The 91,400-nt window shown below is 39.6% G+C and carries 67 protein-coding genes, 1 tRNA gene and 1 pseudogene (1 of these 69 only partly in view); 32 read left to right on the top strand and 37 right to left on the bottom strand.

Translation table 11 applies throughout. The annotated features are described in order from the left end of the window. Positions 1-786: GTPase - sulfate adenylate transferase subunit 1 (locus FXV91_RS12295; protein WP_229390891.1), on the bottom strand; the 786-nt coding region annotated here is incomplete at its 3' end. Positions 787-1,316: 530 nt separating this feature from the next. Here FXV91_RS12295 and FXV91_RS12290 point away from each other — a divergent pair. Next, positions 1,317-1,625 (top strand): heterodisulfide reductase-related iron-sulfur binding cluster, encoded by a 309-nt coding sequence (locus tag FXV91_RS12290; protein WP_229390890.1) that lies wholly within the window; start codon positions 1,317-1,319, stop codon positions 1,623-1,625. 101 nt (positions 1,626-1,726) lie between these two features. Here FXV91_RS12290 and FXV91_RS12285 read toward each other — a convergent pair whose 3' ends face one another. After that, a complete protein-coding gene (locus FXV91_RS12285) occupies positions 1,727-2,137 on the bottom strand; it encodes a pyridoxamine 5'-phosphate oxidase family protein (protein ID WP_229390889.1) in 411 nt (136 codons plus the stop codon). Between the two features lie 464 nt (positions 2,138-2,601). On the opposite strand from FXV91_RS12285, the gene FXV91_RS12280 reads away from it, so the two are divergent. Further along, positions 2,602-3,111 carry a GNAT family N-acetyltransferase gene (locus tag FXV91_RS12280; protein WP_229390888.1) on the top strand — a complete coding sequence of 170 codons (510 nt, stop codon included), beginning with the start codon at positions 2,602-2,604 and terminating at the stop codon, positions 3,109-3,111. 115 nt (positions 3,112-3,226) lie between these two features. On the opposite strand, the gene FXV91_RS12275 is transcribed toward FXV91_RS12280, so the two are convergent. From FXV91_RS12275 to FXV91_RS12265, 3 genes are all read right to left on the bottom strand, one after another. Next, entirely contained in the window at positions 3,227-3,646 is a 420-nt protein-coding gene (locus FXV91_RS12275) for a pyridoxamine 5'-phosphate oxidase family protein (RefSeq protein WP_229390887.1), read from the bottom strand. A gap of 519 nt (positions 3,647-4,165) precedes the next feature. Next, positions 4,166-4,399: a DUF2795 domain-containing protein gene (locus FXV91_RS12270; protein ID WP_229390886.1), complete on the bottom strand. Its 234-nt coding sequence runs from the start codon at positions 4,397-4,399 to the stop codon at positions 4,166-4,168. 651 nt (positions 4,400-5,050) lie between these two features. After that, positions 5,051-6,322 (bottom strand): hypothetical protein, encoded by a 1,272-nt coding sequence (locus FXV91_RS12265; protein ID WP_229390885.1) that lies wholly within the window; start codon positions 6,320-6,322, stop codon positions 5,051-5,053. 1,662 nt (positions 6,323-7,984) lie between these two features. Here FXV91_RS12265 and FXV91_RS12260 point away from each other — a divergent pair. The 7 genes from FXV91_RS12260 (at position 7,985) to FXV91_RS12230 (ending at position 18,496) form a co-directional block, all read left to right on the top strand. Further along, positions 7,985-9,838, top strand: coding sequence for a SpvB/TcaC N-terminal domain-containing protein (locus FXV91_RS12260; protein ID WP_229390884.1), 1,854 nt, complete (start codon positions 7,985-7,987; stop codon positions 9,836-9,838). A 5-nt stretch (positions 9,839-9,843) separates the two neighbouring features. Further along, positions 9,844-14,631 carry a DUF2341 domain-containing protein gene (locus tag FXV91_RS12255; RefSeq protein ID WP_229390883.1) on the top strand — a complete coding sequence of 1,596 codons (4,788 nt, stop codon included), beginning with the start codon at positions 9,844-9,846 and terminating at the stop codon, positions 14,629-14,631. Continuing rightward, a complete protein-coding gene (locus tag FXV91_RS12250; RefSeq protein WP_229390882.1) occupies positions 14,628-15,017 on the top strand; it encodes a hypothetical protein in 390 nt (129 codons plus the stop codon). Before FXV91_RS12255 ends, FXV91_RS12250 begins: the two co-directional genes overlap by 4 nt. A 453-nt stretch (positions 15,018-15,470) precedes the next feature. Next, positions 15,471-15,989, top strand: coding sequence for an RHS repeat-associated core domain-containing protein (locus FXV91_RS12245; RefSeq protein ID WP_229390881.1), 519 nt, complete (start codon positions 15,471-15,473; stop codon positions 15,987-15,989). A 194-nt stretch (positions 15,990-16,183) separates the two neighbouring features. Beyond that, the gene (locus FXV91_RS12240; protein ID WP_229390880.1) at positions 16,184-16,351 is read left to right on the top strand and encodes a hypothetical protein; all 168 of its coding nucleotides are present in this window, start codon (positions 16,184-16,186) and stop codon (positions 16,349-16,351) included. Between the two features lie 452 nt (positions 16,352-16,803). Beyond that, positions 16,804-18,036 carry a homoaconitase large subunit gene (gene hacA / locus FXV91_RS12235; protein ID WP_345945512.1) on the top strand — a complete coding sequence of 411 codons (1,233 nt, stop codon included), beginning with the start codon at positions 16,804-16,806 and terminating at the stop codon, positions 18,034-18,036. Between the two features lie 202 nt (positions 18,037-18,238). Continuing rightward, complete coding sequence (locus tag FXV91_RS12230) at positions 18,239-18,496, top strand: hypothetical protein (protein ID WP_229390878.1); 258 nt, start codon at positions 18,239-18,241, stop codon at positions 18,494-18,496. Between the two features lie 227 nt (positions 18,497-18,723). Here the strand turns inward: FXV91_RS12230 and FXV91_RS12225 are convergent, their stop codons facing one another. The 10 genes from FXV91_RS12225 to FXV91_RS12180 all read right to left on the bottom strand — a co-directional run bounded on the left by FXV91_RS12225 (position 18,724) and on the right by FXV91_RS12180 (position 30,003). Beyond that, positions 18,724-19,638: a hypothetical protein gene (locus FXV91_RS12225; protein WP_229390877.1), complete on the bottom strand. Its 915-nt coding sequence runs from the start codon at positions 19,636-19,638 to the stop codon at positions 18,724-18,726. Positions 19,639-19,722: 84 nt separating this feature from the next. Beyond that, the gene (gene flaJ / locus FXV91_RS12220; protein ID WP_229390876.1) at positions 19,723-21,285 is read right to left on the bottom strand and encodes an archaellar assembly protein FlaJ; all 1,563 of its coding nucleotides are present in this window, start codon (positions 21,283-21,285) and stop codon (positions 19,723-19,725) included. Beyond that, positions 21,282-23,141 (bottom strand): type II/IV secretion system ATPase subunit, encoded by a 1,860-nt coding sequence (locus tag FXV91_RS12215; RefSeq protein ID WP_229390875.1) that lies wholly within the window; start codon positions 23,139-23,141, stop codon positions 21,282-21,284. Before FXV91_RS12215 ends, flaJ begins: the two co-directional genes overlap by 4 nt. A gap of 61 nt (positions 23,142-23,202) precedes the next feature. After that, positions 23,203-23,991, bottom strand: a complete 789-nt coding sequence (locus tag FXV91_RS12210; protein ID WP_229390874.1) for an ATPase domain-containing protein — start codon at positions 23,989-23,991, stop codon at positions 23,203-23,205. 68 nt (positions 23,992-24,059) lie between these two features. Beyond that, on the bottom strand, positions 24,060-24,602 hold the full coding sequence (locus FXV91_RS12205) for a flagellin (RefSeq protein WP_229390873.1): 543 nt from the start codon (positions 24,600-24,602) through the stop codon (positions 24,060-24,062). Beyond that, a complete protein-coding gene (locus FXV91_RS12200; RefSeq protein ID WP_229390872.1) occupies positions 24,602-25,096 on the bottom strand; it encodes a flagellin in 495 nt (164 codons plus the stop codon). The genes FXV91_RS12205 and FXV91_RS12200 overlap by 1 nt, the downstream gene beginning before the upstream one ends. Positions 25,097-25,556: 460 nt before the next feature. Continuing rightward, entirely contained in the window at positions 25,557-26,264 is a 708-nt protein-coding gene (locus FXV91_RS12195) for a hypothetical protein (protein ID WP_229390871.1), read from the bottom strand. An 83-nt stretch (positions 26,265-26,347) separates the two neighbouring features. Next, positions 26,348-26,938 carry an archaellin/type IV pilin N-terminal domain-containing protein gene (locus tag FXV91_RS12190; RefSeq protein WP_229390870.1) on the bottom strand — a complete coding sequence of 197 codons (591 nt, stop codon included), beginning with the start codon at positions 26,936-26,938 and terminating at the stop codon, positions 26,348-26,350. Positions 26,939-27,440: 502 nt separating this feature from the next. After that, the gene (locus FXV91_RS12185) at positions 27,441-28,292 is read right to left on the bottom strand and encodes a 2-oxoacid:ferredoxin oxidoreductase subunit beta (protein ID WP_229390869.1); all 852 of its coding nucleotides are present in this window, start codon (positions 28,290-28,292) and stop codon (positions 27,441-27,443) included. Further along, the gene (locus tag FXV91_RS12180; RefSeq protein WP_255680420.1) at positions 28,279-30,003 is read right to left on the bottom strand and encodes a 2-oxoacid:acceptor oxidoreductase subunit alpha; all 1,725 of its coding nucleotides are present in this window, start codon (positions 30,001-30,003) and stop codon (positions 28,279-28,281) included. Before FXV91_RS12180 ends, FXV91_RS12185 begins: the two co-directional genes overlap by 14 nt. 582 nt (positions 30,004-30,585) lie before the next feature. Between FXV91_RS12180 and FXV91_RS12175 the strand changes: the two genes are divergently transcribed. After that, on the top strand, positions 30,586-30,876 hold the full coding sequence (locus FXV91_RS12175; RefSeq protein ID WP_229390868.1) for a hypothetical protein: 291 nt from the start codon (positions 30,586-30,588) through the stop codon (positions 30,874-30,876). A gap of 784 nt (positions 30,877-31,660) precedes the next feature. Here FXV91_RS12175 and hmgA read toward each other — a convergent pair. Together hmgA and FXV91_RS12165 are read right to left on the bottom strand one after the other, a co-directional pair. Continuing rightward, positions 31,661-32,917: a hydroxymethylglutaryl-CoA reductase (NADPH) gene (gene hmgA, locus FXV91_RS12170; RefSeq protein WP_229390867.1), complete on the bottom strand. Its 1,257-nt coding sequence runs from the start codon at positions 32,915-32,917 to the stop codon at positions 31,661-31,663. Between the two features lie 642 nt (positions 32,918-33,559). After that, complete coding sequence (locus tag FXV91_RS12165) at positions 33,560-33,928, bottom strand: DsrE family protein (RefSeq protein ID WP_048065599.1); 369 nt, start codon at positions 33,926-33,928, stop codon at positions 33,560-33,562. Positions 33,929-34,744: 816 nt separating this feature from the next. Here FXV91_RS12165 and FXV91_RS12160 point away from each other — a divergent pair. The 4 genes from FXV91_RS12160 (at position 34,745) to FXV91_RS12150 (ending at position 40,909) form a co-directional block, all read left to right on the top strand. Further along, the gene (locus FXV91_RS12160; RefSeq protein WP_229390866.1) at positions 34,745-36,772 is read left to right on the top strand and encodes a methyl-accepting chemotaxis protein; all 2,028 of its coding nucleotides are present in this window, start codon (positions 34,745-34,747) and stop codon (positions 36,770-36,772) included. A 335-nt stretch (positions 36,773-37,107) separates the two neighbouring features. Further along, positions 37,108-39,861 (top strand): DEAD/DEAH box helicase family protein, encoded by a 2,754-nt coding sequence (locus FXV91_RS12155; protein ID WP_229390865.1) that lies wholly within the window; start codon positions 37,108-37,110, stop codon positions 39,859-39,861. A 677-nt stretch (positions 39,862-40,538) separates the two neighbouring features. After that, positions 40,539-40,664 carry a hypothetical protein gene (locus FXV91_RS19800; protein WP_255680358.1) on the top strand — a complete coding sequence of 42 codons (126 nt, stop codon included), beginning with the start codon at positions 40,539-40,541 and terminating at the stop codon, positions 40,662-40,664. 71 nt (positions 40,665-40,735) lie between these two features. Next, positions 40,736-40,909: a hypothetical protein gene (locus FXV91_RS12150; protein WP_229390864.1), complete on the top strand. Its 174-nt coding sequence runs from the start codon at positions 40,736-40,738 to the stop codon at positions 40,907-40,909. Between the two features lie 216 nt (positions 40,910-41,125). Here FXV91_RS12150 and FXV91_RS12145 read toward each other — a convergent pair whose 3' ends face one another. After that, complete coding sequence (locus FXV91_RS12145; protein ID WP_229390863.1) at positions 41,126-41,536, bottom strand: ester cyclase; 411 nt, start codon at positions 41,534-41,536, stop codon at positions 41,126-41,128. A 468-nt stretch (positions 41,537-42,004) separates the two neighbouring features. On the opposite strand from FXV91_RS12145, the gene FXV91_RS12140 reads away from it, so the two are divergent. The 4 genes from FXV91_RS12140 to FXV91_RS12130 are packed head-to-tail and all read left to right on the top strand — an operon-like array spanning position 42,005 to position 46,390. Further along, entirely contained in the window at positions 42,005-43,450 is a 1,446-nt protein-coding gene (locus FXV91_RS12140; RefSeq protein WP_229390862.1) for a restriction endonuclease subunit S, read from the top strand. 6 nt (positions 43,451-43,456) lie between these two features. Then, on the top strand, positions 43,457-44,521 hold the full coding sequence (locus FXV91_RS12135) for an RNA-binding domain-containing protein (protein ID WP_229390861.1): 1,065 nt from the start codon (positions 43,457-43,459) through the stop codon (positions 44,519-44,521). A gap of 35 nt (positions 44,522-44,556) precedes the next feature. Further along, entirely contained in the window at positions 44,557-44,901 is a 345-nt protein-coding gene (locus FXV91_RS20250; protein WP_345945511.1) for a Fic family protein, read from the top strand. Beyond that, positions 44,894-46,390, top strand: a complete 1,497-nt coding sequence (locus tag FXV91_RS12130; protein ID WP_229390860.1) for a class I SAM-dependent DNA methyltransferase — start codon at positions 44,894-44,896, stop codon at positions 46,388-46,390. Before FXV91_RS20250 ends, FXV91_RS12130 begins: the two co-directional genes overlap by 8 nt. A gap of 150 nt (positions 46,391-46,540) precedes the next feature. On the opposite strand, the gene FXV91_RS12125 is transcribed toward FXV91_RS12130, so the two are convergent. Beyond that, on the bottom strand, positions 46,541-47,554 hold the full coding sequence (locus tag FXV91_RS12125; protein ID WP_229390859.1) for a hypothetical protein: 1,014 nt from the start codon (positions 47,552-47,554) through the stop codon (positions 46,541-46,543). Between the two features lie 259 nt (positions 47,555-47,813). Here FXV91_RS12125 and FXV91_RS20245 point away from each other — a divergent pair. Together FXV91_RS20245 and FXV91_RS12115 are read left to right on the top strand one after the other, a co-directional pair. Next, positions 47,814-48,243: pseudogene (locus tag FXV91_RS20245) on the top strand (SAM-dependent DNA methyltransferase); the annotation flags it as partial. Between the two features lie 370 nt (positions 48,244-48,613). Further along, positions 48,614-49,840, top strand: coding sequence for a hypothetical protein (locus FXV91_RS12115; RefSeq protein ID WP_229390857.1), 1,227 nt, complete (start codon positions 48,614-48,616; stop codon positions 49,838-49,840). Positions 49,841-50,177: 337 nt separating this feature from the next. On the opposite strand, the gene FXV91_RS12110 is transcribed toward FXV91_RS12115, so the two are convergent. Further along, positions 50,178-50,546: an SDR family NAD(P)-dependent oxidoreductase gene (locus FXV91_RS12110; protein WP_255680351.1), complete on the bottom strand. Its 369-nt coding sequence runs from the start codon at positions 50,544-50,546 to the stop codon at positions 50,178-50,180. Positions 50,547-50,569: 23 nt separating this feature from the next. Here FXV91_RS12110 and FXV91_RS12105 point away from each other — a divergent pair, with 23 nt between their 5' ends. Continuing rightward, a complete protein-coding gene (locus tag FXV91_RS12105) occupies positions 50,570-50,788 on the top strand; it encodes a hypothetical protein (RefSeq protein WP_229390855.1) in 219 nt (72 codons plus the stop codon). 481 nt (positions 50,789-51,269) lie between these two features. Next, on the top strand, positions 51,270-53,825 hold the full coding sequence (locus tag FXV91_RS12100) for a PocR ligand-binding domain-containing protein (protein ID WP_229390854.1): 2,556 nt from the start codon (positions 51,270-51,272) through the stop codon (positions 53,823-53,825). A 1,303-nt stretch (positions 53,826-55,128) separates the two neighbouring features. Here FXV91_RS12100 and FXV91_RS12095 read toward each other — a convergent pair. From FXV91_RS12095 to FXV91_RS12060, 8 genes are all read right to left on the bottom strand, one after another. Then, entirely contained in the window at positions 55,129-58,719 is a 3,591-nt protein-coding gene (locus tag FXV91_RS12095) for a PAS domain S-box protein (RefSeq protein WP_229390853.1), read from the bottom strand. A 1,248-nt stretch (positions 58,720-59,967) separates the two neighbouring features. Next, positions 59,968-60,372: a hypothetical protein gene (locus FXV91_RS12090; protein WP_229390852.1), complete on the bottom strand. Its 405-nt coding sequence runs from the start codon at positions 60,370-60,372 to the stop codon at positions 59,968-59,970. Between the two features lie 396 nt (positions 60,373-60,768). Further along, positions 60,769-60,945: a hypothetical protein gene (locus tag FXV91_RS12085; protein WP_229390851.1), complete on the bottom strand. Its 177-nt coding sequence runs from the start codon at positions 60,943-60,945 to the stop codon at positions 60,769-60,771. 1,164 nt (positions 60,946-62,109) lie between these two features. Then, the gene (locus FXV91_RS12080) at positions 62,110-62,217 is read right to left on the bottom strand and encodes a DUF1328 family protein (protein ID WP_229390955.1); all 108 of its coding nucleotides are present in this window, start codon (positions 62,215-62,217) and stop codon (positions 62,110-62,112) included. 398 nt (positions 62,218-62,615) lie between these two features. Continuing rightward, a complete protein-coding gene (locus FXV91_RS12075) occupies positions 62,616-63,017 on the bottom strand; it encodes a PRC-barrel domain-containing protein (RefSeq protein ID WP_229390850.1) in 402 nt (133 codons plus the stop codon). 319 nt (positions 63,018-63,336) lie between these two features. Then, positions 63,337-63,534 carry a hypothetical protein gene (locus FXV91_RS12070; RefSeq protein ID WP_229390849.1) on the bottom strand — a complete coding sequence of 66 codons (198 nt, stop codon included), beginning with the start codon at positions 63,532-63,534 and terminating at the stop codon, positions 63,337-63,339. Between the two features lie 644 nt (positions 63,535-64,178). Beyond that, positions 64,179-64,337, bottom strand: coding sequence for a hypothetical protein (locus FXV91_RS12065; RefSeq protein ID WP_229390848.1), 159 nt, complete (start codon positions 64,335-64,337; stop codon positions 64,179-64,181). A gap of 921 nt (positions 64,338-65,258) precedes the next feature. Continuing rightward, positions 65,259-65,465, bottom strand: coding sequence for a hypothetical protein (locus tag FXV91_RS12060; RefSeq protein ID WP_229390847.1), 207 nt, complete (start codon positions 65,463-65,465; stop codon positions 65,259-65,261). Positions 65,466-65,806: 341 nt separating this feature from the next. Here FXV91_RS12060 and FXV91_RS12055 point away from each other — a divergent pair, with 341 nt between their 5' ends. From FXV91_RS12055 to FXV91_RS12045, 3 genes are all read left to right on the top strand, one after another. Then, the gene (locus FXV91_RS12055; protein ID WP_229390846.1) at positions 65,807-66,016 is read left to right on the top strand and encodes a hypothetical protein; all 210 of its coding nucleotides are present in this window, start codon (positions 65,807-65,809) and stop codon (positions 66,014-66,016) included. 228 nt (positions 66,017-66,244) lie between these two features. After that, positions 66,245-67,492, top strand: a complete 1,248-nt coding sequence (locus FXV91_RS12050) for a YncE family protein (RefSeq protein ID WP_229390845.1) — start codon at positions 66,245-66,247, stop codon at positions 67,490-67,492. A 554-nt stretch (positions 67,493-68,046) separates the two neighbouring features. Further along, on the top strand, positions 68,047-68,697 hold the full coding sequence (locus tag FXV91_RS12045) for a YggS family pyridoxal phosphate-dependent enzyme (protein ID WP_229390844.1): 651 nt from the start codon (positions 68,047-68,049) through the stop codon (positions 68,695-68,697). A gap of 239 nt (positions 68,698-68,936) precedes the next feature. Here the strand turns inward: FXV91_RS12045 and FXV91_RS12040 are convergent, their stop codons facing one another. Continuing rightward, complete coding sequence (locus tag FXV91_RS12040; RefSeq protein WP_229390843.1) at positions 68,937-71,216, bottom strand: carboxypeptidase-like regulatory domain-containing protein; 2,280 nt, start codon at positions 71,214-71,216, stop codon at positions 68,937-68,939. A gap of 286 nt (positions 71,217-71,502) precedes the next feature. On the opposite strand from FXV91_RS12040, the gene FXV91_RS12035 reads away from it, so the two are divergent. Next, on the top strand, positions 71,503-71,781 hold the full coding sequence (locus FXV91_RS12035) for a hypothetical protein (protein WP_229390842.1): 279 nt from the start codon (positions 71,503-71,505) through the stop codon (positions 71,779-71,781). Continuing rightward, positions 71,778-72,128 carry a hypothetical protein gene (locus FXV91_RS12030; protein WP_229390841.1) on the top strand — a complete coding sequence of 117 codons (351 nt, stop codon included), beginning with the start codon at positions 71,778-71,780 and terminating at the stop codon, positions 72,126-72,128. The genes FXV91_RS12035 and FXV91_RS12030 overlap by 4 nt, the downstream gene beginning before the upstream one ends. A gap of 239 nt (positions 72,129-72,367) precedes the next feature. On the opposite strand, the gene FXV91_RS12025 is transcribed toward FXV91_RS12030, so the two are convergent. Continuing rightward, positions 72,368-72,952, bottom strand: coding sequence for a sugar O-acetyltransferase (locus tag FXV91_RS12025; protein WP_229390840.1), 585 nt, complete (start codon positions 72,950-72,952; stop codon positions 72,368-72,370). 506 nt (positions 72,953-73,458) lie between these two features. On the opposite strand from FXV91_RS12025, the gene FXV91_RS12020 reads away from it, so the two are divergent. After that, a complete protein-coding gene (locus FXV91_RS12020) occupies positions 73,459-74,619 on the top strand; it encodes a YncE family protein (protein ID WP_229390839.1) in 1,161 nt (386 codons plus the stop codon). A 168-nt stretch (positions 74,620-74,787) separates the two neighbouring features. On the opposite strand, the gene FXV91_RS12015 is transcribed toward FXV91_RS12020, so the two are convergent. After that, a tRNA-Val gene (locus FXV91_RS12015) sits at positions 74,788-74,861 on the bottom strand. A gap of 317 nt (positions 74,862-75,178) precedes the next feature. Between FXV91_RS12015 and FXV91_RS12010 the strand changes: the two genes are divergently transcribed. Next, positions 75,179-75,943, top strand: coding sequence for an A24 family peptidase C-terminal domain-containing protein (locus FXV91_RS12010; protein ID WP_229390838.1), 765 nt, complete (start codon positions 75,179-75,181; stop codon positions 75,941-75,943). Positions 75,944-76,042: 99 nt separating this feature from the next. On the opposite strand, the gene FXV91_RS12005 is transcribed toward FXV91_RS12010, so the two are convergent. The 4 genes from FXV91_RS12005 to mutS all read right to left on the bottom strand — a co-directional run bounded on the left by FXV91_RS12005 (position 76,043) and on the right by mutS (position 83,677). Next, positions 76,043-76,630 (bottom strand): cobalt-precorrin-7 (C(5))-methyltransferase, encoded by a 588-nt coding sequence (locus FXV91_RS12005; RefSeq protein WP_229390837.1) that lies wholly within the window; start codon positions 76,628-76,630, stop codon positions 76,043-76,045. A 141-nt stretch (positions 76,631-76,771) separates the two neighbouring features. Further along, a complete protein-coding gene (locus FXV91_RS12000) occupies positions 76,772-77,791 on the bottom strand; it encodes a cobalt-precorrin-5B (C(1))-methyltransferase (protein ID WP_229390836.1) in 1,020 nt (339 codons plus the stop codon). Between the two features lie 825 nt (positions 77,792-78,616). After that, a complete protein-coding gene (gene mutL, locus FXV91_RS11995) occupies positions 78,617-80,893 on the bottom strand; it encodes a DNA mismatch repair endonuclease MutL (protein ID WP_229390835.1) in 2,277 nt (758 codons plus the stop codon). Positions 80,894-80,974: 81 nt separating this feature from the next. Continuing rightward, positions 80,975-83,677, bottom strand: coding sequence for a DNA mismatch repair protein MutS (gene mutS / locus FXV91_RS11990; RefSeq protein WP_229390834.1), 2,703 nt, complete (start codon positions 83,675-83,677; stop codon positions 80,975-80,977). A gap of 797 nt (positions 83,678-84,474) precedes the next feature. On the opposite strand from mutS, the gene FXV91_RS11985 reads away from it, so the two are divergent. Then, on the top strand, positions 84,475-85,677 hold the full coding sequence (locus FXV91_RS11985) for a hypothetical protein (protein WP_229390833.1): 1,203 nt from the start codon (positions 84,475-84,477) through the stop codon (positions 85,675-85,677). Next, positions 85,677-86,744 (top strand): phosphoribosyltransferase, encoded by a 1,068-nt coding sequence (locus tag FXV91_RS11980; RefSeq protein ID WP_229390832.1) that lies wholly within the window; start codon positions 85,677-85,679, stop codon positions 86,742-86,744. Before FXV91_RS11985 ends, FXV91_RS11980 begins: the two co-directional genes overlap by 1 nt. A gap of 308 nt (positions 86,745-87,052) precedes the next feature. On the opposite strand, the gene FXV91_RS11975 is transcribed toward FXV91_RS11980, so the two are convergent. Further along, on the bottom strand, positions 87,053-87,598 hold the full coding sequence (locus FXV91_RS11975; protein WP_229390831.1) for a hypothetical protein: 546 nt from the start codon (positions 87,596-87,598) through the stop codon (positions 87,053-87,055). Positions 87,599-89,028: 1,430 nt separating this feature from the next. Further along, the gene (locus FXV91_RS11970) at positions 89,029-90,183 is read right to left on the bottom strand and encodes an acyltransferase family protein (protein ID WP_229390830.1); all 1,155 of its coding nucleotides are present in this window, start codon (positions 90,181-90,183) and stop codon (positions 89,029-89,031) included. 544 nt (positions 90,184-90,727) lie between these two features. On the opposite strand from FXV91_RS11970, the gene FXV91_RS11965 reads away from it, so the two are divergent. Next, positions 90,728-91,400, top strand: partial view of an MASE3 domain-containing protein gene (locus FXV91_RS11965; RefSeq protein WP_229390829.1) — the 5' end (the start) only. It continues 1,382 nt past the right edge of the window; the window shows 673 of its 2,055 coding nt (coding positions 1-673); its start codon is at positions 90,728-90,730; its stop codon lies off the right edge, out of view.

Genomic DNA, 91,400 nt, shown 5'->3' with positions numbered 1-91,400 from the left:
GAGATCTACTTCAACATCGGTTCTCGATTTTGTTATATCGGCACTGAGTTTTTTAATATTTTCTTCAGTGACTGCCGCATTAATACTAACTCCCTTAGTAGCTGCTGCTTGTTCTATAGATTTAACAAGTTCATCACTTTTTTGCCAGTGTTTTATATTATTTTCTATCCCATTCTTTAATCTCTGCTCATATATTGACCATATTCCAGGTTCGGTTTCAGTTGCAGGTTTATCTGGTACCACATCAAGGGTATAAGCATCCACAAATATCCGATGTTCATCTCCTGTAATTTTGTCCTTTACAATAGTCATTGCTCCTACGAGAGGATAATCGTATACAACCATCTGGGTTGATTTGATTTTTCCATCTGGGTATTCATTTTTGGCGATTTCTATTGATTTATTCATAACTGTAGTGGCATCAAAAGGCTTTGGCTCAAATAAAACAAGTTGGACTGTTTGCCCAAGCCTTTTATCTGCAGCAATGTCGATTATACCTATCAGGGTTTTATTTTTTAATACAGAAAATTGATAATACAACTTTTGACCAGTTGGATCGTAGAGCTCCAGTGGTTTGGAATCAATAGATGCTCCTGTCCAGTTTTCAAATCCTGATGTGTTAGTTGCTATAAAACTTATCATGTGTGCATTAGCATGTTTAAAAGCTTCATCAGCAGTTACAGAATAATCTTTTTCTTCCTGTGCACTTACTGCCGGTATTAACACCATACCAACCAGCAGTGTTGCTAAAACAAGTATACTTACTCCAATTTTATTATGGTTCATACTTTAATCTCCTGTGTATCTTATACCCAGGAGGCAGAATCAGGCAAGCTAAGCCTTAAATACAGACACAGCTAACATAACTCATGCCTTCAAGGCGTGTTTTGTGGAGTTCGGGCGGTACCTGGAAAGCACTTCTGAACTCCATAAATCCCTCTTATCTAACTCCTTATAAGTTTTCTGTGTAAATTCTCAAACAATTCGATTTTCGAACTGATTTTGAGTCTGTAATAGTCTGTAATAATTCCTTGACCTTTGATAGTTTGATGATTTGGCCAGAAATTATATATATAAACATATTGCCTCACAATATATTCAAAAACTTATATATAAACGCCTAGAGCAAAATTTATACTCACATATCGTGATATTTATAAAACCTCGCCGTTTTATTGCAAAAAATCATTGTTTGTATCCAATACGGGCATGTGGGGCATGTGAATAGTCTAATTTTTGACAAGTCTCTCCATAAATTAAATCCTCTCTTTTTAGACAAATTCTGACAAAATACCGCCCGTAACCTTGCCTGCGGAATGGGCTTTTCCCAGCTCCACCTTAACAAAAACACCTCTCTCCAGGTAACCAAAACCAAACTTGACAGCCTTCAGAGAGCCGGAGTGGAGTTAATGATCCATATGTGCCCGAACTGCCATATCCAGTACGACCGCTACCAGCCTGTAATTGAAAAAGAGTATGGGGTAGAGTATGACATGGTGCACATGAATATTGCCCAGTTAGTAGCTCTTTCAATGGGAGCAGACCCCTACAAAGTTTGCGGTTTCCAGACTCACTCCGTGCCTCTGGAAGGTTTTCTTGAAAAGGCCGGCATAATAAAATCCTGATTAATCCCCATTCTAAAATTTAAGCCGGTTATTTTTTTTCTTTTGATCTTTTTATTCCGATTTTTTAATCTTTTATTTTGATTCACATCACTTCTGAAAACTCAGATCGATTTCTCCCAGCCCTGTCCCATATCAACGAGAGGCCTCAGCTCAATAATCTCAAAGGTAACCGTTGCATTCATCATCTGCGCAAAATCCTCTCCGGCCATTTTTGTGATCTGGCTTTTAATCGTATCAAGCATTTCCCCGGAAGTTGCAGATTCCTTCATCTTCATATAAACCCTGATCCCTTTCCATTCCGGATCTGGTTCCATTATCAGGTATATCGCGTAAGGGTTTTCCTGAAGGTTTGCAAACGTGCGGTTCTTCCCTGTTGCAACTACGACTGTTTTTTCATCGATCATATTGGGTGAGCCGAAAATAGCTGAATCTACCTTTCCATCTTTACTCGCTGTGCTGAGAATCCCAATTCTCGGTTGCTTGTTAAAGTAGTCCATCAGTTTTGACGTCATATCTAAACCTCTTCTAATAGCCTGTTTTAGCGCTCTTTCCTTTAAGAGTTGAGTTTGCGAAGCTGCTTGGTCACAAAATACTGTCATGAAAAGAACTATAATTAATCTTCAGGCTGCAATAATAATCGTCTTAAGTATGCTTAAAACTTTTTACTCTGATAATCTGTATACTCGAGAGACCTTCGAGACTCTATGGATGAAAATATGTCCAAAATCCATGAAGAATAAGCTAAAGGTATTCAATCGAAACAAATTTACATATATGGAAGAAAAGAATATATTTCTTTTATGTTTATCGTGGTTTCAGTTGTTAAAAGCAAATGTTACAGGAGTAAGAATGAAAGGTATTGAATACAAAACGAGTCTTTTCGGGCAAAAAGTAGCTTGCAGGTTTCTCAGCGTACCATTCTCAAGTCTATACTCTATTGAAATCTGCACTAACTTGTTAACTTTTGAAGTTAGGAATGAGAGATATGGCAGAACAGGTAGATATTTTTCGGGCCAGCCTTGAAGATGCGATTGAAATCTTAGCTCTCCAGAAACTGGCATACCAGAGTGAAGCTCAGATCTATGATGACTGGTCCATCCTCCCTCTGCTTCAAACTGTCGAAGAGATCAGAGATGAGTTCAGTACCAGTGTGTTCCTCAAAGCCGTTAGCGAGCACTCGATTATAGGATCTTTACGATCTCACATAATAGAAAATACTTGTCATATAGGCAGGCTGATTGTACATCCTAAATGGCAGAATCTGGGGATAGGCACTCGTTTGATGACAGAGGTTGAACTCATGTATCGGGATGTAGCTCGATTTGAACTTTTCACCGGATCGAATAGCATCAGAAATCTTCACCTCTATCATAAACTGGGGTATCAGGAGTTCCGGCGGGAGCCGCTGGGCAGCAAAGTTGAACTTGTATATTTGGAAAAGATAGTGATTGGAAAAAAGAAAAATATCGGATATAAAAATTCTTGATTTTTAACAGCCACTACAACCGGAGCGGTGGCGCGATACCCGCTACTTGCAGCCGGGCGCGTCACCACAACTTTGATTTTGATTTGTTATTTTTATCTCTATAACTTCCGAAAATTCAGATCGATTTCTCCCAGCCCTGTCCCATATCAACAAGAGGCCTCAGCTCAATAATCTCGAAAGTGACAGTTGCATATATCATCTTTCCCGCTTCCTCGCCAGCTATTTTTGAGATCTGGCTTTTAATCATATCAAGCATCTCGCCGGAAGTTGCAGATTCCTTCATTTTCAGATAAACCCTGATCCCTTTCCAGCTCATAATATCTGTTCCTGGCTCCATTATCAGGAACATCGCATAAGGGTTCTCCTGGATATTTGAAAAAGTACGGTTGTTACCCGTTGCTATTACAACGGTCTTTTCATCGGTCATCTGAGGTGAACCGTAAACAGCCGAATCTACCTTTCCGTCTTTACTCGATGTGCTGAGAACCCCAATTCTCGGTTGCTTGTTAAAGTAGTCCATCAATTTTGACGTCATATTAAATCCCCTGTCACAAACTTATTTTCTCGCTCTTCCCCTGATAAATTGAATGAGCAGGCCGCTTGATCCGAAAATACTGCCCGGAAAAGAGCTTTATTACATCTGCAAGCTGCGATAAATATGAGTCGTGGGTATTTTTAAAACTTCGCTTGATGGGTGAGAAGTGTTTTTCGCTTTCACTCCATTTGGAATCCTGGTGGCAAATGACTGGGCAAGAAATCTTTAACTTAATGATCCACAGTAGCGGCTTGTTATGTCTAAGGCTTTAAAAACTTAAAGCCGAGGTTCCGGTAAAGGAGGAAAGGAAGAAAAGGAGGTAGTGGTTGGGAAAAGAGAAGAGAAGAGACGAAAAGGGATAAATTGGACAAAGAGCGGAAGGTTTTCGAGCTTCTTCTTGACCGGCTCGGAATGAAAAGAATCCGTTTCCAGCTTCCACAGGGTAAGTTTAAAAAAGAAATAGAAAAGGATTGAATTGATCATCGATTACTAAAAAATGAAAAAAGTAAGTTACGCTTTTTAGGCGGGGATCCCCATGTAAATTATATGAAGTTCCTCGGCGACATTCTCAACACTATTGTATTGCCTGTCCGGAAGCATGCCAAGTTCCCGCAGTATGTCCGGGATTGCTCCACTCTTTCTTGCTTGCCCAATAATGTCGTTCCTTTTTACAGGATAAGCTATATTTTTTAATATCTCCTGAGTTTCCATCGGAAGTTCTGTAATAAATCCGCTTTTACTCTCAGTTTCCATGATATTCCCCTTTTACTTTTGTTTATTCTCCTTTAAGTTCCCTGGCGACATCTGCAGCGTTTGTATACTCCTTTTCCGGGATTATTTATATTCCGCAGAATGTCGTCCATAGCATTCTCACCCTTCGCGCTTAACAGCATCTTCTTTTTTGCAGGAAAATAGATGCCTGTTAAAGCTCTCTGAAGGAAGCCTAACTTTTGTTAGCATTAATATCAATGATCATCTACTATTTAAATGTTAACATGTTTCTATACAATCATGTTAAAAATTAAGGTATTTCGTTATTTTAGTAACAATTTATAACTCATCTTAGTGACATTTTATGGCTGAATTAACAAAAAAGAAATTAATAGTAATTCTTTTTCCTTATGGATAGACGACCAGCATAGAATCCTTAGTGTCCAATCATTGATCTATTGCGGCGGCCTCGCTATGACTAAGGCTTTAAAAACTTATACCCGAGTCCAGGGGAAGGAGGAAAGGAAGAATAAGATAAAAAAGCCACGGGGTTTTTGGCCCCATGGCAGTTTACTTTAATTTAATAATTTTTTTAATGATTTTACATTCCTTTTTTAAGTAGAATTATTTTTCCAGTGTACGTTAAGGGTAGTTTCAGTACTACTCTTTACAATTCCAGAATACTTATAGTACTTATGCATACATCAGATCTTCAAACTCAGATGTGAGATTTTCAAGCTCCGTTGTAATGTTATTATCAATCTCGGCCATCATATCTTTCTCAGAGCCAACTTTGATAAGCCAGATGTCAGAAACCGTGCCATATGAGGAGGTACGTCCTACCAGTATATGTCCTCCATCAAGAGTTTCCTGAGCAAACATTATGGCGTCATTATCTTCTCCGCCAAAACTCATATTCAACGTTCTGTTCCCGTCAGAATCCGTTTTAATTAGCCAGGCTTGGATATTGTCATAATTGCTGCTCGGCTGGGTGCTGCCGGCAAGCAAAAAACTTCCATCTGCGGTTTTCTGAATTGAATAGAAATAGTCTTCATAGGTGCCGCCAAAGGTTTTATTCCATTCTTCGGTTCCGTTGGAGTCAGTTTTTATCAGCCAGCCATCAGTTCCGCCAGCCCCGAAAGATTCTGTAGTTCCTGCCAGTATGTATCCTCCGTCATCGAGTCCCTGGACGGAGTATGCATAATCATAACCTTCCCCACCAAAAGTCTGATTCCACTGTTCGGTTCCGTTGGAGTCAATTTTTATTAACCATGCTTCATCTTTCCCGGCTGAAGAATTGGTGTATCCTGCTATTACGTATCCTCCATCTTTGCTCTGATTGACAGAGGATGCATAGTCCTCATTTACTCCTCCGAAGGTTTTATTCCATTCTTCGGTTCCGTTAGAGTCAGTTTTAATTAGCCAGGCATCAGATGCTCCTGCCCCGAAAGATTCTGTATATCCTGCTAGTAAGTATCCTCCGTCTCCGGTATTCTGGATAGAATATGCACGGTCTGTTTTTTCACCGCCAAATGTTTTATTCCATTCTTCAGTTCCGTTAGAATCAGTTTTGATCAACCAGGCGTCAGAGTCTCTTTCTTCGATTTTTTCTCCCTCTTCAAGATAACCTGCAAGTACATAGCCTCCGTCTTCAGCTTCCTGGACGGAGTATGCACAATCATATGCCAAGCCTCCAAAAGTCCTGTTCCATTCTTCAGTTCCGTTTGAGTCCAGTTTCATCAAGAGGGCATCAGCATTAGCTTCATCGTAATTAACCATGGTTTCTCCTGCCACTACATATCCTCCATCCTGAGTCTGCCATGCAGAATATCCACAGTCAAATTCTATGTTTCCGAAAGTTCTGTTCCACTGCTCTGCTGGTATCGCACCAGCTGATGATGTACTCCCTACAATCAAAAGCAGGGCTAAAAAACAATAAATAAACAAAAAACCCTTGATTTTCACAATTCTCCCCTCACATTAATATTTTGATAACACTTTGGTAGCATTATCCGTTTAATTATTGGTCCGGTGGTATATAACAATTAATATTTAATAAATTAATTTTATAAGGTGGGGGATGATATTTAATATATGTAAAATTTTTCCAGCGCTTTCTTTAATAATGAACGATTATTTCGTATAACCAGAAAAGATATTAATGAGTCTGTAATTTATTTCATCGGTATCCTCGTTCTACTTCAGGATCAACCATTACTGTTTTTCCTCATTTTGGGATTTTATCGCTTTCAAGGGAGGCATAATCTTTTCAAAAGCGGCTATTTATCTCACAAATCCATTAAGTATTTATATTTCGTTATTTTAGGTTAAAAGGTAATATATTTATTGTTGAAAAAAATATTTTTTTAACATAATGAAAAAATATGAATTCGTGCGTTCGAATTGCACCCTGACACTAAAATTTTAACTCATTCTTACCCATTTGTTTATTTCTTCTTGAGCTGATCCCAAAACTCAGGATTAAGTCCCTAAATCTCGAATCTGGAATAATCAATCGATCTTCTGATTAGGAAAATAATTCTGAAATTCTTGTTGATGTGAAAATAAAATCGGTTTTGGGATGAGCTCCTTTATAATCTTCGACTAAACCACTGTAAAATTATTTTTCAAATTTTCAATATCTTTTGCTCTATTCTAGTGATAATTTCTTATTTTTTGTTTTCTCTTTTATTTGCTTTTCCTGTATGATGTTGTCTCTGAATTGCTCTTCTATGTTAATGCCTTTTGCGAAGTGGTCATGTCTTGTGATGTCAGTAATTTTTGTAGTATTCCCTAGTGCTTCGATTCCAAATTATGGGAATAAAATTGGACTTTAAAATTAACACAGGTCAATGGGTTTTCCATAAAAGAACCACAGATGGACACGGATAAGCACGAGTTGAAATCATCTGTGTTTATCCGTGGTTTATTGAGGATATATGGAATCGATGCACTAGTTTTACTTCAGAATCCCGGTAAGAATCTAATTAGTCCAGTATAAATGACTCTTCCAGCCTCTGCAAAACATTTTGAACAATCTTCTCGTCTGTGAAGGTACCAGTCACTCAAAATCTCTACATTACACCTGCAAGTCTGTCCTTCTCTTCAAAAGCATCTTACTTATTAAAAAATATTTTTACGACTTATAACAAAAATTCATTGGTCATCGGTTAAGGAAAAATCATTATCACTTGCATTGATTTTCATAAAATTTGTTAAATTATTCATCAAATGCAAAACTGGAATCTGATATCGATTTCAATTTAAACACTAAACATTTGGGTTTGAGTTTTTCCGTCGAAATCGAGATCCGCAGCTCAAGATCCTTAACCGAATACAAATGAACAAAAATTCATTTATATAGCTTTTTAAATGCGAGATATAGTGTGATTTATCCTTTTACAATCAAAAGGAAGGAAAATGCAGGATCAACATACTTAATTTATTTTAACAGTGTTTCTTTATAGACCTTAATTTTTTATATATGTATGCCTTTTTTAATAGTAATATATTTTTTAAAATAATCAAATATCGTTAAAAATTTCAAAACTATACAATATACTATATAAAATTTGTACAATAACTCCAGATATATAAATGAATTAATTGGTGGTCACTATTATAAAAATGTCTCCAATATATAATAAAAGACTGATTTCTATTTTGATGCTAATCATATTGCTTACACCGAATGCATATTGTCTTGAAAACGTAGAAACAAGTCCGGATGGAAGTTCTGAGAGCTTACAAGCGGATTCTGATTCATATGAAGAAAATAATGAAAACATAATAGATGAGGAAAAAACGAGCGAAATAGTTTCTGTTATTGACAGCGAAAGCGTGGACGATAATTCTGAAAATATCCCTACAGATACTGTGGTACCTGAAAGCGCAGTTTCTGAAGACGATATCGAACCTTTAGGGAATGCAAAAGCATATCTCAATCCCACCTTGGAGAATGAAAACGATTACTTTGACACAAGTTTGTTTACTGGTTCTTTCGTATATTCTTATCCAATTGAAACTTTAAGAGGAAGAACTGGCTTAGGCCCAAAGGTTTCTCTTACCTATTCTAGTTTTATGGGCTCAAGAGGAACATACGGTTCACTGGGGATGGGTTGGTCATTGAATGAGAACTGCATCATTAGGGATACCAGATATACTCCTGAAAACATCAGTGATGATAGATTTATTCTTATTTTGGATGGCTCAACATACAAACTCGTTTATGTGGAGGGTGACAACTCATATCACAGCGAAATTGAAAGTTTTATGAAAATAGAAAAAAGTACAACTGGTAGCAATTCTTTTGGGGATTACTGGATCCTTAAAATGCCGGACGGAACTAAATATCGTTTTGGTTATAATAGTGATTCTGAACAAAGAAATTCCATTGAATCAAGAAATTATGTCAGTAAATGGTGGCTCGATCTGATAGAGGATATCAATGGTAATCAGATTAGATACACATATTTTGAAAACCCGGCAAGTGGAGAAATAGGAAGCACATATCTTGACAGCATAACCTATAACGATAACCATGCAGTTATTAATTTTGAGTTTACGGAAAAACCACGCTCTTTCACTGGCTATGAATATGGTAACAAAATTAGCGAAAAAAGCTTAATATCCAGCATTACTGTTCGTAACGATGAAACTGTTCTTTGGAAATACAATCTTGAGTATGAATCACAACAGTCAAAATCATATCTAAAATCTATTACAAAGACAGGGCTAAACAGCACGGAGTTCCCGCCCACTATTTTTGAATATAACTCTCTTACCGGAGGGTGGCAAGAAAGCAGTTTATGGAGTACATCAGTTTCCACGAGCGGAAGAGACAAGGGAATACGGTTTGTAGATGTTAATGGCGACGGATTGGAAGATATTCTTGAGGGTTATGTAGATGATCTTAATCGAGTTAGATGTTCGACCTGGATAAATACCGGAGATAGCTGGGAACTGAATAGTTCCTGGGCAACACCAACATGTTTCAGAGATTATACTGAAGATGCAGGCGCACGCCTTGCAGATGTTAATGGTGATGGATTGGTTGATATTATCCAACACAGTATTGATATTTCCTCTGCTTGGTTGAATAACGGCACCGGTTGGGAACAAAACAACTCGTGGGCACCTCCTCTATATTTTGGTTATTCAAGTGACCAAGGTGTAAGAATTGCAGATGTTAACGGAGATGGATTAGTTGACATAATTAAGGGCTACAGATATGTCGGAACAGAACAATATGATGCCTATATCAATACCGGCGCGGGTTGGAGACAGGATAATTCATGGAACCCTCCTACTTACTTTGTAGATACTGGGTTTGATCAAGGAATACTTCTCGCTGACATCAATGGTGATGGATTGGTTGATCTCGTTAAGGAAGGCTCTGCTTGGTTAAATAATGGTAGTGGATGGGAACATGATAATTCATGGGGATCCCCAGTATCGCTCAACTCATTAAATACGGTGTAGTCTTAGTGGATGTTAATGGAGATGGTTTGGCAGATATTCTTAAGAGCATTTATAACAATGTAGGATACACTTACGATGCCTGGATAAGCACTGGTAGTGGCTGGGAAAGGGACAATTCATGGAATCCTCCTACACTGATCGCAAGCTATAGCTCAGACTTGGGAGTACGGTTTGCAGATTTGAATGGGGATGGGCTGACAGATATTATCCAAGGGGCTTATGGTGGTACTTGGACAAACACTAACGCTGATAGCACAGAAGATTATAAAACTCCGGGTCTGCTCAAAAAAATACAGCATCCAACAGGTGGAAGCACGACCATAAAATATGAACCTTCCACGATTTTCAATAACACTGGAAATGATGGCATTTCAGATTTGACCATGAGTATGTGGGTCACAAGCAGGGTGATAAGAGATAATGGGATTACAGGCACCGGAAGCGTGGTTTCAACAACAGATTACACCTATAAAAACGGAATGCAGTATTTTAATCCACCAGAGGAAATCGAATTCAGAGGATTTGGCGAGGTAACTGTTGAAAACGAGTACTCGATAGTAAAACACTTTTTCCATCAGGACGATGTACTGAAGGGTATCGAAAATCATACTGAAGTATGGGACAAGGACGGGAGCCTTTACAGTTCTTCAGACATTGAATATACTGCTCAGGGAATATACCTCGATGTCAACCTAATTTTGCTGAACTCGGAATCTAAAACACAGTTCGACGGGCTTGTACAGAACCCAACCAGTTCAGCCGGCTGGTCGTCTCTTACCGAATATGACGACTATGATGATTACGGGAACCCGCTTTCCATAACAGATTATGGTGATGTGAATACTGCAGGGGATGAAAAATATCTTTATTTTGAATATGCCAATGCAGAAGGTCCGTGGGTCCTCGGGAAAAAAACGCATGAATGGCTGGAAGATTCAGATCAGATAAAGAAGGGCGAATCATGGTACTATTATGACGGAACAAATGATAACAGTAACATCAGCAAAGGGCAGCTCACAAAAACAGTGTCATGGAACAATATGGGAGATAACCCCGCTGTTTTGTACGATTATGATGACTATGGAAACATTGTACAAATTACAAATCCAAAAGGGTCTTTGGAGAACATAAAGTATGATGGAAACCATGTATACCCTGTTTCCATTGAAAACGCTCTGGGTCAAAAAGAATTGTATAAATACAATGACTTTGGCAGGATAACGAAAACTACAGACAGCAACGGCGTTTCTACAGAATACATCTATGACGACTTGCAAAGGATATCGAAGATACTGAAGGTCGACGACACGCCTGATTCTCCATCTATGGTGTACACGTACTATCAGGATGGTGTAGCACCTGAAAAACTATTAACCAAAACAAAGGAATATGGTAGTGAAGAGAACAATTACATCATTAATGGTTCCATATTCAAAAATTACAAGACTATCACAATTTCCCCATCTGCAGATGGCACTCTGACTGATTACCAGGTGAGTTTTGATATTGCTTATGAACTTGAGATGCAATCGGATTTTGATGATCTGCGCTTTATTGATGAAAATGGTCTTCTTCTCCCGTATTGGATTGAAGAGAAAACGGATTCCATCTCAGCAAAAGTCTGGGTCAAAGTTCCTGAGATAGATGGAACATCTGGTACAACTATCAAGATGTACTATGGGAACTCTGGTGTGCCTTCAGCATCAAACGGTAATGCAGTTTTTGACTTTTTTGATGATTTTAGTGGAACTTCATTTAATACTTCAAAATGGGTTTCAATCGACTCCAACTGGAGAGTGTCAGATGGAAATGCTGTGCATAATTTATCACCATACATTTGGAACAGATTAGCAACAAATGGAATAGTTGATGGTGTTCTCGTTTCGAAAATTAAAATAGCAAGTGACGGATATGATGATGAATTAGGCATCTTTGTTCGTGGTGATGGTAATAATTGGGATGATAGCCATAGTATTGCTTTCTTGTCTAGATTGGATAACCATGACTATGCATATGTTGATTGGGGAAATGTCGATATACCTGCTTCAAATCCAACAAACTATGATACATGGCATTTCTTAAGAGTGGATTTCTCAGGAATGAGCATAAAAGCTTATGGAAGTGACGATGGTAGAACCTGGACTAATTATATCAATGACACCACTGCGCATACTACAGAAGATTATATAGGTTTTAGAGGTATCAGATCAACTTCTCATGTCGATTATGTTTATGTCCGTCAATATGCATCATCTGAACCAACTTACACAATTTCCAAATCTCTATATTATTCCACGTTTGATTCCTTTGATTCATATGACGGCTTCGGACAACTAATCCAGAAAAAGTATGAAGGTGAAGACAGCTGGATTATCCAGAATACTGCATATAATGAACTGGGTCTTGTAGAAAGTGCTGAAGTCCCGCATTATTCAGATCAATCCGGCTTATCCATAACCTACGAATATGATACGGTCGGACGACCAACGGTCATCACCAATACTGATGGCACTACCCTGAGGTATCATTACAAGCTTAGTAACACCACGATAACCAATCAGAATGGAGTTAACAAAACACTGACAAGTGATGTCTTCGGGAATATTATCAAGGTCTATGAGTTCAACGGGAATGAAACTTACATTACATCCTACAGTTACGATGCCCGGAATAATCTAATAGAGATTACTCCAGGCTGTAACAACCCTCAGGCTCCACCAAGTGTTTGCTTTACCTATGATTCCCTTGGCAGAAAAGTTGCAATGAACGACCCTGACATGGGAAGCTGGACCTATGAATATGACCTGAACGGTAACCTGTTAAATCAGACCGATGCACGGGGAGTTTCAACAATCCTCAGTTATGATGATCTGAACAGAGTTACTGCAATCGATTATCCTAACGATGAGGATGTAAGTTTCACATATGATCTTGAGTTTAACGGTACGCTTTCGAGGGTATCAAAAGAAACTGCATCGTCAGGTTACGACTATGACCTTCGCTACAGGGTAGAGAGCGAGACTGTAACCATTGACGGTGCAAGTTACACTACGTCATATGATTATGACAACTTGGACAGGGTTACAGGGATTTCCTATCCGAACGGCGAAAGTGTTCGCTTGACATACAATTCGCAGACCCTTCTTGAAAGCGTTGACGGCGTGATCGACGACCTTGATTACAACGCAAGGAACCAGCTAACAAGAAAGGAATATTCGAACGGCGTGGTCACAACTTACACCTACGACAGTCAAAAACTTCTGCTTAACAGAATCTATTCCGCAGGCCTCCAGGACCTCAACTACGATTTCGATAATGTCGGCAATGTCCTCGAGATAGCAGACAATACCCAAAATTCCATAAAAACCTACGAATATGACGACCTTGACAGGCTAGTCAGCGCAGATATGTCGGTCAATGGCATACCGAACGACATGATAGACTTCACTTACGACCAGTATGGCCGTATCGAGATCAACCATGCTATATATGGACCCGTTCCTTTTATTGTCGAAACTGCACTTTATGAATACTCTCTAACACCTTTCCATGCTCCTGTTACTTATAGTGTAGGCAACCTGGGTTATGATACAAACGATCTAGACTATGATGCAAACGGAAACCTTATCGACGATGAGGATTTCATCTACATCTTTAATGATGCCAACCAGTTAAGTGAGATCCGTTACTCGACTAACAATTCCCTTGTGGAAAAATACTGGTACGATGCAAACGGCCAGAGAATCAAGAAACAGAACTCTGATGGTGAATTCACTTACTATATCAACAATTTCTACGAAATTGACAACGGCACATCCACCAGCTACTTCTTCCGCGACAACGAACGCGTAGCCAAACAAACATCCGAGGGCATGAAGTGGTACCTCTCCGACCACCTCGGCAGCACTTCCCTGATGGTTGACGAGAACGGACTTGACGTCGAACGCACCGATTATTTCCCATACGGTCAGGTTCGGTCAGGTGGTCTGGAGAAATACGGGTTTACAGGTCAGGAGAATGATGTCGATACAGGGCTAATGTACTATGGTGCAAGGTATTATTCACCTGAGTACAGTATTTTTGTTCAGCCGGATACGATGCTTCCTGATCCGTATAATCCACAGGCATTGAACAGATATGCTTATGCTCTGAACAACCCGGTTAAGTATACTGATCCAAGTGGGCATTATATTGAAAGTGCCATTGATGTAGCGTTCCTTGCAATGGACATTAACGACATCCGTACTGGAAATGCTGATAAATGGACTTACATAGGTCTTACTACTGATGTTGCATGTCTGGCTTTGCCTGGTGTTACAGGTGGAAGGCTTGGAGTTCAGGCACTGGAGGAAACAGTTACTCATGCAGATAACGTTGGAGATTTATTCAAGCTGCTGGATAAGACGGCGGGTATAGAGAAGAAAGTAGATAATGGGGTTGATGCAGGGCAAGCTGTTAATCACGTTGATGATGCACTAGATACGTCAAAGTATTTTGTAAAAGCAGACAATCTTGAAAAAACACGAGAATCGTTAGATAATCTGGATTTAGATCCTAAGGTAAGAACTAACATTAATCGTTTTTTAGCAGGAAAAAATGACTATACTAACTTTATAATCAAATCAGGGGGTGATGGAAGTTATTTAGTCACTGCAACGAAACCAGGAAATGTCCCCGGTTCTTATGCAGTATACTACAAGGAAATATCCTCCGAAGGAATTACCACTAAAGTCTGGAAAGAAACCTTTGACCCCAAAGGAAATTTAGTTCACAACAAAATCAAGAAGGGGTGAGTATTATTACAATTGATTTGAAGATTCTTGAGATGTATAGGGATTTGGAAATCACAATTAACAAATTGGATGAAGCTACATATAATTTCGCTCCTCCGGAATATTACTGGTCCGTGGAGGTATGTAAAGAGCATATAATCAATCTATTGGAGAAGTACAAAAGTAATGAGATTTCTCATGCCGATGTAGTTACTTGGGCAAATTTTATTTTATTCTCTGAGTGGTATAGGTATTGTGAAAAATACCAAGATAAAATTGGATACATATTGGATAAGCTGGAAGAAATAGATGAAAAAGGAAAAGAACTCACCCCTAAAAAGGTGGAAATCTTCCTTTCTTTTTTGAGAGATGAACTTGATTTAGAGGAGCTAAAAGCAAATAAGTAATTTTAATAAATCTCGAGCTCATCCTAAAACTCAGAATTCGCTTCTCGAATCTTATGTCCCAAATAATCGATCAAGTTCCTGATCTTGAAAATAATCTGGAACTTGTTAATGAATGAAGTGAAATGGCTTTTGGGATAAGCTCACCAATTATGGTTCTCAAACCACGATTTACTTTTCTAATGATAATCGATTTACAACGATGCCAACCAGTTAAGTGAGGTCCATTACTCCGCTAACAATTCTCTTGTGGAAAAGTACTGGTACGATGCAAACGGCCAGAGAATCAAGAAACAGAACTCTGATGGTGAATTCACTTACTACATCAATAAGTTCTACGAAATCGATAACGGCACGTCCACCAGCTACTTCTTCCGCGACGATGAACGCGTAGCCAAACAAACATCCGAGGGCATTAAGTGGTACCTCTCCGACCACCTCGGCAGCACTTCCCTGATGGTTGACGAGAACGGCCTTGTGGTCGAATGCACCGATTATTTCCCATACGGTCAGGTGAGGTCAGGCGGTCTTGAGAAATACGGGTTTACAGGGCAGGAAAATGATGCTGATACAGGGCTGATGTACTACGGCGCAAGGTATTATTCGCCTGAGTACAGGATTTTCGTTCAGCCGGATACGATGCTTCCTGACCCGTATAATCCGCAGGCGTTGAACAGGTATGCTTATGCACTGAATAATCCGGTGAAATATACTGATCCGAGCGGGCATTATATTGAAACTGCCATTGATTTAGCTTTCCTTGCAATGGATATTAACGATATCCGTACCGGTAACGCTGATAAATGGACTTACATAGGTCTTACTACTGATGTTGCATGTCTGGCTTTGCCTGGTGTTACAGGTGGAAGGCTTGGAGTTCAGGCACTGGAGGAAACAGTTACTCATGCAGATAACGTTGGAGATTTATTCAAGCTGCTGGATAAGACGGTGGATGCAGAGAAAAAGACGAGTTAAAAAATGATAAAACTGTTGATAATACTGTAAGAGAGACTGGTATAAAAATATGTAAAGATTGTGAGCTGGTTTTTAAGGCTGAAAAAAGCAAAAAAATTTATGACGGATAGTTTAAAGATAGAGAATCGGCGGAAAATGTTTTTATCACTTTTTGCAAAGTCGAGATAACTCCATACACATATGAATTTATTGACTTGGCTAATATTCCATTAAAAAATTTAATTTTGAAACTGCAAAAAAAATGCTTGAGATTTGCTGAGAAATACTGGCCTGAAAGTAGTAAGGTTAAGGAAATTGGAGAACAGCTGGAAAAGCGTGAACAGCTAGTTGGTCATGCTGAATACTGCGAGCCTGAAAGCTGAATTTATTTATAGTTTGAACAAGCTGAATGTATCTATTACCAGAACAAAATCCAAATGCATAGTTTTTGTCACGACCATTACTGGAAACACTCTTAAAGTTTTTGCAAGATAAGGGGGCTTCCAAAGGGCTTAACCATATGCTAAACCTTGGAGTTTTGTCGGGAAAATAGGAACGAAAAGAGATTTAAGACAAAATATGAAAATTACAAAAAACGAACATGGAACTCTTCGAATTACAGGCACAAAAATATGAAAGTTCTTTCAAGTACTTTCATGCCAAAGAATAAAGTTTACAGGAATTAAATCAAAAATATTAGATAAATAATTTAATTTTAAGCTAATTAAACTGAATGGTAAATTTCGTTATAGTGAGTTCTGAAACCTTAATTCTTTAGCGTGCATTTTATTCAGTATCACTTTATTCTAGGAAAGGAGGCTTACTTTTGGGAACGATCAGCGAAAAAATCTTCTCCCGGGCAGCGGGAAAAGAGGCAAAGGCTAATGATTTTGTGCTGGCAGATGTGGACTATGCAATGGCGCATGATGGCACGTCAGTGCTGGCAGTAAATGCTTTTAAGGAAATGAAACTGGAAAAGGTCTGGGACCCTTCAAAAATCGTGATTCCTTTTGACCATATAGCCCCTGCGAACACCGAGACTTCAGCTACCCTTCAGAAGGAGATAAGGGAATGGGTACGGGAGCAGGGAATACCCAACTTCTATGAGGTCGGGGAAGGAATCTGCCACCAGGTGCTTCCGGAAAACGGCTTTGCATTACCCGGAAAGCTGGTTGTCGGGGCTGACTCTCATTCCTGTACTTACGGGGCTTTCGGCGCTTTTGCAACAGGAGTTGGAGCAACCGATATGGCTGAAATCTTTGCCACGGGAAAACTCTGGTTTAAAGTGCCTGAAAGCTTCAGGATGACGGTTGAAGGCAGCCTTGAGACAGGTGTTTATGCAAAGGACCTTACCCTTTACCTGATAGGAAAGACAGGAATTGCCGGTGCGACCTACAAAGCAGTTGAGTTTTACGGGCAGGCTATCAGCGAGCTTTCAGTCGCAGGCAGGATGACACTCTGCAATATGGCGATTGAGATGGGAGCAAAGACCGGGATTGTCCCTCCTGACGAAAAGACCTTTGATTTCCTGAAAAACAGGGCAGCTGCTCCTTATGAGCCTGTCTATGCCGATCCCGACGCTGCTTATCTGCAAGAGTTCACATACGATGCCGGAGATATCGAACCTCAGGTTGCCTGCCCGCATCAGGTGGATAATGTAAAGCCTGTAACTGAAGTAGAAGGCACTCACATAGACCAGGTCTTTATAGGAACGTGCACCAACGGAAGGCTTGAGGACCTCGAGGTAGCAGCAGCAGTCCTTAAAGGAAAAAAGGTTGCGGTCAGGACAATCGTGATCCCCGCATCCCGCTCGACTCTTCTTTCAGCAATCGAGAACGGGACAATGGAAACACTACTAAAAGCCGGTGTGACGCTTGCGACCCCTGGCTGCGGGCCATGTCTTGGAGCTCATCAGGGCGTGCTCGGAGAAGGAGAAGTCTGCGTTTCGACAGCAAACAGAAACTTTAAAGGCAGGATGGGAAAAGACGGCTTTATTTATCTTGCATCCCCTGCAACCGCAGCAGCCTCTGCACTGACTGGCGAAATCACTGATCCGAGGACGATCTGAATTCCGAAGACCGTTTGAACAGGCAGTCTGTACTGCTGCCCTCTACAAATAGAAGTAAAACATGACTGAAATAAAAAAGATCCGGAAAATTTATTCTTTTCTTCTTTTTTTATTTTATTTTTCTTTTTCTTTTTATTTTCCTTTTTCTGTACTTAACAGTATGAAAATCCATCTTAAATCCAGCGGGAATTTATACGATGAATTGCATATATCTGAACAGGAGGGAATAACTATAACTGAAGAACTTAATCACGATAACCTTTCCCATTTGATTGAGCACTGGATCGAGCATAACGAGAGCCACATACAGAGTTTTAGAGAATGGGCTCTGAAAGCCAAAAAAGACGGTTTTCTCGAAGCTTCCGAAGATATTTCTGAGGCTGCCAATAAAATCGAGGAAGCAAATAAACGCCTTAACAAGGCAAAAGAAGGACTTTTCCATCTTCATAGCCATAAATAACTGTAATGGCTAAATGCCATAACAAATTCTTCATTATTTATGTGCCGGGCCTTTTCCCGTCACCTTTTCTCTTTACTTCTGATTTTGTCTTTTTCCGTTGGCTTCTGTTTCTCACAAACTTTAATTTCTTCGTCAGCTCTACTTTCTTCGTCAGCTCTATTTTCTTCGTCAGTTTTAATTTCTTCATCACCTTTAATTTCTTCATCGCCTTTAGTTTTTCATCATCTTTAACCTGCCTGTTCTGCTCGAGTCAGGAGAGCCCGCACATTTTTTAAATCAGTAATTAATTCTCCAACTTCCTGTTCGTCCAGATATTTCATAAAACCCTGCTCTTCTTCAGGGTTTAGATCCTCACTATTCAGTAGATCTTCAATCAGGTTATCTCCAAAAAGACTAGTAGCAAGGTTCTTTTTGCTTTCAGGCTTGTTCTTCTCAATAGAACTTTCGCTGGAATTCCCACTGGAAACTTTACTTTCGTTTACTTTCCCCGATGAGAAAGGATGTACGGTTTTTATTTTTTCTTCTTTCTCCGAAAAAACCTTATCCCCATTATTTTTTCCGGTTTTGCTTTTCAGGTCTGCTTCTTCCGCATCATTTACAATAATAGCCTGGCCAATGGAAGGTATTACATCTTCAGAGATTTTTCCTTCAGATATTGTATCCTCAGGTATTTTATCTTCAGGTGTTTTATCTTCAGATATTTTGTCTATTCCTTTAACCTTTATCTCCATTCCACCTACTTTTACCTCTGACAATCCGGTATCTTCAGCATCCAAAGAATCATTTTTGGCTTCAAGAGACCCTGATATTTTTACATGTACTTTTCTGGAAAGCGGAGGAAAAATTTCTTCCCGCCAGGGGAGTTCCGATACTTCTTCGCGTTTTTCTTTTACTGCTTTCTGGATCAAATCAATGCGGGTTTCAATCTCTTTTTTTTCTTTTATTAGCTTTTTTATTTTTCTCTTAACCTGCTCTCTACTTTTTGTCAAATCCTCTATATCTTCAATATTTCTTCCGATGTTTACTTCAGCTATTTTTGGTTTGAGCATTAAATCCTTTAAGCTATTCACTTTCAGACTCTTTAATCCGTTATCCCTCAGTTCTCTTAATCCTTTAACCTTTATATTCTTCAGGCTGTTCATCCCATTATCTCCCATAAAGTCTGATTTACTCTTGTTTCAAAACTTTCTTCTAAGACCGTTCTTATGCCTCAATGAGAATATTTTTCATATCTGGAATGTGAATACCCTTGATACGACCGGCGGGATAAGGATCATACAGAGTCCTGAAATTCCGGACATCAGGCCCCCATAGAAAAAGAGTTTGTAATTCCCTCCACCTTCCACAATCTTTACTACGAGAGTGTTTGAAATCGTAAGGATAATTATCACGAAAAAAGTGAATTTATATAGCATGGGTATGCTTTCGGCTACACTGAACATGCTCATCCCTATTTCAGACATCCCACTCATTCCCCCTTCCACGGACGTGTAAGATTCACTCATCCTGGATACGAGTCCGCTGAATTTGGAAATAATCTCTGTTACAAAAATCAGAAGCCCAACCATTACAGTATGTAGGGTTATGGCAAGTCCCCTAAAACCGGAACTGATCAGCTGTCGTTTCATCCTCAGGAGGACAATTGTCAGGCTTGAGGCTGAAACTATGTTCCCTATCTCAGCCGGGTCACCTCCCAGTTCGACTGCATCAGTAAAGATCCTTGAACACCTGTTGATCAGTTCGGAGCCTGTTTCCCCTATGAATTTCTCCCAGCAAAGCCTGGATTTAAACCCCATAGAAAGGCCTGTGTGCAGCTCTTCGACTCCCGGCTTGAGACAACCTATGTTTTCCCGATCAAGTTTTTCCATTGCACTCCTTAAAGTGATCCCCGTTGCCCCGGCAAGGGTCCCCAACGTCTTTACAAAAGCAGGAAAACTACTGTCCCTTTCATCGATTTTTCGATCATCAACCATAGCAAGGGCTCCTATCGGAAGAGTAAAAAAGGTCACTCCAATCAGGATAAATTCCGGTCTTATCCCAAGCAAAATTAGAGCAGTAAGAGAAACTGCACCCGGAAGTAGTAAAATTCGGCTCAGAAACCTGATCTGCTCCTGTTCCTTTGATTTGCGATTGAGGGTATGTACTTTTTTTTCGTCAGGAGCTGACCTGTATATAATGTAAACGGCAAGTCCGCATATAAAAAGGGTTAACAATACAACCAGGGATGCAAGGGTTTCTATATTTGCTGTATTATAAATCATGACCGAAACAAGGACTGTGGTAACAACGAGAGTTACGGATACCATCAGGGCAGTATAACCCTCTGTCCATTTTTTCAGAGATTCAATACTTCGTTCGTACTCGTTAGAGTAGATCTCTTCTCTTGTGATTTTTTCCTGTTTTAGGAAATTTTTCTCAGGCTCCCCCGAAGAAAGGATATTTGCCATCGTGCCAAATAGTTTTGAAAGATAGGCGTCCTTTAATTTCTGGGAAATATACTTACAGGCCTTTGCGTATTCATATCCCCACTTTGAGGCGAGAATATGTACTTGCCTGAAATACTTTGAAGCCTCATATTCTTTCTGGCGCCCGGCATAATCGAATATTTTGTCCCTTTCAATATCCGCAGTTGAGATAGCTGCCATATATGTTAACAGGAAGAGCATATCATCGTTGACTCTTTCAGCAATTTTTGTGCTCTTCTGTTTTCGAGCAAAGTTAATGTATTCTTCAACTCCCGATTTTGCAGCATTTATTTTTAAGCTCGGAGCCATCTGCATACACTTCATGATGCTAACCCCGCCTCCTCTAGCTGGATCAGCGTGTTAAATAGCTCATAAAAATTGGTGATATTTGCCTGGTGAATTTTTCTCAGGATTTTTGCCCTTCTGTCAAGTTCAGAATATATCTTTCGTACCTGGTTTTCAGAAATTCCGAGGCGTGGGGCAATTTTATGTTCCAGAAGGTAAGAGTTGTTTTTTCCTGTGAACTTGAATGTGTCTGTGCCTGGGTCCCATTTGAAGATGTCCATAAAATTGAAAGCCTGATTCACAGAATCATAGCCTATGATCTCGTTAATGCTCATGACTCTTCGTCCAAGCCCTTTTCCCGGAACGTTTACAGTACTCAGAACAAGAACAACATTCAGGTTATCCACATAACTTTTGGGGACGTTTATAGGGTCACCCGTCAGCCTCTGGATAAGTTTCTCAACTGAGGCGGCATGGAAGGTGGACATTACCGGGTGTCCTGTTTGCATTGCCTGAAAAGCAATATTTCCTTCAACCCCACGGATCTCTCCTATTATAATTTCATTTGGGCGCTGGCGCAGGGATGCTTTTAACAGGTCAAACATAGAGACATCAGATCCGCTGTCATCCCTTGTAGTCCTTGTAACCTCTCGGGTCCAATTCTTATGGGGAACCTGCAGTTCCGGGGTGTCTTCAATAGAGACTATTTTGGAGTCAGGTGGAAGAAAGGTAGTCACTGCATTCATCATCGTGGTCTTTCCTGAGGCTGTTTCCCCTGAAATGAAGCAATTCATTCCTGCCCTGAGCATCATCCACATGTATGCAGCCATTGTGTAGTCAATTGTTCCGAACTCAATAAGTTCGAAGATTGAAATCGGGGTTTTCATAAATTTCCTGATGGTAAAATTGCTCCCCCGCCTTGACACATCTTCCCCGAAAACAATATTAATCCTTGATCCGTCCGGAAGAGCAGTATCGACTATAGGGTCCCTGTAGGTTATTGGTTTTCCTACTTTTTCGGACATCTGTATGACAAAAGAATTGAGTTCTTCAATTTCCTCAAATGAGATTGTTGTTTTAAGGGATGAGAATACCTTATGCTCAACAAAGATCCTGCCAAGCCCACTGCAGCTTATATCTTCTATATTTGGGTCAAGAAGTAAAGGTTCGAGCACTCCCATCCCCACCTTGTCCCTGATCATCAGGTATTTGATTGCATTGAATTCTTCAGGCGTTACGGAAATTTTCTGCAGTTTTCTCATCCGGAATGCTTTGCCAGCTTCCTTCAGGTTTTCAAAAATGCCGGGTTTTTCGTTGTTATTTTCGTTTCTCAGGGAGCCTTCTCCCTTTTTTCTCAGGGAGCTTTCTCCTTTATATGTATCTTTCTTCTTTCCCCTGCGTTTTCCTCCCAATGCCATTGTATTTTCCTTTAAATTTTCTTCTACTTCACAGATTTTTTCCAGGGCTTTTTCCAGGAGCTTTTTCTTTTCTTCAGGATCTTTTGTAGTAATGTCCTGATCATGTATTACATCGATGAGTAACTTTTCCACTGTCTCTACTGTACTATCCAGATTCTGGAAAAGGCAGGGCTCTATGGGGATATAATAATTTCTTATATCTTCCTTATCCGGATATATATGAACTGCAAGCCCTTTTCCGGAAGGATAGATCAGGTTAGGGGTTTTGATGCTTTTCATGGATCTCGAAATCCTTGGATAGAATTCCGGAAATCCTATTTCTTTTGTAGGGAGCCTGCAGATATAATCAAGGATATGGAGGTTTTCTTCCCTGCCAATAAATTCCTGCATTTCTAAAGAGAGGCTTGAGAACATCTCTTTTCTGGAGCGTCCCCCTTTATCCGGTGCAGGCAAAGGTTCAAAAGGCAGAGCTTCCATCTCAACTCCTCATTCGGGTTTTTTCTCCGATTGCCGTCTTTCCGGACGCTCTTTCATCTTTTCAGGCTTTAACCTTTGAAAAAGGAATTATTTTCAGCCCGAATTCACTGTCCACATTAAAACTCAACAGATTTCCTGTAGTCTTTCTTGCACCCCTTAGTTTCTGGATTTCCATAGTTTTTACCCACTGGTCCCCCACCTGTTCTATTCTGAGCTCAAAAAAGGCACTGCAAATGGACCTTAGCCTGTAAAGCGTTACCTGAGAAAATGCGTACCCATGCACACTGATGAGAATAGTCTTTCCCCTGTCGCATAGCTTTACGCATTCAGTAAAGAAGTTTAACACCGCATTCTCTGAAGCGTTCACTGCAAAGATCGTCAGGGAATCTATAAGGATCAGTTCTTCTTCACACCTTTTTATGCATTCCAGAAGCATCTGCAGTAGGCTCTCGCTCAATTTAGGATTTTTCTCAATATAGTTTGCATTAATTTCGAATATCTTTGATCTCCCTATTATGAAGTAATCCGAAATCCCAAGCTTCAAGCTCCCCATCTGGTTTAGAAGTTCTTTTGAGGTCTTTTCCGTTGTTAGAGCAAGGACCTTTTTATCCTGGTTCAGAGCTCCCCACATTATTTGCTGCAAAAAAATGGACTTCCCGCTATTGTTTCCTCCTTCGAGAAGGCAAAGTGAACCTACAGGGACGCCTCCTTCCAGTTTCCGGTCTATTTCCAGGTTTCCGGAAGATATGAACTTCAATAATGTTCTCTCTTCCTCTTGCAGGTCACTGAATATTTCTTCATAGACCAATTCTCTTTCAAACAGTATTCCCTCACTCTTATTTCCTTCCATTCTCTCTACCCTTCTCTGGAACCCAGAATCCCTTAATTTTCCTGTCAGCTGGTTTTACGGAATAATCTCTAAATTCCTAAGTCATCCTCTGAAAGATTATCACTGAAATACTGTGAAGTCTTCACTCCATTGGGGGCAGCTACCAGAAGCCAGTTTATGCTGGAGTTTCCCGGTGGATCTGAGGCATCCAGCCGGACCTGCAATTCCATTTTCTCTCCCGGGTCAAAGACTCCAGGGTTCATCAGGTCAGGAGCAATATCTAATTTTGTCCACCTGTTCTTAGAAAGGACTTCGCCTTCCTGGTAGGGAATCCAGACTGTCTTCACAGTGCCTGATTCATTTTGATAGGCGATGATTACGTCCATGTAAGTGAAATCCCCAATTTTTATCGAGCCTGTGTTCTGCAGGAATACCAGAATATCTTCCCTGTCTGTAGAGACGCCTGTAACCTTTATTTCTGTTTTTAATATTTCATTCCTGTTTTCCTGCATCTCAACGACTGAATTAGAGAGACCGTCTGCCATGTAGAACCCTCCTTTCGAGCAGACATAAGATGCCAGGAGAATAGTTGCAATCGAGACCATTGCTGCAATTATTGACCCGAAACCCATTATGACACCGTAAAATAGGCCTCTTCAGAAACCCCATTGTATGTACTGAACTTGATGAAATATTTCTCTCCGCTAATAGGTAAATCTACAGGTTTTATTTTTATGCGCAGAGTCTCTCCTTTATCCCAGTTATTGTCTTCATTTTGTTCAATCAGGTAGTTCCAACCCGGAACCAGAATTCCGTTTTCATCATAAGGGATGCGTTCAAAGTTCCCCGCCTCTCCGAAAAAGAGGTCAGACTCGGGAATTATGCCTGAAGATATTTCCTTGCATCCCACATTCTTTACCCATACGTGGATTTCAGTACCTTCAGCACCTGTTGCTTCATGCAGAATTTCTATATCTGTCATGATCTGGTCTCCCATAGAGTCCGTACGGCTCATTATGGGGTCTCCGGCAGAGATTACCGAGGGGTACACAGTTGAAACAAAAGCAAATGCACAGATAACGGATGCTATTGTCAGAATTGCAGAGCTTATCGATTCCCCACTCAATTTTTGACCCCCGCCTTACTTTCCTTTCTTTTCAGATCGGATATTCTCAGATCGAATAAATTGATGTTGATCCCGATTAAACTGGTTAACCGGATTGGCTAACTAAACTGGTTATAGACCGGTTAATATCTGACGACATTAATTCATGTCAAATGATACGGGTCTCAGATGAGACTGTTAAATGAAGGTTTTATTAATTCGGTAAGGTGAACCGATTAATGCAAGTCGATTAATTAATTCAAGTCAATTAATTAATGTAAGTCGATTAATTAATGTAAGATGATATTGATTAATCGTAAATCGGAATGTAAGCCGATATTAATCGATTGATGGTTGGTTAATTGACTTCATACGAAACAGATTGAAGTTAGTTCAGACTGGACGAATTAGACCTTGGCCGAAGCAGACTTTGGCCGAAGCAGTTAATTTCATTACCTTAGTTTTTCCTCAGCTTTCAAACTCAGTTGAAGACAATCCCTGTTTTCTTCTCTTTTTCTTTCTCTTTCCAGCTCGGGGAGGTTTCATAAAGCGGCTGAATACTCTTTTTAATGTCTTCCGGATTCAGGATTGCACTCAACTGCGAAAGCACCATGATGTTGTCCTTCATGCTAACCCTCTCTTCTACCGCGGGCTCTTCTATTGAAAGGTTTGCAATGTTCTTAATAATCTCTTTTGTGTGTTCAGGGAGCTGTCCAATGAGAGTATAAAGGTTCAGTAGTTCTTCGAGGTTGCTGTGTCCCACTGTTCTGACAGCGTAATCCACCCACCGCATAAGCTCGACAAGCATGAATATGTCAATTCTTCGGGAACTCTCAGGTTCAGGTCTGTGTATTTCCTGTTTATGAACATTCTGCACAGAATATTCCTGACCAGCTCCGGCTAATTTCAGGGATTTTTCATTATTTTTTGTAGTTTGATTTCTAGGCTCCGAAATTCCTGGAGTGGGCTTGAGTCCGTTTTCTCCATTATCAGCCACAACTAGCTGTTTATTTGCAGATTCCTCTTTCTCCGGTACCCAAATCTTCACTGCTTCAACGCTCGGGATGCCGCAGAAAGGATTTTCATTTTTGTTCACCAGATCTCTTATATCCACAAGTAATTCTTTAATCTCCCCTTTAATGATTTTAAGTTCGGTTTCTATTTCATTTACTCTTTTATCCAGTTCCATACTGACCACCTGAAAACGAAAATGAAATTTTTCCCGTTTTCATAACAGTAAAAGAGGGGTAAGCATCCCTGATGCCCTGCGGATTACTTCAGGTTCATAACGTTATCAATCTGCGGGGGTGTGACTCTGGTGATAGGTACGATTGCACCAACTTTTGGTTTTACTTCAAGCCTGAACTCTCTGTTAACCACATCAGTCATGTTACCTCTCTGCAGCATTGCATCTTCGGGAACTTGAATGGTAATTTGCACTTTTTCGTGCTGCTCCAATATGTTATCTCCGTCGTTATTTCCTATGAACTCTTGAGCCCAGGTTGTATTTGCTTCATAAGCAGCGCTATCGGAGTAGGATACAACCATCATTCCTTCACTACTGTCAACCCCTATATCCATCGGGGACTGACCTGCGGTTAGTTGAAGAGTCAGTATTATCTCGTTCACTTTATTTTCGTTACTTTTTGCAATCACGTCGCCTGCAAGCCCAACGGAAGAAGTTGTCTGTTTTACACCCTCATCAATTGTTGACTTGGCGGTATCAGAGGTCGTAAACCCGGCCCCGAGAATTACATAAGAGAAAACGGCTGCCACCACCACAAAAGCAGTCAGCACGATTGCGGATTCAAGTCCCGTAAAGGCTTTTTCGTCTTTTCTAAAGATGCTAAAAATACCTTTCATTCTGTTTTCACTCCATTATTCAGATTTGAATGAAAGTATATAGAAAAGTCAAAAGGCTCCATTCCCCAGCGCCCTACATTCCAACTTTTTTGATTCAAATTTGCAATAGGAGATATCTACTCAGGAGCTGATATTTATGGTTCCAAGTTAATTGACCCCTATCTACATACTCTTAATTTTACAACAGATACTATTATCTTCTAACTTATTAACTTTTGCCAAAAAATTATAAAGTTTTTATATTAGTGTTTATTTAAAATTTTGAGGTTATTTAGAAAAGCAAAGATCTTCGGGTAGAGTGTTTTGAGGGGAAAATTAGAATTTTGGACCGAGTGAAGGTAATAAATATCTAAATAATATAGGACTTACGCACTTGAAGCACAAAATCAAGCACATATGGCGTTGTTACTGGCGTAATGTTTTAGGCAGTTGAAGATTTAATGCTATCGATTTCTCAGTTCAACCGCGTAAGCCCATAATAAATAGAAAGGAAGTGAAGTTTTCAATAAAACTTCTCAATTTCGTGCTTTACATCCTCAAATGAGAACTTTTTCCTCACAAGCGGTGTTTCGTGGATTGTCGGCACCATTTCTTCCAGGGTTTCCTTATCTTTTTTGTAAAATATGCCGTTAGGGATTTTATCTTCCCATTCCAGAGCCTTTTCGAATGCTTTTATCTGGTTATAAGGGTCATAGTCATCGTCAAGTTTGTAAACTCTTTCCCGGTACCACTTAAAGGTATTTATTTTATTAAAAGTGACGCAGGGCTGAAGAATATCAAGCAGAGAAAAGCCTCTGTGTGTTATGGCAGCTTTCATCAGTTCCTTCAGGTGCTCCTGGTCTCCTGCAAAGCCCCTGGCTACGAAACTGCATTCCTGAGAGATTGCGAGAGAAAGCGGATTAAACGGATGTGCAAGATACCCGAAAGGTTGAGCCGGTGTATGCGTACCTTTGGCTGATGTGGGAGAAGCCTGCCCTTTGGTCAGTCCGTAGATCTGGTTATTATGCACGAAAAGGCTGATATTAGGGCTCCTGCGGATCGCATGAAGAAAGTGGTTCCCACCTTCGGCATAACAGTCTCCATCCCCGGCAACTGCGATTACGTGCAGGGAGTGATTGGCAAGCTTTGCAGCAGTGGCAACAGGTAGTGTCCTTCCGTGAAGCCCGTTGAAGGTGTGGCACTTAATGTAATGGGGCAGTTTTCCTGCCTGTCCTATTCCCGAAACAAGCAGGACTTCCCAGGGCTCGATGCCAAGTTCGACAAGCGCCTGTTTGATGGTTGAGAGGATCTGGAAGTTTCCACATCCGGGACACCAGGCAGGGACCTGGCCTTCATAATCTTCAGAGGTAGGCATCTACTTCCTCCTTCAGGTTTTCAATGGTAAACGGTCTTCCATCGTACTTTAAGATCTGGTGGGTAAATTCAAACCCTGTTTCGGCTCTTATGAATTTTGCAAATTGCCCGCTGGCATTGTTTTCTATAGAAATAACAAGGCCTGCATTTTTGAGAAATTCTATATAATCGAAACCATCCTGTTCGGGAAGAGGATAGATCTGGCTGAAATGCATCATCGCGATCTTTCTATCCTTTGAATAAATATCTACTATCTCTTTTATCACACCATAGGTCGAGCCATGTCCTACAAGCACTATTTCCGGAGATGGATCCCCGTATAGCAACGGAGCTTCGATTTCTTTCTTTATCAGAGGCAGTTTTTTCAGCAGTCTTTTCTGGACCATTTTTATGCGAGTTTCAGAGTCTTCTATGATATGCCCTTCTTCGTCGTGCTCATCGCTATCTGCCACAACCAGATGCTTCCCTGCTTCTCCGGGAACCGCAAGAGGAGAAACCCCCGTGTCCGAATATTTGTAGCGTTTGTACTCTTCTACCCCTTCAAGGTCTTTTTCTCTCACTCGATAATCATTATATACAAGGCGCTCGAAGTCGAAATTTTCAAAAGTCCATTCGGACTCTCCTAAATACTGGTCAGATTGGATAAAAACAGGTATCTGGTACTTCTCTGATAGCTCGAAGGCCTTATTGGTAAGATAAAAAGCCTGCTCCGGGGTTCCTGGCTCAAATATTACCCGTGGGAACTCTCCATGTCCTGCATACAGGACAAAAAGCAGGTCTCCCTGTTCGGTACGTGTGGGCAAACCCGTAGCAGGTCCCGGGCGCTGCATTTCTGCTACCACCAGAGGAGTTTCGGTAATCCCTGCAAGGGAAAGGCCTTCTACCATAAGGGCAAACCCTCCTCCCGAACTGCCGGTCATAGCTCTTACGCCTGCAAAAGAGGCTCCTATTGTCATATTAATTGCTGATATTTCATCTTCAGCCTGCTCAATTACCAGCCCGTATTCTTCTGCTCTGGAAGCCAGATAATTTAAAATTCCTGTTGAAGGGGACATAGGGTATGCTGAATAAAACTTGCAGCCTGACACAAGGGCTCCCATCCCTATTGCCTGGACTCCGTCTATGAGCAGGAGCTTTTTTCCATCCGGCTCCGGGATTCCGAAAGCTTCGCAGCGGGGACAATTAGAATGGGCATAGTTATACCCTGCCTCTGCACAGGCTATATTTTTTTCAATTATTTCTTCCCCTTTCCCTCGGAAAGTCATCTTTAAAATATCATTCAGGACATCAAGCCCCAGGTCAAGCAGCCCGAGCACTGACCCTGTTGCTACGGTATTTGCCATCACACTATTTTTTCCGACATCAAACGCGATTTTTCTGAAAGGGATATCTATAAACTGAGCCCCTTCAAATTTCTTTTTCATGCTCTCAGAGTCGTAGAGAATAAACCCCTCTTCTTTAACACTGTTTTTGTGAATTTCGATCGTATTCAGATCAAGAGCGAGAAGAATGTCAACAATTTCCTTTGAAGCCAATACTTTACGGTCAGAAAAACGGACCTGATAGAAATTGTGTCCGCCGCGTATCCTGGACATGTAGTCCTGGTGCGTGAATACATAGTATCCTTTTCTGGAAAAGATTTTTGCAAGAGCTCCTCCTATTGTTTGCAGCCCCTGCCCGGCTTCCCCTCCTACCCGAAGTGTATAGTCCAGAAACTAAACCCCCAATTTTCTTTTACTTTTCTACCTGTCCAGGTAAATTTGTTGTTTGAAACTCTAATGTTCCTTATTGATATATGTTAAATCTTTAATCTAAACAATTCAGCTCTTTATTTTGATTATTCTAAGGGTCAACTGAAAAATGTTTTTGATACTTGAATAAGAATAAAGCCTGTATATTTTAATAACTTACAAGAAAGAGAAAATTTTAATGAGCTTATTTATTCGGCTTTACTTATTTTACCGGCTATTTCTTACCTTTTCTCCTCTCAGTCCCCTAAGGGTGTATTATAATTAAACCTTATATACTCTTGCCTCCGTGCCTGATGTGTAAAACCGAAAAAACCATACTAACAAAGAGTGATATATTACTGATAAAAAACTGCTGATAAAAAACTGCTGATAAAAAGGCGATATTCAAATACCTGCAAGAAGTTCACATATTGACAGGAATAGTCCGCACAGAGAACTTAACTAAGATTCCTGTCCTTTTTAATTGCAATCAAAATATTCTGTTGACTCGACCTTTAAAGAGGGACGTACGGATAAGGCTGTTTACAAGGAGAATTCATTAAAATGTCACTTCTAGAGCCCGTAAAAAATTTCTTTATCAAAGGTAGGGGCGTCTTACTGGGGTTTCCCCTGATATTCCTGGGCGCTGTTCTGTTTACTTTTCACAAAGTTCTGGGCCTGGTTACAGTCACTCTCGGGATCCTTTTTCTCACGATGAGTGATTATGTTATTGAACATGAAGAGGAAAGTGAAGACGAAATAATAGGGAGAGAATTGCCCGGAGAAAAGGTTAATGAGAATGGAACTGGTGAAGATAACAAAGATAAGGGTGAAGTAAACGAAAAAACGAAATAAACAAAATTAATAAAATAAAACAAACAGATACTAATTGCGCGGCTGGACATGATAGGGGATAGTATAAACCATAAGCATGCGAATTAATTTAAATTGATAACAGTAAACTAATTAAAAATCAAATAAATCAGGAATTTTAAAACATATATAGTATCTTCCCAAAAAGAATACAGCCTATCAAAACAATTCCCAGTATAAGTATATCCAGCTGAAGTACGGCGTATAATATGAAAAAGCAAACTAGTGAAGTAACTGCACAGGCCAGAATATCAACAGGATTGCTCATACCTGCCTCCATTCTTATTTAGAAATTCACATTATGATAAACATTTCTACTTTGAATGAAATTTTAATATTAATCTGAAGTATAATATCTCAAAAATATCAGATTTCAAAAATATCATATCTCAAAAATATCAGATTTCAAAAATATCATATCTCAAAAATATCTTTTATAGAAAGTATTTAAAGTGCCTGAACGTTGCATGGATTAGTAAATAGTTCTCTTACTCAGTAAAAGTTTACCTGAATTCGTAAAAAGTTTCCTCAATTGCTTAAGATCACCTTAATTACAAAAAAGCAACCTGAATACCTCAAGAAGTAACCTGAATACTTCAAGAAGTAACCTGGATATCTAAAGCAGTAAATTATAAAGAAGAAAATACAATACCCCTCCCTGCTGCTTTCATTATGAAGGGGTTTTTGCTTTTTTAGTGCATAGTCACGATTATGTTTTTCTTACCGGATGGATTGGACTGAGTTTCCTGTATCTTTTTCCGTGGCTTCAAAACTTTCCACGGCCGAGCTGTGCGTGGGCGCGCGCCAGATGTCCGGCAGCCTGTGCTCCTATAAGAGAAATCTCTCCCGCAAGTACTGCAGAGGCTACGATTTCTGCAAACTTCCGCGAGTTTATGCCCGGAGAGTCTCCTGCTCCTGCCACACCAAGGATATTCAGGCAATCTCTCTGGGTCCCAAGGCCAGTACCTCCTCCGACTGTACCTACAGGAAGGGCTGGCAGTGTGACCGAACAATGGATTTCTTCATATTTTGTAAGTTCCATACTTGTAATTGCGGTGCTGCCTTCAACAACATGAGCAGCATCCTGCCCACAGGCGAGATAGATAGCAGCAATAACGTTTGCAGCGTGAGCGTTAAATCCAATGGCTCCTGCTCTTGCCGAACCAAGCAGATTTTTACTGTAATTTACCTCAAACATTGACTCCGGGGTACATTTGAGAGTTTCTTTGACTACCTCTCCAGGAATAGTAACTTCGGCTACTACAGTCTTTCCTCTCCCAAGGATGGTGCTTATGGACGCAGGCTTTTTGTCAGTGCACATATTTCCTGAAAGAGTAACAGGCTGTGCTCCGAACTCGTCTTCTATAAGGTGCATCACTGCGTCTGTAGCTATGGTAACCATATTCATGCCCATTGCATCTTTTGTATCATAGGAAAACCTGAGATAGACATACGTTCCGGTCACAAAGGGCTTTACTGAGATCAGTTTTCCGAACCTGGTTGTCTTTTCGGCAACTTCTTTCATCTGCTTAAAAATTGCTGGACTCTTCACCCAGTCGTAAAATTTTTTGGTTCTGTCAAGGCTTTCAAGCTTAAAGACCGGTGCCCTGGTCATTTCGTCTTCAAAAACTCTTACATTTGCCCCACCAGACCTGGTGATAACTGAGCAACCGCGGTTTACACTGGCAACGAGGGCTCCTTCAGTTGTAGCCAGAGGAATATAGTATTCAGCTCCCGCATATTCTCCATTTACCTTCAGAAGCCCGGCAACTCCCAGAGGGATCTGAACTGCCCCTATCATGTTTTCAATATTCTTCTTTGTTACAGTTTCCACGTCCAGAGAGAAGTTATGTATATGTTCAAATTCGAGTTTTGCGTACTCCTGAATGGCAAGTCTGCGGATTTTTACGGCTGTTAACGGGTCTGCAAACTCTTCAATCTTACGAAAGGCTATATCCCCATCGATAACCTTCTGTAAAAGAAGCTTTTCTTCCTCACCAAGTTCATAATCTTTTAAAAACATGAAACCACCAATTAATCTCTTTATCTCCTTGCTAAAAACTGATATCTTATCATAGTACTATAGTAAGAAGCGCTAATCCGAATATTTTGCTCGTTTGAATATGGCACCCTTGTGTTAAGATCCATTTTTACTCTAAATATCTGCATATTAACATATAATTCATTCCTCAAAAACAGTTTCCATACTTCTTAGATAGCCTATCTGAATATGTCTGAAAGAATAAAAATTTTTGTCTGTTTTACAGCAGCATTTATAAAAAATAGCTTAAGAACATTTTCTTTATCAAACCTATGTTTAGCAAATATGCCTTCAATTAACCAGCTTGTAATCTTTAGTTCTATCTCTAATTCTGTCTCTAATTCTGTCTCTAATTCAATCTCTAATTCAATCTCTAATTAGATCATTGAAATTAATGTTATTCAACATAATAATAGTAATAATAGTAATAATAGTAATAATAATAATTTTAAAAATATTTTTAAAAGTACCTTTAGAAAGGTAACTTTAAAAAATGGTCATTAAAAAACAGTTGTTAATTGATAATTTTTAACTAATTATTTTAAAAGAGATTTTATTGGAGTTTTAAATACTCTTTAAAGTTGATTTAAGATTGGCTGCTGGTTTTAGAGTTAGCTATTAGATTCAAAAATTTATAATAAGCTGGTTTTCCTCTCTGTACGTCAGAAATAGTTCAGCTACATCTTTTGAGCAAATAAACTCAATTCCCGGGATCAGTTCTTCCTTCTTAAGGCCAATCATATCTGAGGCAAGCTGACAGCATCGAAACTCTACTCCCATCTCAATGCATTCCTGAACTGAGGCATCGTATTTAGGTGACCCTCTCGTTTTATCTTTCTTTGCAAGCAATACTCCCATAGGTCCCCACAGAATAACCAGCACATCGAGTCCTTTGCTCCTATAATACTTCGCAAACTTGAGAGTTTCCTGCGGGCTGGTGCTTTCATACACCATATTTTTGAGTAGCAGTAGTACCTTTTCGACTTTTGTCATAAGAACCCCAGGTCTGAATAATACATTTCTGAAACAGATTACCTGGATGTATATAAAGTTTCACATTGACAACGAGGGTATACTCATTTTTTCACTTCATTTATATAAATTTATCAACTCCCTCATAAGCCTGTGAAATCTGTACGCTTATGCACAATTTAATTAACTTTATTGTAGTTCGAAAACATTAAGTTGCTTCTCAACTCTTAAGAGGTTTGAGTTCCCTAAACTCAATAAATTTATAAAGTCTAAAGACAATTATAGAACCAATTTTGAAATTGTATCTGGCTGAAATTATAAGTCTTACGCAAGCTGGTCATCTATCTTTACATGGTGCTCTGTTAAGTTATTACTGTAAGACAGTTTCCATGAAGGTATCTCTCAGTCAGGTAAAGTATTTTTTCTATAAACATTCTTCCTCTCCTTCTTCGTTTTTGCTTCTTATTGTACTATGGTGTCAGATCAGACTTTTTTATTTCATAACAGAGCATTTGTAGTTCTATACGGCATAAAGTTAGAAAGTGGAATATTTCATTTTCAATAACTTCTGGAACTGCTATTACAACCCGGAAACATATTTAAAAAATTTCTTAAAATTAACATTTCAACAAATTTTCTCCGCGTAAGTATTACTACACATTTCAATGTTAGATAACTGAATTGTTATGTTTGCTTTTCACTGCCCGAGTGAAGCAAATACTTAGCAGTAATTGAAATTTTATTGTTTGTAAGAGTTTTATTTTCACCTATAATCTTATATACTGCCTATAATTATATTAATAGTTTGTATTTATATATTTAGGAGATTGGTATTTTATGACTTCAAAAGATTGCGATTTGAAGTTTCAACCTCAAAAAGACTCTGAAAAAAAATTTATTGAAAATGTGGATTCAAAAGCAAAAGAGATAAGCTGGTTAATAGATAACCTTCCTGTAACTGTTTTCAGAGTATCGAGTGAATCTTCCTGGGCTATACATTATATCAGTAAAAGTGTGGAAAAACTGACCGGTTATTCTAAGCTGGATTTCACTTCCCAAAATATATCGTGGTCTGATATTATTCTTCCAGAGGACCTTTCTCTTGTCGATAAGGTTGTACAAAAATCTATGAAAAACAAAACTCCTTATCAGGCTGAATACAGAATCAAAAAATCCGACGGTAGTATAGTCTTTATTCAGGAGCAGGCTCGTCCGGTGAAAGATGATGGAGGAAACATCAATTATATTGACGGTGTGTTTCTGGATGTAACTCCGCAGATAATACGGAGAGAAGAATCTCAAAGGGTAATTGTTAACAGCATACCCAAGCCATCACTTGCATATTATGTAGATTCGTCTCGAAAGATAAAATATCTTAATGATTACTTTGCAGAAGTTTGCAACCTTAATAGTTCGGATGAGATCGTCGGGATGTCGCCTTCTGAAATAGTGGAAAGTAGTAGTTTGGCACGCGGTAATGAGAAAACTAAATCGATTGCTGAAAAAGTACTGGAAACCGGAGAAGCGGTCTATAATCTTGAAGGATCCGTCAAACTCAGGGGTGCAGATAAATCTCTGTTTATAGTGCTCTCATCTGTCCCAATAAAAGATGAGACTGGTTCCATTGTTGGCAGTCTTACAATCTTTACTGATATGACTGAGATGAAAGAGAAAGAAAAGGAAGTTGAAGACCTTTTAAATTATACTAATAGCTGTCTGAAAGAYCTTGGGGAGGGTATCAGAAGGATTGGCGAGGGGGACCTTGATRCTCACCTGGATAAGATCAAGGACGATGATTTTGGCAATACTTTTGACGAGTTCAATAAGCTTGTTACTAATCTTAAATGTGTTATTGAGGATATCCTTGCAGACATGCTCACAACCCTTGAAGAAGCCCGGCAATCGGAAGAAGCCGTCGGCCAGATGAATACCGGCATGCAACAGATTTCAACTGCAGCAGAACAGATCGCAACCGGCTCGGAGAACCTTTCGAGGCATGCAGGCACAGCAGCTTCTGACATAAAAGCTTCCGAAGAAATTTTCAAAAAGCTCAGCGAATCTTCCACCAAATCTTCCAGCTACGCTTCCCAGGCAGGCAAAACAAGCGAAGAAGCCCAGGATCTCAACAACATGGCTCTGGAAGGAGTGGAACAGTTTGTTGCAGAAATTTTCAAACTCGGAAACATAGTTCACTCTCTGGATGATGCTGTCAACAACATAGGTGCTGTTACAGGGAAAATCAAATCTATTGCTGACCAGACCAACCTTCTCGCATTGAATGCTGCCATTGAAGCCGCAAGAGCCGGTGAATACGGCAGGGGATTTGCCGTTGTTGCCGATGAGGTCCGAAAACTTGCTGCCGATTCAAGGAAAAGTACTGATGAAATAAATGAGATTGTTACAAACGTCCAGAAAGAGACCAAAAAAGTGACCGAAGCTATTAATGCAGCGGATGTCCAGGCTAAAAATGGCAGCAAGAGCATTAAACAGGCTTTGAATAAAGGCCATGAAATTGCCACTGCCGTTGCCACCATAAACTCCATGCTTGCTGAACTGGACAGGCTTGCGGAAGAAGGCCTGAACAAAATCGAAAACGTCGAAAAAAGCATCAGTGAGACTGCATCCACAGCTGAAGAAAACGCAGCAAGCAGTGAAGAAACTTCTGCCGCAATCGAAGAACAGACCGCCGCCATGCAGCAAGTAAGTAGTGCCGTACAGGACGTCAGCGAGCTTGCCCAGAAGACATTCAACACCCTCTTCGAAAATTTCGAAATCTCAGGAGAAGAGAAAAACAATCGACCCTCTTCTGGAAAACCACAAAATTTCCACGGGAAAAAGAATCTTAAGAATTCTAAAATGCGTTGAATATTAAGCCCTGCGATATCAGGATATGATACTCCCTCCATCGTGTCCTGAAAATACTCTTTTTATTTAGTACGATGTAAATTATTAATAAGTTTCTTTAAGTCGTTTTTAGGTTACTTTAGTAAGGCTCTTCTAAAATTGAAAGATTAAAAACAAAATTATAAATGATGGATTGGAATATTATTAGCAGGTTGCGGTAATTAAATTCAAGGTGCAGTGACTATGAAAAGATCTCTCTATTCTTTGTGAATCTCCAGTTTTTGTTACAATAAGAATGCAGCCTCGACATTCTAATCCAGGAACAGAAAGATGAAAATGAATTGTGGGTAAAAATAATGAGCAACAACCAGACCCCGGAGCAAAAAGCGAGAAATGGAATCGATGGAAAGCTAAATGACTCTGGCTGGGTAGTTCAGGAAAAGAGCAGGATCGATTGGAGCGCTTCCAGAGGTATTGCGATTAAAGAATACCTGACTGATGTGGGGCCGGCTGATTATGTATTATTTGTTGATAAAGAACCCGTCGGGATTATTGAGGCGAAAAGGGACGAAGAAGGCCACCGGTTAACCGTTGTTGAAGAACAATCAGCCGAATACGCTGCAAGCAAGCTAAAGTACCTGAATAATGACCCGCTTCCTTTTGTATACGAGAGCACCGGCGCACTTACACGCTTTACAGACTTCCGCGACCCGAAGCCAAGGTCAAAACCTGTTTTTTCTTTTCTTCGACCTGAGACTTTTGAGGAATGGCTCAGAAAGAAACCTTTGAGGGAAAGGTTACTTAATATTCCGGAATTGCGGACCGAAAGGCTGCGGGACTGCCAAGTAATAGCGATTTCAAACCTTGAAAAATCGTTTAAGGAAAACCGCCCAAGGGCTCTGGTCCAGATGGCAACGGGCTCTGGAAAAACCTATACTGCCATAACCTTCATTTACCGCTTACTAAAATTTGCGGATGCTAAAAAAGTGCTGTTCCTTGTCGATACCAGAAACCTGGGCGAGCAGGCAGAGCAGGAATTCATGGCTTATGTGCCGAATGATGATAACCGCAAATTTACCGAGCTGTACAACGTGCAGCGCCTGCGTTCCAGTTACATCTCCTCGGATAGCCAGGTGTGCATTTCCACAATCCAGCGGCTTTACTCGATTTTGAAGGGCGAGGAGCTGGACGAAAAAATCGAGGAAGAAAATCCGGCTGAGAGAGGCTGGCAGCCAAAGGAACCGCTTCCTGTTGTGTATAATGAGAAGATTCCCATTGAAGAGTTTGATTTTGTAGTCATAGACGAGTGCCACCGCTCCATATACAACCTGTGGCAGCAGGTACTGGACTATTTCGATGCATTTTTGATAGGTCTGACAGCGACACCTGATAAACGTACTTTCGGGTTTTTCAATGAAAATGTGGTGAGCGAGTACAGCCACGAAGAAGCAGTGGCAGATGGCGTGAATGTGGGTTATGACGTCTATACAATCGAGACTGAAATTAGCAAAAACGGGGCAAAAATAAATGCGCGGGAGTTCGTGGACAGAAGGGAGAAACTTACCCGCAAAAAACGCTGGGAACAGCTTGACGAAGATTTCACCTATACTTCCAAAAAGCTGGACAGGGATGTGGTCAATCCCAGCCAGATACGCCATGTGATACGGACATTCAAGGAAAAGCTGCCTGAGATTTTCCCCGGCAGAAGAGAAGTTCCAAAAACTCTGGTCTTTGCCAAGAATGACAGCCATGCAGATGATATTATCAATATACTGCGGGAAGAGTTTGGAGAAGGCAATGCTTTTTGCAAGAAAGTTACCTATAAAGCGGAAGAAGATCCAAAATCAGTGTTATCAGCTTTTCGCAATGATTACAATCCCAGGATAGCAGTTACAGTGGATATGATTGCCACGGGAACGGACGTTAAGCCATTGGAATGCCTGCTGTTTATGAGGGACGTCAAGAGTCTGAACTATTTTGAGCAGATGAAGGGGCGAGGCACACGGACACTGGGCTATGATGACCTGAAAAAGGTGACTGAATCGGCTGTTTCGGCTAAGACGCATTTTGTAATTGTAGATGCCGTGGGCGTTACAAAGACCATGAAGAGCGACAGCCGGCCTCTGGAACGCAAGAAAAATACGCCGCTGAAAGACCTGCTGGCAGCAGTAACCTTTGGCGCTCAGGACGAAGACCTTTACATTTCCCTGGCTTCCCGACTGGCAAGGCTGAACCGGCAGATAAGTGAGGATGAAAGAGCCACTTTTGCTCAGAAGGCTAACGGAAAAACTATCAATCAGACCGTGAAGGATTTGCTCAGTGCATATAACCCTGATATCATCGATCTCCAGGCTTCTGAAATTAAACTGTACCAGCCGGAAATTCAGGAAGCTGATGCAAAGAAAAAGGCGCAGGAGAACCTGCTTGATGTTGCCAGGTCTACCTTTTCCGGAGAGCTAAATGATTATATCGAGAATGTCCGCAGAGTCCATGAGCAGATAATCGATACCGTAAATACCGATGTCCTTCTCAGAGCCGAATGGGACAAAGACGCTGTTGTAAAGGCAGATGAGCTGGTCAACGATTTTAAAGCATATATGGAAGCTAACAAAGACGAGATCATAGCCCTGAGAATTTTCTACAACCAGCCCTACCAGCACAGGGAAGTTACCTTTACGATGATAAAAGAAGTGCTGGACAAACTGAAACTCGAAAAGCCCTATTTCGCGCCCTTCAGGATCTGGCAGGCTTACGAGCAGCTGGAAAAGGTGAACGGAAATTCTCCGAAAAACGAACTCACAGCCCTGGTTTCCCTGATACGCAGGATAACCGAAATCGACCCTGTGCTGACCTCCTACGACCAGACCGTAAACCGCAACTTCCAGGACTGGGTATTTAAAAAACAGGCAGGAACCCTGAAATTCAATGACGATCAGATGAACTGGCTCCGCATGATAAAAGATTATGTGGCTAACAGTTTCCACCTGGAAATAGATGACCTTGATTACACTCCCTTTGATGCTCTTGGCGGGCGCGGCAGAATGTACCAGCTTTTCGGGGACGAGATGAATATGGTTATCAGTGAATTGAATGAGGCACTGGCGGCATAAGAATAGAAGAAAAGAACAGGTTGGGTGAAAAATTGAGTGATGGTTGGGTAAAAAGTTTGGTGAAAAGTTGGGTGAAAGCACGGTTTAAAGCAAGGAATAAGATTCGGAGAACGATTAAGAAAAAGGTTCGGAGATAAGTTAGGAGAAAACTGTGGGGAAATTGTGGGGAAAAGATTAGATACTGAATTCAACGAGGCACTGACGGCTTAAAAACAGAAGTAAAGAATAAGTTGGGAGATAAGTTGGGTAATGATCAGGTTGTAAACGAGTCAAATATTTTATATCGTAACTACAATTAGAATTTAGGTTTTAAAGGATATTTAAAGGACGATGCTACAGGTGCTCCGCCTGAGAATATCACATATTCTCATTGTGTGCCTTATTTCCTTAAGGAACCTGCTGTATCTGTCTTCCTTCTAAATGAGACACACATTTCTAAACGAGATACCTACGAAGGCTTTTTCGCCATCTAGGGAAACCGTAAAATGTCGTTTAAAAAATGTAAAAATTAGTAAAGCATTTGATGCACACACTGATCGACAGAGTATTTGATTGATGATTTACAGGTAGACTCAGCAAAAAATGAACGGTTTATATTACTCAGAGTAATATAAGCGCCAGTGTTTTATACTAGAAGTTACATATTATATATTGTTCACAAGGAACTAAGCTGTAAAATGAAGCAAATTCAGGACAGAGTAAAACCTGACCCCGCAATGAACTTCATGACGTACAAGCTTAAAATGAAGCAAATTCAAGACGGCTTGAAAACCGATCTCGAAATCTACTTCATTGACGTGTAAGCTTAAAATGGAGCAAATTCAGGACAGTTTGAAAGCTGATCCAATATACTTCATTGACGCGTAGCTATAAGGTGGAGCAAATTCAGGACGGCTTGAAAACCGATCCCGTAGTATCCTTCATTTATGGCGTGAACTGCGAGATGAAGCAAATTCAGGACAGTCCGAAAGCTGATCCCGTAATTACTTCATTGACGTACGAGCTTAAAATGAAGCAAATTCAGGACAGAGTAAATCTGATTCCGTGATACCTTCATTGATATATTAAGCTGTAAAATGAAGCAGATTCAGGAACGGGTGAAATCTGATCCCGCAATAAACTTCATTGTTGCAGGCCAAACCTTGTGAACCCTTTATTCGTTCTTTCAATCAAAGTTAAAGCGTATAGATATTGTTCTCTCTTCTTTTACTGCTTTTCTCCTCTTTTCATTTTATGTTTAACAAACTTTAGCTCTGCCCGGCTGTCAGGCTGATCCCAGCTGCTGTAGCATCCCAAATATGTCAATAAGCTCAAAGGTTTCTACCGCCTGATGGTCTTTAAAACGATTGATGCCCATCAAAGGAACTTTTATTTGCCTGCCGGTCGGAGCTATCCCCATGATTTCTCCTTTATGTGTTCCACGGCACATTACTCTGATAGCTACTTTATCCCCCTCGGCGATGATATCTTCGATGTCAGCATGTAAGTCGGGAAAAGCATTGAAGTACATGGAAAACAACTGCTTGAGCTCTTCAGGCCCGTGCATCTCCTGACCTGCTGGCCCGTGATAGACCCAGTCAGGGGCTATAAATTCGTCCATCAGAGAAAGCTTCCTCCCATTGAAGACCTCTTCCCAGAAACGACGATCTGATGCTTTATTTTCTTCGGCTGACATACTATACCTCCTGATCCTATACTCTTTGATTCTATGCCTCTGAGTCTTTTTGATCTCCGATACGATGAAAAACAGCTCAAAATAGTCGCAATATTTTTTTAGCCACCGCTCAAAAATTTCCCCGGTTCGATCAGAATAGTATCTAATTTTGAAGTATAAATTAATGTGCGTATCTTGATAATAGAATCCGCGACAACCTCACTGAAGCGCAGAAGAAAGGTATTGGGACGACATAAAGGGCTTTTCTGAAACAGCATCAACCAATTTATAGAAGATAATCCCAAAGAACACAAGTAGACAATTATTTAATCCACTGACATCTTAAAAGTACTCCAAAACTGATAATGAAAGGTTCGGAGAAAGTTAGGAGAAAAGTAGGGTGAAAAGTGGGGTGAAAAGTTGGGAGAAAATACTCCGGCTCATGAACGATATTATTTACAAATTAAATGAGGCATTAGTGGAGTTATAATGGAAAAACCTGATATTACAAAAATGGAACAATGGGAAACCTCTGGAAAACAGGAAAAAAAGCCCACGAAATCAAAAAAATCTAAAGAACCCGAACCTCTTACCGAAGAGCAGCTGGAAAAATTGCCCAAGCTACCGAAGGATTGGAAATGGGTATCTCACTCCGAAATAGCAATAATTAACCCTCCAAAACCAACTGGTGATGAATCATTGGAGATTTCTTTTTTACCCATGCCTGCGGTCGAAGAAGAAACTGGGAGATACTCTTTATCAGAAACTCGAAAGCTAGGAGAAGTAAGAAAAGGATATACTGGATTCATTGAGGGCGATGTTATTTTTGCCAAGATTACTCCATGTATGGAAAATGGAAAAGTAGCCCTTCTAGAAAAGTTGGTTAATGGAATTGGATTTGGTTCCACGGAATTTCATGTATCACGTCCCACATCAAGTGTTTCGGGCAAATACTTGTTTCATTATTTAGTACAGCAAATGTTTCGTAAAGAAGCAAAAAGAAGTATGACCGGGAGCGCCGGACAACTTCGTGTTTCAACTAATTATTTTGCAGAACAACCGTTCCCCCTAGCCCCAATCCCCGAACAACGCGCCATAGTCTCCAAAATCGAGCTTCTCTTCAGCGAACTGGACAACGGCATTGCCAACCTCAAACTGGCACAGGAACAACTCAAGGTTTATCGGCAGGCGGTGCTGGATAAGACAACGAATACTGAAAAGTTTGTACCCATTAATAATATCATTGATGAGCTGGGACAGGGGTGGAGTCCTAAATGTCACAATGAACCATCAATTAATAACGAAGAATGGGGAGTAATAAAAACAACAGCCATTCAAGCCGGTTATTTCAATGAAAGTGAAAATAAGAAACTTCCTGCTGATTTGGAACCAAGAGTAAAACATGAACTTAAAGCAGGTGACATATTAATAACACGTGCTGGTCCTAGAGTAAGAGTAGGCGTATGTTGTTTAGTTAAAAAAGTAAGACCAAGATTAATCAATTGTGACAAAGCATACCGTATCCGACTTAAAGAAAATCTTATTTTACCGCAGTTTTTCGAATATACTCTGAATTCACCTAGATATACACGCAAGATGGAAGATTTAAAAACGGGCATTAGTGACAGTGGCGTGAATCTCACACAAAATCGGTTCTTGGATTTAGAGATACCCTTACCTCCGCTTCTAGAACAACAAGCCATCGTTCAGGAAATCGAAACCCGCCTTTCAGTCTGCGATAAGATAGAGCAGGATATAAAAGAGAATCTGGAAAAAGCCGAAGCACTGCGGCAGAGTATTTTGAAAAAAGCGTTTGAGGGGAAGTTGCTTAATGAAAGGGAGCTGGCAGAGGTTCGAGGGGCAGAGGATTGGGAACCAGCTGAGGTTTTGCTGGAAAGAATAAGGGCGGAAAGAGCAGAGAATGGGAAAAAGTGAAGAAACATGATCTCTGGACAATTGAAAAGCATCATCCGGGATGGTGAAGGGCTGACTGTGGAATTCAAGGAGTGCAGGGATCAGGTGAACAAGGATGTGTACGAGACCGTCTGCGCTTTCTTAAATCGCAGTGGAGGGCATATTGTCCTTGGGGTTGATGACAATGGAAATATTACAGGAATTGATGCGGATGCTCTGCTGCAAATCAAAAAGGACCTGGTCACTACACTGAATAACTCCCAAAAGATCAATCCGCCTTTGTACATCTTGCCGGAAACAATGATCATTGAAGGAAAAACCCTTCTTTATCTCAGCATTCCTGAAAGCTCTCAGGTTCACCGCTGTAATGGTAAGATATTTGACAGAAATGAAGATGGGGATCTCGATATAACCAACCATCCTGATGCTGTGGCTCATCTCTATATTCGAAAACAGAGCTCTTTTTCCGAGAGCCGCATTTACCCCTATGTCAGGCTTGAAGACCTCAGGGGCGACCTTATCCAGAGGGTACGGAAAATGGTCCGCGCCGAAAACCCCAACCACCCATGGGGAATAATGACCGATGAGGAATTCTTAAGTAGTGCCAGATTATATCAGCATGACTACCAGACCGGTAAAGAAGGGTATACTCTTGCTGCTGTTCTTTTGCTGGGCAAAGACGAAGTTATCCAGAGCATACTGCCGCATTTCAAAACTGATGCCATCCTTCGCAGAATAAACCTTGACCGTTATGACGACAGGGACGACATCCGGACCAACCTGATAGAAAGCTATGACAGGTTGATGGCTTTTGTTGCAAAACATCTGCCAGATCCGTTCTATCTGGAAAAGGATCAGAGAATCAGCCTGAGAGATCATGTTTTCAGAGAAGTCGTCGCAAACATGCTCATCCACAGAGAGTATATAAACGGGTTTCCTGCAAAATTCATAATAGGAAATAATCAGGTTCTTGCAGAGAATGCGAACCGTCCACACGGACATGGCAGAATAAATCCTTCCAATTTCACACCGTATCCTAAGAATCCGGTGATTGCTCGATTTTCAAAGAAATCGGGAGGGCGGATGAGTTAGGCTCAGGTGTCAGGAACCTCTAAAACTATACAAGAATTTATTCCGGTGGAGTTGACCCGCAGCTTCTTGAAGGAGACATTTTTAAGATAATTGTTCCTGTCACCCCGCAAGCTACCCCCCAAGCTACCCCCCAAGCTACCCCCCAAGCTACCCCCCAAGCTAAAAACGACAAGATCAACGCATTATTAGAATATTGTATTGAACCAAGAAGTAGAGACGAAATTCAAGAGTTTATGGGATTAAAAGATAGAAAGCATTTCAGATTAGAAATCTTAAATCCACTTATTCAAGAAGGAAAACTTTTCCTCTCCATTCCTGACAAACCGAATAGCCCTAATCAAAAATATTACTCTCATCTCAAGGATCCAAACCATGTCTGAAAACACCTCATCCATCGTTTCCAAAGTCTGGAGCTTCTGCAACGTCCTGAGGGACGGGGGCGTGAGCTACGGCGATTATCTGGAACAATTGACCTACCTCATATTCCTGAAAATGGCTGAAGAGTACAGGAAACCGCCGTACAACAGGGATATTGGCATCCCCGAGGAATACACCTGGGACAGGTTGAAACAGCAGCGTGGAGCAGAACTCGATATTCACTACAAGAAGCTGTTAGAAGAGCTTGGGAAAAAGCCGGGGATGCTCGGGCAGATCTTCCTCAAAGCCCAGAACAAGGTCAGCGATCCTGCCATGCTTTACAAGGTCATTGATATGATCGACAAGGAAAGCTGGGTCATGATGGGTGTGGATACGAAAGGAGAGATCTACGAAGGGCTCCTGCAGAAGAATGCAGAGGACACAAAAAGCGGAGCTGGGCAGTACTTCACCCCGAGGCCGCTCATCAGGGCAATGGTGCAGTGCCTGCAGCCCGAACCCATGAAAACAATAGGAGATCCCTGTTGCGGCACAGGCGGGTTCTTTTTAGCAGCTTATGACTTCCTTACTTCACACCACCGGCTGGACCGGGAACAGAGCCGCTTCCTGAAAAACAGAACTTTTGGCGGCAACGAGATAGTCGCAGGGACCAGGCGGCTTGCACTGATGAACATGTTCCTGCACAACATCGGGGAAATAGACGGGGAGCCCATGATCTCAAATTCCGATGCTCTCATAGCCGACCCAGGTTATCGTTACGATTACATCCTCACCAACCCGCCTTTTGGAAAAAAGAGCAGCATGACCTTCACCAACGAAGAAGGGGAGCAGGAAAAAGAAGACCTCACTTACAACCGGCAGGACTTCTGGACAACCACAAGCAACAAACAGCTCAATTTTGTGCAGCATATCCATACGATCCTCAAAACAGGCGGGCAGGCAGCAGTGGTACTTCCTGACAATGTCCTGTTTGAAGGCGGAGCAGGAGAGACCATCCGCAAAAAGCTTCTTGAAACTACCGACCTGCACACGATACTGCGCCTGCCAACAGGTATTTTCTATGCTAATGGCGTAAAGGCAAACGTTCTTTTCTTTGAAGCTAAATCCGCAGCTAAAGAGCCCTGGACAAAAGAAGTGTGGATCTATGACTACCGGACCAATGTGCATCATACATTGAAGAAAAATCCGATGAAATACTCTGATCTGGAAGATTTCATTAAATGCTACAACCCTGAAAATCGCCACAGCCGAAACGAGACATGGAGTGAAGAATCTCCAGAAGGCAGGTTCCGGAAATTCAACTACGACGAAATTGCAGCAAGGGATAAAACAAATCTGGACATATTCTGGCTCAAAGACAAAAGCCTGGCTGATCTGGATAATCTACCGGATCCTGATATTCTCGCAAACGAAATTATTGAGAATATGGAGGCTTCCCTGGCAAGTTTTAAAGAAATTATGGCTACGATCAATGGAGAAAGTGAAGAGAATTAAAAAAGAAATTCCGAATATGTCTGAAGATAAAAGAAGGTCTGACATTCTTTTATCTTCAGATTAAAAAATATTATAATATCCTTTTCTATCCTCGCCAAATCCAAAAATTCAGATGTTTTTCAGTAAAATGTTGTGGTGGATGTCCACCACTCACCTTACTGTGAGATTTTCGGGTTGTTCTGAAAAGTTATATAAATAGATGTCATTGCTTTGCGAACCATCAACGTAGTTCTTGTCTATTCCCCATACAACAGTGTTATTGTATATTTCTGGTGTCGTATAAACATCTTCAAGATAGCCATATATCAGTGTGCTTTGTCCTGTGGTTATGTTATATACGTATACTCCAGGTTTGCCTTCATAATCATCAACAACTTTATTGTATGCAATTTTATCATTTTGTATGGCAATGTGTGTCCCTGTACTGGCTCCATATTCATTTCCATCTGGATCGGTGTCAAGTTGATTTGTAACGTCTATAGTTTCATTTGTTGACGTATCGTACATCGCAATATATCCCTGATGATTATATACGTCAGACCAGATGACTTTAGTACCCCATATATGCGGTATGTTTGGATCTCCATACGAATTGACAGTTATTTTTTCCTTCGTATTGATGTCATACATTCTGATAGTTATATCCGCTTCTGGATCTTCTGAATATGAGTAATACACCACTTTTGTGTCATATATGTCAGGATTACTACCATTTCCTATTTTTGTCTGTGTGGATGTAGACATGTTCATCAGATATACACTATCATTTGCACTCCAGACGATTCTGTCGCCGTAAATAGCAGGTTTACTATATTGGTCTACATCCTGCGTGATGTAACTTTTTGTGGCTGTAGGAATATCGTATACAGTAAGCCTTGGTGTTCCGCTACTTTCATCATGCCACACTAATTTGTTGTCGTAAATATCTGGACTGGATGCTCCAGAAGAGCTAACCTTAGTGTCTGTTCCGTCGGTCAGGTTGTATAGATGAATAACAACCCCATTTGTCCATACTACCTCGTTACCATAAACAGCAGGATCGTATCCTGTGCCAATTTTCGTAACTTGAGCCGCTGAAGCTGCAGCTGAAATTAAAATTAAAAAAACAAAAACCAGGAATGTTGAAGCTAAAGTTATTGAACATAGCTTCCCCTTATTTTTCATTTATTTTCCCCCAGATAGCTTTATTTTTCAAAGTTAATGTACAGTTTATATGATTCGGATATTTTTTCAGGTTCTGTAATAATATCTGAATCATTTATTACTAAAGGTATATTAATCCAAATCTGGACTATTTACCCAATAAATTATGTGATATATTAGTAAAGAGACTAAGCAATTATATAATTTTGCGAATAAAATATTTTCCAACCTTTATTACATATCAATTTTTGTTATGAAATAAAATTGCAGACTTCAATTCTCAAACGGCGTAAAAGCAAGTGTGCTTTTCTTTGAAGCAAAATCTGCAGCTAAAGAACCATGGACAAAAAAGTGTGGATCTACGACTACCGCACCAATGTGCACCATACATTGAAGAAGAACCCGATGAAGTTTTCAGACCTGGAAGACTTCATCAAATGCTATAACCCGGAAAATCGCCACAGCCGCAAGAGACTTGGAGTGAAGAATCTCCCGAAGGCAAGTTTCGAAAATTCGGCTATGACGAAATTGTATCAAGGGATAAAACAAATCTGGACATATTCTGGCTCAAAGACAAAAGTCTCGCTGATCTAGACAACCTGTCGGATCCCGATATTCTTGCAAATGAGATTATTGAGTATATGGAGGCTTCACTGGCAAGTTTCAAGGAGATTATGGTTACAATTAATGGAAATGGGGACGGTAATTGAAACTATTGTCTGCCTATGCAAACACATTCTTATTTTTTTAAATATATCTTACTTTCTTTCAGTATTTTTTCATATTTTTTAGTCTCAAACAATATACACCTCATGGAAACCATGCGTAAATTATCTCTTCACAAAAAAGTTGGCACTTTTATTTTTATGCTGAATCCTACACAGGGATATCAGTGACAAAATTAAATGTCAGCAATGACCGGGAACGTTAATACTCTTTTTTATTCCGGAAATCTTTGATTTGTCATTTTTCCCTCGATAAATCGTCCTAACTTGGGGCACTTCCCTAAAATCTGGATTCAAATGAAAACATTTAAAATTACCTGAAGTTCAGATATTACATTGTTAAGGGGAATAGTGAATGGAAAATAGGGAAGATCGGTACTTAATATTTTTAGCTTTAACAGCTCTGGTTTTTGTTTTGTTTATTTCCACTTTACCTGTGGCGCTGGCATTTTCTCTACACAGTAACCGGCTTACCATAAATGAGACTCAAATCACCACAAACATTTCGGATGAAGCCTGTCCTTCAATCTACGGGGACAGGGTAGTGTGGCAGGATTTGCGCAACGGGAAGAACTGGGACATCTACATGTACAATCTTTCGACTCAAGAGGAAACCTGGATTACGAATAGTAGTTTCGATCACAGAAACCCTGTTATTTACGGGAATCGAATAGTATGGGAGGATACATGCAATAGCTATCAAAATGCGGATATTTGCATGTATAATCTAACCACTTCCACTGAAACTCAAATTACAACAAACATGTCAGGTCAATATGCCCCCGACATTTATGAGGACAGGATAGTTTGGGAGGATACACGCAACGGAGGAGGTTGGGATAAAGAGGGTAACAGGACTGGAAATTGGGATATCTACATGTATGACCTTTCCACCTCCACTGAATACCAGATTACCACCAATGAGTCAATGCAGGAATACCCTGCCATCTACGAGGACAGGATAGTGTGGCAGGATTCCCGCAATGGAAATCTGGATATTTACCTTTACGACCTCTCAACTTCCAGAGAGACTCAAATCACCACCGACCCTGCAGCACAGTACTCTCCTGCCATCTACGGGGACAGAATAATCTGGACTGATGCCCGCAACGGAAAAGCAGACATATACATGTATAATGTTTCTACCTCCGTCGAATCTCAAATAACCGCAAGCGGATCAGTAGATTACGGGCCTGCAGTCTACGGAGACAGGATAGTGTGGGTGGATTATCGCAAAGGGTGGGAAAACCTGGATATCTACATGTATGACCTTTTCACCTCCACTGAAACTCAGATAACAACCAACGAATCAAACCAGTGGGGGGAGCTTGATATCTGGGGGAACAGGATCATGTGGCGGGACCACCGCAATGGAAACAATGACATCTATGTGTGTACTGTTTTAGGGAAGGATGCAAAGTCAGAAGTTGAACCCGAAATAAGGTCAGAAGTTAACCCGGCATCTGGATTAGAGGTTAACCCCGAGCCGGAGAGGGAAGAAAGCACAAGCAAAAATATCACAGGGTTTGAAATTATTTCTTATCATCGGTTTGCTTGGTGTGTCCTTGATAGGAGACGGTAAAACAGATCGAAATATAATAAAAAACATATTTAAAAACACATTGAATAACACATTGAATAACAGATTGAAAAACAGATTAAAACAGATTGAATTATAATAAGTTTTGGAGAGTTATTGATCAAATTCAGTGACTCTTCCACTACCTATACTTATTTATGAAATGAAATTAAGCACGAAAAAACTGGAAAATAAAAAGCCGGAAATAATGAACAAAGATTAAATAGAAAAGGGCTCGTTGATACTTGAACTCTCGCCCTCCTCCATGTTAAGGTGGTTTTAAACCCCGGATTCCGAAAGCAATCAGGTGCCGCGTTTCTATTCCTTCACACCTTCTCCTTCATACTTTTTGCTTTTTTGACCATTCTATCCGCCGCTCGTGAGCCATTTTCATCAGGAAGTCCTCTGCGGCTTCAGAAGAAATACAATATTCATGCCAGAGCCAGCCCCCCGGCTCTTCTGGTACCACAATGATTCCTTTTTTCTCTGCAACACCCTCAAGGATTATCCTCGCGGCTTCTTCTGCTGGAATTGCATCTTCAGGGGCTTCTACTTCTTCATGAACAGGGCCGAGTATCGGCTTTTTCCAGATGCGCGAAACGACAGCTGCAGGGCATGCCACTGAGAAATGAATGCCCTCTTCTGCAAATTCGTACCTCATGCTTTCACTCATCCCGATCACTGCATATTTGGTGGCGCTATATTCCAAAAGTCGGTGGTTCAGGAGCGGATTTGAGCCAGCCTATACTTTATCCCCAGGGTGCCGAGATCCACAGCGCCTGGGCAGGCAGTGGCACTGTCAAATGGACACAACTGAGCTGGGAACAGAACCCTGGACAGTGGCATATCATCAAGGCACTTGCTGAATTGCCCATGCTCGAGGTGGCTCCAGCCATAATGACGAAAGGGGTCGTTATTTTGAAACCCAGTAGCGGACGTGTTCTGGAATAATTCAACGCCTGTCCTGCAGTCTGCAGGTTTTTTCATAATCTTTTTTTGTGGGATGATGTAGTCAAAGTCACACTCAGGTATTCAATGGCAATTCCAGGATCAGTTTTTTTTCAGGGCTTTCAAATTTAGTTCCATGTCTTTGGTGTTTCTGACTTCTGGCTGCCTACTTTTTTTAAGTACGAGACATTAATTTAAGTTGATTCACAAAACCGTGTCTTCTGCCATATCTTATAATTGATCAGAAAACAATTCTGTGTTTAATATCATTCATCAAAAACACATACTACTTATTGTAATAGCTTTTAGATTATCAATTACCTGATAAAACTTATATGCAATTTTTATATAAAAACCTATTAATAATATATGGTGACAATCGCAAGCAGACACAATCTTCCTGGAAAATAGGAAAATATATGGTTAGATCTTCCTGCTTGACGCGACAGACAAGTTAACTCTTCCTGGTTGGAGAAGATATGAAATGAGAGAAAAACTGAATAATTCTGGCGTGGATAGAAAGCGAGTAGAGGAAGTTCTGAGCCAGAGTGAACAATGTTTCAGGCTGAAGTCGAAGAACAGTCTCTCTCCTGCCCGGACGATAGAGAACCTGGAGCTGGCCGAGATCCTTGATGTCGAGGCTATCCAGCCCCTGATGGATAATTTTTATAAACTTACTCACATCCCCATGGGCTTAAACGATCTCAAAGGCAATGTTCTGGTAGGCGTTGGATGGCAGGATATCTGCACCAGATTCCACAGGGTTCATCCCGAAACCTGCAAACATTGCGTAGAAAGCAACATAAAGCTCTCGGAGGGCATTTCTCCGGGAGAGTTCAAGCTGTACAGGTGCAGGAACAATATGTGGGACGTAGTAACCCCTATCATCGTGGGCGGGCGGCACGTCGGCTATGTCTTCGCAGGGCAATTCTTTTTTGAGGACGAGCCTCTTGACTATGAGCTTTTCCGGTCTCAGGCTAAACGATACGGTTTCAATGAAGAGGAATACATAGAAGCGCTTGAAAAAGTTCCTCGGTTGAGCAGGGAGGCTGTGGACACTGGCATGGGCTTCTTCATGACCTTTGCCAATATGCTCTCACAGCTAAGCTACAGCAACATCAAACTGGCCCAGGCGCTGACGGAACGTGATGCCCTTGTGAATGCGCTGGAGGAGAACAGGGAAGATTTCGACCGCGCCCAGACTGTGGGAAATATCGGAAGCTGGCGTCTGGATGTACGTAAAAATGAATTGACGTGGTCTGATGAAAATCACCTTATCTTCGGCATCCCAAAAGGTACCCCTTTGACCTATGAGACTTTTCTTTCAACGATTCATCCGGATGACAGAGAATATGTCGACAAAGAATGGAAGGCAGGGCTAGAAGGGGAACCATACGACATAGAGCACCGTATTATCGTGGACGGTAAGATCAAGTGGGTACGTGAAAAAGCATATCTTGAATTTGAAAAAGACGGAACGCTGATCGGCGGTTTCGGTATAACGCAGGACATCACCAAGCGCAAAAAAGCAGAAGAAGCTCTGAGAATATCAAATATTTATAACCGCAGTTTGATTGAAGCCAGTCCGGATCCCCTTGTAACCATCGGGCCGGACGGAAAAATAACCGATGTCAATAATTCCACTGAAACAGTTACCGGCTATTCCCGAGACGAACTCATAGGTACCGATTTCTCAGACTATTTTACTGAGCCTGAAAAAGCGAAAGAAGTCTATAGGCATGTGTTTCAGGAAGGATTGGTACGGAATTACCCTCTTGAGATTCAGCATAAGGATGGGCGTATAACTCCTGTTTTGTATAATGCCTCAGTTTATAAGGGCGAATCTGGTGAGGTTATCGGGGTCTTTGCTGCTGCACGTGATATTACGGAACTTCAAAAGGCAGAAAAAGCTCTAAAAAAAGCACACGATAATTTAGAAAAACTGGTTGAAGAGCGAACAATGCAGCTTGAAGGTGCTTATAAATCATTAAAAGAAAGTGAGAAAAGCCTCTCTGAAGCTCAAAAAATGGCACACCTTGGAAATTGGGACTTGGACCTTGTGACCGGTAAAGTTCACTGGTCTGCAGAACTTTTCAGTATTTTTAAACGTGATCCTCAAAAATCCGATGCAAGTTATGACGAGCTTTTAAACTATGTGCACCCCGATGACCGGGATTATGTGATTAATATAATTAAGGGAAAATTAACAGGGGAGCGCCATGGCATTGATTATCGAATCGTCCTGGATAATGGGGAGGAACGCACAGTTCATGCGGAGAGAGAAATTATTTTTGATCAGAATAATATCCCTGTTCGAGCCAAGGGGATAATTCAGGATATTACTGAGCGTAAAAAGGCTGAAGAAGCTCTGGAAAAAATACAGGAAACCCACATAAAAGAAATCCACCATAGAATCAAAAATAACCTGCAAGTAATCTCCTCCCTGCTCAGTCTCGAAGCTGAAAAATTCAGTGATGCAAAAATGCTTGAAGCCTTCAGGGAAAGCCAGAACCGTGTAGCTTCAATGGCCCTGATTCACGAAGAACTCTATAAGGGAAACGAGCTGGACACACTTGATTTTGCAGCTTATCTTCAGAAGCTGACTGCAGATCTTTTCGATTCATATAATCTTAGAAATAGTAGTATCAGCCTGAAGCTGGACCTTGAGAATATTCATCTTGATATGGATATTGCAATACCCCTTGGCATTATTGTAAACGAGCTGGTCTCAAATTCCCTGAAACATGCCTTCCCCTCTGGAAAAGCGGGCGAAATTCATATAAGCTTCTTCAAAAAAGAAAGTTTTGCCGCAAACTCTGACACCCCAGGCCCGTGCACTTCCTGCATGGGAAAAAACGGTTTACATTACATACTCACTGTAGAGGATAACGGAAAAGGCATTCCCGAAGAAATTGAGTTTTCAAACACGGACTCCCTTGGACTTCAGCTTGTAAATCTTCTTGTTGAGCAAATAAATGGTCGTATAGAACTCAAAAAGAATCGTGGAACAAAATTCGCTATCCGGTTTGGAAATGTCTAAACTTGAGTTATGTCTACTTGAATCGGAATCGAACCAGAGCAATAAAATTGCTGTCGGGTTTAAGGGAACTTGTTTTTAAGCTTCAAAGCGTGATATATACTCGAAGTGGCTATGTTAATTCGTTTGGTTTAACTCAAATAGACAAACTGCAGAGATACAGTATTTGAGTGGAAAATCCTGATGGTAATATTTTCTATTCTTGAAACTGTGGAATCTTGAAATTGTGGAATCTTGAAATTGTGGAATTGTTTACCAATACTTCCATTATAGCGTTTTATTCTCTGTATTCTCCGGAAGCAGATTGATGCTTAACCTGCTGTTATCTTAGATCAACTTTTGAATATTGATCGTCGTAAGTTTCCAATCAAAAAAGAGAAATAAAGAAAATAAAGAGATTGAATATGATATTTGGAAACGGATGTAAGCTACCCATTAAAAACAGCAAAGAGCCTTTCTTTTTAATGTTTTTGACGTTTAAGCTTTAGATGCCAGCAACAACTTTAGATGCCAGCAACAACTTTAGATGCCAGCAACAACTTTAGATGTCAGCAATAACTGGAACGTTAACACTCTTTTCCTATTACGGACAGCTGGGTTTCGCACTGGTCCCTACTGAAAATAAAGTATAAAGTGGAGTAATCCCAGAACTCTTTCATCTATTCTGATCTATTCCATGGGTTTTCAAAATCACTCCATATTGCCCTGTCTTTCTGGACATGATCCTTATATGGAGTGGATGGAAATAGCCAGAATCACACATTTACATCGCAGCGTAGGCACTTTTCCGCCTTTCAGTAAGTATTTATTATCTGGTTCACTCAGGAAATGTTTGTTAGGAAAAAATACATTTTTTGACTCTAAATATTCATAACCCCCGGCAAGTTCAGGGTTTCCATCGCGTGTGGTAAAGGGCAATTCAATTTCCCGGACAATACTCTAATGTCTCTCCCGCTGACATAAACATTACAACTTCCTCATCTACTGGTGTATGTGGATCAAATTTTCATTTTTTCTGAAAGAAAATCATATTATGTCCATTTTCCGGACCATATTTAGTCTTATGATATATTTCCTTAAAAAGAGTACGTTGAAAAAGTACGTATTATGGTCCCGCTAAGATTCGAACTCAGGACCTCCGACATGTGAAGGCCAATGTAATTGCAACATCAATGTCATGAGAAATATCTCAGGCAGATCAGGAAAAAAACGACAATCCAACTCTTAATGATACCCGGTTATAGCACATTGATTCATTTAAGGATTGGCTCTATTCTAAAAATATCTCTAAAATCGCGATTCGTGATTATTTTTGTGCACTGGTTAAATTTTTAAAATCAAATTCTAATTTGATGTCGTCTTCATTCCCTACTGGTAATTCAAATGTGAAACTGCTTCCCTTTCCAACTTCGCTTTCAATCCAGATCTTCCCGCCGTGAAGTTCTACAAGTTTCTTCACGAGAACAAGCCCAAGCCCTGTCCCGCAGTACTGCCTGGCGGATGAGGAATCGATCTGAGTAAATGACTGAAAAAGTTTTTTCTGGTCCTCAGAAGAAATACCTATTCCCGTATCCTTTACGGAAAAAAGAGCTCTGTCTCTGCTCTTTTCACAGTGGATCGAGACCCTGCCTCCTTCCGGAGTAAACTTAATTGCATTGCTAACAAGATTATAAAGGATCTGGATAAGATAGTTTTTATCAGCCTGAATATCTCCAGAGCCCGGTCCTACTTTAAAGTCTATTTCAAGGGATTTGTCCTGGGCAAGGGGGAAGAGAGTAGCCTTTACCTCTTCGAAAACCGAGACAACAGAAAACTCACTGTAATGTATTTCCATTTTTCCAGCTTCCACTTTTGAGAGGTCAAGAATATCGTTTATAAGTCCCAGGAGGTGTCTTCCGCTTACAGATATATTCTTAATGTACTTCAGCTGTTTTTCGTTGAGTTCCCCAAAAATTCTCTCAATGAGAATATCCGAAAAACCAATGATGGAATTCAGAGGCGTCCGCAGTTCGTGACTCATATTAGCAAGGAACTCACTCTTTGTGCGGTTGGCAGTTTCTGCTTCTATCCTGGCATTGAGCATAGCTGCTTCCGCCTGTATACGGTCGGTTATATCTCTTATCACAGCCTGGATGGTGTTATTTTGCGTCTGGAGTAGTGAAGCACTAATGTCCGTAAAGATAAAAGATCCGTCTGATCGTATCATTCTGAATTCCTTACGTGTGGAACCCGTTGTCCTTACTTTCATCATTTCGGATCTGGCTTCTTCCCTTTCTTCTGGGTAAATCAGTTCTTTTATTGATTTTTGTTTTAATTCTTCTTCACTATAACCCAATATTTCACAGGTCATTTTGTTTGCTTCAAGTATTCGTCCGGTAAAGTTGTGGATTATTATGGCGTCATTCGACTTCTCAAAAACGCTCCTGTATTTAATTTCACTTCTGGCTATTTTTTCTTCTGCTTTCTTCTGCTCACTGACATTTCTCACCACGGCAAGGGCAAGGTTAGGGTGTCCCTCAAGCACCTTGGAACTGCCTTCTGCATCAAAGGTCTCACCATCTGCTTTTTCGTACACTGTATTGATATGAATAAATCTCTTTTTTCTTAATCTCTCCATTGCCAGAGTACCGGCATCTCTCTGGTCAGGAGGCAAGAGATCTACCACATTCATTGCCTGAAGTTCTTCCCCTGTGTATCCAAACATCTCACAGGTTTTCTTACTTACTTCCACTATCTGACCGTCAAGCCGATTCAGGAATATGGCGTCATTTGATTGTTCGAAAAGTGCCCTGTATCTTTCCTCATTGCGCTTCAGTTCTTCCTGGGCTTCTCTACGCTCTGTTACATCCTGCAGTGTACCAACTAATTTTATAACTTTATCATCTTTTATTACCGGACTGACAATTGTTCTTACCCATTTATGTTTACCTTTTGCTGAAATGAATTCCAGTTCCTGATCAAATGATTTACCTTTCTTCGCAGCATCATTAATTGCTTTTCCAAAGATTTCTCTTGAGCCGGAGGGAAAGCTATACAACCTGTTCTCTGGATTCACAGACTCGTCTTTTCCATGAATCCTTGCAATTTCAGGTGTCCATATAATCACACCGGACACTACATCAAGCTCCCATCCTCCGATTTTGGCTATTCTGCCGACTTCACTCAGAAGAGCCTCACTTTCACGCAGTTTATTTTCTGTCTGCTTGCGATGTGTAATATCTCTGACAACTGCCTGGGCTATACCATGATATCCTTCAAGGAGTCTGGCACTTATCTCCACATCTAAAATATCCCCATTTGCAGTGAGACATTTAGTATCACCCCGTACAGCCCTTTCAATTCCTAATCTTTTCATTACCTCCTGACCTTTCTTCAGACTTTCCGGGATCAACAGGTCATGAACATTCATTTTTTGTAACTCTTCCTTTGAATATCCGAGCATCTTAGAGGCGCTATCGTTCACTTCCAGTATCTGCCCTTCGAGAGTATTTATAAAAACAGCATCGCTCAGTTGTTCTATAAGAAATCTGTATCGCTTCTCACTACGAATGACTTCTTCCTCAGCCATCTTCTTGTCGGTAATGTTCACTGATGTTCCGTATGTAATAAAGGTTCCATCATCCAGGCGGTGAGAAGATCCTATGGTGTTTATCCAGACGGGTCTGCCGTCATTAGATACCAGTCTGTAATCTATGCTCAGAGGAGTATCAGGTTGCTTAAAAGACTGTTCAAGTGCTTCCATTACTTTCGCCATATCTTCCGGATCGATATGCGCAAAAAGCTTATCCCAGTCATCTTCTATGATGCCATCCGGGAGTCTCAGTACTTTATTTACAGGTTTGGAAATATAGGTATTCAGTACATTTCCTTCTTTGTCAAAGGTAGCTTTCCAGATCGCTGCATCCAGGGAATTAACGATCTCTTCATATTCCTTTTCTCTTTTAAGTAGCATCGACTCTGTATTTTTGCGTTCGAGGATATTTGCTATCATACCCCCGGCAATCTTCAAAACATTAAGTTCTTTATTATCCCAATTACACCTTTTTCTTTTTGAATCGACTCCGATAAAGCCTTTAAAAGTGCCGTAGCGTGAAAGAGGAATCATCGCAACGGATTTAATATTCAGATCCTGCAGCATCTTCTGTAAATACTCTTTTTCTTTCGGAATTTTATCAATGTCAGGGATATTAACAATCTGAAAATTACTCAGTCGTTCAAATACAAGCTTTTTAGTATCCGATTTCTCGTTAAGTTGTATTTTGGAGATTACACCATCTGCACGCCACTCATGTGTTTTGATGATGTAGTCTGTGTTTTCAGCAACACTGAACAGAAACGCTCGATCTGCACCTATGAAATCCGCCAGGTCTTTTAAAGTCTTATTGATGTCCCTGTCAATATTTTTAAAGTTACTATTTATAAAACGATCAGATATCTGTGATATCAGTTTGTCCTTGCGTGTACTTTGTTCAAGTGCAGCCTTTTCTCTTTTTTTATTAGTAAGGTCTTCAATAATCGCATGACATCCGTAAACGAATCCTTTCTCATCTTTTTGGGGAAAGACCTTAAAACTTAGAAAAAGTTCCTTATTCCGGACCGATCTGTAAAGCGTTTCTATCGAAGAGTTCCTGCCTGTTGTAAATGTTTCTTCAATAGCAGCTGATATGCCACTTTCAACCAGAGGTAGAAAAGTAAGTACGTTGAATTGCTTTGTGAAATCCGCGGAAGGAGACCCAAGTAGATTCAACAGAAAATCATTTAGTGCGGTAATATTTCCTTCTCTATCACATGAAAGTATTCCAAGGGGTAGGTCGTCAATGAGGTTCTCAAAACATTCGTGGTGTTTTGCCGACAGGTCTGAAGGCTCAGTGGTATGGTTGTGATACTCTTCGGTCATGTTTTTCAGTTAAATTCCAGTGATCAAAATACCATATATTGTGGATAGCTTTCATTATTATTTTAGTATAATGTAATATATATATTTTATTAAATTATTTTTGTTTCTGTTTTTTAGTTCATTAGATTTTGCCATAATTTCCTTTGTTTTAATTGCTGTCTCTCATAAGTTTTTGCTTTTGATTAACTGTGTTCCCCAGGCACTCTAATGAAATTCCGGATAACAGTAGTATTGTAAACGTATCTACAGGGCGGGATGACCTCACAAATACTATGCAAAGACCACTCTATTAATATAATAAATTTTGAATTTAAACTGTTCTAAGGAACTGGAATGTGATCAATATGCAACACTCAGATCGATAATAACACAAATCTAGCACAGTTTGAAGAACCATCAACTTTGAATCAAGGCTTGAAGTTGTAGAACAGAACCTCTCTTTAATATTAAAATCGTAAAACAAGCATGATGGGTCTGCTGAGATTCGAACTCAGGACCTCCTCCGTTTGAAGTCGACGTTAAATTCATAGATTTCAAAAAAAGCCCGGTATCGGGTGAATATTATATTTTTAATTTCTCAAAATAGGTGTTTCCTCAAAATTACTCTCGAGTAACCATGCCATTGTGCAGAAAACAGGTAGTTCTCACAGGGCATGGCACAGTTTTCCTCGCCACTTCTCTTTCTCCATATCTTCTGCCTTTTTTGCGGGGTGACCGCGCATAACTTGATTTTAGGAGTTAATTATGATGTTTTAGACTGTTTTTTTCTTTGAATATGGGAACAAAGGAATACCTGAGAAAGTCGAATGTAGAGACTGAAATTAAGCCAGATTAAAAAATATGAAAAAATAGCAAAATAAGAGAAGAATAAGAGAAAAATAAGAGAAAAATAAGAGAAAAATAAGAGAAAAATAAGAGAAGAATAAGAGAAAAATAAGAAAAACAAAAGAAAAATAAGAAAAACAAAAGAAAAACAAAAGAAAAGCCGAGGCTTTTCAAAAAAAACTATAAATTATCAAACTTTTGAGAACCAACTCAGCTGTAAACAACCCAAGCAGTACCAAAAATAAAAGAATCAAAAGGTTGAGTATGACCGGGCCAATTCTTACTCGAACTCTTCCTAGTTCATACACTCCAATTACCATATATAATAATGATAGATCGATATATCTTACTTTTGGTCATCGCTTTTGGGTTTTATCATCATTCCCTCTCTAATTCTTCAGTCTGCTTTGCCAGCCAGTTAAGCTATTCTTGTTTTTCAGCCAGATTATCTTTAAGCTTCTTCAATTTTTCTTCTTGCTCTGTGCCTTTTTTATCCTCTTTATGTAATTCCAAACGCAAGAGAACAGTAACATCCTTTCCCACGTTCTTAGGCCCTATAGATGATAATCTCCCCTTCGAATCAGCCACACAAGTATAAACCGTATCATCTGCAAGCAATTCTATTTTGTGATCCTGTATCTCTTTATGCCCTAAAATCACTATACAATGTTTTCCTGCATTAGCGATACCTACATTTGTGGGTATTCCCCTCGCCATCACAGTCTGATGGAGCACTTCTTTAACTGATTCAAGAATAATGATAATCCGCCAGTGATTAATCGGCCATAAAATCGATTTTGATGGTTTGTTTGACGGTTTTTCACTCATTTTTTAACTCCATGTATCTATTCCCAGGTATCTATCAATCATTTCAATCAATCATTTCAATCAATCATTTCAATCAATCATTTCAATCAATCATTTCAATCTCTACGTATTCAAGCAGTCTCTTGAGATTAATCAGAACTTCAAGTAATCATAATTTTGGTTACGTGAAAATCAGAAGTATTGACGAATCCTTCGTCAACCGCATGTAGTATGTTGTAACATTTTCTGTGATCATAGGAGCACAATAGTCAGAGTTTCGAAAAAAATCCAAGGGATTATTTAGAGAGATATTCTTTTATTTAGGGGATATTCTCTTATTCAGGGGGATATTCTTTTATTTAGGGAGGTATTCTTTTTGTACTCCCGTTTTGCTCGGTTTATTTGAAAGTTTTGAGCTCATGATTTCCTTACCCATTCCATGCTTTCTTCATACAATTTGTGGTATTCATTTTCTACGGGGGTTCCGCCTTTTTTCAAAAGCAGCCGAATAACACCTGACACAATTTGAAGTATGACCCTACTGAATAAAAAAAAGAAAATAAAGTATCCAAAAAAAGATATATCTTCTATCATTTTCTTAATATCTCCTTGTATTACTCATATAACCAATACCTTTACCCATGATAACCGATAACCTTGCCCACAAACCGGTTAAATAAAAAATATATGGGTCTCCCTCATCCCTAACAATAAAGTTTATTTGGTTCACTTTGATTCTTGCGAGTTCTCTTTTGTTTTAATATAATTACTATGTCTATCTGACCATCCAGACGTATACTATTTATAGTTTTCGTACTGTACGAATGATATTTAAAGTAAACATAATGGATTCAAAATACTACGAAGAGCCATACAACACAGGGCAAAACTACATATCAAATACCCTTTTATAAGTTTACAGCAATCGGAAATTAATCTTGTCGGAGAAACTGCTTATGTTTTCAAAACAAGATATAATGGCAAGTCTTTGTCTGTGATTTCCCTTAATGAAGAATTTAATGGCGAACTTAAAGTTGTGCAAACCGGAAGCAAATCTTATCTTGAAACAAAAGTTAAAGCGTTCGAAAAGGAAGTATCGAAAGCCTTTAATTCCAAAAAAAACCTGAAAACTAGTGAAATAGTACCATTTTAGGTAAAACGTTGCTGTTCTCAATGAGTTGAACACAGAAATTATTGAGGGATAAAAAACTTAAATGTAGAGATTATTTTTACAATTAATCTTCCAGATTCATTTTTGGAAGAATAGATTATTGGCAAATTTTATTCCCATGTTATATGCCAATGAGATTACTACTATAGCTGTTATTGACGCTACAAAAAAAGGCACCACAAAAATACTCAGCACCTTTTTAGCAGTCAGTACCTTTTTAATTCTGTCAAATATTTTATTTCCCATCAGTCATTATCCTATTCAGTTGTTATCCTATTGTATCTTTAGTTCTAATTTTCGTTCAATTTGATCTAATTTTAAGAGTGTTTATTTAATTTTAAGAGTGTTTATTTAATTTTAAGAGTGTCTATTTTTATGCACTTTCTTAGCAGATTTACTGAGTGAAGATTGTATTGCCAATTAATCTTTCAGATTACTTTCTGGAAGAATATGTTATGGTAAGTTCTGCTCCCAAATTATCTGCTTATAAAATTGATTTTGGAGATTTTATATTCTATTAGTTCTTTATACAATAGGGACTTCCCGAACTTATCAAAAATTGAAGGTTTAGTTTTTTAAACATGCCCTCATAAATTCGAGATAAATAAAATCGAGATAATAGCGAGTATGACAAAGATTATGATGAGCCATTTTGCAATCTGCATAGAGAAACCGGCAATTCCTTTTGCGCCCAATATATATGCAATCAATGCTAATATTAAAAAGAATATTGCAAGTCCTATCAAGTCAATTATGTTTCATTCCCCCAGTGGTATTTAACCGATAATTTAGTGCCTGTATTAAAATTAAATTTGAGTATACAATTGGGATAGGACTTACGCATTTGAACTGAAAAATAGTCTCATTAAGCTGTCAAATGTCTAAAATGCAAATTTAAACCATAATGGCTAATGCATTTGATTTCATATATCGAGTGCGTAATTCCTATGAAATAAAATACTATCTTTAAGGCCGATATGTACCTGAATTTCGAAAAAAATTTACAGTACGATTTTTAAAGTTGGTATTGTTCATTACCCAATTGTACGAATGACTTGAACTTTAAAACAGCTTCCTAGAGATATTTTCCTTTTTAATTAAGCGGTTGTGTAATCTCTGTCTGCTCTGGCAACTCTACCTGCCAGTAAGGTTTGTGGCCATAATAAATGTACATGCTGCCAAGCCACCCGCGGTCAATTACAGGCCAATGGTCTTTATCAAAACCCTCTGCCTTTTCCAGGATTTCTTTATCGACATTAAGGATGAAGGAGTGCTCATGCGGCTTCAGTGAAAGAGCCTTCCAGGGAATAGCGAATAGTTTGTTACCCATACCCAGGAATCCGCCAAAAGAGAGTACTGCATATGCTACTCTTCCATCTTCGAGATCGATCATTAACTCTTCAATCTTCCCGAGGTCCTCTCCGGCTCTATTGACTACCTTATCCCCTTTTATCGTGCTTGCTGACAAAAAATGCGAATTCTCTGTACTTTCCATATTTCCAACTCCTATAATTTTTCTAACTCCTCAAATTTCAGGAGATATATATTAAAGCCTGTGCACTCAGCACAACTTCAAAATCTCTTTCCCCATTACTACCAGAATCTGGATCCAGATAAAATTCCAGATCAAAATAAGATAACAGCAATTTTCAGTTTTGCAGGATTACTACCCTGACTTTTATCAACGGCAATTACCAAAATCGGGTAGTGGGTGAGTTACTGAAAACCATGAACATGAGAATCTCTACATTCTCCAAACATGTAAATTGTGCCTGGTTTTCCAGATTTAATTAATAACTCACAGACAAGAATTATTATTTAGATGTCTCTACTTTGACATCCGGATTTGATACTTTCTCATCTTTTACTGCTTCTTTAGTAACTTCTGGTGCAATAATTTTGTCTGTTTTACTCATGGTTTTTACCTCTTTATCTTTTTCAGGCAGGTGAGCTATAAATTTAGCTCTCCAAATATATTTTAGCTTTCTCACATATTCCATATGACCTTTCATGCAGGTGAGTTATATATTTAGATTCCCCAAATATCCTGCATGACATAACAGTATTTAAACCTATAAATAGGCATGTATATTTAAAATTTATTTCATATGTATAAAACAATCAAAATTTAGTGGTTAAGATGTAATGAAAAAGGTGAAAGGCGTAGCGAAAAATGTAGCCCCGATCCGAACCTTTGGGACCCACTATAGGATCGATGCAAAAAAACTATAAACCGTTATGATACCAAAAAAACCGTTATGATGCCAAAAAAACCGTTATGATGCCAAAATACTGGCTTATTTTAAATATTAATGTTAATATTCGGACAAATAAAAGCCAGCTCAATCCATAAATCATATCCAAAAAATAAGACCTTCTAGATATCACCAGATCTTCCACTAGGGCTTTTATTTTCCGTATTATCCGGAAGCAGCTTGCGTTTAACCTGCTATTTTCCTGAATCAGGGTTTAAATATGGGCAGCTTGCTTACGCATAAAAAGAGATGGGTAAAGCAGAGCCGGATAAAGAGGACCTTAAGACTACATATCATAATTATTCCCTGCAGGTTCAATCATTGATAAATGAAAAGGTTATAGAGACACCTGGAGGAAAAAAGAGATAGCTGAAGTTTTGTTAACTTCGCATACTCGACTTTTAATAATTCATTGATTCTATTCTTTTAATTAAGTTAGAAATATTAGCTCTTGGGTTGTATGGCAGAACGCTTACAATCTCACCAAATCTGGAGATGTACATATCCAGGCCATGTGAAGTATTTACTTTTCTAACCGTGTATCCTTTTTCGAATATCATTTTGGACCTCCCATTACTAACATGGCTGTATAAATATATAAATATTTTTTCAAGGATAAATCGTTACAGATTATAGTTATTAATACTTAATCGGTTCACAACATACCAGGAAAATGAAAGAATTCAAAATTAACCGAGAGCATCAAGAACAGTTATAACAATTTTAAGGAAAATGGATAAAATACAGAAGAGGAGAAGAAGAAAAGATATATTATATATTTTTTCATTCCTCCTGTGGATTAAATACTAGAAATATCCCATCTATTCTTTATGTTCCTTTCTTCATATATTTGATAATATAAATCCTGAATACTTCATACATTTTTTAAAAAAATACTCTTTTAATTTTAATATAATCTATACTCATGAATATTTTTAGTAAATGAAATTATATCCAGAATATCTCGTTCATCCTGAGCTCAGGTTGATTCCAAGTTTGATTGCATGCAAACCTCAAGATAATTGAGAATGAATAATAAACTAAATAGTGTTGCCATCAAGGAATAAAATCTGATCTCGAAATAAAATAAATAGCTGGAATAGAGGCTCAATACATTCTTAAAATCAGAGTAAAAGACAAAAAACAAAGTGGGCCCGCTGAGATTCGAACTCAGGACCTCCGCCGTGTGAAGGTTGGGGAATAAGGACACAAGCACCGTGTTTGATGAGCCAAGTATGATAGCACTTTCTTTCTCTTTGATCGAATGATTAAATCAACAGAACAATGATGAACAAAAGGATAATGCTCTTAACAATATATGGGCTGAGCATAAGGACAAATTCAAAGAATGGACACTCCTAAAAGCCATAAAAAAATGTTAAGTTGGAGATCAGATAAAGGTGATTTGGAATCGATGAGTTGTGCAATCTAATCTCCAGTGTGGTCTCAAGATTCACACCTTTTTACTTGGAAACATATATTTACATTATTTTTCCAAAGATCATTGAGGTTACTTTTATCAGCACGTAAGCTATTGGCAATGATGCTAGAAACATGTACAGAAAAAATCCAAGCGAGCTCAGACCTCTCATCATCCGAACTTCAATGCTGTTTCCCCCGCGGATTACAGTACCATCATAACATATTGCGCTGTCAAACTGCCTGAAATATGTCTCATTCTGTTTCATATATTTCCCCTACTGTTTTTCCCCACTGTAAAGTTCTTTTTGATTGTACTTCTTTGATAGTAAATACAAATACTTTCTATAAATAGTTATCTCATTGAACTAATATTAGTTAAACGGTATTTCTGAGATATTGATGATATCATATTAGTCAGATGGGTATAAAAGCCGGAAAAATAATTGACGACAGCTCATTTATGTATTATTTTTTGGTCTTCGCTACAATGTCTAATGAGTATTTCTTCAAAAATTATTTTTAATGTTTTAATTAATAACTTTGATCAGTTTCTTCATTTATCTTCAGCCTTTACTGAGGTTATTCCTTCAAGTTTAAGAGAAAAGGAATGCCTGTTTATGTAACCGTCTTTGATGAAAAGCTTAAATGTGAACTTAAAGTTACACAACCAGAAGCAAAATTTGACCTCGAAACAAGATTTGAAGCATTAGAAATGAATCTCTATGAACCTCTAAATCCGAAAACAAAGAAACTAAAGACAAAAAAGAAGAGTGGGTTCGCTGAGATTCGAACTAGGGACCTTCTCCCTGCAGTTTGATGATATTGAGGTGGTTACTGTGTATGTTTCTGAGGCCTTGTAATTTTTGATAAGTCAGAGAATGTTTCTATTATAGAAGCGATTGAAAATAATCTAAAAATTTTCTAATCATATCGAAAAATACCGTTTTTATACTAAGAATTCTCTTTTTAGAAACACATTATATTATGTCACATTTTTAACTTTTTTCCATTAGAAGTACAAAAATTTCATTTACTGAGGTTTAAAATGAGAGAAATGAAACGTGACAAAACAAGAAGAGATTGTGCTTTCACTAGAGTTTTAGGAGTGGTGTTGCTGGTGCTTTTAACACTGGTGAGTATCGCAGGAGCGGAGCCATTTGCATATATTACAAACTCACGCACCAACGATGTTTCTGTAATTGACACCGTAACAGACACTGTTACAGCCACGGTGAAAGTAGGAGACACACCTGATGGAGTTGCGGTCACTCCTGATGGAACAAAGGCATATGTTGCTAATAGAGACAGTAATACTGTCTCTGTGATCGACACAGCAACAAACACTGTGACAACCACGGTAAAAGTAGGAGCAAATCCTCGGGGAATTGCATTCATCTCTGATGGGGTAAAGGCGTATGTGGCGAACTACGGGGATAATACTATCTCTGTAATTGACACTGAAGCCAGTACTGTTGTAGCCACGATAAATGCAGGTGATGGACCCTTTGGGGTTGCAGTCACCCCTGATGGAACAAAGGTATATGTATCGAATGCTAACAGAAACACTATCTCTGTAATTGATACAGCAACAAACACTGTTATAGCCACAGTGAAAGTAGGACGTAGTCCTCGGGGTATTGCAGTTACTCCAGATGGGAAAAAGGTATATGTGGCGAACTTTGCGCGCACAACTGTCTCCGTAATTGACACAAACACAGATACTGTCATAACCACAATGAATGTAGTAGATCCTGTTGGGGTTACAGTCACTCCAGATGGGAAAAAGGCATATGTGACGAACTTTAACACTGTTTCTATAATTGACATAGCAACGGACACTGTTACAGCTATGATAGATGTAGGAATATGGCCCGAGGGTATTGCAGTCACTCCAGATGGAACAAAGGTATATGTAGCGAACTCTGCAAGTCATACTGTCTCTGTAATTGACACGGCTACAAACACTGTTACAGCCACTGTGGAAGTCGGAACCTGGCCTTGTGGATTTGGGCAGTTTATAGTTCCTGCCTCTCATAGCAAAGACAATAGTACAGTCATTGTCAGCACTAATACGACCGGCAACTCAATGGATAAGAACACTGAAGTCGAGACTTCAATAAAGCCTGAAAATGGCACTCAGGATCTTGAACAAAAGAATGTAACTACCGTAGCAAACTTTGAACAGAAGCCTGAGAAAACTCAAAGTACAAATACACCTGGCTTTGAAGCGATTGGTGGGATAGTTAGCTTACTTGCCGTGTTTCTACGAAGAGAAAGTAGGAAAGGTAATTAAGACAACAAAATGAAAAATGAAACTATTAGGGAAGTCTAAAGTTATAAAACACAAAGTAAAACCAAATGCCAAATCTGATCTTGAAGCAGGAATTGAAGCATTAGAAAAGGAGATTATAAAGACTCGAATTTAGAAAAAAAGCTGAGAAATTAAGTGGGTTCGCTGAGATTCGAACTCAGGACCTCCGCCGTGTGAAGGTTGGAAAATGAGATATGCACCGTAAATGACGAGCCAACTTCGATCAGTCTTCCTTTTTATTGAATGAGCAATTTAATCAACAGAATACTGACGAACAAAAAGGTCAGGCTCTTAACAATTTATCGTAGCAGTGATAGCAAGCGCTCACAGATACATATACAAAAGTGCCAAAGCCAATCGGTTTATGTGATCTTTGCTTTTCAACCCGAAAAAGAAAGCTAAGACAAAAGTAAAAAACAGCCTGAAAAATATCTCCGCATAGTCTATAGGATGGATTATATTCTCACTCCATAAAGCCATAATTGGAATCATTTAAATACAACTACTTTTGAATAAAAACAGATTTAGGGACAGCAATGCCAGTCTATGAAAATACAAAGTTTATCCTTGAAAAGATCGGAAGCACAACACTGGTTTGCATTACCAAGACGATTGAACCTGAACGGATAAACGAAGCCATTCGGGCCGGAGCCACTATCATTGGAGAGAACTGGGTTCAGGAGTACGAGGATAAACGTGATGATCTACTGCCCTGTGAGACACACCTTACAGGCCATCTGCAGGCAAAAAAAGTCAAAAAAGCCGCACATCTATTTGATGTTATTCAGTCAATTGACTCCCTGAAGTTGATAAGGAATATTGACAGGAGAGCCAGGGATATTGGCAAAGTACAGAGGGTCTATCTTCAGGTTAACATCGGCAATGAGCCACAAAAATACGGATTCCGACTTCATGAGATAAAAAACGCAATAAAAGAGATCCGCTCTTTAAGGAATGTCCGTGTGGAAGGCCTCATGTGCATCCCTCCTTTTGTACCCCCTGAACAAACCCGTTCCTATTTCAGGAAGATGAAGGCCCTTTTTGATGAAATGAAGCAGGAAAACCGGGACAACATCGATATCAGAACGCTATCCATGGGCATGTCCAGTGACTACAGGATTGCCATCGAGGAAGGAGCCACGATGATACGTGTGGGTTCTGCCATATTCGGGAAGAGGAAGTACTGAAAGTGCTGGTTCGTGGAAAAAATCCATCACTCAAAGAAAGGCGACGAAGAGGAGTGAAGTGTATGGTAGGTCCGCTGAGATTCGAACTCAGGACCTCCGCCGTGTGAAGGCTGGAACATACGACGTATGCATCGTTATTGACTAGTCAAATGCGGTAGACCTTTCTTTTTCATTAAACGAGGTCAAATCACCAGAACACTGTTCTATAAAATGAAAAATCCTGAATAAGGCGCAGATGATTAATGCGCCTTACGGGTTTTTGACAATATGAGTCCTGCAATAACTAAGATTAAAACACAGAAATAACTCATATTAGACCCTACATCCGGTACATTACTACCTGGAAATGATACATTAACAGTTTCACACACAGAACCATAAGTTTGAGACTGAGCAGTAATTCTGACAATGTATGTTTTTCCAGAATAATTAGTGACCATAAAAGAGTCAGTTACTACTCCTGTAGGGTTACTTATGTTATCATTAGTACCTGAGATTCCAGAAGGTACAAACGTTTTTCCACCACTCATAGTCCCCAGTACAAAAGTTAGGTTGCTAGACTGTGATGAAGAATCATAATAGCTTGCATTAATATAAGTTGCTGTACTGTTTATCTGTTTATATGTACAATTTGCACTAATCACAGTCTGCATTGCAGGTATTGCAGATGTGTCACCTGCAGGTATTGTGATAGTATATTGATCCAAATTAGGTGTCAATGTGCTGGTGTACTTTTGTCCATCTAAAGTAATTGTTACAATTTTATATGTGACATCTTTAGTCAAATGGAAATTTGCTCTACCGTCGTTATTTGTCCAGGCACAAAAATTCGGTTTTTCATTACTTGGGTCATTATTTGGCGTATAAATCTGAACTTCGCACCCAGGTACCTTCTCGTTTGAATTAGTACAGACATATAACCGTACATAGTGCGGTTCTAAATAATCAGGTGCTTTTGCCATTTTCAAATTTATTTCTGTATTTATACCTGTCAAATTTACTGGTAATTCAGGACTGTTAAGATAGCCTATTGCTAAAGCAGTTAAACAGTACGTGCCTTTTCCACTGTCCATATTGAATTGATAAAGCCCATCAACATCGGTAATTTGAGTACTATCCCACGTATTATTTGATAATGTTATTACAGCACTCTGAACAGGTTGACCCGTAGTTGCATCTGTTAAATATCCAAATATACCAGAATTAACTGTAGCCGATTTTCTGCCATTTACTGTGAACGAACGTGCAGGACTGCTGTATACCCATAAATTATGAACGTCATCGTGTGCCCCGATTTTAATAGCAAACAACCCGTTGTGGTTTATCGGTACATTTGCAGATGTTTGTGAAGTGTTAAGACTATATATTAAGTGAAAAGAATCGAATTTCGATGTACTGTTATATACATTGATAGAATAACTGGTTGCATTTAAATAAGTCCAGCTTATGCTTACGTATCCGTTAACAGTTGAAATTGTACTGCCATTAGCCGGAAAAGTAACGGAAGGTACCTCAGAACCGTTGTAAACAGGTAAATTTCTTGTACCATTTTCTGCAACATATCCATAATCTTTTGTGCCCCTGGAGCTTGAATAGGAGCTGGTTACAATATTGCCAGTCGATGCAATATACATTCCATTAATTCCATTATATGCAGGGCTGTTATAGAATATGTTATTCGAAACAGTACCTCTGCCTGAACAGGCACCATCAGCCGGATCTTGGTAGACTGTATTTAATTGAAGTGCTGAAAATATATTATTATGAATATTAAGACCTGTTACATCTCCTCCCATTACTTCTACGCCAGCATTACCAGAACCAGCATCAGAGTAGAAAGTATTCCTGTAAATTTGAACGTTTTTCGTATTATGAATTTTAATGCAAGAATTTATGAAAGTGCCCCAGCAATTATTAAATATTGAAATTCCATCACCGGCAGACCACGCATCAAAACTGTCATGACCGGGTTTACAGACTGTATTATAAACCTGAACATTGCTGGTATTTTTTTTACAGAAAATAAAGTCACCCATACTGTACTGCATTTTTAAGTCGTGAATATCTACATTTGAGCAGCCAGACAAATAAACTCCTTTTTCATACTCCCTATACTTGTTGCTTGCCGCATGCATTATGCTTAATGATTCCCAACCACCATCAATTAAGAAATTTGAAATTTCAATATCAGAAATACCTTCACAGAGAATAATATTTTGAGTTGCAAAATTAGAGCTCGGATTGTCACAATAGATAACAGTCGCACCAATCCCATTTCCATTAAGGGTTACCCCTGATTTCATGATTATTGGTGAACTTATGTGAAACATAGTCGGTGCAAGCTGTACAGTGTCACCTGAATTCGCTGATTGTATGGCAGCGTTAATAACATTCTGGTCGTCTGAGCCTGCAGGGCTAAAGGAAGTTCCTGGGCTTACATTGATAACCGCACCTGAACAATTTGCTGAAAAAAAACAGATAAATAAAATAAAAGAAATGAAAAGAGTTTTAGTATTCATATTTATCACTAAACTCTTTTACATTTATAATTTATTATATTTTTTGTATCCACCCTTTTATTCTCAAAGTTAAAAGACAGGTTTCAGAATTTCAATTTTAGCAATGTAAATAAAATATGAGCTCTTGAATTCTGTTCAAGGTTGTAGTAACCCAAAAAAATCTTACTCCGGAAAACATAAGTATCTATAAATATCAATTAGTTATTAATCAATAACTTTCTATTACGTAATCATTTATGAAATTCAAAACACTAAGAGCTGTTACAAATCTACTGGAGACGCAGAAATGACAGAAGCATTAAGTTCTGATAAAGCAAAGCCTTCCCCAACTCTTAATACTATTCTTATGGTCGAAGACACTCTGAAAAACAGCCCGAACAGTGTTGTAACAGTTGCCGAACTCAAAAAAATGTTGCCAAGACAGGTAAATCATAATACTCTGATGGTTATTCTGGACTATCTGGAGCAGAGTAATAAAATTGCTGTCGGGCTTAAGGGAATAACCTGGATTCACAGCAGGAATGAAAACCTGAGAAAGGCAGTGGTTCAGGGACTTGAACTATGAAACATGTTCGAGTGATCCTATCACCGGAAGCCGCAGATACATATAATTCTCTCATGAATAAAGCACAACAATCAAAGCAGGAAGAGATAATCTTTAATGCTTTTCTTCAAAAAGTGAAACTGATAAAGGAAAATATCCACTATGGACAACCAATTGCCAAAAAACTGATTCCTGCGGAATACAAAACAAGGTACGGGATAGTGAATCTTTTTAGAGTTGAGCTTCCTAATTTTTGGAGAATGCTTTACACGCTTACAGCAGGAAGTTCAGGTATTGAGATTATCGTATTGGTGCTTGACATAATTGACCATAGAAAGTACGATAAAAAATTCGGTTATAAAAAGTAAGTTTTAGCTGTGATTTATAGGATTCTATAATCCGGTCTAATTTTTTCAAAAAGTCAGAAAAGATGCTCTATATACTCTAAAACCAAAAAATAAGACTAAAACAAAGTGGGCCCGCTGAGATTCGAACTCAGGACCTCCGCCGTGTGAAGGCTGTACAGAGGCAGAAAGGACAATATTTTGTATATTGCCATTGTCACAAATATAAAAGAAACAGAGTCTGAAATACACAAAAATAAGGATTAAAACTTCTTATCTTCATCGATAATCTCACGAATAACCCTGCAAGGATTCCCAACGGCGACAACGCCAGGCGGAATATCTTTTGTCACAACACTTCCAGCGCCGATAACAGTATTATCTCCGATAGTTATTCCAGGCAGTACAACAACATTGCCGCCTATCCATACATTGCTACCGACTTTAATGGGATAAGCATACTCCAGTCCTGCGTTACGACGTTCTGCATCAAGCGGATGTCCATCTGTATAGAAGCCACAGTGTGGAGCAATCATCACATTATCACCAAAAACAACCTTTGCTCCGTCAAGGATGATACAGTTGTGATTTGCAAAGAAATTGCTTCCTATTTCGATGTTGTAACCATAGTCGCATATAAATGGCGGCTCAATAAGAAAAGAACCCCTGGTTTTGCCAAAAAGTTTCTGAATTAAAGATGTCCTTTCCCCAATTTTTGCTGGATGAAGCTGATTATATTCGTAGCAAAGTGCTTTACAATAATCTCGTTCATCGTTCAGCTCTTTATCATAGATTGCATTATATAATAAACCCTGGGCTGCTTTTTCTTTTTCAGTCATTTCAGTCATTGTTGTTTTCCTCTTAGTAAAATAGTAAACCTGTTTATTTAATTGCTCTTGATCAAGAACTAATGCGAAATTTAAAGTTGTACAACCAGAAATGAAATCTGATCTTGAAGCAAGACTTGAAGCATTAGAAAAGAAGCTTAATAAGCACTTAGAATCAGAGAACAAGAATAATTACGAAAGTGGGCCCGATGAGATTCGAACTTAGGACCTCCGCCGTGTAATTTGACAACTTCAAGGTAATTATGTGTACATTTTGATAAGCCTAGAATTTTCTATATTATTTAGCCCATGAGAAATAGTATAAGTGTTTTAAAATTAAATATAAATATTTTCTTTTTTTGGATAAACTCTCTCTTTTTGGAGAAAAATGTTATATACTATACATTTCTAATTTATTTTTAGAGTCAGTACGCAATTAATGTCTGAGGTTTAAAATGAAAGAAATAAAACATGATGAAACAGGAAGGGGTTGTGTTTTCATTAGAGTTTTAGGAGCATCTGTGCTAGTGCTTTTAATATTGGTAAGTATCGCAGGAGCGGCACCATTTGCATATATTACAAACTTACGCACCAATGATGTTTCTGTAATTAACACGGCAACAGACACTGTTATAACCACAGTGAACGTAGGTGACAAACCTTATGGAGTTGCAACTACTCCCGATGGAACAAAAGTGTACGTGACGAATTCTCACGAAAACACTGTTTCTGTAATTGATACCGCAACAAATACTGTTACAGCCACCGTGAAAGTAGGAGTTAGTCCTCGGGGAATTGCAGTTCTCCTTGATGGGACAAAAGCGTATGTAGCGAACAACGAAGACGATACTGTCTCTGTAATCGACACTTCAACCGATACTGTTGTAGCCACAATAAATGTAGACGACGGACCTTTTGGGGCTGTAGCCGCGCCAGACGGAACAAAGGTATATGTATCGAATACGAATCCTGAAAGTAATTCTGTCTCTGTAATCGATACAGCAACAAATACTGTTACAGCCGCCGTGAAAGTAGGACGTAGTCCTCGGGGATTGGCAGTAACTCCAGATGGAAAAAAGGTTTATGTGGCGAATTACTTTGGCATCTCGGTCTCTGTAATTGATACAACCACAAATACTGTTATAGCCACAGTAGGTGTAAGTGATCCTTTAGGGATTGCAATAACTCCAGATGGGGAAAAAGTGTATGTGACAGGATTCACCACTGTCTTTATAATTAACACAACAACTGACACTGTTACAGATACGGTAGATGTAGGACTACAGCTTTTTGGAGTTTCAGTCACCCCCGATGGAAGAAAGGCATATGTGGCTAATTCTTTTAGTGAAACTGTCTCTGTAATTGACACGACAGGAAACACTGTTACAGCAACTGTGAAAGTAGGAAAATGGCCCTGTGGCTTTGGGCAGTCTATAGTTTCGACTTCTCAAAGCAAAGGCAATACTACAGTTGTCAGCAGTAGTACAGCCAGCAGCTCGATGGATACGAAAACTAAATCTGAGACTTCAATAAAGCCTGAAAATAATACTCAGGATTTTAAACACGAAAATATAACTGCTGTAACAAATGTTGAACAGACGCCTGAGAAGACCAAAAATGCAAACACTCCTGGTTTTGAAGTGGTTGGTGGGATAGCTAGTTTATTTGCCGTGTTTCTACGAAAGTAAGAAAAGTAATTAAAAGAACAAAAAGAAAAATCAAATTTTTAGCGAGTTCTAAAGTTATATAACACGAATTAAAACCAAATATCAAGTATGATCTTTAAGCAAGAATCGAAGCATTAGAAAAGGAAGTCTATAAAACCTCTAAATCGGAAAAAAAGAAGAAACAGAAAGTGGGCTCGCTGAGATTCGAACTCAGGACCTCCGCCGTGTGAAGGCGACGTCATAACCGTCTAGACCACGAGCCCATGTATTTAAATCGAAAATTAAAAGGGTTAAGCAACCATAAAATAGAACTTCTTATGTATAAGCTTATCGCTTGCGGGCTGATTTTGGGCTTACCCGGACCTGTTATGTGATTGATTTTCATATTTTTGCCGCAGGATTTTCAGTTTTTTTGTATTTTTTTGGAGTTTTGAAGGGGGAGAGCAGCCGACCTGAATTTCTCAGTCCATGGCTGAAATTTCCATTTTTATAGCAGAAGTTTTCATTCAAGCGATAAGGTAAAAAAGTAAAGAAGTAATAATGTAAATAACTATAGAAATAATTTAATTGCCTGGTTTGTATGATAGAAATCCTGAAAATCTTCTTCACCATGCCGTTTTTGCTCTATGCGTGCTATACCGACCTGAAGGAACGTAGAGTCTCAAATAAGGTGTGGAAATACATGCTCGCATCGGGTTCGGTATTTGTAGCTTACGAAGTTTTTACCGGAGGGATTCCTTACCTTAAATCTCTTATTTTTTCCGGAGTTATTGTTTTCATCTCGATTTACATCCTTTTCCAGCTTGGGGCCTTCGGGGGCGGGGATGCAAAAGGGCTGATAGTGCTTTCCATCTTATTTCCTCTTTATCCGGTTTTCCTGTTCTCGGGAGAGGTCTATCCCCTGCTCGGGCTGCCTCCTATAGGGCTCTTTACTTTCACTGTGCTGGAAAACGCTCTCCTTGTAACTGTCCTCGTGCCTCTAGGGATGTTCTGCTACAACCTCCTGCATTACTCGCCTGAAATGCTCAAAAAACCCTTCTACATGTTTATCGGGTACAGGACTGAAGTTTCCTCTCTAAAGAATAAAGAACATCTCGGTTTACTTGAAAAGTTCGAGCTTGATGAAAATGGGACCGTCATAAGAAAGTTTGCGCGGACAGGGCTCGATTTTGATGCGAACCTGAAGCCTGAGCTTGAGGAATACGTAAAAAAAGGGTTAATTGAAAAAGAAGTCTGGGTTACTCCTGGCCTGCCTTTTATGCTCTCAATTACAGCAGGCTTTATAACCGCAGTCGTTTTCGGGGATTTGATCTTTTATGCCGTCTTTAGCTTTATCGGGGGCTAACTGAACATTTACGGTTACGGAGTAACTCGAAAATCTCTGAAATAAACCGAAAGCCTGTAAGAATTTTCTCTTTTAACCTTTTTTCTCTTTTAACCTTTTTCATCTTTTCTGCACGACAAGCAGCCCATAGAGAATAGTTTCCGCAATCGGAGGGTTATCAGGTGTACCTTTTGCGATCCTTTCTTCCGGATAACCGAGGTTTTCGCAGGTATAGAGCTCGGCTTCTATTCCAAGTTCTTTAAGGACTTTCGCAACCTCGCAGGAGCCAAATGTCTCTTCCGGCAGCAGGAAGATGTTTCTCCCGTTCTTCAACTCCTGGATCAGCTCGGCTTTTGCAGGCTCAAAATCCCTTCCGTGGGCTGTTATTGCACAGAGGTTGGTCAGGTTTACTTTCGTGCGGGCACAGGCTGCTTGCATTGAGGAAATTCCGGGAATCACGGTATCCTTTTCCCCTGCAAATTTTCCGAGCCCCGAAAACATGGGGTCTCCTGTGGACAGGACAACAGCATCTGCGGGCAGGAGGTGGAGAGACTTATAGTCCTTAATAGTTTTTGCTTCGCAGGTAATATGTTCCTGTGCGAGTTCAAGGGCTCGCTTTGCCCCGTAAACCACTGAAGCCTTCCTTATTGCCTTTATCCCTTCTTCCGTAAGCATGCCGGGTCCGACCCCGACTCCTACCACAATCATAGTTTTTCTTCCCCTTGTCCGGTTTAAGTTGTCCGATTTAGCTTATTAATTTCAAAAGTTGAATTTCATTTCTGAATTCACTCTTTGATTTCAACGCTTGAATTTTACTTTTAGCCCATTTCTTCAGTTTAATTCTCACTTTTACTTCTCAGGTTTGCTGTCCATAAGGACAGATCCTTCCCTGTCAATTACGACGATTCTTGCACCCTTGCCTTTTTCAACTGCCATCTCAAAGGCTTCTTTCAGGCGCTCGTGATCCGGAGCCTTTTCAAGCATCTCAACAACGGTTGCATACCCGCTGCCTTCAAGCATCTCAGGGTTTCCCCATTTCAGGACAAGGCCGGGAAGCCCACAGATAACTACATCGCCTGAAGCGTTATCGAGCCCTTCTGAGATCCTGCTCCCGACCATAACAACGGTGTAGTCAGGGAAGAGCATGTGGGAGTAGCGCATCCCTATTCTGCCTGTAGTGAGGACCACTTTATCCGTGCAGCGGATCAGGTCTCCTCTCATCTCTCCAAGGTGGTCGTTCCAGGGCTCGACAAAGCCTGTACTCCCGAGGACGGAAATTCCGCCTTCGACTCCTATCCTGCTGTTCAGAGTCTCTTTTCCTATCCTTTCACCTTCAGGGATTGATATTGTGACCTCGGCTCCCTGCAAGCCCAGTTCCTCAACAGCTTCCTGCACTGCAGCCCGGATCTGTTCCATGGGTTTTGGGTTGATGGCTGGATTGCCCTTCGAAACCTGAAGTCCGTCCCTTCTTACAACACCTATGCCCTTTCCTCCGAGAACACTGATTCCTTCGGCTTCCCTGGCTTCGCCCACAAATTCAAGCCCTCGCGTAATATCGGATTCGTGGTCGTTAGGGATCTTCTTTACGACTGCACGCCCTGGAGAGGACTCGCTGACTTCAAGGTAGGCTCTCAGTCCGACCGGGGTGGGGACGGATACGCTGTCAACTGTTTTTTTAAGGGAAAGGACAGCGGCTTTTGCAGCGGCACTGGCTGTGGTTCCTGTAGTATATCCTCTCTTGAGTACGGACCCGTCGCTCAGGACCACGATCATCCCGGATGACACGTTTTTTTCAAGCTCTTCCCTGAGCAGCCCTGTACGGGCAATCCATTCTTCAGGGATCTTGAAATTGTTAACAGGATCTATCATGGAAGAATACTCGGAGGTTTTTTATTATAAATGTATTGACCTGAAAACCGGAAAAGAATTAGAAAAATAAAGCCTCACCAAAACACCACCGATACTTGCTCAGGACCTGTATACTCAGAACCTGTATAGCCGCCATAAGAATTAGGATAAACAGGATAAACCATGGTAAGAGAACAGTTTCTGGAAAAAAGGCTGCGGAGTTCTAACAGACTGCAAGGCTCCGGGAAAAAAGAGTGCCGGACTCCGGAAAGAAGGTTACTCAATCTAGAAAAGTCAGTGGATAATAGTAAACAGTCAGTGCGCTGTGAACTACCCTCCCTTTCGCTTACGCTCCGAGGAAGGAGTTCTCTCGACTTATCGAGATAGAAGTATCATTGAGCGGTGTAAAAATAACAGAACAATAATAGAAAAAGAACAATAATAGAAAAAGAACAATAATAGAAAAGAGTGGCATCATTCCAGGAGTGGGGATTTTTTCGTTTTTCTGGAAGTTGGGGTATTTCTCTTGGGGTTTGAATGGGGGGTTACCATTCTTTGTTGGGGTTTGGGGGGTTGGTGTGTGAAAAATAGCCTTGTGGAATGATGCCTCTTAGATGTCAGTACTCGCCTGACACCTACTCTACATTTCAGTTATATTATATAAAACTATAGGAAAATAAAGGTAGATTTCTAATGGAAACATTTTTTATTCCTTACTGACTAATAAATAGGCATTCTTTCTATTTATTCTATCGACAGATCGCGGTTTTTATGAGGATTTCCAATGTCTTGAACAGCCTTTTTTTCCGGATTTTTTAAAAATTCTCTTTTTTTAGTTAATACTGTTTATTGAGTCCTTGCAAACATGCGGTCCAGTTCACCTTTCGTAAAGGTTATAATCGTTGGCCTTCCGTGCGGACAGGAGTAGGGGTTTTCAGCTGCTTTGAGCTGTTCTATCAGCTCTTCCATCTGCCTTGCGTTGCAGGCTGCCCCTCCTTTGATTGCTGCCCTGCAGGCAAGGGTCTTGCTTACCTTTTCCGAGATCCCTGTATCTTTTTTGACCTTTCCTTCAGCAAGCAGGTCAGATATCACATCATGGATTACACTCGTATCCTCGAGCCGTCCGAAAACCTCGGGGACAAAGGTAACGACATAGGTGTTGTCCCCAAATTCCGAGATTCCGAAGCCGTACTCTTCCAGGCAGGGGATGTATTCTTCCATAAGCACCTTTTCTTTGGGGGTAAGTTCTATCATTACAGGGGTAATCAGTTCCTGCACCCTGGATTTTTTAGTTCTGAGGACCTGCTCGTAAAGAACGCGCTCATGGGCTGCATGCTGGTCGATTATTACAAGGTCTTCTCCCTTTTCGGCAAGGATATACATTCTGGAAACCTGGCCTATGATCCGCAGGTCTTCGAGAAGGTCAGTATTTGCTTTTTGCTTCGGCTTCTGGATTTGTGTTTCCTCTATGTTTATTCTTTCACTTGCCTTCTCAACTGTCTTTTTGCTTAGCAGCTCTCCTTCTCTCCTTTCCTCTTTCTCTCCCGCCTTTCTCTCTTCACTCTCTCCTGTCTTCTTCTCTTCACTCTCTCCTGTCTTCTTCTCTTCACCTTCTCCTTTCTTCTCTTCTCTCTTTTTACTTTCCTGCCCTCTTTCCTGCAGGGTTTCCGGGGCTTCCACCGTTCCTGACTTTTCTTTAAAATCCAGGAGGCGCTCGGATTTCTTTAGCCTTCTCTCAGTATCCTTTATCGGGTAAGTGTAAGTTTCGGACTTATCTCTCAGGAATCTGACCCCGCTTTCCTGAACCCTCACTTCCGCTGGAACCTCTGCTTCGTTTCCAGTTTCTTTTCCGACTTCTTTTCCGGCTACTTTCCCAATTCCCTCTGCCACTCCCTTCTCAGGCAGTGCTCCCGGGATATCCGATACCTGAATTTTTCCTGATGATCCGGGTTCCTCAAAGGTTTTCTGAAACCTTTTTCCCTCTTTTTCCCTTATCTCGGGGGCAAGTCCGTGTTCCGAGAGGACCTTCTCAACTGCATGAACGACTGCATCCCCAACTTCCTTTTCCCGGCTGAAGCGGACTTCGGCTTTGCGGGGGTGTACATTTACATCCACTTCTCCCGGGTCGAGGGTAAGAGCAAGAACTGCAACGGGATAGCGGCCCTTAGGCATTTTTGTGTAATACCCTTCCCGGATGGCTTTATTGATAGTGTTTGAAGTTACAGGACGGGTATTTACGAAAAGGAAGAGCTGGTCACTATCTCCTCTATTCAGTTCAGGTTTAGAGACATAGCCCAGGATCTGAAAATCTTCTGTCCGGTACTCAAGAGGAAGCATTGAACGCGCAGTATCAGGCCCGAGCAGGTTTACCATACTGTTAAATAGGTCATTTGAGCCCGTGTTTCTGAGAACTGGCTTTCCTTCGTTGAGCAGGGTAAAAGAAATTCCCGGATTTGCCAGAGCCAGTCTCATAATGGTGTCAGTGATATGGGCAAGTTCGGTACGGTCGGTTTTCAGGTACTTGCGCCTTGCAGGTGTGTTATAGAATAGTTCTTTCACATGCACTGATGTTCCCGGAGCCGTGCCTGCGTCCGATGTCTCCTCTACTTTTCCTCCGTGAATTACAATTTTCGTGCCTGCAATTTCTTCCGGAGGGCGGGTAAGGATTTCTACCTTTGCAATAGCAGTTATGGAAGCAAGAGCTTCTCCCCTGAAGCCCATCGTAGAGATCGTATCCAGATCTTCTATCCGTGTAAGTTTGCTGGTTGCGTGTTTTTTATACGCAAGGAGAGCATCAGCTCTGCTCATTCCACTGCCGTTGTCCCGGATAAGGATCGAATGTTTTCCTCCTTTTTCAATTTCGATGCGGATTTCCGTTGCTCCGGCATCTATTGAGTTGTCCACAAGTTCCTTTACCACGGACGCAGGACGTTCTATTACTTCCCCGGCTGCGATCTTATTTATCGTGTCCCTGTCAAGGATCCGGATTTTATTTACCTGCTTTTCCATTTTCCCTTCCAGCTCTTCTTGCAGCTCTTCCAGTTCTTCTAGCTCTTCTTCCAACTTTTCTTCAGATTGCTTCTTCATCTGCTTTTCCAGCTTTTCTTCAACTAGCTCTTTCATCTGCCCTTCCATCTTCCTTTCTATCTACTCTTTTACCGGACTTCCCGTCTCTTCTTCTATCCATTTTTCTATCTGTTGCCTTTAACCAAGCAGCTTTTTCAGCTCATGGAGCTTGTTCATGGCTTCTATTGGCGTCATCTCGTCCACATCTATTTTTTTAAGGGCTACTTCCACAGGGCTCAACCCTTTTGCCCTCTCCGAATTCCCACTGCCGTTCCCGGGATCGAAAAGCATCATCTGGGTGTAGCGTGCACTTACTTTGCTTTTCCTTTTTTTTCCGTTTTCGCTGTCTTCTGCTTCCTCAAGCACGTTTTCCCTTTCCAGTTCCTTGAGGATCTCGTTTGCCCTTTCTATAACCTTTTCCGGGACTCCTGCAAGCCTTGCAACCTGGATCCCGTAACTCCTGTCGGTTGCTCCCGGCACTATTTTCCGCAGGAAAATTAACTCGTGACCTTCTTCTTTTACTGCAATATGATAATTTTTTACCCTTTTTAATTTCTCTTCAAGGGCTGTGAGCTGGTGGTAATGAGTTGCAAAAAGAGCCCTTACACCGACCTTTCCCCTGTTATGCAGGAACTCAACAACAGCTTTTGCAATGCTGTATCCGTCATAAGTGCTGGTCCCCCTGCCGATTTCGTCGAGCAGTACAAGGCTTTTCGGGCTTGCATTGTTCAGGATATTTGCAAGTTCTACCATCTCGACCATAAAAGTGCTCTGTCCGCTTGCAAGGTCATCAAAAGCCCCTATCCTTGTAAAGACCTGGTCAATAACGCCTATGGAGGCATAGGATGCCGGGACAAAGGAGCCTGCCTGAGCCATAATTGCAATGAGGGCAGTCTGGCGCATATAGGTGGACTTTCCTGCCATGTTCGGTCCTGTTACCAGTAAAAATTGGTCTTCCTTGCAGTCCATTTCGGTATCGTTTGGGACAAAGCCTCCTGATACGGTACTTTCAACTACCGGATGCCTTCCGTCCCTGACAAGGATGGTGCAATCCTCAGTTAGCTGCGGACGTGTATAGTTGTTATTTTCTGCAACCTCGGCAAGGTCTGCGAGGACATCAAGGGTGCCTATTCTTTCTGCTGTTTCCTGGAGTTCCCTTGAATGCGCTGAAAGGGCCTGTGTAATTTCAGTGAAGATTTCATATTCCAGAGCCACAGCTTTATCATTTGCTGTCAGGATCAGGCTTTCTTTTTCTTTAAGTTCCGGCGTAAAGAAGCGCTCGGCATTTGTCATGGTCTGCTTTCTTATGTAATCTTCAGGCACCTGGCTGCTGTTTGCATTGGTAATCTCGATATAATATCCAAAGACCTTATTGTATCCGACTTTAAGGGACTTGATCCCGCTTCTCTCTTTTTCTTTTTGCTGAAAAGCCGCAATCCACTGCTTGCTGTTGCTTGCAATATCGCGGAGCTCGTCAAGTTCTGCACTGTATCCGGGCTTTATCATTCCCCCTTCCCGGACAGTTAAAGGAGGCTCTTCAACGATTGCTTTTTCAATCATTTCAGCCAGGTCTTCCAGTTCCGAAAAAGCTGCAAGCCCTTCCGCAATCTCTTTTAAAATCCCTGCCCCGGCTTTTTCCAGAAGACAGTCTCGAATAGAGGGTACGGCATCAAGGGATTTTTTTAGGGCTACGAGGTCCCTTGCATTTGCGTTTCCGTAAACTATCCTGCCTACAAGGCGTTCGATGTCCCTCACGTCTGAGAGCCAGTCCCGTATATCGTAGCGGAGCAGAGGGGTTTCTGCCAGCTCTTCTACTGCATTCAGCCTCAGGTTGATTTTTTCTACGGAGAGAAGCGGCTTTAAGAGCCATTTTTTCAGGATCCGGCTCCCCATAGGTGTCCGTGTGCAGTTCAGGGTCCTGTAAAGGGAATTTTGATCTCCTTCATCCCTCACGTTTTTCACGATTTCAAGGTTGCGCAGGGTAACAGAATCGAGAACCATAAATTCGGTGTTTGAGTAAGTCCTGAGGGTATTGATATGGTCAAGGTCTCTCATCTGGGTAGTCTTTGCATATTCAAGGGCAGTCCAGGCAGAGTAAACTGCAAACTCCAGTTTTTCGCAGCCCATACCCTCGAGAGTTGCGACTCCGAAATGGGATTTCAGTTTTTCCCCGGCTTCCTCGGTTCCGAAAATCTCAGGAGCAAATTCCTGCACAATTGTCTGGTCCTTTAATCTGTCCACCAATTGCGAATTTCCATACAGAGACGGGGGCAGGATGCATTCTGCAGGGTGCATACGGGCAAGTTCGCTAAGGAGCTTTTCAAAGCTTTCAGAGTCCGTAAACTGGGTTGTTAGGAACTCTCCTGTCGAGATATCCAGGAAGGAAAGCCCGAACTCCATTTCCTTTTCCCCACTTTTTCCGGATTTTCCTGTTTCCTTTCCTGCAACTGCCATAAGATAATTGTTTGAGGCATCCGAAAACATGGATGAGTCTATTGCTGTTCCCGGGGTTACCACCCTGACAACTCCCCGTTTCACAACCCCTTTTGCCTGCTTCGGGTCTTCGAGTTGTTCACAAATGGCTACCTTGTACCCCTTATTTATTAGCCTGGGCAGGTATGTGTCAATGGCATGGTAGGGAATTCCTGCAAGCGGCATTCTTTCCCCTGATTTGTCCTTTCCCCTGGCTGTCAGGGTAATTTCGAGTTCTTTTGCAATGGTTTTTGCGTCTTCTCCAAAGGATTCGTAAAAATCTCCCATCCGGAAGAAGATCAGGGTGTCAGGGTGTGCCTGTTTGGCTTCGTAGTACTGGCGCATTGCAGGTGTCATCATTTCAGTCATTTTTTAACTCACTTTAAGCCTTGAATTATTTTTGCAATCACCAAGAAGGTTATATATGATATACTTTAACAGTTATCGTTGCATTTCAATTTCCTTGCAATTTGTAGTTGTTTAATTTAGACACAATCATGTCTAGCCATCTTACTACAGTTAAATGGGCGAGTTTCTTTTAGTATATATTTATTATATAATTGTTGGCTATCGATTTCGTTTTTTAGTTTTTAATAGACTGATAATTACATATTTTACATAACTCCAAAACAATATCAATGAACTGATTGGGAGTAATTCAATGATTACGTAATTCTGTGTTTCTTTATTAGACTTTTAGTCTTAATTAACCTTGAATTGTAATTTATTTCTAAAAGTAAAGAAAAGAACATAACTTAATTATTGAAGTTTCGATCATTTTTTAAATATTGTTATTATAGTTAATTCTGAGTAATATGAAGAATAAAAATAATGTTTGTTATCCTATGTTTTCTTGTACTTTCGCTCCTTTTCTACTTGTATTAATTTTTGAGAGTTTAACTTTTATTCTTCTTTTTATATCTAATATGGTAAATAATTGTTTTCTTTATAAATATTACATCTATAGTATTTATTTTATTTTTATATCTCATCTCATTGATGTTTTTTCATTTTATCCAAATTCTGTATTGTCTTTACTGAGTGTATTAGCACAAAGTCAAGTTACTATATTTGCGATAGCATTTGCCTTAAATTCAATAGTGTTACAACTACTTTCTTCAAATTATTCCTTAAACTTTTCAGATATTTTTACAAGAGACTTCAGGATGGTATGGATTTTCTGTGGAATTTCTATACTATATGATCTTTTTCTTATACTACTTATTTCAGATAAAGTCTCTAGTTATTTGTATCCACTGATCATATTTTCTATTGTATTTGCAGTTCTTGCATATTTTCTAATAGGTAAATATGTATATCATACAATTAAACTTTTAAACCCCAAATCATTAGTTAGTTTTTTATTAAAAAGAAATAATAAATTTCCACATAGTAACTCTATAATTTTTGATTTCATAGTCGGTTCCATTAGTAGGCACGACTTCCTTTCCTTTAAAGAAGGCTTATCTAATTTTTATAATTCTAGTTTTTCTGAAGAGAACCTCGACGAATCTCAATTTAATAAAATCATATCTGATCTAATAGATATTGGTACTGTTACTGTTTCATTTGGTAATGATAAAGCTACAGCGCTTGTTTTTGATCAAATCAAAAAACTATTTCTCGAATTAAATACGGATAATAGAAGAGATTACTTTTATTATAATATTGACAATATATCCTATTTTATAGAGTACTGTGCCAGAAAAAATCTTGAAAATTCAACAATAATTGGTGTAGATGTATTATTTAATATCTCCAAGAGCATATTGTCAGATATCCCAAAAGATGATTCTGACATCTCCAAATTTCACACAAATATATTGAATTCCTTACTTAATGTCGGAAAGGTTTCTTCTGAAATGAAACATGAAAGGTCAACTCTAAGAAGCTTAGAATATGTCGATGAGCTAGTTGACGCTATGACTGAAGGTAAAAATGAAATTCCTCTGCCTTATTTAACTAAAATAGGGTCAATAGGTTTAATTTCTGCTGAATATCATTTTGAAGCTCCTACAGAAAATGTTTTGGTGATTTTAGGAAAAATAGCAATTATTTCTCTTGGCCAGATAAATTCTCCTAATAATTCTATTGTTGACATAATTGAAAAATTAAATTTCTCAAATTTTGTCATTGTTGTGCTGAACAAAATTGCCGAATGCTGCGTCGAATATTGCATGTATAACTGCTGCAATACTGCAATTACTAATTATAGAACTTTTAAAGACATCTTGGACGATTCTAAGAATTCATTTGAGGGAGATAGAGACACAAGTTTAAAGCTAAAGGAAATATTGGAGGGAATAAAAATATATTCCAATATTGAACAAGGAACTAAATGCATAGATCCATATCTGGGGTATATATAATGATTTTCAATCCATTTAATATAAATTTAAATAAAGATGAATTAGAAAATTTCCGATCGGAAATGCTCATTTTTTTCGATGAAAAAATACGTGAAAATTGTAACTATGGAGATGTTGTAATAAAGATTGGTAGGAAGGGAGCCTTTGTTTTTGAGGATCTTTGTAAAGGTTATCCTTTAAATGTAAGTGAGATCACGTTTTTTGATTTCTCTTGCTTTGATCCACAAACTCTTAAAGGGAAAAATATTCTTGTGTTTGATGATTCTATTCATACGGGCAAGACGATCAAAAAAATGTTATCTACTATAAATGATTTTGGTTCTCTTACTGTGGTAACTATATTAGCTAGCAAAGATACTTATGAAAACTTGGTTAATGAATATCCTAATGTCAGATTTGTTAGCCATAAAATACTTCCTGAGATCGAGTTCCTAAAAGTTTATTATAATTTCATGCCTGCTTATTTTGACTCTATATGTATACCTAATTTGAATTTGATAGTTGACAAAATTACTTTTTCCAGAAAATTATCAAAAGAAGAAGTAGTTAAATTATTTAGTACAGAATTGTACGAGCCGGAAATCATAGACAGTTCCATCCAATTTGAAGACCGTTTTAAAATGGTTTTAGAATTTGATGAAGAGCTACGCAAAAAAACGTATGAATATGCAGTTTCTAACGGTATCAATTTTGAACTTGACCAATGCAAGGTTAGGTTTTTTATCCATATATTAGAAAATCAAACACAGATTTATCTTGAGTATGTTATTACCCCAATTCCGACAAATTTAACTCTCTCTAATTGTACTGGGAGATTAAATTACAAATATTTTCTTTGTAATAAAGAAATAAACATGAGAGTTGAATGTTTCATATGTTCAGTTTACAACGTCACTATGTATATTAGATCTTTTTTAAGGAGGATTTTGGAGTCTAACAAACTAAGATTAAATTATAATTCTACGCTCAAATTCGAGCCTTTACCGTGGATATTTAATGGAACTTTAATCGATTCCAATAATTTTACTACAACTGTTGTAGAAGATTTGTCCTATTCGGCTTTATAAATTCTCTAAAGACTATACTCGTGAGTTTACTAGTGCGTCGATTCCAAAGTAAGTCCCTCGCTTAACGGGAAATTTATTGATCCATAAATCTATTCAAAAGTTAGAATTGTGAATATACTTTGGAATCGCAATACTAGTGCTTCGATTCCAAAATAAATCCCTTATTTAGTGGGAAAATGGGTGACCATTGTATATATTCAAACTTCAACTTTTGTGAACATACTTCGGAATCGCAATACTAGTGTCGCTTCAACGGTAAAATCTCGTATAAAATCGGTTACAACTATTCAGAATTGTTCAATCCTTGATTATTGACGCGACACTAGTCTGTCTGAATAATTGTTATATAAATGCTTGAAATATTCTTTATATTCCCCACCATCAATATAAAGAGATCTTACCCATTTTCCTTCATCATTTTCCCATTTCGCATCAATCATGCAAAGATCAAACAGCTTATCTATTTTTTTGCTTATCGCATTTCGACTTACTTTTCCTTCTAATAATTCAACTAGTTTAGAAAAATATATGGGCTGTTTTATTATATTGTTATATCTATATATCTCGAGAGCAATTTTTTCTTCGTTAGATAAAAAATCTCTTTTAGATTTGTTTTCCTCCGTAACGTACAGAGACCTGACCCATTTTCCTCTATCATTCTCCCATTTTGCGTTAATCACATTGAGATTAAATAATTTATCAATTATTTTATTTATATTACTTTTACTAATTTGATCTTTATATATTTCTTCCAATTTTGACGGATATATGGGTTTTCCCTTTTTATTATATGTGAATATTTCAAGTATTAGTTTTTCTTCTTGAGATAGTATACTTCTTTTAGTTTCATTCATGCCCCTTTCGACCTGACATCTTTTCTTTATATGCGTAATATGTAGATCTTATATTTAATCTATATTGGTTCTTATTTCTAAACTGCCTGCATTTTCCTTTTTTGTCTATTTATACTTTCTTATTTTAATTAGTAATTCTTACTAAGAGCCTATCCGAAAAGTCAGTAATGCATGTTGAAAAGTCACAATAGGTCCATAATGTCAGAGTATCCGTTCCGGTTTTGCATATTGCATATTGTAAAAGTTATAGCAGGTAACCACTTTTCGGATAGGCTCTAAGTGCTTTAGCCTCCTTTTTTCAATAAATCAAACTGCGTGCGGCCACCCCAACCTAAACAGGATGTCCGACAATTCAATCTCAAGGCAAAAACACGTAAAAAAGAAGGCATTTAAAGCCTTCAAATCGAAAAAAAGAAATTTGATTCTTATCAGTCGAATACCCAGCTAGCTTGCTGCGGGGATGGAATACTTCCCCGGGAACCGCTAAATCTAATGTGATCCATTAATTCCATTTTTTGGTTGTTAAGTTCTACTCAAACTAAATTTTTTAGGTTTACTGTCTACTTTAACGAAATTTGGAGCTGGGGCGCGGACATATCCCGTTGCTTGCAGCGGGGTGCGCCAGCGCAACTTTGATTATTGAGGGTAATTGTCGGACAGCCTCTAAAGGATAGGATATTCGTGACCCTCCGCACTCCCGAAGTAATAAAATTAATCTTAAAGTCTTTTAATCGCCAATTGTTTCTGGATTTAATATAAGAGTCCATCAACTTTTAGAACCGATGATAATAATTGTACTGCTACCAAAAGGCATTTCTTCTAATTTTGTTTATATAAGGATTGAAACAAGTTTGGTTTTGGTTTGATTAGTGACTTAAGGCTTTTTGCCCACAAATCAGTCATTTATGCATGAAAATTGGTTATTAGCGCAGATTGAGAAAAACGGTTCCATTAATTCGGTACGTTTTAGTATTCAGTTAAATGATATTGTTAGTTTAGCTAAAGGAGGAAATTGCCCTGAGTCGGGAAAAGTTAGTTGAAGTCTGTCCTGTCTGCGGGAATTCGAATATATACTATGAAGTTGGCGGGTACGCAGGTGCGGTCTACCACTGCAAAGAATGCGGGTATGTTGGAGCTTTTGTTATTGAAGCCAATGAAGAAATGATTGAGAAAATCAAGGAAAAATATAAGCGTGAAAGAGAGAAAGAAGAGCAATAAAGTTAGTTATATTTTGCATTTTATATATGCTTTAATTCTTTAAATTACTTTTGGAACCTGTCTTACTTTCCACAGTTTTAGATCATCTGCTGCAGAAGTTTTACTATCTCCTACTTTGGAGGGCTACCCGAATATTTACTTTTACCCTCCGTGTTTTCACATGATATCCGGGTATTTATCTGCTACTTTTCTTTGATCAGAGATCAGCCTTATTAATTTACGGTTCTTCTGAAGCGAGCTTTAAAACCTTCAAGTTTCGCAGAAGCTCTCTTTTTTCCAAGCAGGAAAGGAAAATAATTGTTGATAAGGAAAATCACAGGTATCAGGAGCAGGAGGTTCAGCACTGTTAAGCTCAGAGCAAAAGCGGTATTGTAATAGAAATACTCAAGCTCGACCCCGAAACTGAGAACTGCCAGTTTTGTCAGGATATCCTTGATAGGAAAGTGAAGCGCAAGCACAATCAGGCTGTTTCTCCCGTAATATTCCAGAATCTTTGAACTTCCGATTTTTTTGAAAAGGTAAACAAAGGCAAAAGTCCCCGAGAAAGCAAAGAAGTAATACGAGAAGAAACCCCCATATTTCAGCACGTTCATATTGACCTTATCCGATGCAGGAAACTCCAGGAGGTAAGCTAAATAAAGCAGGTTCAAAAGGATAAATATTCCAGGGAAAAATCTCTCAGCTCTGGCGAACCCCTTCCTGAACCTCGAACCCGGCTCCATAACCGAATCTACCTCCGGATTGAAACCTGATCCTGACTCTTTTTCCAACTCTGTAAATTTTCTAAATAGATTTCCAGCTCCGTAAAATACCACCGCAGAGAGAGCCACATCAGCATTCCAGGGCAGCCTGAAAGGTATATATACCGAATAAAGATACCCGATCACTCCGGCTGCAGTAAGCCAGAATATAAGTTTACCCGGTTTCTTGTAATAGTTCTTCGCAAGTCCGTAAAAGAGAAGTTCGGTTACGAAAAGGCAGGTCAGGAACCAGAGAGGCGGATTATAGGAGACAAGGGGTCCTAATGCATACAGGATGGAATAAATGCCATAAAGAGCAGTGGCTTCGAAAAACTCGATATTTGTGACCCCTGGCTGAAATCCCGTATCCAGCAAAAAGTAGAACAGGCAGGTAAGCACTGCAAAAACAAAGTAAGGCATGATAAGAGACCTGAACCTCCCTCTAACAAAATCTGCAGCTGATCCTGCATATTTCCCAAAGTCAAATAGAAATCCGGAAATGAAAAAGAAGAGTGGCATATGAAATGAAAATATGTAAGTGTCAAGCCCTACCGGCAAGCTGTGGTGTGCAAACACTACAAAAATAATTCCAATACCTTTTAAAGCGTCAATCCAGTGAAGCCTCATATTAACCCCAAATGTAAACAGTGTTTACATTATAAAAAAGGTTTGGTACCTGCCTTCAGTTAATGTTCTTTTCGGACGTTATCCGAACTTATGCGCTGGTTTCTTGTTTTCCAGTTTCTCCGTCAACAGCTGGATATTTAACCCTCTGTTCTCCTGAATAAAGGTCTGAATATGGGCAATTGTTTATGCATGTTCTTCTTTAGCTTCCGTATATTCCCCGCCGTTGTGTTTGCTGGTCATAAATTGCCTGTATCCTGTTTTCACTCTTATGTTCTGTTTTGGAAAGGCCACCTGCTTCGCAGTCGTTGAGAGCCCGGGGACTAAAAAGCAAATTCAAAGATGTGGGCACATCCTTAAAAATAAGCTCAAAAAAACGTAATAAACTTCTGATGTTCTATGGTTAATCAATATATTTCCCGGGCAACCTGCCTGGCGTCTTCGTGCCATTCCTGTTTACGGGAATTCTGAAATTCTCTTAATAGCAGACTGAGGTGATTTTGTAATTTATTATATGAGAGAGGACATATAGAAGAATACCACCGAATTGGGTTGTGTAAAAATAGAAGAAACAGGAAGAAAAAAATATGGATTAGACTCAAACGATCTAATAATCGGGGCAATTATTGCCTTTTCACTTTACATAATTAGTCTTGAAAACCATCTTCTTTCTCATACATTTGCGGAGTTATTCAACATCCTAATTGCATACATTGTCTTTCTTATAATATGGAAATCAAAAAACTCTCTATTAAATAGATATTTACTTTTGGTAGGAATATCCTATCTTTTTATAGGAAGCTTTGACCTCTTGCATACTCTATCATTCAAAGAATTCGGGCTATTCCCTGGATTTGATTCAAATCTTCCTGTTCAATTCTGGATAATTGGAAGGTACATAGAAGGCTTTTCTTTTCTAATAGCTTCATTGTTCCTGGTTCAGGGTAGAAAAAATGAAAAGAATAGCTCAATACCCTTTGATAGCTATCGATTTTCCAGGAGAACATTCTTTATATATGCTCTAATTGCCGCATATCTTCTTACCTCAGTTCTCTACTTTAAAAATTTTCCTGCTTCTTATGTCGAAGGCTCAGGTCTTACTTCTTTTAAATTAATAAGCGAGCAGGTTGTAACTTTAATCTTTATTCTCTCACTGGTTATTCTATATGCAAAAAGAGAAAGGTTCGACAAAGACGTTTTCGTTTTAATTGCATTATCCA

Source organism: Methanosarcina sp. DH2, assembly GCF_020804225.1.
Taxonomy (GTDB): domain Archaea; phylum Halobacteriota; class Methanosarcinia; order Methanosarcinales; family Methanosarcinaceae; genus Methanosarcina.
This window is presented reverse-complemented; position numbering and strand designations above follow the sequence as displayed.

Coding starts and splice junctions, on each gene's coding strand:
- FXV91_RS12165 (WP_048065599.1), bottom strand. CDS start 33,928: ATGACAAAAGTCGAAAAGGTACTACTGCTACTCAAAAATATGGTGTAT.
- FXV91_RS12065 (WP_229390848.1), bottom strand. CDS start 64,337: ATGATATTCGAAAAAGGATACACGGTTAGAAAAGTAAATACTTCACAT.
- FXV91_RS12205 (WP_229390873.1), bottom strand. CDS start 24,602: ATGGGTTTCGGGTCAATAATTGCAGCAATGGTCTCGATTGCAACTATT.
- FXV91_RS12270 (WP_229390886.1), bottom strand. CDS start 4,399: ATGGAAACTGAGAGTAAAAGCGGATTTATTACAGAACTTCCGATGGAA.
- FXV91_RS12085 (WP_229390851.1), bottom strand. CDS start 60,945: ATGATAGAAGATATATCTTTTTTTGGATACTTTATTTTCTTTTTTTTA.
- FXV91_RS12005 (WP_229390837.1), bottom strand. CDS start 76,630: ATGATTGTGGTAGGAGTCGGGGTCGGACCCGGCATGCTTACGGAAGAA.
- FXV91_RS12095 (WP_229390853.1), bottom strand. CDS start 58,719: ATGACCGAAGAGTATCACAACCATACCACTGAGCCTTCAGACCTGTCG.
- FXV91_RS11980 (WP_229390832.1), top strand. CDS start 85,677: ATGATTTTCAATCCATTTAATATAAATTTAAATAAAGATGAATTAGAA.
- FXV91_RS12260 (WP_229390884.1), top strand. CDS start 7,985: ATGTCTCCAATATATAATAAAAGACTGATTTCTATTTTGATGCTAATC.
- FXV91_RS12290 (WP_229390890.1), top strand. CDS start 1,317: ATGGGCTTTTCCCAGCTCCACCTTAACAAAAACACCTCTCTCCAGGTA.
- FXV91_RS12030 (WP_229390841.1), top strand. CDS start 71,778: ATGAAACATGTTCGAGTGATCCTATCACCGGAAGCCGCAGATACATAT.
- FXV91_RS19800 (WP_255680358.1), top strand. CDS start 40,539: ATGAAGCAAATTCAGGACAGAGTAAAACCTGACCCCGCAATGAACTTC.
- FXV91_RS12000 (WP_229390836.1), bottom strand. CDS start 77,791: ATGATAGATCCTGTTAACAATTTCAAGATCCCTGAAGAATGGATTGCC.
- FXV91_RS12050 (WP_229390845.1), top strand. CDS start 66,245: ATGAGAGAAATGAAACGTGACAAAACAAGAAGAGATTGTGCTTTCACT.
- FXV91_RS12190 (WP_229390870.1), bottom strand. CDS start 26,938: ATGAAAGGTATTTTTAGCATCTTTAGAAAAGACGAAAAAGCCTTTACG.
- FXV91_RS12210 (WP_229390874.1), bottom strand. CDS start 23,991: ATGGAAGGAAATAAGAGTGAGGGAATACTGTTTGAAAGAGAATTGGTC.
- FXV91_RS12060 (WP_229390847.1), bottom strand. CDS start 65,465: ATGAAACAGAATGAGACATATTTCAGGCAGTTTGACAGCGCAATATGT.
- FXV91_RS12100 (WP_229390854.1), top strand. CDS start 51,270: ATGAGAGAAAAACTGAATAATTCTGGCGTGGATAGAAAGCGAGTAGAG.
- FXV91_RS12075 (WP_229390850.1), bottom strand. CDS start 63,017: ATGGAAAGTACAGAGAATTCGCATTTTTTGTCAGCAAGCACGATAAAA.
- FXV91_RS12010 (WP_229390838.1), top strand. CDS start 75,179: ATGATAGAAATCCTGAAAATCTTCTTCACCATGCCGTTTTTGCTCTAT.
- FXV91_RS12125 (WP_229390859.1), bottom strand. CDS start 47,554: ATGAAAAATAAGGGGAAGCTATGTTCAATAACTTTAGCTTCAACATTC.
- FXV91_RS12175 (WP_229390868.1), top strand. CDS start 30,586: ATGTCACTTCTAGAGCCCGTAAAAAATTTCTTTATCAAAGGTAGGGGC.
- FXV91_RS12145 (WP_229390863.1), bottom strand. CDS start 41,536: ATGTCAGCCGAAGAAAATAAAGCATCAGATCGTCGTTTCTGGGAAGAG.
- FXV91_RS12140 (WP_229390862.1), top strand. CDS start 42,005: ATGGAAAAACCTGATATTACAAAAATGGAACAATGGGAAACCTCTGGA.
- FXV91_RS12040 (WP_229390843.1), bottom strand. CDS start 71,216: ATGAATACTAAAACTCTTTTCATTTCTTTTATTTTATTTATCTGTTTT.
- FXV91_RS12185 (WP_229390869.1), bottom strand. CDS start 28,292: ATGCCTACCTCTGAAGATTATGAAGGCCAGGTCCCTGCCTGGTGTCCC.
- FXV91_RS12155 (WP_229390865.1), top strand. CDS start 37,108: ATGAGCAACAACCAGACCCCGGAGCAAAAAGCGAGAAATGGAATCGAT.
- FXV91_RS12090 (WP_229390852.1), bottom strand. CDS start 60,372: ATGAGTGAAAAACCGTCAAACAAACCATCAAAATCGATTTTATGGCCG.
- FXV91_RS12215 (WP_229390875.1), bottom strand. CDS start 23,141: ATGGAAGCTCTGCCTTTTGAACCTTTGCCTGCACCGGATAAAGGGGGA.
- FXV91_RS12225 (WP_229390877.1), bottom strand. CDS start 19,638: ATGAACAGCCTGAAGAATATAAAGGTTAAAGGATTAAGAGAACTGAGG.
- FXV91_RS11970 (WP_229390830.1), bottom strand. CDS start 90,183: ATGAGGCTTCACTGGATTGACGCTTTAAAAGGTATTGGAATTATTTTT.
- FXV91_RS12195 (WP_229390871.1), bottom strand. CDS start 26,264: ATGGAACTGGATAAAAGAGTAAATGAAATAGAAACCGAACTTAAAATC.
- FXV91_RS12275 (WP_229390887.1), bottom strand. CDS start 3,646: ATGACGTCAAAATTGATGGACTACTTTAACAAGCAACCGAGAATTGGG.
- FXV91_RS12130 (WP_229390860.1), top strand. CDS start 44,894: ATGTCTGAAAACACCTCATCCATCGTTTCCAAAGTCTGGAGCTTCTGC.
- mutS (WP_229390834.1), bottom strand. CDS start 83,677: ATGACTGAAATGATGACACCTGCAATGCGCCAGTACTACGAAGCCAAA.
- FXV91_RS12280 (WP_229390888.1), top strand. CDS start 2,602: ATGAGAGATATGGCAGAACAGGTAGATATTTTTCGGGCCAGCCTTGAA.
- FXV91_RS12115 (WP_229390857.1), top strand. CDS start 48,614: ATGGAAAATAGGGAAGATCGGTACTTAATATTTTTAGCTTTAACAGCT.
- FXV91_RS12135 (WP_229390861.1), top strand. CDS start 43,457: ATGATCTCTGGACAATTGAAAAGCATCATCCGGGATGGTGAAGGGCTG.
- FXV91_RS11975 (WP_229390831.1), bottom strand. CDS start 87,598: ATGAATGAAACTAAAAGAAGTATACTATCTCAAGAAGAAAAACTAATA.
- FXV91_RS12035 (WP_229390842.1), top strand. CDS start 71,503: ATGACAGAAGCATTAAGTTCTGATAAAGCAAAGCCTTCCCCAACTCTT.
- FXV91_RS12055 (WP_229390846.1), top strand. CDS start 65,807: ATGCCTGTTTATGTAACCGTCTTTGATGAAAAGCTTAAATGTGAACTT.
- mutL (WP_229390835.1), bottom strand. CDS start 80,893: ATGAAAGAGCTAGTTGAAGAAAAGCTGGAAAAGCAGATGAAGAAGCAA.
- flaJ (WP_229390876.1), bottom strand. CDS start 21,285: ATGAAGTGTATGCAGATGGCTCCGAGCTTAAAAATAAATGCTGCAAAA.
- FXV91_RS12285 (WP_229390889.1), bottom strand. CDS start 2,137: ATGACGTCAAAACTGATGGACTACTTTAACAAGCAACCGAGAATTGGG.
- FXV91_RS12070 (WP_229390849.1), bottom strand. CDS start 63,534: ATGAAAGGTCATATGGAATATGTGAGAAAGCTAAAATATATTTGGAGA.
- hmgA (WP_229390867.1), bottom strand. CDS start 32,917: ATGTTTTTAAAAGATTATGAACTTGGTGAGGAAGAAAAGCTTCTTTTA.
- FXV91_RS11985 (WP_229390833.1), top strand. CDS start 84,475: ATGGTATGGATTTTCTGTGGAATTTCTATACTATATGATCTTTTTCTT.
- FXV91_RS12245 (WP_229390881.1), top strand. CDS start 15,471: ATGGTTGACGAGAACGGCCTTGTGGTCGAATGCACCGATTATTTCCCA.
- FXV91_RS12025 (WP_229390840.1), bottom strand. CDS start 72,952: ATGACTGAAATGACTGAAAAAGAAAAAGCAGCCCAGGGTTTATTATAT.
- FXV91_RS12045 (WP_229390844.1), top strand. CDS start 68,047: ATGCCAGTCTATGAAAATACAAAGTTTATCCTTGAAAAGATCGGAAGC.